A 110,317-nucleotide genomic window follows, 5' to 3' on the forward strand; every position below is an offset into this window, starting at 1 on the left:
CGGCCTTCGGCATGAAGCTGGTCGCCTACTCCGGACCGGAGAACGGCAGCCGGGAGACCGCGAGTTACGTGCTGACCAACGGCTCCGCCCGCTTCGTGTTCACCTCCGTCATCAAGGCGTCCACCGACCGCGGTCGCTTCCTCGCCGACCATGTGATGGAGCACGGCGACGGCGTCGTCGACCTGGCCATCGAGGTCCCGGACGCCCGCGCGGCCTACGCGTACGCCGTCGAGCACGGCGCCCGCGGCATCGACGAGCCCTACGAGATCAAGGACGAGCACGGCACGGTCGTGCTCGCCGCGATCGCCACGTACGGCAAGACCCGTCACACCCTCGTCGAGCGGTCCGGCTACGACGGTCCGTACCTGCCCGGCTACGTCGCCGCCTCCCCGATCGTCGAGCCGCCCGCCAAGCGCACCTTCCAGGCCATCGACCACTGCGTCGGCAACGTGGAACTCGGCCGGATGAACGAGTGGGTCGGCTTCTACAACAAGGTCATGGGCTTCACCAACATGAAGGAGTTCGTGGGCGACGACATCGCCACCGAGTACTCCGCGCTCATGTCCAAGGTCGTCGCCGACGGCACGCTCAAGGTCAAGTTCCCGATCAACGAGCCGGCCATCGCCAAGAAGAAGTCCCAGATCGACGAGTACCTGGAGTTCTACGGCGGCGCGGGCGTCCAGCACATCGCGCTGGCCACCAACGACATCGTCGCCTCGGTGCGCGCGATGCGGGCCGCGGGAGTCGAGTTCCTGGACTCCCCCGACACCTACTACGACACCCTCGGCGAGTGGGCGGGCGAGACCCGGGTGCCGGTCGAGATCCTGCGCGAGCTGAAGATCCTCGTGGACCGCGACGAGGACGGCTACCTGCTCCAGATCTTCACCAAGCCGGTCCAGGACCGGCCGACCGTCTTCTTCGAGATGATCGAGCGCCACGGCTCGATGGGCTTCGGCAAGGGCAACTTCAAGGCCCTGTTCGAGGCGATCGAGCGCGAGCAGGAGAGGCGCGGCAACCTCTGACCCGGAGGGCATGACCGCTGCCCCGGAAGCCGTACGGGCCGCGGTCGCGAAGCCGACGGTACGGACGAGGGGCGGGGCCACCGGGCGATCCGGGCCCCGCCCCTCGCGTACGGCGACCGCCCCCTCGGGCCGGCCGTCGGCGCCGGGCGTCAGCCGCCGTTCCCGACGCGCGGTACCGGGGGCCCGGCGGGGGCCTGCCGCCGCGGCCCGGGGGCCGTGGGCGCGGGGGCGGGCGTGGGTGGGACCGACTCGTCCGCCGGTGCCGGGGCGGGGAGCACACCGCGCGGCAGGACCGTCGGCAGGCCGTCCAGGGCGTCCAGCGCCCTGCGGGCGGCCGGGGCCTCCAGCGGCGAGAAGTGCGGATTGGTGCGCAGGGCCTCCGTCAGATGGCGCCGCGCCGGTCCGTAGTCCTTCAATGCCCACTGGATCGCCCCGAGACGGGACACGTACGAGGCCTTCCGCGCACCGGCGGCGACCGCCCGTTCCGCGTACGGCAGCGCCGCCGCCGAGTCGCCCGACAGATGCAGCGCCCAGCCCAGCGCGTCCGCCACCGCGGCACTGCGGTGCGACCGCGCCCACTCGGCGGTCAGCAGCGCCACCGCCGCCGTCGGCTCCCCGTGCGCCGCCTCGAAACGGCCGCGCAGCAGCGCGTTGTCCACGCCCTGCTCCTGGTCCCGAGAGAGGGACGAGCGCAGCCGTTCGTACTGCTCCCGCGCCTGCGCGTTCCGGCCCAGCGACTCGTACAACTCGCCCAGCTCCAGCAGGAACGCGGGATTCGGCTGATCGGCCAGCGCGGCCTCGTAGTCGCGCCGCGCCTCGTCCGCCCGGCCGAGCGCCACCAGCGCCCCGGCCCGGCCCGCGAGCGACGGACGGTGATCGCGCTCGACCGCCAGCGCCGCGCCGTACTGCGCCACCGCCTCCTGCGGCTCGCCCCGCTCCCACGCCAGTTCGCCCAGCAGATACAGGCACTCCACCTTCCGCGCGGGCGTGTCCGCCCGGTCCGCCGCCTCCCGTGCGCTCGCCACCGCGTCCTCGTCCCGGCCCATGCCCTGCAGCGTCCGCGCCGTCAGCAGCAGCGCCTCGACCCCGGGCCGCAGCTCCGCGAACCGCCGTACCGCCGCGCGCGAGGAGGCGAGGTCCCCGAGACCTTCGTACGCCTCGACCAGCGCCGGGTACACCGCCCACTCCTCCGGATGCCGCGCCCGCACCTCCTCGCCCCACTTCTTCGCCGCGGCGAAGTCGTGCCGGGCGTCGGCGAGCCGAGCCATCCCCACCCGGGCGGCGGCGTTCCCCTTCTCGTCCGGCTCGGCGCGCAGCGAGCGCTTCAGCGCCTGCTCGGCCCGGACGTAGTACGACGCGTCGGCGGAGCGCCTGGCCCGTTCCACGTACGCGGTGCCGAGGACGGCCCACGACCGCGCGTCGGAGGGATGCCGTTCCACCCGCTGCCGGTGGTTCTCGATCAGCGCCTCCAGATCCGGAAGCGAGACCGGATACCCCAGGTCCGCGGCGCTCAGAGCGCGCGCGACCGGCCCGGGGGCGGGCGGCGCGGACTCCTCCCCGTCGTCCGGCGCGACCACCGTCACACCCGCCATCAGCGCCGCACCCACCACCAGGCCCGTGGCGGCCCACCGCAGCGGCGCGGCCGGATCACGAGGCTTTCGAGTCTTCTGCGACTTCGACTTCTCGGGTCGCCGGCGCGGCTGGAGTTTCAGCGGCCACCGGGGTTTCAGGAGCCATTGGAGTTTCGGGGGCGGCTGAGGTTTCGGGGGAGGCTGCGGCTTCGGAGGCCGCTGTGGCGTGGCGTCCATGCCGATCACTCTGCGTCGGTAAGATGATCACGCTGCGCTGTCCGGAGGTCGCCGCCGACGGGTTCACACCAATGGGGCCGGGTGCCAGTCTTGGATCATGACTGGACTTCTCGAACAACTGCGTACGGGACTTCCCGCCGAGGCCCTGATCACCGATCCGGACGTCACCGCCTCGTACGCCCGGGACATGGCGAGCTTCTGCGACGCGGGCACACCCGCCGTCGTCGTGCTTCCGCGTACGGTCGAACAGGTCCAGCACGTGATGCGCACCGCGACGGCGCTGCGCGTCCCGGTCGTCCCGCAGGGAGCCCGCACCGGCCTGTCGGGCGCGGCCAACGCCTCCGACGGCTGCATCGTGCTGTCCCTGGTGAAGATGGACCGGATTCTGGAGATCGATCCGGTCGACCGGATCGCCGTCGTCGAACCGGGCGTCGTCAACGCGGTACTGTCCCGGGCGGTCGACAAAGTCGGCCTCTTCTACCCGCCGGATCCCTCCAGTTGGGAGATGTGCACCATCGGCGGCAATATCGGCACCGCGTCGGGCGGCCTGTGCTGCGTGAAGTACGGGGTCACGGCGGAGTACGTACTCGGTCTGGACGTCGTTCTCGCCGACGGGCGCCTGCTCACCACCGGTCGCCGCACCGCGAAGGGCGTCGCCGGCTACGACCTCACCCGCCTGTTCGTCGGCTCGGAGGGCAGCCTCGGCATCGTCGTCAGGGCCGTGCTGGCGCTCAAGCCGCGACCGCCGCGGCAGCTGGTGCTGGCCGCCGAGTTCCCGAGCGCGGCGACCGCCTGCGATGCGATCTGCCGGATCATGGAGCGTGGTCACACCCCATCACTCCTCGAACTGATGGACCGTACGACGATCCGGGCCGTCAACCGGATGGCCGCCATGGGCCTGCCCGACAGCACGGAGGCGCTCCTGCTCGCCGCCTTCGACACCCCGGACCCGTCGGCCGACCTGGCCGCCGTCGGCGAGCTGTGCACCGCCGCGGGTGCCACGGAGGTGGTCCCCGCCGAGGACGCCGCCGAGTCCGAACTGCTGCTGCGGGCACGGAGGATGTCGCTCACGGCGCTGGAGACCGTCGCGTCGGCCACGATGATCGACGACGTGTGCGTACCCCGTTCGAAGCTCGGCGCGATGCTCGAAGGAACGGCCGCCATCGCCGAGAAGTACGCCCTCACCATCGGTGTCTGCGCGCACGCGGGGGACGGCAACACCCATCCCGTCGTGTGCTTCGACCACACCGACGCCGACGAGAGCCGACGGGCACGCGAGTCCTTCGACGAGATCATGGCGCTCGGCCTGGAGCTCGGCGGCACGATCACCGGTGAACACGGCGTCGGCGTCCTGAAGAAGGAGTGGCTGGCGCGGGAAATCGGTGAGGTGGGTGTCGAGCTGCAACGGGGGATCAAGCAGACGTTCGACCCGCTGGGGCTGCTCAACCCGGGCAAGGTGTTCTGACATCGGCCACCCGCTCCGGGCGCGTTCAGGCGCGGCTCAGGCCGCGCGGGCTCGGGCGCCGCGGGCTCGGACCCGTCGTGCTCCGGGTTCCGCGTGCCCCGGTTCCGCGCGCTCATGCGTCGCCGTCCTGCGACTCGTCCGAGAGCCAGGGGTCGCTCATCCACAGGTCGTCGGCGGGCAGCGGGGCGAGCAGCTCGGCGAGCGCCTCGTCGATGCCCAGCCGCTCGGTCTCCGTGCCCGGCGGAACCATGCGCAGGGTCCGCTCCATCCAGGCGGCCACGGCGGCCGACGGCATCTCCAGAAGAGCGTTGCCGTCGGGGGAGGACAGCGCCACGAAGACGACGTTGCGCCGTTCGACCTTGGTCGGCCAGATCCGCACGTCCCCGTGCCCGCACGGCCGGAAGACGCCCTCGACCAACAGGTCGCGGGCGAAGGTCCAGTGGACGGGGAACTCGGAGCCGATGTGGAAGTCGATGTGCACGGCGTACGGGTCCTTCGCGCGGTACGTCAACCGGGCGGGGACGGGGATGCTGCGCTCGGGCGACAGAACCAGCTTGAGCTCCAGATCGCGTTCCACGACGGTGTTCATGAGGGCGTCCTCTCGGTGTCCGTGAACCGGTCCCATGACCGGCCCGCACTGGAGAGAGCGCACTCCACGCCAACTATGACGCGACTTCGGGAAAAAATTTCGGGAAGGCCGGAAAGTGGCCCAAACCCCTGGACCGGCCCGGGGGCGGGCGGGTGTCTGATAGATGTGGACCCGTTGATTTGAGGCCTCGAAGAGATACGGGACCACGGTGATGAGCGCCCCAACCCCGGCACCCGGTGACGAAAGCCCCCGTGAGGGCTACTACCCCGATCCCTCCATCCCTGGATACGTCCGGTACTGGAACGGCGCTTCGTGGGTGCCCGGTACGAGCCGCCCGGCCCCGCAGCAGGGCGAGCCGATGCCCGCGTCGCCCGCCGGCCGGCAGCACCGGCCGCAGCAGCCGGACTCACCGGTCCCGTCCGCCTCGTCCGTCCCGTCCGTTCCGGCCGCCGCTGCGGCGGAGACGCCGATGGAGGAGACCGGTCCGGTCTTCCTCGACGAGGAGCCGCAGGCGGGCAACCGACCAGAACCGGCCACCGCCTGGCAGGCCGACGCCTCCCGCCAGGCGGGCTTCGGCGGCGAACCCGACCGACGGGTCTCCTGGGGCGCCCAGTCGCAGCCCGGCGCCGCTCCGCTGCCGACCGGTCAGGGCGAGCCGGATGGCCGGGCGGATTCGGGGCCGCCGTCGGGGCCCATGTCCCTGCCCGGTTCCGGGACTTCCGCTTCCGCGGCTTCCGGGGCTTCCGGAGCGGGTCCGGGGCCGGTGGCCGGCCAGGAGCCGCGTATGCCCACGGCTCCGGTGCCGGTCGGCCGCACGCCCGCTGACGACCCGTCGGCCGAGCGGCTGCCGGACGACCGGGTGCCCGCCTCGCGCGCGCCCGTCGATCCCGTTGCCGTCGATCCCGTTCCCGCCGACCCGCGGCAGCCCGCCTCGCGGGCCCCGGCCGACGGCGCGCTGCCCGGCATGCGCGGCGGGGACGATCAGACGCCTGAGAACACCGTCACCCTTCGCGCGGTGGACCGGGGCAACCGGCCGTCCGCCTCCCGGACTCCCGGGCAGCCGGCCGAGAACGGAACGATGGCGATCCGCCCGCCCTCTCCCGGTCCCGGCGCGCCGGGACCGGCGCACCGGCCCCCGAGCACGGGCCCCGGACCCGTCCCGGCGCAGGGCCCGGTGTCCGTCCCCGCCGCGCCCGCGAACCCGAATCCGAACCCAATCCGGAGCCCGGCGGTTCCGGGCCCGGCGTCCGCCACTGCCCCGGCCGCGGACCCTGCCGTGCCCGCGAACCCGGGGCCCGGCGGGGCGGGTACCCCCTGGGCCCAGGCCCATGGAAGCGCCCAGTCGGCCCCGGCGGCACCCCAGCAGCCCCAAGCGCAGCAGCCTCAGCCTCAGCAACTCCAGGCGCAGCAGCCCCAGCATCCTCAACAGCCCCAGTCGCCGCTCCAGCCTCCGTCGCACCTCCAGCAGCCCCGCCTCCCGCACCAGGCCCAGCAGTCCCATCCCCATCCGCAACTCGGCGCGGCGGGCGGGCAGCAGCCGGACCAGCCCGTCACGCCCTGGAAGCCGCCGGTCGACGACCCCTTCCAGCAACTGGCGCGGGCCCAGGCGTCGGCCCGGCCCGCCGGACTCGGGAAGCGGTTCGTCGCCCGGCTCGTCGACACGGTGGTGCTGGGCGCTCTCGTCGGCGCGATCGGGTTCCCGCTCGTCTCACGGGCGCTGGACCACATCGACGCGAAGATCGACGCGGCGAGGACGTCCGGCCGGACGGTCACCGTCTGGCTGGTGGACCCCACCACGGCTGGTCTGTTCGGCGCGGTGCTCGGAGCGTTCCTCGTCCTCGGTGTCCTGCTGGAGGCGCTGCCGACCGCGAAGTGGGGCCGTACGCTCGGCAAGAAGCTCTGCGGACTCGAAGTACGGGACATCGAGTCGCACGGGTCCCCGTCCTTCGGCGCCGCGTTGCGCCGCTGGCTGGTGTACGGGGTACTGGGACTCCTGGTGATCGGCGTGGCCAACGTGCTGTGGTGCCTGTTCGACCGTCCGTGGCGCCAGTGCTGGCACGACAAGGCGGCACACACCTTCGTCGCGGGCTGAGACGGCCCCCGCGGGGCGGCGGAGGGCGGGGTCCCGCGCGCCGTCGCCCTGCGGAGGCCACTCCTCCGGGTGGCGGCCCATCGGGTGAGCCGCCGGGGGCCCAGGCGTTCCCCCGAACGCACCTGAGCCGTTGCGGGTGGTCCCGGGCCGGGATGCACTGCCCCCATGAGCAACGATCAGCCGACGTCCGGAGAGCCGCCCGAGGACGACCCGTTCCGCAAGAAGCCGCAGGAGCCGCGGCCGTCGGAGTCCTGGCCGTCCGAACCGTGGCAGTCCCAGGGCCCGCAGGAGCCCCCCGGGCCGCAGGAGCCCCAGGGGCCGCCGCCCGGTCCGCCCCCCGGCCCCGGTCCGTCGTCGGGTTCGCCCTACGGGAGCATGCCGCCTCCCCCTCCGCCGCCGTACGGCCCCGGCCCCTACGGCGGCGGAGGGCCGTACGGGGGCGTGGACCCGCTGGCGGGCATGCCGCCGCTCGCCGAACCGGGCAAACGGATCCTGGCCCGACTGGTCGACTTCCTCCTCATCTCGATTCCGCTCTATCTGATCTCTCTGCCGTGGGGCGGAGCCGTCGAGGTGAGGAACAACGGCAACACCACCAACGGCAATGCCGACGTCGGCGACCTCTTCAGCCAGACGTACAGCAGTCACCAGATGATCTGGTCGCTGATCGGACTGGTGGCCTACGTCGCCTACGACACGTACTTCACGCACAAGGACGGCCGCACCATCGGCAAGCGGCTGATGAAGCTGCGCGTGGCGATGCTCAACGACGGCCGGGTGCCGGACACCGGGACGTCGTTCCTGCGCGCGGTGGTGCTGTGGTTGCCGGCCCTGCTGTGCTGCCCGTGCCTGTGGTGGCTGATTCTCATCGTGTTCATGTTCACGGACAAGCCGTACCGGCAGAGCCTCCACGACAAGGCGGCGAAGACGGTGGTCGTCCAGACGACCTGAGGACCTCAGAACGGGAGCGAGACCCGGGCCGTGCGCGAAGACAGTCCCTGACGCCCCGCCCGGCCGGCTCCTTCCCGCCCCGCCAGTCACCCAGGGCCGCGGGCGGTCGCGGCGGGCGGTCGCTGCCGCGCCAGGCTGTGTCGCTGCCGCGCCAGGCTGTGGAGACGTCGATGTGATCGCGACCGGTCGGCAGGTGGACGAGGAGTAGACCGAATCGCGGCGGACCGGCCGGCCCGCTCGCGCTCCGGAGCCGGGAGAAGGACCGCGGTCATGTCCTCCCGACTCCCGCCCTGTTCCGTCCTGTTGGCTCTCGACCCCGTCGACTTGACCGGGTCGAGCGGGACCTACCGGGATTGGTGCGCCACGAGGTGAGTCAGCGCCGCAGGGAGCGCTCGTCCCGGTGGTCGTCCGCGGGCTCCGTGCCCGAGGTGACGGGCCGTCCGTTCCCGCGGGGCGACGGGGCCGGGGTCCGGAGCTCGTCGAGGGCGAGTCCCTCGGTCTCGACGGCGGTGGAGACCGCGTCCCGGTGCGTGCCGGCCGCGGCCCCGGCCCGCGCGGACCTCCCTGCCGTCGCCGGGGTGGGACGGGATACCGTCACGGCCACCAGCAGACCGAGCGCGAGCGCCGCAGTGCCGATGACGGCGACGCCGATCCCCGATTCCGTACGGGAGAGCAGCAGCATGGCGAGGGTCGAGAAGACGACGGTGACCGAACCGTAGGAGAACTGTGCGGCAGTGATACGCGGCATGGCGGTATCCGTCCTCGGGGCATCGGATGGGCCGTCCTCGACACGGTCGGACAACCCCTGGCGACTCTACGACGACGGATGCCCGAGAGGGGCCGGTACTAAGCACGGCCCGAAGCGCGACGCCGGTGCACAGGGGGCGCACGGAGTCATTCCGTGCCCTGGCGGGCAAATCTGACGGTTCGTTTCCGGACAGGGCGAACGTCCGGATACCGGAAAGCGGCTCCCGCATAGTGCACTTGGCCTGTCCAAGTCAAGATCTGTCTTTTTCTTTACAGCTCCGGTCGAATGTCGTCACTTGTGACGCGTATCCGCGCGCGGCCCTCATCCAACTTCCAGGCCGCAGCCGCGGACGCCGGGGAGGACTGCATCACGTGAGTACGAAGAGACGGGCGCTGCGCGGCGCGGCGGTTGTCGTGGCCATGGCTGCCACGGCCGCCACCGCGTCGACCTTCGCCACCGCCCAGGCCGACGACCAGACGTCAGGGGCCCGGAACACCGTGGTCGACCGCCGTGACCCGGGAACGGGGAAGGGCAACGCGCACGACCTCCAGGGGCCGTTCAGCGAGCAGCAGGACGCTCAGCGTCAGGCCGCCCTGGAGCAGGTCCTGTCGGGCGAGAAGAAGATATCGAAGCGGGACGGCTCCAAGGTCGTCAAGCTCGACAAGAAGAAGTACGTCGAGCTCGGCCGCGAGAAGACCGACAAGATCTTCACCGTCCTCGTCGAGTTCGGCGACCAGGTCGACGACACGACCATGTACGACCCGGACGGCGAGGGCCCCAAGCCCCCCGTCAAGAAGTACGGCGGCGACCCCGGCCCGCTCCACAACTCCATCGCGCAGCCGGACCGCAAGAAGGACAACAGCACGGCCTGGCAGGCCGATTTCAACCGGCAGCACTTCCAGGACCTGTACTTCGGCACCGGCACCGGCAAGGACTCGCTGAAGACGTACTACGAGAAGACCTCCTCCGGGCGCTACTCCGTCGACGGCGAGGTCAGCGACTGGGTCAAGGTCCCGTACAACGAGGCCCGTTACGGATCCAACTACTGCGGCTCGTCCAACTGCGCCAACGTCTGGGACATGGTCCGCGACGGCGTGAACGCCTGGGTCGCCGACCAGAAGGCCAAGGGCCGTACCACGGACCAGATCAAGGCCGACCTGGCGCAGTACGACCAGTGGGACCGGTACGACTACGACAACGACGGCGACTTCAACGAGCCGGACGGCTACATCGACCACTTCCAGATCGTCCACGCCGGCGAGGACGAGTCCGCGGGCGGCGGCGCGCAGGGCAAGGACGCCGTATGGGCGCACCGCTGGTACGCCTACGGCACCAACGCCGGTGCGACCGGCCCGTCCTTCAACAAGGCGGGCGGAGCCGAGATCGGCGACACCGGCTTCTGGGTCGGTGACTACACCGCGCAGCCCGAGAACGGCGGCCTGGGCGTCTTCGCCCACGAGTACGCCCACGACCTGGGCCTGCCCGACCTGTACGACACCACCAACACCGCCGAGAACTCGGTCGGTTTCTGGTCCCTGATGTCGGCGGGCTCCTGGCTCGGCACGGGCAAGAACGAGATCGGCGACCTGCCCGGCGACATGACCGCCTGGGACAAGCTGCAGCTCGGCTGGCTCAACTACGCCGAGGCCAAGGCCGCGACGGACTCCGTCCACAAGCTGGGCGTGTCCGAGTACAACACCAAGGACAAGCAGGCCCTCCTGGTCAAGCTGCCGGACAAGGCCGTCAGCACCGCTGTCACGAAGCCCGCCGAGGGCTCCAAGCAGTGGTGGAGCGACATGGGTGACAACCTGAACAACACCCTGTCCCGCTCCGTCGACCTCACCGGCAGGTCCACGGCCTCCCTGGACCTCGCGGGCTGGTGGGACATCGAGCAGGACTACGACTTCCTCTACGCCGAGGTGTCCGAGAACGGCGGTGCCAACTGGACCGCGCTCGACGGCACGGCCGACGGCAAGGCCCTCCCGCGCGACGCCAGCGACAAGCCGGCCCTGACCGGCGTCTCCGGCGCGTACAAGCAGCTCTCCTACCCGCTGGACGCCTACGCGGGCAAGAAGATCGACATCCGCTTCCGCTACACCACCGACGGCGGCGCGGGCGGCATCGGCTTCGCGGCCGACACCATCTCCGTCAACGCCGACGGCACCGCGCTGTTCACGGACAACGCCGAGGGCGACGACAACGGCTGGACCGCCAAGGGCTTCTCCCGCGTCGGCGAGTCCTTCACCAAGGACTACGCGCAGTTCTACATCGCGGAGAACCGTCAGTACGTCAGCTACGACCGGACCCTCAAGGTCGGCCCGTACAACTTCGGCTTCTCCCAGACCCGTCCGGACTGGGTCGAGCACTACCCGTACCAGACCGGTCTGCTCGTCTGGCAGTGGGACACCTCCCAGAAGGACAACAACGTCTCCACCCACCCGGGCAAGGGCCTGATCCTTCCGGTCGACGCGCACGCCAAGCCGCTGAAGTGGGCGGACGGTACGGTCATCCGCAACAAGATCCAGCCCTTCGACGCGCCCTTCAGCCGCTACCGGACGGACGCCTTCACGCTGCACAACGCCGACGTGCCGGTGCGGATCCCGTCGCGGCCCGGCATCCCGGCCTTCGACGACCACAAGGGAACCTACTGGTACGCCGAGAACAAGACCGGAAGCGTCCAGGTCACTGACACCAACACCCGGATCTCGATCGTGAGCCAGCCGCGCGACGGCGCGACGATCACCCTCAAGGTTGGGCCTTCGGGGAAGTAGTTTTACAACGCCGCAGGTCAGAGCTTGATCGACCGTCGCCCTCTAGCGGGCGGCGGTCGATCGTGTTTAGGTGCGTCTTGACCACATCCTTATTGACACGACGTCTCACGGGGGAGCGCGGAACATGGCATGCGGAGGGTTCAGCAAGTTGCCGAACGGCAGCGTGGTGGTGGCCATCACCCTGCCCCGGCCCGCGGACGGAGCGGGGCCGGGCAGCCTGGTCCGGGTCCTGGTGCACGCGGGCAACCGGGCCCGCGCGCTGACCCGGCTGCGCAATCTGGGGCTCCGGGCCGTCTATCTGCGGGGCAACGCCGAGCCGCCCACTCCGGACGAGATCACGGCCGTGCTGCACCACCCGGACGGGATGCTCTGGAGAGCGAGACCGGAGCGCGCCCAGGAGCTCTGGCACCCCATCCGGGCCCTGCTCCGGCCCGCGACGTCCCCCGCGTCCACCTCGTCGGGCGCACCGGCCCACCGCGCGGCCACGACGGCCCCGGCGTCCGCGACGGGGCGCCGCCCGTGCCTGCCCGCCGCGCCGGTCCGCCGCCCGGCCTGAACGCGGGCGGGGGAGCCCGCGGCTCGTGACGCGCGGGCGAGGCCCGCGACGTGGGGCCGACGGTCCGCGCGACGCGAGGACGGCGCGAGAGGGGCGTGAGGGGCGGGGTCGTGCGGGTCGGCCGACGACCGCACACGCCGCCCCGCCCCGCTACACCGCCGGCTTGCGCACGACCGGCTCGCCGGTCAGCTGCACGCCCGCCCTGCGGAGCTCCTCCAACGCCCGGCCCGTGGTCTCCTCGGCCACTCCGGCGGTGAGGTCGAGCAGCACATGGGTCGTGAAGCCCTCCCGGACCGCGTCCAGCGCCGTCGCCCGTACGCAGTGGTCGGTCGCGATGCCGACCACGTCCACATCGGTGACGTGGTGGGCGCGCAGCCAGTCGGCCAGCCCGGTGCCGTTCTCGTCGACGCCCTCGAAACCGCTGTACGCCGCCGAGTGGGCGCCCTTGTCGAAGACCGCCTCGATCGCTCCGGAGGCGACCACGGGCGCGAAGTTCGGGTGGAAACCCACCCCCTCCGTACCGGCGACACAGTGCGCGGGCCAGGAGTGCTCGAAGTCCGGCCGCTCGGCGAAGTGGTCGCCCGGGTCGATGTGGTTGTCGCGGGTGGCCACCACATGGCGGTAGCACGGCTGGGCGTCGCCTATGAGGTCGGTGATGGCGGCGGCCACGTCGGCGCCTCCCGTCACGGCGAGGCTGCCGCCCTCGCAGAAGTCGTTCTGGACGTCCACGACGATCAAGGCGCGGTGCATGGCGGGTGTCCTTCGGTGGGGGTGGGGTGGGAGTGCGGTCGGGGGTGCGCATTCGAGCCTAAGGGCTGTCCCGTAATCCCTGACGGGCGCCCGACGACAGCCGCGGCACCTCGCCGCGTTGTCGGAACGCCCACATACGTCCCGTATGCGGGCGCCCCTCCGCCTTGCGATGCACCACATCTGACGCCGCGCGCCGATCCGCCACGGATTACGGGACAGCCCTTAGTGCCGCTCCCGGCAACGTTTGCCGGGAAGCTCGCGGCGTCCGGTTGCGGTGCAGCGCAAGGCGGAGGGACGTTCGCATACTGGATGTATTCGGGTGTTCCGACAACGCGGCGAGGGGCCGTAGCTGTCGTCGCGCGCCCTCCGGGGATTACCGGACAGCCGTGAGGGACTCGGGAGCGGCCGGGGGAGGGGCGCGGGGCAACCCGTGCGGCGCCCGTGGCCGACGCGGTGCCCGTGCCGGGGCGGCGCCGCCCTCCGCCACGGGCACCGCCCCGCTCCGTCACACGAATTCGGTCGGGATCACCGGCTCGCCCCGGGAGAGCTGCGTCGCCGACATCGGCAGCCCCGCCCGTGCCGTGATGTGCCGCTCACGGGCCGCGTCCAGCGGTTCGCGGGCGACCACCTCGCCGCCCCTGACCAGCTCGACCAGCAGCTGCCGGTCGGCGAGGTCCGCCGGTACGGGACCGGTGCCGACCACCTCCGCCTCGGCCACCCCGTTCTCGTCCAGCCGACGCGCGGCCCACTTGCGACCGCCCGTCGACGACTTCGAACCGAGCGACTTCTTGGCGACCGGGCGCAGTGGCTCCGCGGGGTCGGCCGAGTCGGCCCGGGCGACCAGCTTGTACACCATCGAGCACGTGGGGTGCCCGCTGCCCGTCACCAGCTGCGTGCCCACGCCGTACGCGTCGACCGGCGCCGCGGCCAGCGAGGCGATCGCGTACTCGTCGAGGTCCGACGTCACCACGATCTTCGTCCTTGTGGCGCCCAGCTCGTCCAGCTGCTGCCGCACCCGGTGCGCGACCAGCAGCAGGTCCCCGGAGTCGATCCGTACCGCGCCCAGTCCCGTCCCCGCGACCTCCACCGCCGCGCGGACCGCCTCGGCCACGTCGTAGGTGTCGACCAGCAGGGTCGTGTCGCGGCCCAGCGAGTCCACCTGGGCCTGGAAGGCGTCGCGCTCGGTGTCGTGCAGCAGTGTGAAGGCGTGGGCGCTCGTCCCGACGGTCGGGATGTTGTAGCGGAAGCCCGCCGCCAGGTCGGAGGTGGTGTCGAAGCCGCCGACGTAGGCGGCGCGCGCGGAGGCCACCGCGGACAGTTCATGGGTGCGCCGTGCACCCATCTCGATCAGCGCGCGCCCGCTCGCCGCCACGGACATACGGGACGCCGCCGCGGCGATCGCCGAGTCGTGGTTGAGGATCGACAGGATCACCGTCTCCAGCAGCACGCACTCGGCGAACGACCCCTCGACCCGCAGGACCGGCGAGCCGGGGAAGTACACCTCGCCCTCCGGGTAGCCCCAGATGTCACCGCTGAAGCGGTAGTCGGCGAGCCAGGCGAGCGTGGGTCCGTCCACCACGTTCCGCTCGCGCAGGAAGGTGAGTATCTCGTCGTCGAAGTGGAAGTTCTCCACCGCGTCCAGCACCCGGCCGACGCCCGCGACGACGCCGTAGCGCCGCCCCTCGGGCAACCGGCGGGTGAACGCCTCGAAGACCGAGTGCCGGTCCGCCGTGCCGGCCTTCAGCGCGGCCTGCACCATGGTGAGCTCGTACTGGTCGGTGAAGAGCGCGGTCGACGGCACACCGACCCGTCGGCCAAGGTCCGCAGAGTTCATGCTCCGGATGCTACCCCTATTTCGTCAGAGTGACGAGATGTCGGGGTCGTTTGTGCGATGCCCCCTCCCGGGTGGCAGCATGGGAGAGGTGAGCGTCGCCCCCACAGAGATCGAGCGTCCCGAATCGGCCGAGGAGAGCGTTGTCGTCCCCGAGCCCGATGTCCCCTGGGTGACGCTGGTCCACAACGACCCGGTCAATCTCATGAGCTACGTGACCTATGTCTTCCAGGCGTACTTCGGTTACCCCAAGGACAAGGCCCACAAGCTGATGCTGGACGTCCACCACAAGGGCCGTGCCGTCGTCTCCAGCGGCAGCCGCGAGGAGATGGAACGCGATGTCCAGGCCATGCACGGCTACGGGCTGTGGGCCACCCTCACCCAGGACCGCGGATAGTGCCCTCCCCGCGGAGGGCACCTTCCCCGCGAGAACCGTCTCCCGCGCGGACGGCGCATCGCGTGCGGGCGGTGCCTTGCGCGGGGGCGGTACCTTCCGTGCGGGCAGTGCCCCTCCTGCGGCCGGTGCCGCCCGCGCGGGCCGTGCCCTTCCGTAGCGCCCGTCCGGCAAGCCCGAGCCCCGCCCCGCCCGAACCACCATCGGAGTAAACACATGGCCGGCCACTTCGAGGCCACCCCCGACGGCGGCGCGGCCGTCGCACTCGACGAGGTGGAGATCGCGATCCTGCGCTCCCTCGCCGTCCAGCTGCTGGAACTCGTCGGTCCCGGCGACGAACCGGCCGAGGACGCCGACCCGCTCGCCGCCCTCTTCGCCGAGGGCCCCAGCGAACGGCCCGCCGACCCCGCCCTGGCCCGCCTCTTCCCCGACGCGTACGGCGACGACGACAGCGAACTGCGCGCCGCCTCCGCCGAGTTCCGCCGCTTCACCGAGAACGACCTGCGCGCCCGCAAGCGGGACGACGCGCTCGCCGTCGTACGCACCCTCGACGCCCTGACCGTCGGCGGCGACGGCGGCGCCGTGCTCACGCTCTCCGGCGACGAGTGCCGCCACTGGCTCGGCGCCCTCAACGACCTCCGGCTCACCATCGGCACCCGGCTGGACGTCTCCGACGAGGACGACGGCGGCGCCGATTCGCTCTACCGGCTCCCCGACAGCGATCCGCGCAAGCCGATGGTCATGGCCTACCTCTGGCTCGGCGCCCTCCAGGAGACCCTCGTGGAGACGATGACGCCGTAGCGGGCATGCCCTCCCTTTCGCGCCCGTCGGCCGTTCGCCGGGAGCACACGGCGACCGGCCCCGCGCGTCCCCGTCAACCCCTCGCCGCGCCCTTCGTCACCTGAGCGGCCGTCTCCGCGACACCGGGCGTGACCGCCCGTTTCTCCCCGTGGCACAAGCCGGACAGCCGTCCGGACCACCGCCCGCCCGCCCGGGACGGGCGTTCACGACCGTCCGTACGGCGCCACGCTGTTCGTCGCCGCCTTCGAGCGGATGGGCCTCGGCCTCGGCGCGGGCATCGTCAACTTCGTCGTACTGACCGCGGCCCTCTCCTCCTGCAACTCCGGCATGTACTCCACCGGCCGCATGCTCCGCGACCTCGCGCTCAACGGACAGGGCCCCGCACGCCTCACCCGGCTCACCCGTAACGGCACCCCGCTCGTCGGCACCACGTTCTCCGCCGCCCTCATGCTCGTCGGCGTCTGGATCAACTACCGGTGGCCCGGCGACGCCTTCAGCTACGTCGTCTCCTTCGCCACCATCTCCGGGATGTGGGCCTGGATCATGATCCTCGTCAGCCAGCTCCGCTACCGGCGCCTCGCCGGCCGCGGCGCCCTCCCCGCATCCTCCTTCCGGACCCCCGGCGCCCCGTACACCAGCGCCTTCGCGCCGGCCTTCATCGGCGTCGTGGTCGTGATGATGGGTATCGACGAGGACACCAGGATCTCGCTGTACTGCGCCCCGCTCTGGGCGGTCGTCCTAGGCCTCTCGTACCGGACGCTCAGGGGCCGCGCCCCCGTCGGTGCGGCCCCTGAGCGTCCGTGATGTCCACGATGCGGGCTCCATCGTCCCGTCCCTCGATACGGCATGGACCGCATGCCTATCCTGGCGCCATGCTGACCATCACCCAGGCGCTCTACGACCAGATCGTCGCGCACGCCCGCGCCGACCATCCCGACGAGGCGTGCGGCGTGGTCGCGGGACCCGTCGGAACCGGCCGTGCCGAGCGGTTCATCCCCATGCTCAACGCCGCCCGCTCGCCCACCTTCTACGAGTTCGACTCGGGCGACCTCCTCAAGCTCTACCGCGAGATGGACGACCGGGACGAGGAGCCGGTGATCATCTACCACTCCCACACCGCGACCGAGGCGTACCCCTCGCGCACCGACGTCACGTACGCCAACGAGCCCGGCGCCCACTACGTCCTCGTCTCCACCGCCGACACCGACGACGCGGGCCCCTTCCAGTTCCGCTCCTACCGCATCGTGGACGGCGAGATCACGGAGGAGGACGTCCAGGTCGTCGAGGCGCACGAACCCGCCTGACCCGGCACTCCGCAGGCTGGACGGGGCCGGTCCCGCCACGGCCCTGTCCACCTGTCGGGCGTCATCCATCCACCAGGCGAGATCACACTCTTATTCGCCGACCGGGAATCGATACGATGACCGCATGGTTCCCCATGACGTGAGCGACAAGACGCCGGGCATGCTGCTCGTCGCGCGGCTGCACGTCGACCTGTGCAGGCTCTCCAGCGCGATCTGTACGAACCGTCGGTCCGACGGCCGCAGGGCCTGAACCGGGGGCTTGCAGCCCGAAGACCCGGTCACGACGCGACGCCCCGCGCGGGGCCGGAGCTGCGCGCCCCGTGTCACCGCCACACCCCCCGCTCTTCCCCGTTCACCCTTCACCGTTCTTTGTTCTCCGCTTCCGAGCTTCCGACAGGAGCCCACGCCATGGCCATCGAGGTCCGCATCCCGACCATCCTCCGCACCTACACCGACGGCGCGAAGGCCGTCGAAGGCAACGGAGCGACCCTCGCCGACCTCCTCACGGACCTCGACAGCCGCCACAACGGCATCCGTGAGCGCATCGTCGACGGCGACGAGCTCCGCCGCTTCGTGAACGTGTACCTCAACGACGAGGACGTCCGCTTCCTCGACGGCATCTCGACCAAGCTCAGCGACGGCGACAGCATCACCATCCTCCCGGCCGTCGCCGGCGGGGCCGCCGGGGCGAAGGCCCGTCCGGCCGGGGCGGTGGCCGGGCGGCGGGCGGGAATGCGCTGATGCGGTACGACAGCCCGCTCGCCGCGGTGGGCAACACCCCGCTCGTCCGCCTGCCGCGGCTGTCGCCGTCCGAGGACGTCCGGATCTGGGCCAAGCTGGAGGACCGCAACCCCACCGGCTCGATCAAGGACCGCCCGGCGCTCCACATGGTCGAACAGGCCGAGAAGGACGGCAGGTTGACTCCGGGCTGCACCATCCTGGAGCCCACCAGCGGCAACACCGGCATATCGCTCGCCATGGCGGCCAAGCTCAAGGGCTACCGCATCGTGTGCGTCATGCCGGAGAACACCTCCCAGGAACGGCGCGACCTGCTCGCCATGTGGGGCGCCGAGATCATCTCCTCTCCGGCGGCGGGCGGCTCCAACACCGCCGTGCGCGTCGCCAAGGAACTGGCCGCCGAGCACCCCGACTGGGTCATGCTCTACCAGTACGGCAACCCCGACAACGCGGGCGCCCACTACGCCACCACCGGCCCGGAGATCCTCGCCGACCTCCCGTCCGTCACCCATTTCGTCGCGGGTCTCGGCACCACCGGCACCCTCATGGGCGTCGGCCGCTACCTGCGCGAGCACAAGCCCGACGTCAGCATCGTCGCCGCCGAGCCGCGCTACGACGACCTGGTCTACGGGCTCCGCAACCTCGACGAGGGCTTCGTCCCCGAGCTCTACGACGCCTCGGTCCTCACCACCCGCTTCTCCGTCGGCTCGGCGGACGCGGTCACCCGCACCCGCGAACTCCTCCAGCAGGAGGGCATCTTCGCGGGCGTCTCCACCGGCGCCGCGCTCCACGCGGCCATCGGAGTCGGAAAGAAGGCGGTCAAGGCGGGGGAGAGCGCCGACATCGTCTTCGTCGTCGCCGACGGCGGCTGGAAGTATCTGTCGACCGGTGTCTACACGGCCCCGACGACCGAGGCCGCCATCGAAACACTGCACGGCCAGCTCTGGGCATAGGGACCGGACCCGTCCGGGACCGGGTACGGCTCCCCGGGATCCGTGCGGGACCGGGCACGGCTCCCCGGGATCCGTTCGGGACCGGGCACGTCCGGGATCCGCACGTCCCGGACCCGTCCCGGTCTCGGACGAGCCGGTCGCCCGTCCACGGGAAGCTCGCCCGTCCCGATACGAGCCGGTCGTCGGCCCGGTCCCCGCACAGCCGCGACCGGTCCGGGCCCGCACGGGCCGGTCGTCGGTCCGCGGCCGTCGTCGGTCCAGGCCGCCATCGGCGCCGTCCCGTACGAGCACCAACGCGTCGCCCCGTCACACGTGCGGCGGGGCGAAGGCTCACCCCAGCTTCCGCACCCGCTGCCACACCTCCGGGTCCACGACCCCCACCCGGCGTCGGAACACCCGGACGGCGACCTCCCGCAACTCGTCCGTCTCCAGGAAACTCGCCCGCCCCCGCGCGTCCCCCACCGCCCCGGCGGGCAGCGCGATCACGCCCGACCGGTCCTCGTGCTTCTTGCTGGTGATCTTCGCGACGAGCGCCGAGCCACCCCGGACCCGCAGCACCAGACAGGGCCGGTCCTTCGCCCCCGGCCCGTCCTCGTACGGCACCTCGGCCCACCAGATCTCACCCGGCCGCGGCCCACGCCCCGGCTCAGGCCCACGCCCCGGTCCCGCCGGAGGACGCGTGCGCCCACCCGGACGACCGCCGCCGCGCGCCCCCGCCGTACCACCGGAACGACCGGGCCGCCGCCCGCCGCGCCCCCGCCCGTCGGCCACGGCCACCACGAGTGCGAGCAGCACGACGACGCCGAACGCGACCCACCACCAGGACATGCTCATGCCCCGACGGTACCGGCGTCCCCGGCCCTTCCGTCGAACCGGTGACAGCACAGGTGAGTTCCCCCACAACGGACGGCCACGGAGGAGCGACCGGTGGTTTCGCCCCTTACGCTCGTCGGACCGCTCAACAGACCGTACGAACCCTCCCCGTTCCCACGTCCCGGAGGTTCACGCTCCATGAAGCTCACCGTCGTCGGCTGCTCCGGCTCGTTCCCGTCCACGGTCTCACCGTGTTCGAGCTACCTCGTCGAGGCCGACGGCTTCAGGCTGCTCCTCGACATGGGCAACGGCGCCCTCGGAGAGCTGCAGCGCCACATCGGTCTCTACGACCTCGACGCCATCTTCCTGAGCCATCTCCATGCCGATCACTGCATCGACATGTGCGCGTACTTCGTCGTCCGCTACTACCGGTTCGGCGGCCGCCCCGCACCCCTCCCGGTCTTCGGTCCCGACGGCACCGAACAACGGCTGACCACGGCCCACGGCGACACCCCGTCCGAGCGGGCGATGAGCGAGGTCTTCGACTTCCACACACTGAAGCCGGGCTCGTTCGTGATCGGCCCCTTCTCCGTACGCGTCGAGAAGGTCTGCCACCCGGTCGACTCCTACGCCATCCGGATCGAGCACGGCGGCCGTTCGCTCACCTACTCCGGCGACACCGGGACCTGCGAGGCGCTGAACGAGCTCGCCGAAGGAGCCGACCTCTTCCTCTGCGAAGCATCGTTCATCCATGGCAAGGAGAACATTCCGGACCTCCACCTCAACGGCCGCGAGGCGGGCGAGATCGCCGCCCGCGCCGGAGTCGGACGGCTCGTCCTCACCCACATCCCGCCGTGGACCGACGCCGGCCGCAACCTGGCCGACGCCCGCGCGGTCTTCGACGGCCCGGCGTCGGTGGCGGCGGCGGGCGCGGTCTACGACGTCTGACCGCGCCCCGAGGACCGCACCCCGAAGAGCTGCCGCGCCCAGACGGCCACCGTGCCGCGCCCGCTGCCCGTCTCCGCCACCTCGCCTCCGCATTTTCCGCTTCGGCGGCTTCGGCAACTTCGCCGCGCCCGCTTCGCTCGGCTACTCCGCCTCGGCTACTTGGCCTCGGCCTTGAGGATCTCGGCGAGTTCCTCGTCGGACTCGCGGCCCGGCGTCGGCAGGTCGAACCTGGTGATCGCGAAGCGGAAGACCGCGTAGTAGACCACCGCGAAACAGAGCCCGACCAGCACCAGCAGCCACGGCTTGGTCGCGATTCCCAGGTTCAGCAGGAAGTCGACCGCACCCGCCGAGAAGCCGAAACCGTCCTTCATCCCGAGGCCCCAGGTGAGGGCCATCGAGACACCGGTCAGCACCGCGTGCACCGCGTACAGCACCGGGGCGATGAACATGAACGTGAACTCGATCGGCTCGGTCACACCGGTCACGAACGCGGTGAGCGCGAGGGACAACATCATGCCGCCGACGACCTTGCGACGCTCCGGACGGGCGCAGTGGACGATCGCGAGGCAGGCCGCCGGAAGGGCGAACATCATGATCGGGAAGAACCCGGTCATGAACTGCCCGGCCGTCGGGTCACCGGCCAGGAAGCGGTTGATGTCGCCGCTCTTGCCGTTGAACTCACCGGCCTGGAACCACGGGAACGAGTTCAGCAGGTGGTGCATGCCGACCGGGATCAGCGCACGGTTGGCGACGCCGAAGATGCCCGCGCCGACCGCGCCGGAACCGACCAGCCACTCACCGAGGTTGTGCAGTCCGGTGCCGAGTACCGGCCAGATGTAGCCGAAGGCGATGCCGATGACCAGGCCCGCGAACGCGGAGAGGATCGGGACCAGGCGGCGACCGCCGAAGAAGCCCGCCCAGGCCGGCAGCTTCGTCCGGTAGAAGCGCTGGTAGAGCAGCGCGACCACGATGCCCATCACCACACCGCCGAGGACCTTCGCGTCCACGGGGGCGTCCGTCATCACGATCTTGCCGTCGACCACCTTCGCGACCTGCGGAAGATTGCTGTCGGTGAAGGTGGCGAGCACCTTCTGGAAGACCAGGTAACCGGTGACGGCCGCGAGCGCGGTCGAGCCGTCCGACTTCTTGGCGAAGCCGATCGCGATGCCGACGGCGAACAGCAGCGCCATGTTGTCGAGGATGGCGTTGCCACCCGCGGCCATGAAGCTCGCGATCTTGGTGATGAAGCCGGGGAACGACTCCCTGCCGAGCATGTCGTCATTGCCGAGGCGGACCAGCAGCGCGGCCGCGGGCAGCACCGCGACCGGCAGCATGAGGCTGCGGCCGATGCGCTGCATGACAGCCATGGCACCGGCGCCCTTCTTCTTGCCGGCCGAGGGCTTCCCGGTGGCCGCGGGGGCGGCGGTGTCTGCCGTGGACATCAACTTCCTCCATGGGGGCGAGGCGCGGCCCGCGGCGTCGATGAGGGAGCCATCGACGAGGGGGGAAGGGCGGCGACTCGGAGAACGCGGCAGAGCGCCACGTGGTCTGCACCATTCAGTGGTTTAGACCAGTTGTAACACGGTGTGGGCCAGATAAGGAACCTATGATTCCGGATTTCTTCGCAATCGTGATTCCGCGCATGGGGCGACAGTGTGGAGAGCCCCGGACAGCAGCGTTCGAGGGCCTCCTCCGGACGGGCCGAAAGGCCCGTTCGACGTGCTACTTCGTGAGGTTCCCCTCGATCTCCTCCGCCACCTCCTCGGGCTCCCGTCCCGGCGTCTGGAGGTTGAACCTGGTGATCGCGAACCGGAAGATCACGTAGTAGACGGCGGCGAACACCAGGCCGATCGGAATGATCAGCCACGGTTTGGTCGCCAGGCTCCAGTTGATGACGTAGTCGATCAGGCCCGCCGAGAAGCTGAAGCCGTCCTTGACCCCGAGCGCCCAGGTCACCGCCATCGAGACGCCGGTGAGCACGGCGTGGATCCCGTACAGCAGGGGCGCGACGAAGAGGAACGAGTACTCGATCGGCTCGGTGATACCCGTCACGAACGACGTCAGCCCGACCGAGAGCATCATGCCGCCGACCGCCTTGCGGCGATGCGGCTTGGCGCAGTGATGGATCGCCAGCGCCGCCGCCGGAAGGGCGAACATCATGATCGGGAAGAAGCCCGAGGTGAACTGCCCGGCCGTCGGGTCGCCCGCCAGGAACCGGTTGATGTCACCGTGCACCACCGTCCCGTCCGGCTTGGTGAAGTCGCCGAACTGGAACCAGGTGAAGGTGTTCAGGAACTGGTGCAGACCGATGACCAGCAGCGCGCGGTTGGCGATGCCGAAGACGCCGGAACCCGCCCAGTCCAGGTCCACCAGCCACTTGGAGAAGCTGGTCAGACCGTCCCCGATCGGCTGCCACAGCCAGGCGCACAGTGCCGCGAAGAGCAGGCCGACGAAGGCCATGATGATCGGAACGAGCCTGCGGCCGTTGAAGAAGCCCAGCCAGTCCACCAGCTTGACCCGGTGGTAGCGCTGCCAGAACCAGGCGGACAGCAGCCCCATCACGATGCCGCCGAACACCCCGGGGTTCTGGTACTCGGCCGCCGTGACCTTGGCGTCCTTCGTGACACAGGTCCCCGACCAGGTGCCGCCCGAGGTGAACGTCGAACCCGGTGCGCAGTCCACCGGGAAGGCGTGCAGCACCGCGTAGTAGACGAGGAAGCCCGCCACCGCGGCGAGTGCCGTCGACCCGTCCGCCTTCTTCGCCATGCCGATCGCCACACCGATGCAGAACAACAACGGCAGACCGAGCCCCGAATCGAGCAGCGCACCGCCCGCCGCCGCGAACACCTTGGCCACGCTGTCCCAGCCCAGGCCCTCGTCACCGAACACGTCCGGCTGGCCCAGCCGGTTGAGGATGCCCGCCGCGGGCAGGACGGCGATCGGGAGCTGGAGGCTGCGCCCCATCTTCTGAAGGCTCTGGAAGAAGCTGTTCCACCATGTCTTCCGCGGTACTGCGGTACTGCTGGAGCTCATCGGTGTCCTCCCCGGAACCGGCGCGTCCACCGGTCGGTGCAAACTGGTGTAGACCACTTGAGGTACGGTGCGTAACCCGTCCGGCGGACAAGGCGCCGGTGATCGTCATCATTGAGGATGGACCGGTCACTCGCCCGCGAAGCTGGGCCAAACGTGCGTTACGGTGACGAAACGGACCCAGGGTGGGCCGTCGCACGCATGTGAACAAGCAGGGAGAACGCCATGGCCAGCAAGGCCGAGAAGATCGTCGCCGGGCTCGGCGGCATCGACAACATCGACGAGATCGAAGGCTGCATCACGCGCCTCCGCACCGAGGTCCACGACCCCAGCAAGGTCGACGAGGCCGCGCTCAAGGCCGCGGGGGCCCACGGCGTCGTCAAGATGGGCACCGCGATCCAGGTCGTCATCGGCACCGACGCCGACCCCATCGCCGCCGACATCGAAGACATGATGTGACCGGCCGGACCCTACGCAGGACCTCCCGCGCGACCGCTCGCCCGACCGTACGCGGCACTTCCCGTACGACCGCGACCGCACACGGGACCACCCGCCGAGCCCGCCGCCCTCGGCCCCTCGGCTGAGCCGGACCGCCAGGCGTCACCACAGGCCCCGCCCCGCCGGACGGGGCCTGTGCCGCACCCGGTCGACCGCCTCCCCGGACCACGGCTTCGGACCTCCGTGCGGACCGCGCGCGAGGACGGGACCGGGCCGCTCCGCCCCCGGAGGCCGTACCACACCCGACCGGACCCGCACCGCACCCGAACGGGCGCCATCCCCGCACCCGATAGGGTCGACACCATGTCTCGTATCGACGGCCGCACCCCCGAACAGCTCCGCCCCGTCACCATTGAACGCGGATGGAGCAAGCACGCCGAAGGCTCCGTCCTCATCTCCTTCGGCGACACCAAGGTCTTCTGCACCGCCTCCGTCACCGAGGGCGTCCCCCGCTGGCGCAAGGGCAGCGGCGAAGGCTGGGTCACCGCCGAGTACTCGATGCTGCCCCGCTCCACCAACACCCGCGGCGACCGCGAGTCCGTACGCGGCAAGATCGGCGGCCGCACCCACGAGATCAGCCGGCTCATCGGCCGCTCCCTGCGCGCCGTCGTCGACTTCAAGGCCCTCGGCGAGAACACCATCGTCCTCGACTGCGACGTCCTCCAGGCCGACGGCGGCACCCGCACCGCCGCCATCACCGGCGCCTACGTCGCCCTCGCCGACGCCGTCACCTGGGCCCAGGGCAAGAAGCTCGTCAAGCACGGCCGCAAGCCCCTGACCGGCACCGTCTCCGGCGTCAGCGTCGGCATCGTCGACGGCACCCCCCTCCTCGACCTCTGTTACGAGGAGGACGTCCGCGCCGAGACCGACATGAACGTCGTCTGCACCGGCGACGGCCGCTTCGTCGAGGTCCAGGGCACCGCCGAGACCACCCCCTTCGACCGCAAGGAACTGGGCACCCTCCTCGACCTCGCCACCGCGGGCTGCACCGAGCTCACCGCCCTCCAGACCGAGGCCCTCGCCCGCACGACCGGCGAGTGAGGAAGCAACCACATACGCACCGCGAGGCGTCGTTACGAGCACGGGCGCACGGATCGAACCGTGCGCCCGTCCGCGTATCCGCACCCGGGGAGGAACCGCACCATGGCCGAGGCAACCCGTCACCGCCGCACCACCGCCGCGCTGACCCTGACCGCAGTCGCCCTCACCCTCACCGCGGCGGCCGGCTGCGGCGCCGTCGACAAGGCACTCGACTGCGTACGCACCGCCGATGCGATCGCCACCAGTGTCGACAACCTCCAGCAGGCCGCCTCCAACGCCTCGAACGACCCCACCCAGGCGTCCGAAGCTCTCGACGAGATCGAGAAGGAACTGGGCGAACTCGGCGACACCGCCGGTGACGCCGACCTCGGCAAGGCCGTCGACCACCTCGAAACCGCCGTCGGCAACATCCGCGACGCCATCGAGAAGGGCGAAACGGCCCCCGACATCACCCCGGTCGTCGATGCCGCCTCGGAGATCGGCAAGATCTGCACGCCCTGACCGGACCCGACGCGCCGAACGGGCTCCACGCGCCACCCCCGATACTGGGGGGCATGACCCGCCTCATCCTCGCCACCCGCAACACCGGGAAGATCACCGAACTCCACGCGATCCTCGCCGACGCCGGCCTCGACCACGAACTCGTCGGCGCGGACGCGTACCCCCATGTCCCGGACGTCAAGGAGACCGGCGTCACGTTCGCGGAGAACGCCCTCCTGAAGGCCCACGCCCTCGCGAAGGCCACCGGCCACCCGGCCATCGCCGACGACTCCGGCCTCTGCGTCGACGTCCTGGGCGGCGCCCCCGGCATCTTCTCCGCCCGCTGGGCAGGCACCCACGGAGACGACCGGGCCAACCTGGACCTGCTCCTGGCCCAGCTCTCCGACATCGACACCCCCCACCGCGGCGCCCACTTCGCCTGCGCGGCGGCCCTGGCCCTCCCCGACGGCACGGAACGCGTGGTCGAGGGCCGCCTCACCGGCACCCTGCGCCACACCCCGTCCGGCACCAACGGCTTCGGCTACGACCCGATCCTCCAGCCGGACGGCGAGACCCGCACCTGCGCGGAACTGACCCCGGCCGAGAAGAACGCGATCAGCCACCGCGGCAAGGCGTTCCGGGCCCTGGTGCCGGTGGTGCGGGAGTTGGTGAGGTGATTGACAGAAGATGCCTGGCCCCCTTCGAGGGAGGTCAGGCACCTTCTGTGCTCGGTGCGCCCGGTCGGATTCGAACCGACACAACACGGCTACCTAAAAGCCGTCGCTCCCCAGTTGGCGTACGGGCGCAGGCCAAGGCCATGTTACTGCGTTGTGAGGGGTGGGCGGGGGCGATTGGCGAAAGTACCTGTTTGGCTGTGGCAGGACGGGCACAGGTACCGCAAGTTCTCACGACGGTTGTCCAGTCTGTCTCCATTGATGTGGTCGATCTCCAGAACCAGCCGTTTGCCCTGCCAGACATCCCCGAGACCACATGCGGCGCACTGGTGCGGTAGGCCCAGGTCGTCAAGGGCGCGTCGCAGTTGTACGGTTCTCGTTCTGGGCGAGGACGGGGCGAGCCGTGTCAGGATCTCCGCCGCAGGTTTGCGGCGGGGAGACGCCGTTCCCAGGAAGTGGCCCTGTCCGGTGAAGTGCTCGACCGAGATGCCGTGCGCTTCAATGCTCCGTTTCACGAGAGCGCGGGATGCGCCGTTGTCGGCACGGCCGAGAAGCTTGAGCGTGGCGGAGACACTGAACGGTGCCCCGACCGCCGCCACCAACTCGTTTCGATCCAGGATGCCTGCTTCGTAGCGACGGCCACGCGTGAAGTGCGAGGTGTCGATGCCGTATTGATCGAGCTTCTTGCGGATGTGGCCGTATGGGCTGTCATGTGGCGGAAGATCCATGTACTCCAGCACTTCCCGGATGCTGTGGGAATGCGCCGCCGCTTCGGCAAGCAACTCTCTTGGGTAGGAACGGCGTTTCCGTTCCGGCAGGGATTCTTCGTGAAAGTGTGAAGTGTCGATGCCGTAGTGCCGTAGGCGCCTCTTCAGATAGGCGTGCGGACCACTGCCGAGTGCGATGCCGAGTCTGCGCATCAGGTCCACCATGCTGACCGATTCGGCCACGGTCCGCACCAGCAAGTCGCGTGTGTACTTCGGGGCGCTCATCCGGTTGTCCGTTTCCGCCCGCGGTAGGTGTCGGTCACGGAGTGACAGTTGGGGCAGAGGAACCGTAAGTTTTCCGGCCGGTTGTCCCACCAGTCGGCGTTCTTGTGATCCACCTCAAGCCTCAGTGGCCTGCCGTTCCACATCGTGCCTGTTCCGCATCTTGCGCAGCGCTCCGGCACACCCAGCCGGAGAAGTTCTCGCCGGAGCCGAGCGTGGTGGATTCGCCCGTCCTGCGGAGAGCCGAGCACGAGCAGCCCGCCATGTGGGACCTCGATGCGACCTCGGCGCTTCGCGAAATGGGTTGTGTCGATGCCCAGCGCGGCGATCCGTCGACTGAAGTGGGTGTGGCTGCCGCCCACGGGGCTGACTCCCAGTCGTTGCAAAACTTCTTTGACCGAGGTGGACGCCGCTACGGATTCCCGAAGAGCCTCGTCCGAGTGGCGAACCCACTTCTTCGTGAAATGTGAGGTGTCCACCCCCGCCGCTGCCATCTTCTGCCGCAGATAACGCCTGCTGCCCGCTGTGGGCGTGCCCCCGCACCAGCGGACCGCGTCGTCGTAGGTGTTCGTCTCGCGCGCTGCCTCTTCGAGCAGGTCTCGCGTGTATCGACGGGTCATCGATCCCCTCCGTATCCGACCGCGCGTTCGTGGTCTCGTACGGAGTAACGGTCCGTTTGTCGGAGAGTCACGTCCTATATCCGACAAGATATGGAATGGTTCGTGCCGCTTCAGGTGAAGCTGAAGTGGCACGAACCGTTCCGTTCGGGCCTGCCATACGGCCCTTCCGGGTCAGAACTTCGGGTCGGGGGTCTGGGACGCGGCCAGTTCCGCCGCCTCCTCGGGGGTCTCCACCGACGGCGGGGAGCCGGCCAGGGGCTTGCAGGCGGTCTCCTTCATGCACGCCACGGAGATCGCGCCGACCAGGGCGGCGGCCATCGCGTAGTAGGCGGGCATCAGCTCGCTGCCGCTCCAGCTGATCAGGGCCGTGATCACCAGTGGGGTCGTACCGCCGAACAGGGACGCCGAGAGGTTGTAGCCCACCGAGAGGGAGCCGTAGCGGACATGGGTGGGGAAGAGGGCCGGGAGGGCGGCGGACATGGTGCCGAGCATGCAGACCAGGGAGAGGCCCAGCATCAGCATGCCGGCCGTGATGGCGAACATGCCGCCCTGGCGGATGAGGAGGAACGCGGGGAGGGAGAGGAGGAAGAAGCCGAGCATGCCGGTCATCAGGAGCGGCTTGCGCCCGAAGCGGTCCGACAGCCGGCCGACCCGGCTGATGACCAGCATCAGGAGGACCATGACCGCGAGCAGCACGAGCAGGCCGTGGGTCTCGCTGTAGCCGAGTTCGTCGGAGAGATAGGTCGGCATGTACGACAGCACCATGTAGTCGGTGATGTTGTACGCGCCGACGAGGCAGACGCAGAGGATCAGCGTCGGCCAGTACTGCCGGAAGATGATGGCGAGGTCGCCCTTGGTCGTGGTCTCGATCCCGTCGGCGGCGTCCGTCGCGTGGACGGTGCCGCCCTCCAGTTTCTGGAAGGCGGGCGTTTCGTCCAGGCGCAGCCGCAGATAGAGGCCGACCAGGCCGAGGGGGCCCGCGACGAGGAACGGGATGCGCCAGCCCCAGCTCTCCATCTGGGCGGGGTCGAGCAGCGCGGTGAGGGCGGTGACGAGTCCGGCGGCGCCGACGTAGCCGCCCAGGGTGCCGAATTCGAGGAAGCTGCCGAAGTAGCCGCGGCGTTTGTCGGGGGCGTACTCGGCGATGAAGGTGGAGGCGCCGCCGTACTCGCCGCCGGTGGAGAACCCCTGGACGAGGCGGAAGAGGATCAGTAGGGCGGGGGCCCAGAGGCCGATCGAGGCGTGGGAGGGGATGACTCCGATCGCGAAGGTGCCGAGCGCCATCATGATCATGGTGAGGGCGAGGACCTTCTTGCGGCCGATCCTGTCGCCCATGGGGCCGAAGAAGATGCCGCCGAGGGGCCGTACGAGGAAGGCGACGGCGAAGGTGGCGAAGGAGGAGAGGAGTTGGGTGGTGTCGTTCCCGGACGGGAAGAAGACATGGCCCAGCGTGACGGCCAGGTAGGAGTAGATCCCGAAGTCGAACCACTCCATGGCGTTGCCGAGCGACGCGGCCTTCACGGCGCGGCGGACGGCCCGTTCGTCGGTGACGGTGATGTCCGTCCGGCGCAGTTTGGGGTTCTTCCGCTGCCGGATCGCGCGGAAGAGGGTGGGGTGGCGTTTCACCGCTTCCGGATCGGCCGCCTGATGGGGGTCGGGGGCCGCCATGACCGGGTCCTTTCCTCGGATGGGTGTTCCAGGAAGGGCTTCTGCGCGGTCATGGCGGCCTCAAACCGGTGCGGCGGCGGAATGCGACGTCCCTCACATGCGGATGGTTACCGTGGCATGCGGGTGTTCCTCAGCCGCGTTGGGCCGTTCGGGGTGGTCCTGGGCGGGAGCCGGGGCGCCGGGTCCGATGCCGGGGCCGGGGCCGGGGCCGGGGCCGGGCCGCCGGGGATCGGGTGGCGGGGTCAGATGCCGAGGTCCTTGATGATCTTGGCTACGTGGCCGGTGGCCTTGACGTTGTAGAGGGCCCGTTCGACCTTGCCGTCCTCGTCCACGACGATCGTGGAACGGATGACTCCCGTCACTGTTTTGCCGTAGAGCTTCTTCTCCCCGAAGGCGCCGTACGCCGTGAGGACCTCCTTGGAGGGGTCGCCGACCAGGGTGACCTGGAGGTTCTCCTTCTCGCGGAACTTGGCGAGCTTCTCGGGCTTGTCGGGGGAGACGCCGATGACGTCGTATCCGGCTTCGGCGAGCAGCGCCAGGTTGTCGGTGAAGTCGCAGGCCTGCTTGGTGCAGCCGGGGGTCAGGGCGGCCGGGTAGAAGTAGACGATGACCTTGCGGCCCTTGTGGTCGGCGAGCGAGATCTCGTTGCCGTCGGCGTCGGGGAGGGTGAAGGCGGGGGCGGTGTCGCCGGGCTGGAGTCGCTCGCTCATGGTTCTCCTCAAGTGGCGCGTGCGGTGTACGGGACCGAGCGTAATAGGGGTGCCGTCGGGTGCGTGGGCGGTCGAGCTGACAGACTGTCGATGAAGATTGACGGACGAGTACCACGGAGGCGGCGCGGTGTCGGATGCCAGGACCCCTGCGCAGATCGAGGCGGACATCATCAGCAGGCGTGAACAGCTCGCGGTGGTGCTCGATGAGATCGGGGTGCGGGTGCACCCGAAGACGATCATGGATGATGCGAAGGCCAAGGCCGCCGAGGCGGTGGACCGGACGGCCGGTCGGGCCTTCGTCGCGGTGAACCGGGCGGTGTCGGACGTGAAGGCGCAGTTCGTGGCCGAGGACGGGGCGCCGCGTCTGGAGCGTGTCGTGCCGGTGGCGCTGCTCGCGGTCGGTGTCGTGGGGCTGATCGTGACGTCGAGGAAGCGCGGGAAGAGCTGATGCGGCGATCTGTGCACCCCGGAGGCGTGCGGAGCGGTGTCGGGCAGGTAGGTTGCGGGTCGTGAGTGAGAACAACACCGACGACAAGCTGCCCATCCGCATGTTGCACGACCGTGTGCTGGTCCGGTCCGATGCGCCGGAGGGCGAGCGGCGTTCGGGCGGCGGGATCCTGATTCCGGCGACGGCCGCGGTCGGCCGTCGGCTGGCCTGGGCCGTGGTGGTCGCCGTGGGCCAGAACGTGCGGACGGTGGAGCCGGGGGACCGGGTGCTGTTCGACCCCGAGGACCGTGCGGAGGTCGAGGTGCGTGGTGTGGCGTATGTGCTGATGCGTGAGCGGGATCTGCACGCGGTGGCGGCGGACCGGTTCGAGGGGTCGGAGGATTCGACCGGGCTGTATCTGTAGCCCGATCCGGCGGCCCGCGTCGTTCACTCCGCGCTGTCCTGGCGCGCGGGGTGCGAGTGCCGTGTGCGGTGCAGGGGCCCAGTGACCGAGGTCACCGGGCCTTTTGCGTGTGCTTTGCTACGGTGGACCCACCCGACGAGACGCGCCGTACCGGGATTCGCAAAGACGACGCACCTGGTAGTTCGCCTGTTCTGTCTCGTCGGAGGTGTCGTCATGGCGTGGGTTCTGCTGGTGCTCGCCGGTCTCCTGGAAGTGGCCTGGTCGATCGGTATGAAGTACACGGACGGGTTCACGCGGCTGTGGCCGAGTGTGTTCACCGGGTTCGGGATCGTGGCGAGCATGGTGCTGCTGTCCCATGCGGCGCGGACGCTGCCGATCGGTACGGCGTACGGGGTGTGGGTCGGCATCGGTGCGGCCGGTGCGGCGGTGCTCGGCATGGTGGTCCTGGGTGAGCCGGCGACCGCCGCCCGGATATTTTTCGTCTGTCTGCTGCTGGTGGCCGTCGTGGGGCTGAAGGCGACGTCCGGTCACTGACGCGGTGCCGTGCTGGTGTGCGGCGGGGGTGTGGCCCGGGGGGTATGCGTGTCCGGGGGCGCGGGAGTGACCCCGGTGCCCGGGCGGGGTGCGTGTTCTGTGGCGCCTCCGGTTCCGGCGCCGGGTCCGCCCGCGTTGCCGTTCCCGGCCGCGTGCCCGACCCCGGGGACCTGCGTCCCGCCGCCGGTGGGTGCGCCGCTTCCGGGCTTGGGCGGTTTGGCGGGCGGGGCGGATCCGCGGTGGGCCGGTGGGCCGTAGAGGTTCTCGTACGGTCTTCTGGTGCCGTACCTCCCGTCGCCGTACCTCCCGTCGCCGTACCTTCCGTTGTCGTGCCTTCCGTCGCCGTAGGGGTCCTCGATCTCCCACTCGGCGTAGTCGAGGTCTTCTTCGTCGAAGCCGTTTTCGAGGTGGAGGTCGAAGCTCTTGGCCGCGCTGTCGAGCAGTGCCGCACCGGTGTACTGGCCCCAGATCCGGGCGGGTGGTCCGCCGCCGCTCATGCGGGAGAGCCCGAGTGCTCCGTAGAGCGATTTCTGTGCGCCGGTCTTGGGGTCCTGGCCCATGACGGCGATGACGGTGGCGAGGTCGGGGGTGTAGCCGGCGAACCAGGCGGCCCGGTCCTCCTCGGCGGTGCCGGTCTTGCCCGCGGCGGGGCGACCGGCGGACTGGGCGGCGGTTCCGGTGCCGTCCTCGACGACGCTCCGGAGCATCCAGGTGGTGGTGTCGGCGGCTTCGCGGGGCACGGCCTGTCCGGTGTTCCGGCCGGGCAGTGCCAGGTCTTCGCCGTCCTTGCTGACCTTGTCGACGAGGATGTGCGCGTGGTGCACGCCGTGGTTGGCGAGGGTGGCGTACGCCTCGGTCATGTCGAGGACGCTGGCGGTGGCGACACCGAGGGCGATGGACGGTGAAGCGGTGAGGTCGGGGGTGTTCTTGGGGATGCCGAGGGCGACTGCGGTCCGGCCGACCTCGGCGGGGCCGACGTCCTGGGCCATCTGGGCGTAGACGGCGTTGACGGACCGGTCGGTGGCGCTGCTCACGGTGATGCGGCCGTAGCTCCGGTCGTCCTCGTTGGCGGGGGCGTAGCCGGTGGGGCCGTTGCGTCCCTGGACCATGCGTTTGGTGGTGCCGTCGTAGATGGTGGCGGGGGTGATGCGGCGGCCGCCCTGGGTGGTGGAGTCGTTGGCGACGGCGGAGGCGAAGACGAACGGCTTGAAGGTGGAGCCGACCTGGTAGTCGCGGCGGGTCGCGTTGTTCACGTACTGCTTGGTGTAGTCGAAGCCGCCGTACATGGCGACGACCCGGCCGGTGGCGGGGTCGATGGAGGCGCCGCCGACGCGGACGTGGCGGTCGATGTCGCGTTGGGTGCTGGTCTGGGAGGTGACGTTGTCATCGACGGCCTTGACGAGGGCGTTCTGCTTCTTCTTCTCCAGGGTGGTGGTGATCCGGTAGCCGCCGGTGGCCAGGGTGTTCTCGTCGATGACGCCGTGGGCGGCGAGGTAGTCGTCGATGGCCTGGACGATGTAGCCGCGCTGTCCGGAGAGCCCGGTGGGCGGCCTGACCTTGCCGGGTACGGGGAATTTCATGGCGGCCCGTTCGGCGGGGCTGATCCACTTCTCCTTGACCATGCCGTCGAGGACGTAGCGCCAGCGGGCGAGGACCGCGGTCCTGTTCTCGGGGTGGACGACGACGTCGTACGCGCTGGGGGCGTTGAGGAGGGAGGCGAGGTAGGCGCCCTCGGCGGTGGTGATCCGGTCGATGTCCTTGCCGTAGTAGGCCAGGGCTGCGGCCTGGATGCCGTAGGCGTTGCGGCCGAAGTAGCTGGTGTTGAGGTAGCCCTCGAGGATCTGGCTCTTGGACTGTTCGCGGTTGAGCTTGACCGCGATGAAGAGTTCCTTGACCTTGCGCGGGACGGTCCGTTCCTGGCCCAGGTAGTAGTTCTTGACGTACTGCTGGGTGATGGTCGATCCGCCCTGGGTGCCCTTGCCGGTGAGGGTGTTCCAGGCAGCGCGGGTCATGGCCTTGAGGTCGATGGCCCGTTCGGAGTAGAAGTCGCGGTCCTCCGCGGCGAGGACGGCGCGCTGGACGGTGAGCGGGACCTGGGAGAGTCTGACGTTCTCCCGGTTGACCTTGCCGGAGCGGGCGATGACGCTGCCGTCCCGGTAGAGGTAGACGTTGGACTGCGCGGTGGCGTTGGCGTTGGCGGCCGGGATGTCGACGAGTTGGTATCCGGCGATGAGTCCGCCGAGCAGGAGCAGGGCCACCAGGAGCAGGGCGCCGACGGCGGTGCGCAGGGCGCCGGCGAACCGGCGTCGGCCGGTCCGCTCGGGGCGTTCGTCCTCCTGCGGCTCGTCGGTGCCACTGCCGTCGTCGTGCCGTGCGGGGTTGGCGTTGCCGGTGGTGTCGGTGTTGTTGTTCCTGCCGACAGTGCCTGGGCCATCAGCGGCACCTTTGGTGCCTGCGGTGCCGACGGCATCGGTGATGCGAGCGGTGTCAGTGGCGTCAGTGGTGTCGGTGATTCCGGCGGTGCCGGTGCTGCTGTCGGCGCGGGCGGACGGGGCCCCGGAGGGCTGGTTGCCGGGTTCGTGTCTCCCGCTCGGCTGCTGTGGCTCGTCGCTCATGTCGGTGCAGACTCCTCGGCCGCGGTCACTTCCCCCATAGTGCACTTTTCTGGCTCATACGCACCGGATCGACCACCGAAAAGCGCTCGCGGTGACCGCCCACTCGGGGCTAATGTCATGCGCTTTGGTGCCTGACGGCGGCTCGGCACCCGGGTGACGGGAGCGATGAGGTGCGGTTGTACGCGGTGGTGGCGGCGGGCGGCTTCCGGCGCTACGCCACATATCGGACCGCCACGGCGGCGGGAGTGTTCACCAACACCGTCTTCGGTTTCATCATGACGTACACCTACGTGGCCCTGTGGGACGAGCGTCCGCGGCTCGGCGGTTACGACATGCCCCAGGCGCTCACCTACGTATGGCTGGGGCAGGCACTGCTGATGACCTGCGCCATGATGGGCGGCGGCTTCGAGGACGAACTGATCGAGCGCATCCGGACGGGTGATGTGGCGGTCGATCTCTACCGTCCTGCGGACCTCCAACTGTGGTGGCTGGCGGGCGACTTGGGGCGCGCGGCCTTCCATCTGCTGGGCCGTGGGGTGGCGCCGATGCTGTTGGGTTCGCTCGCCTTCGAACTCGCTCTGCCGACCTCGCCGGCGGTCTGGTCGGCCTTTCTGGTCTCGGTGGCGCTCGGTGTCGTCGTCAGTTTCGCGATCCGCTATCTGGTGGCGCTCTCCGCGTTCTGGCTGCTGGACGGGGCGGGGGTGTCGCAGATGACGTCCCTGGCCGGGCTGTTCTTCTCCGGGATGCTGCTGCCGCTGACGCTGTTTCCCGGGGTGCTGGGCGAGGTGGCTCGGGTGTTGCCGTGGTCGTCACTGCTCCAGGTGCCGGCCGATGTGCTCCTCGGTAAACACACGGGGTGGGGGCTGGTGGAGGCGTACGCGTTCCAGGGCGGCTGGGCGCTGGCGCTGCTGCTGGCGGGACGGCTGCTGCAGTCGGTGGCGACGCGGAGGGTGGTGGTCCAGGGTGGCTGAGACGACAGGGAGGGCCGGGGCGGACCGGCCCCCGGTGGTGTTCGTCGAGCGGTCGCGGTTCGTCGAGGGGGTCCGGGCGTACGGGCTGATCGCGACGATGTGGCTGCGCTCGACCATGGCGTACCGGGCCTCGTTCGCGATGACGGCGTTCGGGAACTTCGCCGTGACGGCCTTCGACTTCGTCGCGATCATGCTGATGTTCTCGCACGTCGACGCGCTGGGCGGATACTCGCTGCCGGAGATCGCCCTGCTGTACGGGGCCTCGGGCACCGCGTTCGGTCTCGCCGACCTGGTCATGGGCTCGATGGACCGGCTGGGGCGGCGGGTGCGCGACGGCACGCTGGACACGCTGCTGGTGCGGCCGGTGCCGGTGCTGGCCCAGGTCGCGGCGGACCGGTTCGCGCTGCGCAGGCTGGGGCGCATCACGCAGGGCGTGCTGGTCCTCGGGTACGCGCTGGTGGTGCTGGACATCGAGTGGACACCGCTGAAGGTGGCGGTGGTCCCGCTGATGCTGCTGAGCGGTGCGGCGATCTTCGCGGCGGTGTTCGTGGCCGGGGCGGCGTTCCAGTTCGTCGCGCAGGACGCCTCCGAGGTGCAGAACTCCTTCACGTACGGCGGGAACACACTGCTTCAGTACCCGCCGTCGATCTTCGCGAAGGATCTGGTGCGCGGGGTGACGTTCGTGGTGCCGCTGGCGTTCGTGAACTGGCTGCCCGCGTTGTACGTACTGGGCCGGGAGTATCCGCTGGGGCTGCCGGAGTGGGTGGCGTTCCTGCCTCCGGCGGTGGCCGCCCTGTGCTGGGCGGGCGCGGGCCTGGCCTGGCGCAAGGGCCTGCGCGCGTACCGCAGCACGGGCAGCTGACCGGGCTGCGTGGCGGGGACGGCACGAGGTGCGAGGGGACGAGGGACGAAGGGAGCGGGAGGACGTAGGCCGAGAGGTGTGAGACAGGAGCGGTACGGGGCGGACGCGGGCGCAGCCGCAAGGGCCGGGACCGGGACACGGACAGGAACAGGGGCATCGGAGATGGACGCAGAGGCGGAGGCGGAGGCCCGAGTGGGGATGGCTGCGGGGGAGGGCACCCGTGCGAGGGAAAGGGGCCGTTCCGGTGGCACTGTCGGCGCCGGGGCCGGTGGAGGAGCCGGTGCGAAGGCCGGTGAAGGAGCTGGCGGGCAGGTCGGTGGAGGCGTCGGCGGGCAGGCCGGTGAAGGAGCTGGCGGGCAGGCCGGTGGAGGCGTCGGCGGGCAGGCCGGTGGAGGAGTGGGTGTGAAGGCCGCTGTGAAGGCCCCCGGAAATGCCACCGCCGAGGTCGCTGGAAAGTCCGGCGCCGAGAGCGGTGGAGAGGCCGACTTCATCGTGCTCGACAACGTCGAGAAGGTCTTCGACGTGCGCCGCAGGACCGGTTTCCTGCGGCGTGAGCGTCGACAGGTGCGGGCGGTCGATTCGATCAGCTTCCGTGTCCCGCGCGGCGAGATGGTCGGGTACATCGGCCCGAACGGCGCCGGCAAGTCGACCACGATCAAGATGCTGACCGGCATCCTCACCCCGAGCGGCGGCCGGCTGCGGGTGGCGGGCATCGACCCGTCCAGGGAGCGCACGAGGCTGGCGCACCGGATCGGTGTGGTGTTCGGCCAGCGCACCACGCTGTGGTGGGACCTGCCGCTGCGCGACTCGTACCGGCTGATGCACCGGATGTACCGGATCTCGGACGCCCGCTACCGCGAGAACCTGGACCGGTGCGTCGAACTCCTCGATCTGGGCGAGCTGTTGGACGTTCCTGTACGGCAGCTGTCATTGGGGCAGCGGATGCGTGGCGACATCGCGGCGGCCCTGCTGCACGATCCCGAGGTGCTGTACCTGGACGAACCGACGATCGGTCTCGACGTCGTCTCCAAGTCCAAGGTGCGTGGCTTTCTGCGGGACCTGAACGCGGAACGCGGTACGACGGTGCTGCTGACCACGCACGATCTGACCGACATCGAGCAGCTCTGCAAGCGCGTGATGGTGATCGACCATGGTCGGCTGATGTATGACGGCGCGCTGGCCGGGCTGCACGAGGTGGGGCGGAGCGAGCGGATGCTGGTGGTCGATCTGGAGCGTGAACTCCCGCCCATCCGGCTGGAGTCGGCGCCCTTCGTGCGTACGGTGAAGGTGGAGGGGCCGCGTCAGTGGCTGTCCTTCCCGGCCTCGGAGTCGGCCGCGCCACTGGTCGCCCGCATCGCCGCGGACCATCCGCTGGTCGATCTCTCGGTGCGGGAGCCCGACATCGAGGCGGTGATCGCGAAGATGTACGCGTCGGCCGACGGCGTCCGGGCGCATGTGGATCGGTGACGGAACCACGCGGGGTTCAATAGGCTGCGCGGTATGACGAGTGAGCTTCCTGAAATGCGTGCCTCCGACGCCGAGCGTGAGCGCATCGCCGAGACCCTGCGCGAGGCGGTGGCCGAGGGGCGGCTGGAGATGGAGGAGTTCGAGCAGCGGCTCGACGCGACCTACAAGGCGCGTACGCATGGGGAGTTGGCACCGCTCGTCCGGGATCTCCCGGCACCCGGCACCCATGTGCGCCCAGTGGGTCAGGCCCCTGCGGCGACCGGTTCGGAGCTGCGCTGGGCGGACCGGATCGGCAAGTCGGCCACGTCGAGCGGCGGGTTCGCCTTCTGGGGCGGGTTCGGCCGCCGGGGCAACTGGACGGTGGGCCGGAAATTCACCGGCTTCGCGATGTGGGGCGGCGGTGACATCGATCTGCGTGAGGCGAACTTCGAGGACCGCGAGGTGGTCATCCGCTGTTTCACGATCATGGGCGGCATCCATGTGACGGTTCCGCCGGAGCTGAACGTCGAGGTCAGAGGCATCGGCATCATGGGTGGCTTCGGGGAGAGCTCGAAGGACGAGGGCGTCCCGTCGCCGGACGCGCCTCGCGTGCGGATCACCGGGTTCGCGCTGATGGGCGGTGTCGGCGTGGAACGCAAGAGAAGCAAGGCGGAGAGACAGCGGCTCAAGGAGGCGGAGCGGGAGCGGGAGCTGGGGCGCGGGCGCGGACGGCTGGAGAAGGGCGAGGGGCGGGACGGCCTTTAGACCTTCCCGGGTTCCTTCGGGCTCCTTCAAGTCCCTTCGATCCTGTTCGATCCTGTCAGGCCCTCCTCGGGTCGCGTCGAGCGCGTTGTGGCCGAGTCATAGCCGCAGAGGCGGGACGGACCGCCCCGGCGTCAGAACCGGCCGCCGACGGGCTGCTGCCGGTGCGGGCGCCCCGCCGGGCCGGTCGAGCCCGCCGAGCCCGCCGGGTCCGTCGGGCCCATGAGGCTCACTGGATCCACCGACGAGCCCAGGCGCCGGTAGCCCGCGTCGTTCAGGTGGAGGTGGTCGCCGGAGTCGTAGGCGGGCAGCAGCCGGGTCGGACGGTGCGGGTCGCGGGCCATCGCGTCGAAGTCGAGGACCGCGTCGAAGACCCCGCCCGCCCGGATCAGCTCGTTGACCCGTTCCCGTACGGCGTTCCGCGCGGGCGTCCACGTGCGGTACCCCTCGTACGGCATCAGCGTGGCTCCGACGACCCGTAGTCCGCGTGCGTGGGCGCGCAGGGTCAGGGAACGCAGGGCGTCCGCGATCCGTCGCGGGTCGGTCTCCTGCGGGTGCTTCTGCACGTCGTTGATGCCGAGGGCGATGACCACCGCCCGTATCCCGGCGATGTCCAGTGCGTCGCGGTCGAAGCGGGCGCTCGCCCGTATGCCGGTGCCGTCGCGCAGCACGCGGTTGCCCGCGATGCCCGCGTTGACCACCCCGTACCGGCCGCGCAGCCGGTCGGCGAGCACGTCGGGCCAGCGGCTGTTCGTATCGAGTGCGGAGCCGGTGCCGGCGGTGAGGGAGTCGCCGATGACCGCGATGGTTCCGGTGGCGGTCGTGGCGCGTACGTCGACGGTGGTGAGGTAGCGCCAGTCGGTCGTGGGCCGGACACCCGTGGCGTCCTCCACGTACGACGTCTGGTGACTGCGGGGGTGCGCGGTCACCGGGCCCTCGGCGGCGGGGGTGCGCAGGGTGACGACGAGGTCGGAGTCGGCGGCGACCGGGACGACGACCGGATCGCTGACGACCTGTCCGCCCGCGGCGACCGTCACGGCGGTGGCGCCGCGGAACGTCACGGGGCGGGTGTCGACCGCGGCGTGGTCCACGACCAGCGGACGCGTACCGAAGAGGTTGGACACGGTGATGCGCGCCGCGTCTCCGCCGATGCTGGTGTGCACGATGTTGTGGATGGTGCGCCGGGCCGGGGCGCCGCCGGGGTACGTGTCGTCCACCCCGGCCGTGGGGGCCGCCGACCAGGTGGCGAGCCAGCGGCCGGTGGAACGGGCGGGCGCGGCCGGTACGGCCGAGGAGACGGGCGCGGAGGGTGCGGCCGGCAAAACCGGTGCGGCCGGGGGAACGGATGCGGCGGGGGCGGGGACCACGGGCCCGGCGATCGGCCGCGGGTACGGATGCGTACCACCGGTGGCCGGGCCGGAGCGCGGAACGGAGCCGACGGACGACGGGGATCCGGAGGACGACAGGCGACCCGCGAGCGACGGGGAACCGGGGAACAGCAGGGGGCCGGCCAACGCCGCCCCGGCGGCGAGTGCGGCGGTGGCGGCGACGAGGGCGATGAGCGGGGCACATCCCCGGAGCCTGGGCATGGACGGTGTTTCTCCTCGTACGTGTCGGGCTGGTCCCATGATGAAGCAGGCGCCGGGAACTCCACGTGCGGCGCGGGAGTAGGACAGACAGGCACAATGCGTACGGACACCGGGGGGTGATGCGTATGCGGACGGGTGGAGCGATGGAACGGACCGACGACGGAACCGGCGGGGCGGACGGGACGGGAGGGACCGGCGGCCCCGGGGATCGGGGCGCGGGGCGTCCGGGGCGTGCCCCGGAGCGGGTGATGGGTGCGGCCCGTCGCGGACCGGGCGGCCGTCCGGCCCCGCTCGCCTCGTTCGCGTACACCGCGGCCGACGAGGAGAAGCGGCGCGGTGTGCGCCGGATGAAGGCCACGGCCACAGGCCTCCTGCTGCTGGTCGCGCTGGTGTACGTGCTCGCCACCTGGGCGGGGCACGTGGGGGTGAGCGGCTGGCCGGGCTATGTCGCCGCGGCGGCCGAGGCGGGGATGGTGGGCGCCCTGGCCGACTGGTTCGCCGTGACGGCGTTGTTCAAGCGTCCGATGGGCCTGCCGATCCCGCACACCGCGATCATTCCCACCAAGAAGGACCAGCTCGGGCAGTCGCTGGGGTCCTTCGTCGGCGAGAACTTCCTCTCCGGCGACGTGGTGCGCAGCCGTATACACGCCCTCGGTATCGGCAGCCGGCTCGGCTTCTGGCTGGCCGAGCCCGCCCACGCCGACCGGGTCACCGCCGAGCTGGCGACCGCGCTGCGCGGTGCGCTGACGGTGCTGCGCGACTCCGATGTGCAGGCCGTGGTGGGCGAGGCGATCACCCGGCGGGCGAACGCGGCGGAGATCGCCCCCGGGCTCGGCAAGATGCTGGAGAAGGTCGTCGCCGACGGCGGTCATCGCCGAGTGGTGGACCTGATCTGCGTACGGGCCCACGACTGGCTGGTGCTGCACGGCGACTCGGTGATGGAGGCGGTGCAGGGAGGGGCGCCGGGCTGGACCCCGCGCTTCGTCGACAAGCGGGTGGGGGAGCGCGTCTACAAGGAGCTGCTGCGTTTCGTCACGGAGATGCGGGACATGCCGGGGCATCCGGCGCGCGCCTCGATCGACACCTTCCTCACCGACTTCGCGGCCGACCTCCGGACGGACTCGGAAACCCGGGCGCGGGTGGAGCGGCTGAAGTCGGAGATCCTGGGGCGCGGCGAGGTGCAGGAGGTCATCGCGTCGGCCTGGGCGTCGGTCCGCGCGATGATCATCACTGCGGCGGACGACGAGCAGAGCGAACTGCGGCTGCGGGCGCGGGCCTCGCTGCTGACGTTCGGCGCGCGGCTGGCGACGGACGAGCGGATGCAGGCCAAGCTGGAGGGCTGGCTGGAGGACGCGGCGGTCTACGTGGTGACGACGTACCGCGCGGAGATCACCTCGCTGATCAGTGACACGGTCGCGAGCTGGGACGCGGAGCAGACGTCGAAGAAGATCGAGGCGCACATCGGCCGTGACCTGCAGTTCATCCGCATCAACGGCACGGTGGTGGGTGCGCTGGCGGGGCTGCTGATCCATACGGTGACGCGGGTGCTGGGGGCATAGCCCGGCGGCGTCCTGGGCGGCGGTCGGTTGGTCGGCGGCGGACCACGGCGGGGCGCGGAACGCGATCCCGGGGGTGCACGACGGGCGGGCCGGGTGCGCCGGTCGGCCCAGGCGGGCCGGGGCGGGGCGGCTGAAGGGGCCCGGCGATGCCCGGCCCCCGGGGTGTATACCGCTTCGGCGTACCGGTTGGGCGGCCGGGCCGTACCGTTTGATTCCGGCCGACCCGTGCCGCCCGCGGACCGACCGGGGCGCGTCGCTTCCGGACGGCTTCAGCCGGAGCAGCGGCAGCGAGTGACCGCCCACGACGCCGCGGCCATGCCGCCCGCCACCGCGAAGACGGACGGCCAGGCGCCGATCTTCTTGGCCAGCGGGTGCGAACCGGCGAACGCGGCGACATAGGCGGCGGTCAGTCCGGTGGCCGCGCGCGACCCGGCCTGCCGGTTCCACTCGTACGCGGCGACGCTGCCCGCGGCGGCGAGCGCGACCCCGCCCAGCGGACGCTTCCCGGTCCACCGTGCGACCGCATACCCGCCGATCAGCCCGCTCGCCGCCACCGCCGCTGCCGGAACCTTCGCCATCGCAGCCACCTTCGCCTTCTCATCCGTGTCGTCCGGGCCGTCGGCCCGGGACTTCGAGGCTAACGCGGTCCGAGGAGATCCGGTCGCCGAGGGGGTGCACAGGCGTTTACCCTGGGGGTGAACAGATCTCTTGCATCGGAGCCGGTCGTGGGCGCGGCCGATCCGGGCACGACGCCCGCCGATCCGGGTGCGGCTCCCACGGGCCGTGGTACGTCCTTCGCCGATCCGGGCACGGCTCTCAAGACCTCCCGTACATCCTCCGCCGACCCGGGCACCGGACGGGACGCGATCCTGCGCGCCGCCCGCCGGGCGTTCACCCAGCGCCCGTACGCCGATGTCACCATCAGGGGCATCGCCGCCGACGCCAGGGTGAGCCCGTCCCTGGTCGTGAAGCACTTCGGCCGCAAGGAAGAACTCTTCAACACCGTCGCCGACTTCGGCCCCGCGGCGGCGGAACTCCTCGCCGCGCCGCTCGGCACGCTGGGCCACCACATGGTGCTGACGCTGGTGAGCTGTCGCCGGGAGAAGCAGTCCGACCCCCTGCTGCGCGTCGTCTTCTCGCTCGGCAATCGCGACGAACGCTCCTTGCTCCGCGACCGTTTCCACGAACAGGTCACCGACGCACTCACCGCCCGTCTCCACGGCCCCGAGGCCGCGCTGCGCGCCGAACTGATCGCCGGCCACCTCCTCGGCCTCGGCGCCACCCTCAGCCTCCACCGCGAGGGAGCGGGCGCCCGTGCCACGCCCGAGCACATCGCGGACCTGTACGCGCCCGCGCTCCAGGCGCTCATCACGGGACGAGCGGCCGACGGCACGGGCCCGGGAAGGTAGGGTCCGGGGACAACCGGATGAGGGGCCTCGTGTTCATCCGTACGCGTGCCCGTGCCCGAGCCGCCACGGTGGCCGTGGCCGTCACCGCCGTGCTGCTCGGGGCATTCCTGACCGGCTGCGCCGGGACGCGGACTTCGCAGGAGCCGAGGGACGGCATCGCCGCCGAGTCGCCGTCCGCGAGCGCCGCGGTGGCGGGAGGTACGGCCGACGACGCCGAACCGTCGAACGACGCCGTGGGCGGCACGGGGTCCGCCGACGCGGCCGGGGCCGCAGGGAACAGGCCGGAGGCGGTACGCGACGCCTTCGCGGGCCTCCAGGCCACGCTGAACGACACCTGCGTGCCCGGATCGTCGGGCTGTGCCTACTTCCTGGGCCGCGTCAACGACGAACTCGCGCGCTTGGACAAGGCGATGAAGGCGGACTCGAAGGGCCCCGGCCACTTCAAGGAACCACTGGCGTGGATCGACGCCCTGCGCGGCACACTGAAGGGCGACGCCTCCACGGAGAACCTGGAGAAGCGCCGCTCCGAACTGCTCGGCACCCGCGACCGCATCAACACCTGGATGCAGGGCCACCCGGAGGACTACCGCTGAGACCCCCGGCATCCGTCGGCGGCACCCGGCCCGGACCTGGCCCGGACTCGGCCCTTGCCCGGCCCGAACCTCGAACCGGAACCCGAAACCCGGAAGCGGCCCCGACGCCCCTCGGGCGCTTCACCAGCCGTCGACTTCGGGCGGCCGGAAAGCGAGCACGACGGAGATGGTCGAGAAGAACATGACGAAGACCGCGCAGACGATCTGCCAGACGAGGTGGAAGACGTCCGGGCCGGGCCTGGGGCCGAGGGCGGGACGAACCTTGTGCTGCGGGTCGATGGTGATCAGATACCGCTGACCGACTTCCAACTCCTGTCCCACGGTGGACAGTTTGCGTTGACGCGGATTCCCCGGATAGGAAACGTCGTACGTGTGCGTGGTCACGCCGTCCCCGTCGGTCAGGGAGGACACGTCCCGTATGACGCCGTAGACCTCCTGACCCCGGTCGTGCAGGGCGTTGGATGAGAGGTACTGCATGTGCTGGGCGCAGAAGAACATGCTCGCTATCGCGGCCAGCAGTCCCCACGAGGCGCCGACTCCGGTACCCGCGCGTGCGAGGCCCACGGCGCAGCCCACGGCGATGCCGCACACCGGCAGCAGCAGCATCTTGACCAGGCTGTCCGTGGTGTGGAGGAAGCGGCCGAGCAGCGTGAACAACCACAGGGTGACCAGTCCGGCGGCGATCCCGAGCGTGATTCCCGCGCACATCCGACCGCTGGGAACCCTCACCCGGAGCTGTCGCATCGATACCCTCCCCGCATTCGCCGATCCGACCCGACCCGACCCGACCCGACCCGGTCGGGTCCGGTCGGGCCCTGTCCTGTCCGGTCCGGGTACGTGGTCCGGACCCGGACCGATCCGTACGGCCTTCCGTGACCCACGGCCACGATGACCACGGACCATGGACTCACGACTTCTGCGGGGAGTCCAGGGCTTTCCACCGTGCCACGTGCTGCCCACACGTCACACACCGCGCTCGCCCTCGTCACGGACCCGGAGAACGGGCGTGACGAGGGCGAGCGCGGTGCAGGGTTCTCCCGGGACTTGCGGGCTTCCGGCTTTTGAGGTTCCCGGATTTCCGAAGGCGCGCGGGAGAAGGACCGGTTGGTGAACCAGCCGACTGCTCAGTTGGCGGGAGCCTGGTAGAGACCCCGGCCGGCGCGGCGGGCGCGGGAGGTGGCGACGAGCCGGTCGAGGGTGCTGCGCACGGTGTTGATGCTGCCGGGGGTGAGTTCACGCCCCAGGGCCTTCGTGACCTCGCGAGCGCGGACGGGGGTGTCGCCGAACGTGGCCAGCACCTTGATGGCCATCTCGGTGAGGCCGCCGTTGTCGTCGGCGGCCGGCGCGGGAGCCGCGGTCTTCTTCGACGCCTTGGCCCTGGTCGGCTTGGCGTCCTTGATTTCCTTGGTGTCCTTTGCCGCCTTGGCGGCAACGGAGCCCTTGGCGGAAGCAGAACCCTTGGCAGGGGCGGAAACCTTGGCGGAAGCCGTCGTCTTGCTCGCTCCGACCGTCTTGGCCGCGGAAGCCGACTTGGCGGTCTTGGAACCCGCGGCCCTGGAACCGGTGGCCTTCTTGGCCGTCTGCGCGCGCTCGTTCTTCGGCTTGGCCGCCGCCTGCTTGCGCCCCTTGGTCGCGGCCGCCTTACGGGCGGTGCGTCGTGCGGGTGCGGCGGCCGGAGCCGCCTCCTGCTCCGGCGCGGTTTCCGTGGGCTCCTCCTCCGGAACCTCCGCCTGCGCCTGCGACTCCTGCGACTCCTGCGAGTCCTGGGGATCCTGCGGGGCCTGTGCGGGGGCGACGGCGTCGATGGACTCCTGCGCCTGCTGCGGAATCAGAGGAGCGGCAGCACTCGCCGGTGCCTCGTCCGCCCCGTCGGTCGCACCGACCTCGGCGACGTCCGCGGCTTCGGCGTTCTCCTGCTCCGAGGCGGCCGTGGATTCGATCGCCCGCGGCGCCGCGCCCGAAGACGGGAGGGCGGTGGAGGACAGCGCGCGCAGCGCCGTCAGTGCGGTGCGCACCGACTCCAGCCGCCCGGTGACGGCGGCGAGTTCGTTCTGCAGGTTCTGCTGGTGCTGCTCCAGACGGGGAAGTTCCGCCTGCAACAGGGAAGTTGTGGCATCGATGGTGTCATGTGTACTGGTCTCGGGGGTCATATTGTCGCCCTTCTTCTCCCGGCCGACTGTTGGTGACTGATGTGGTGCAGCGTAAGGGGCGTTGTGTTGTGGCCGGAAATCGACGTTCGGTACAAACTGTCGGGCGCCCACCTCCGCGTTGACGGCCAGTCTCCTGAATTCCACCGCCGTGCGCCCAGGAGCCGGCCACGAGCCACTCGTTCGGCCGCATGGCGACCCCCGAGGCGGCGCCATACGGGGACCCTTGCGCACATGTCGTTACGCGAAGAGATACGGGCCCGGAGCGAGGCTTCGTGCCTCGCTCCGGGCCCGTACCGGGCGGGCGCTCCCCGCCCCGGCGTCTGCTGCCGACCCGTACCGCGTGCGTGTACCGCTCGCGCGTACCGCTGTCAGGTACGCCCGCGGTCAGTCGCCTCCCGTTCCGCCGTCGTTGGCACCGCCGTCGTCCGTACCCCTGCCGTCGACACCGTCTCCGTCTCCATCCGCACGGTTGCCGCGCGCGGCGGCCTCGACCATGTGCGTCGTGGTGCTGGCACCGTCCAACGCCTCGCGGATGATGTCGGCGTGCCCGCAGTGGTGCGCGATCTCCCGGAAGACGTGCAGCAGCACATGCCGAACGGTCCAGGTGATCGGCTCCGGCGCCCACGGATATGACGGGAGCGTCAGGACCCGGTCGAGATCGGGCTCCTGCCGCACGGTGCGATCGAACTCCGCTGCCGTCGCGTGGAAGGCGTCGAGCAGCCCGGCCAGGGTCTCGTTCCCGGTCATGCGGTTGCGGTCGGGGTCCAGCTCGTCCTGGCCGACCTCCGCGGGCGCCGTGCCGTCGATCACCGCGAGCCAGGTGCGCTGCATCTCGACGAGGTGCTTGACCAGACCGCCGAGCGTCAACTCGCTGACCGTGGTGGCGAGAGCGGCCTGTGGCTCCGTGATGCCCGTGAGCGTGTAGAGGAAGTTGCCGCGTTGATCCGCCACGATGGCCAGCAGGTCCTCCCGCTCCCCGTCGCGTACGTCCGCGCCACCCGTTGCCGTTCCCATGAGACATCGCCTTTCGGTCGGCTCCTGGCCGCCCACCCTAACGACCTCGTCCACGATGGGCAGTGGAGGAAGGAGCGGCGTCTGAGGCCTTCGAATCCAAGGCGGAGGAGGGAGTCGGATGGGGTCTCCCCTGCTCGAACGCAGCTGAGAGCTTGGGGAAGGAGCGTCGGGGACTGACGACAACGCCGGAGGCGGAGGTCCCAGACACCGCGACGCCGCTGACAATCGTGGACGAGGCCGTAAGGGCTGTCCCGTAATCCGTGGCGGGCGCACGACGACGGCTACGGCACCTCGCCGCGTTGTCGGAACGTCCACATACATCGAGTATGCGGACGTCCCTCCGCCTTACGATGCACCGCATCCGACGCCGCGCGCTGATCCACCAGGGATTACGGGACAGCCCTTAGGAGCTCTCGCGGGAGGCCGCGCGGACCTCTCCGAGCACCGGCCCGGCAGGGTCGGGCGGCGCGGGGACACGCCGCGCACCGATCCGGTCCATGCCCAGCCGCAGCCCCATCACCAGCACGGCGGCGACCGCGAACACGGCCCCGGCCCAGGTGAGCCGGCGGGTTCCGTAGTCGCTCATGACCCATCCGCCGACGGCGGTTCCGACGGTGATGCCCAGGTTCGAGAACGAGATGAAGAGGCTGTTGCCGAACTCCGGGGCGTCGGTGGCGTCGCGCCCCAGCCAGCTCTGACTCACCACGAGCCCGCCCGAATGCACCGCGCCCCAGACGAGCACGGCCACCACCATCGGCGCGAACGACGGACCGACCACGTACAGCAGCACGTACACGGCCAGACACAACACCGGATAGGCGACCGCGGTGCCTATGAGGCTGCGCCGCAGCAAGGCGCCGAAGGCGAAGTTCCCGGCGATCATCACGATGCCGAACGCCATCAGCATGGCACTGACCCACGTGCCGTCCATGTGCGTGACCTGTCCCAGGTACTCGGCGAAGTAGCCGTAGACCGAGAACATCGCCGCGAAGACGAGTACGACGGACACGATCGTCAGCCACGTACGTGATCGCCCGAGGATGCCCAACTGGGCCCCGTACGACATCCGTCGGCCGACGGGCATGGCCGGGACGAACCGCAGGATGCCGAGGAAGGCGGCCAGATTGACGAGCGCAGCGAACCAGAACGCCGAGGCCAGGGACACATGCTCGGCGAGATACGAACTGAGCGGCACACCGAAGGCGAATCCGACGGTCACCCCGCCGAACACGGTCGTCGTGGCCCGGGTCGCGTCCTCGGCGGGCACCATCCGCGCGGCGGTGGCCAGCGCGACGGCGAAGAACACCGGGTGGAAGAGGGCGGGGACGATACGGAAGGCCAGCATCACCTCGTACTGCGAGGTGATCGCGTAGACAGCGTTCGACACGGCGAACACCGCGATCGCCGCGGCCAGCACCTTCTTGCGGTCGACACCGGAGGCCAGCAGCGTCGTGAACGGCCCGGACACCGCGATGACCAGGGCGAACACCCCCACCAGCCATCCCGCCGCGGACGGCGCGACGCCGAGCTCGGCCGAGACCTGGGGGAGCACGCCGACCATGCCCATCTCGGTGGTGATGATCCCGAACACGCCCAGGGCGAGCACCAGGACGGTGAGGGAGGTCCTCTTCATCGCGACCCTTCATCAAATCTAGAAAAGTGGATATGTCCGACCGTGCGGCAGTCGGCGGTGCGCACCGCCCCCGGTCAGGCCGGGAGCGAGGGGGTGCAGGGTCCTACAGGGCGTCCCGGACGTGTGCGGCGAACTCCGTGATCACGGCCTCGTTGCGCCGGTAGTACGTCCACTTGCCGATGCGCTCCGAGGCGAGCAGCCCCGCGTCCTTGAGCGTCTGCAGGTAGCCGGACACGACGGACTGTGCCAGCCCGGAGCGCTTCTGGATGTCGCCCACGCACACCCCGATGTGGAAGCCGAGCCCCTGCTGCCGGTAGGAGCCCTCGTCGAAGTACTTCTCCGGCTCCTTCAGCCACTGCATGAACTGCAGTCGCGCGGGGTTGGCGAGCGCCTTGTGCACGGCCAGGGGGTCCATCGCGTTCGCCTCTCCATCCGCCAGACGGTACGCATCTAACTTTCCCGATATGTGGGGGGTGAGTCAAACCGTCGGAATCGGCCAGGGGTTGGCCTGAATCGTTATGGGGAACTTATGGGGTGAGTTTCACTCTGTGTGACAGATGTGGTCAGAAGGTCTTTGACGGGTGTGTGTTGCCGAAGGAAGGTGACGCAGTCCCCCCACGGTAGCCATCCCTTTCAACCGTTGGATTTCTCATGCGCACAGTTGCTTCCGCATGCACGCTTACGGCTGCCACCACGGCAGCCCTGCTGCTTGCCCCTACGGCATACGCCACCGCCCCCGGCGACAACGGCACCGTGAAGATCCACGATGCCGCGACCGGTGAGGAGCTCCGCAAGAACGAGCCTCACGTGTGCACCTTCTACCTCGACGCCTTCGGCTTCGACGCCGACCAGGACGTCGACTGGCGCATCGAAGCCTGGCCGCCCACCGCCAAGGTCAAGGGCGAGATCGTGAAGACCGGGTCTCTGGCGCTCGACGCCAAGGGCCACGGCCGTTCGCCGGACCAGTCCCTGCCCGACGGCCACTACAAGCTGTTCTGGAACTTCGACGGCGAGCACGGCAAGGCCAAGCACAAGGTCTTCTGGGTCGACTGCGAGGACAAGGGGAACCCCGGGGACGGCGGGTCCGTCACCCCGCCCTCCCCGTCGGCGACCCCCGGCGAGCCGAGCCCCGAGGGCCCGTCGGCGTCCCCGTCCACCGGTGAGCCCGGCTCCGTCGCCCCGTCCACCCCGCCCGCCCCGTCCGGCTCGACGCAGCCGACCGCGTCGCCCGCCACGTCCGCCCCTGAGGGGTCGGCCGAGAAGCCCTCGTCCTCCCCGTCCGCCGGGGCCGAAGGCGACCTCGCCGAGACCGGCACCGGCGCGCCGGTCGGCCTGCTCTCCGCAGCGGCTGCCGCGCTCGTCGCAGCCGGCGGTTTCCTGGTGATCCGCCGCCGCAAGGCCCAGCAGCACTGACGCACCCGCGTGGCCCCGCGCCACGTGGTCGCTGAGCCTGTCTCACACCCTCTGCCCGTGGTCAGCTCCATGTCTGACCACGGGCTTTGGGTTTTCCGGGTGCGCGGCGCCTCGTGCTTGTGCCGGGGGCGGTGAGCATCTTCAACCGCCCGGGCGGGTTCCTTCACTCAGGTTGTTGCAGGACCCGGAGAAACTCGGCCCAGGTGCTTCTCCGGACGGTGACTCGTGGTTCTTCTGGGCGCTTCGAATCGCGTACACCAATGACGCCTGCGAGGTCGGCCACCTCGACGCACTCGGTTCCGCTTCCGCCGCTGTACGACGACTTGAACCAGTGTGCCCGTTCGTGATCCATCACAGCTCCCCGCAGGCTTGACTCAGGAGCGCGGCAGGCAAGTTGATGCCCCACGGCTGCGTGTGCAGGTACTCGAATGCCGGCCTATTGGGCGCGCAGAGAGGTGATGAACCGTGCCCACGAGCCGTGACGTACCGCAATATGAGACCCGCTGGGCCACTTGGAGTCCCGTATGCCGACCATCGAGTGCAAGTCCGCGACCTCGACACATTCGCCGCCGGCGCCGTTGCTGTAACTGCTCCTCCGCCACTGGACCGCTATGGGAGGCTGGTTCATTGTGCGTGCTCCTTCATGACGGAACGGATCAGCGCCACTGATCTCTGCGGGCTCAAGGAAAGTGCCCTGAGGTGGTCGAACGCCCGCGTGTAGACGCTGACGTCTGCCGGGAGCTCCAAGTAGATCGAGTCCGTGAGGCCCTCTCGGTACACCAGGTCGGGGTCTTCCTGCTCGGGGAATCCGAGCACGGTGAAGGGCCCGGTGGTGGGGTATGCGCCAGCATCGTACGGCAGTACCTGAACCGTCACATTCCTCAACTTCGCCATTTCCAGCATACGTTCGAGCTGAGTGACCATGACCTTCCGATTGCCCATCACATGCATGAGCGCGCTCTGGTGGATCACGGCCCAGAAGTCGGGTCCCTTCGGTTCCAGTAGGAGCTGTTGACGGCGCATGCGTACGTCGACGAGCCGTTGGATCTCGTCGTGGGGGAGACCTGGCGTGACACGGCTCATCTCGGTGGCGTACTCGGCGGTCTGAAGTAGACCGGGCACGAACTCGCCCTGGTAGGTACGCATGCTGCACGCCGCTTGTTCCAGGCCTACGTAGACCGAGAACCAGGCAGGAATCGCGTTGCCGTGAGCGTGCCACCAGCCCTTGGTCTTGGAATCCTTCGCAAGAGAGCGCAGTAGGTCGCGCATGTCGTCAGGGGTGCCGTAGAAGCGGCAGAGCGCGTCCACGTCCGAAGGCTGCACACGCCCCTGGCCGGTCTCCAGGCGATTGACCTTGGAGCCGCTCCAATCGAGCTCCTTGCCGACCTGGTTGCAGGTCAGACCGCTTTCTTCGCGAAGCTTCTTCAGCTCGATCGCGAGACGTCGGCGGCGGGCTGTGGGTGAACCGGCCACGTCAATACCTCTTCCAATAGCGGGGGTTACATCCCATCGGAAGCGTCCGTGATCGCCAATCACCCTATGGAGGGAATCTCTCCGTGCACATTGCATATCGGGATATGAGGTTGGCATTCTCTCAGTCGTGACAACTGTGAGTCATGACATCTCGCGCACGGTGAGGTGTGGCAATCCGGTCGTGTGAAAGGCGTGTGCTCGTGGTGGACGGAAGCGGCGGTTGCATGACACGGAAGCCTTGGGAACTGCCGTTCCTGGCAGAGCCTGAAGAGGTTGCCGGACTGAGGCGCCTCCTGCGACTGCACCTGCGGTTGTGGGGTCTGTCCGACGTGGCAGACGCCGCCGAGGTCTGCGTGAGCGAGCTCGTGACGAATGTGATCAGGCATGTCGGTGCGGGTACGCCGAGCACGCTCGTGGTCGAGATGAACGGCACATGCCTCCGGGTCGCGCTTCGCGACCCGGACACGCAGGCCCTGCCCTCATTGCTGTCCGCTGGCCCGAACGACGAGTCGGGGCGTGGACTGGCGATGCTGGAAGCCGTGTCGGAACGGTGGGGCGTGATTCTAGGAGCGGAGTCCAAGCTGGTCTGGTGCGACCTGGCCACGCCCCTGGTGTCGCCTGGCGGTCACATCGATGATCCGAGGGTCGTCAAGAGCGAAGCATGCCTGACGCTCTATGCGGGCGGCGCGGCGGCGGGGAACATCGGGATGGGGCGAGTAGGTGTCGTGTTCCGGAAGGAGGTGGCGATCGACCTCATCGGCGACCTTCTTCACTGGCTTCGCGCGCATGGATACGACCCGGACGACGCTTTGGATCGTGCTCAGGCGCATTTCGAGGCGAGTTGACGATGGAACTGGCGTTGCGTTCTGGCTCGGCGACTGCTGGGCCGGAACGCGCGTCATCCCTCGCCTTGGGTCGAGGTAGCGGCACTTTGCTGGAAACTGGGGAGCGCTTCACGGGAAATGGTGAGCGTGCTGCCCGGCTGAGAGGCAGCTCCTGAACGTCGAAGCGCCCGAGGTGGCCCCGCTCCTGGTCGCGCGCAGGCCCGCTGGTTCATCCGGTAGCCGGTGGTCGATTTTAGGCCAAGAATGGGATGGATCAGGTCACTTGGTACTGTGTGCTGGCGTGATTGGGTACACGTGATCGAATTTTCGCAAGCATGCTCACATGGTTGCGTACAGAGCTTTCTTCGGGCATGTGGATGGGTGTCTTCCGGGCGCCCATTTTGAATCCAGGCAAGCTGTTAAGGAGGCCAAGCTCCACAAGGAACGTGAGGCGGGAATCTCCTGGGGGCTTGACGCGGAGGGGGAACGAGCTGCTGATGCAATCGTGCTTAATCAGGGCTATGACGATGATGTCGACAAATGGGATGAAGTTATCTATACGGGTGCTGGGGGTCGGGATCGTAACACTGGTCGCCAGGTAGAGGACCAGACATGGGGGAACCGGGGGAACGCCGCCCTTCGGAGGAGTCGAATATCGGGTAACCCCATACGGGTTATCCGTGGTAGTGAAGGCGAACGGGACTACTCGCCTGTCAGCGGGTACCGGTACGACGGCCTTTATCAGGTCGTTGGTGACTGGACGGAAGCCGGTAGGGCAGGTTTTCGGATCTGTCGATTTAGGTTGTGTCGCCTCCCTGTTGGGAGGCAGGAAATCACGTCTCTAGAGCAGCAGGTTCGAGACCTTATCGCTGGGCAAGGGCATAGTGACGTTGTCGAGAATGATGCTGATGAGCCCGAGCGGGCTACGCGCCGCAAAGCGATCACGGTCGAGCGTATTGTCCGGGACACGGCTGTTGTGCGTCGGGTCAAGGAGTGGCACAGGTATGCGTGTCAGGTCTGCGGTCTGGCGCTCACGGTCGGGGCAGATGGTAAAAGCTACGCCGAGGGGGCGCACATACAAGCACTTGGGGGTTCAGACGGGGGCCCCGACATCGAAGCGAATGTTCTGTGTCTATGCCCTAATTGTCATGTGAGGCTCGACCGTGGCGCCCTTTACCTGACCGATAATCTCCATGTGGTAGATCGCTATGCCAGTGGTCCGGCCTCGCGGCCAGTTCCGCTGAGGACCGTAGAGCAGCATCGCATTGGAGAACGTTTCCTCCGGGCCCATCGTCGGTTCTGGCGTATAAGTGATTGAGGATGCTAACCCGCAGCGATCGCTGAGTACGTCCAGACGTCAGCTGGCATCTCGTGGAGCAGATTCCAGAGGATCCCCATGGGCTTGCTTCCCTTGTGTTCAACGTATTCGGCGGGCCCCAGGAACATCCAAGGCTGGGGTCCGCCGATGTCCGTCTTCTTGTAGCGGCGGACGAAGAGGAGGATGTGGCTTCCTTTCTCCTTGTGAGTCCGGTAGCGGATGCCAGTGGGGGATGTTTCTGACGTCTGGTTCTGAGATTCCCAGTGGAACAAGGACTCGTTCCGCGCGTAGTCCTTGTAGCGAGTCTCTGGAGAAAAGTCCTTCTCATCCTTTTCGAGGGTGATGAGTAGTGCGTCGGTCTGTATGTTCTCGCACCACTTCACACCTTCGCGGAAGTGCCCTGGCATGAAGCCGCCGATGGAGGACTGTCCCAGGGCCGGAAGGATCTCTTCCCGGCTGTACGAGGCGTGAATTGTCAGAGGGAGGTCTGCCTGCTTGCCCAGCAGCGGCACGGGCACATGGTCGGCCTGCTTCAAGACGTGGGCGAGGACCTGGCACAGCTCATCGCGGAAGGCGTGCTGAGAGCGAAGGGTGTCGAAGCCCTCCTGGTAGCTACTGAAGCCGCCGCCCAACGGCCACAGTGAGAAGAAGAACATGCGGGCATAGGCCTGCTCTTGCTCGCTGAGCTCTTCATATGTGGGGGCATCGTCGGAAAGGATCCTGCTGTACGCCGTGACTCGGGTTGGGTCATCGACGTGGAGAAACGCCGATACGCGCTTCAGTAGCGGTGCTTCCCCTTCGGGGCCTGACTGAGAAAGAAGCTTGGCTCGGCGAAGTAGGCCTGTCCAGGAGTTTCCGTTGCCCCGATAGAGCTCCTTGAGTTCTCGACCGCTCTCCTTCAGGTAGTCAGCAAGGCGAGGTTCGGCGTACGCGGCGACCTCGCGAGCGAGCTGGGTGACATTGACACTGATCTGGCTCCGAATATTGTCAATGATCAGTTCCTTTGCCTTCGACTCAAGGATGATCTGGCAGCCTGACGGCAGCTGGGGGAAATCCTGCTCGATGTTGGCTAGCAGGCGATTACGCGTGAGGTTGGTCAGTGCGCGGAACTGCTCCTCGAAGCGGAACTCCTTGCGGTGCTGGCCGATGAAGTCCAGGACAGTGAGAACGGCCTTGCCCTCGGTTCGGCGCAGGCCTCGTCCCAGCTGCTGGAGGAACACGGTGGCGCTGGACGTGGGGCGCAGGAGGAGCAAGGTGTCGACGTCCGGGATGTCGAGCCCCTCATTGAACTGGTCCACAGAGAAGACGATCTGGAGCGTGCCTGCCTTGAGCTGATCCAGGGCTTCCTTGCGCTCATGGCGTGAGGTTTCGCCGGACAGAGCAACGGCATTGAGGCCCGCTCGCCGGAAGAATTCGGCCATGAAGGCTGCATGTGCAACTGACACGCAGAAGCCCAATGCGCGCATTGAGGCAGGGTCAGCAACCTTATCCCTTACAGCCTGCACGACGAGCCTGGCTCGTGCATCATTGCCGGTGAAGAGGTTACTCAAGGCTGCGGTGTCGTACGCCCCTCGTTTCCAAGTGATGGCACTCATGTCGGTGTTGTCGGTGACACCGAAGTAATGGAAGGGAGTGAGTAGATCGTTTTCTAGAGCCTCCCAGAGACGCATCTCTGCTGCGATCCGGCCGTCAAAGAACTCATCCTGGATGTTGAGTCCATCCATGCGTTCCGGGGTAGCGGTGAGTCCTAGCAATTCCTTGGGCTCGAAGTGATCAAGAATCCTGCGGTACGTGGGGGATGTACCGTGATGAAATTCGTCGATCACAATGACGTCGAAATGGTTCGGGGTAAAGCGATCCAGTGCATGTGAGTTGAGCGACTGGACACTGGCGAACACATGCGCCCAATTGTCGGGAATCTCGCCGTCAACGAAGAGCTCGCCGAAGTTCGCGTCAATCAGTACGTTCTGGTAGACGCGCCGAGACTGCTCAAGGATCTCTTTGCGATGGGCGACGAAGAGCAGTCGGGGGTCGCGGTCAAACGTCGGGCGCAGGCGCTTGAAGTCCAGCGCTGCCATCACCGTCTTGCCAGTGCCAGTCGCCGCAACGAGGAGGTTATGGTTCCGGCCGTGGACGGTGCGCTCGACTTCGAGGCGTTCCAACATGTCGCGTTGATGCGGATAGGGGCGAACTTCGAGACCAGAGAGTGTGATGGTGGTGCGATCGTTCCGGCTGGATCCGCCTGCCTGAGACAGTGCATCGTCGAGTCTCTGCGCGTCGTTGTCGGGGTCGTACGGCTCGAAGGAGCGCTCACTCCAGTACGCGTCGAATGTCGCCTCGAACTTGCGTAGAACGGATGGTGTGGCAACCGACGACAGCCGAACGTTCCATTCGAGCCCGTCGAGAAGCGCCGCCTTGGACAGGTTGGAGCTACCTACATACGCCGTGTCGAATCCGCTGTCGCGACGGAAGAGCCAGGCTTTGGCATGCAGTCGTGTCGAGCGAAGCTCGTAGTTGACCTTCACCTTGGCTCCGAACTCGCGAATCAGACGATCCAGCGCCCGACGCTCCGTGGCTCCTATGTAGGTCGTTGTCAGCACACGGATGGGTACGCCCCGGTCGCGTGCAGAGGAGAGCGATTTTTCTAGGACTCGTAGTCCGTGCCACTTCACAAAGGCGCAGAGGAGGTCAACGCTGTCTGCCGTGGCCAACTCGGCACGCAATTCAAATCCCAGGCTTGGGTCGTCGGGCGAGTTGGTGATCAGTGCCGTCTCGGAGAGAGGTGTTGCTGGCCGGATCGCGTAGACGCCAGGAGCCTCTTGTTCTGCCACGGCAAGCAGTTGTCGGGGGCCCTCTGTGACGAGGTCAGCCCACTCGGTCGCGCCGTCGATAGTGTTGAGCGAATCCAGGATGTGGTTGGCGGCGGCCACTTGCTCCGCAGGTGAGAGCCCCTGGAGGGCCTGTCGCACGACGTTTCCGATGTGCCGTGACAACACATAGGGCACAGATTCAGCGCCGACCACCCCATCGATGGACTGCCAGACGGTTGAGTCGAGCTGCTTCATGCGTTCTTCGAGGCGATGGGTGATCAGTGTCTCGTAGAGCCCAGCAACCGGGGCCGTGTTGCGTGCAAAGTCGTTGGGCATGACCGAGTCCCCTCATCTCGCCGCTTACGCCTGCAGTTGTATCAAGTGGGACTGACAGGCTGTGGATGTTCACGTGCCTGTGCTGAGGCCTTCACTACTGAGTCCTGACTTCCGAACCCCGATTCAAGTCCCGCACGTACCCCAGCCCCGCCCGACCGCCCAGCGTGAGTTCCTCGCCGGTCGGGGTGAAGCCGGTGCGGGTGAGGACGGCTCGGGAGGCCAGGTTGTCGAGGGTGGTGGCGGCGCGGAGGGTGGTGAGGCCGTACTCCTCGGCGGCCAGGGTGCACAGGTGGCGGAGGGTGGTCGTGGCGAGGCCGCGGCCGGTGGCCTTCTCGGCTACGCGGTAGCCGAGTTCGGCGGAGCCGTCGGCCACGTCGACCAGGTTGAAGCGGCCCAGGATCTCCCCGCGGGTGAGGGGGTCGGTGGACACCAGGACGTGGAAGTGGCAGGTTCCCGCGGCCTGTTCGGCGAGCAGGGCGGCGTGGCGGGTGTCGAAGTGGGTGAAGTAGTCGTCGCCGCGATCCGGCACCGAGGCGGCGAAGTAGGCGCGGTTCTCCCGCTCGAAGGCGAGGAGGGCCGGGGCGTGGTCGGGGCGGAGGCGTCGGAGTTCGGGCATGGGGGGAGGGTACGTGGCCCCGCGTCCGGGAAGCCCGCGGTTTGCGGGCCCCGTCGCGGGGGCGACGGGGCCCGGACCTTCCGGTCATTCGGCCCCGTGGCACTCGCGGTAGGGGCGGTCCGAGCCGCACCAGCAGGGGGCGGTGCGGGCCGGGGGCCAGGGGACGGCGCGGCCGCGGGCGGCGAGGGTGGTGGCGTACTGGGGGAGGAGGTCCGGGTCGGCCGGGGAAGCGGCCTCCGACGCGGCGAACGCCTCGTACGAGGGGACCGTGCCGGTCACGATGCCCAGGTTCGGCGTGCCGGCCTGGTGGAGGTCGCGGAGGGCGGCCTCCAGGCGGGCGAGGTGGTCGGCGTGGGAGGGGTACTCGGAGCGCAGGTTCGGATACGCGGCGAGGAGTTCGTCGAGTTCGTGGGCCGGCCAGTGCAGCATCGCCACCGGGAACGGGCGGGACAGCGCGGTGCGGTAGGTGCCCAGTTCGGCGCGGAGGCGGGTGATCTCGGCGCGGAGCTCGCCGGGGTCGGAGGAGCCCAGCGCCCACAGCCGCTTCGGGTCGTGGAGCTCGTCCAGCGGTACGGAGGCCGTGTGGACGGCGTCCGCCAGGTCGTCCCAGACGTCGTGGCCGGCACCCATCAGCCGGCGGACGCGGTGGCGGCCGATCAGCAGCGACTGTGTGGCGTACGGCACCTCCTCGCCCGGTGTCAGCAGGAGGGTCAGCGCGGTCGTGAAGCAGTCGTGGGCCGCGTCCAGTTCGTCATGGGATTCGAAGGTCTCCGCCGCGATCTCCCACGGTGCCGGGTCGAGCGGTCTCGCGGTACGGACACCCTCCAGGATCGCGCGGGCCTCCGCCTCGTGGCCGTACTCCCACAGGTTGGCTGCGTTCAGCGCCTTGACCAGGTGCGGATGGTCGAGGCCGGGGGAGCCGAGCAGGTCCTCGTAGAGGGTGGTGGCACGGGTGCGGTCGCCGGCGAGTTCCAGATGGGCAGCGGCCTGGAGGAGAAGCGGCTCACGGTCCCCGGGATAGCGCTCCGCGGTGCGCAGCAGGCGTTCGGCTTCGGTGGTGTGGTCGGCAGGCGTGTCGGGACGCATGAACCACACGGTACTGCGGCGCGCCGCATGGACGGAGAGTTGTTCCGGCTCTGGAGAGTTACGGGGCCGGGCCCTATCGTGCGGGCCGTGCGGGAGCGGATACCGGTGGTGGTGCAGCACGGCGCACGGGGACGCAGGGCCGTGGCGCGCGTTCTCTGGACGGCGGCCGAGGCGGTGGTGACGCTCGGCGTCGTCCTGTTGTTGCTCGTTGTTCATCAGCTGTGGTGGACCAACCGGCAGGCCCTCGCCGACGCCGAGCACGAGGTGCGGGCCCTGCGGAAGACATGGCAGGAACCAAAGAAGGGAGCGGGAGACCGGGACAGGGGGAGCCGTGACGGGCCGGACGGTGGCGCGGGCTCCGGAGGCCGTACGTCCCAGGGGCGCACCGCGCCCGCCGAGCCCCGGTGGGACCAGGCGTACGCCGTCATCCGCATTCCCAGGATCGGGCTCGTGGCCCCCGTCGCCCAGGGCATCGGCAAACGCGGCGTCCTCGACAAGGGATACGTCGGGCACTACCCGCGGACCGCGCAGCCCGGTGAGGCGGGCAACTTCGCACTCGCCGGACACCGCAACACCCACGGCGAGCCCTTCCGGCACATCGACCGCCTGCGCCGCGGCGACGTGATCGGCATCGAGACCCGGGACGCCGTGTACACGTACACCGTCGACCGGACGCTCGCGCGGACCAGTCCTCGCGACAGCGGTGTCATCGCGCCCGTTCCGCGCAGCGGGGTGAAGCCGGGCGCCGGATACACCGCGGCCGGCTCCTATGTGACGCTCACCACCTGCACGCCCGAATTCACCTCCCGGTATCGGCTCGTGGTGTGGGGGAGGCTCGCCGACGTCCGGGTCCGGTAGCAGGCGCCCGGTTCGGTGCACGGAGCGGAGGGGAGCCGGGGGCGGGAACGGGGGCCGTGGACCTGTGGGCCTGTGGGGGCGGTGCAACTAGTGCCGCATCAGGCAACGTTCGCCCCGTCGCGACGCCCGGCACGCCCTCTCGCCGCACCGGCCGAAATCCCAAGTACATCCAGTACGAGGGCTTCCGGCCGGCACACCGAGAGCACGTACCGGACGCGCTCCTTGACGGGCAAACGTTGCCTGCCGCGGCACTAGGGTTGCCCGACGTGCTGAGACGACGTCCGCAGTTGTTGTGGTTGCTGGTGCCCTACGTGCTGTACCTCGGGGTGCTGCCGCTCGTGAACCGGGTGACGCCGGTGGTTCTCGGGCTGCCGTTCCTCTTCGTCTGGCTGCTCGGGGCGACCCTGCTGACACCCGTCGCCGTATGGCTGACCAGGCGGGGGGACCGCCGGTGAACGCCGCGGTCGCGACCTCCGTCCTCGGGGTCTTCATGGTGCTCACCGTCGCCCTGGGGCTGCTCGCGGCGCGCGGGCCGCGGAAGGGACGCGGAACGGACGGCGGCGGGCTCGCGGAGTGGTCCGTGGGCGGGCGCAGCCTGGGGACCGTGTTCATCTGGGTGCTGATGGCCGGCGAGGGCTACACCAGCTTCAGCTACCTGGGCGCCGCGGGATGGGGGTACAACTACGGCGCACCCGTGCTCTACGTGGTGGCGTACATGTCGTGCGGTTACGCCCTCGGCTACGTCGTCGGGCCGATGCTCTGGGCGTACGCGCGCAGGCACGGACTCGTCGGGATCACCGACATGGTGGCCCACCGCTTCGGGCGGCCCTGGCTCGGCGCGCTGGTCGCCGTTCTCGCGACCGTGTTCCTGCTCCCGTACATCCAGCTCCAGATCACCGGCATGGGGGTGGTCGTCTCGACCATCTCCTACGGCGCCATCAGCCTGGACTGGGCCTATTTCATCGCCTTCGCCGTCACCACCGGCTTCGTCGTGGTGAGCGGACTGCGCGGCAGCGCGTGGGTGTCCGTGCTCAAGGACGTCCTCGTGATCGCCACACTCGGCTTCCTCGTCGTCTACGTGCCGCTGCACTACTTCGACGGGTACGGGGCCTTCCTCGACCGGCTCGTCACCGAGAAGAGCGAGTGGCTGACCTTCCCCGGGCACGGGGACAGCGGACTCGGACAGGCGTGGTTCATCACCACCTCGTTCCTCAACTCCCTCACCGTGGTGATCTTCCCGACCACCGTCGCGGGGTACCTGGGCGCGAAGAACGCCGACGTGCTGCGCCGCAACGCGATGTTGCTGCCCGCGTACAACGTGCTGCTCTTCGTGCCGATGCTGCTCGGGATGGCGGCCCTCTTCGTCGTGCCGGGACTCGTCGGTGCCGAGTCCAACCTGGCGCTCTTCAAGCTCGTCGTGGACTCGCTGCCCGCGTGGGTGGTCGGGGTCGTCGGTGTGGCGGCGGCGCTGTCGTCGATCGTGCCGATGGCCGTGTTCATGCTGGTCATCGGCACGATGTGGGGGCGCAGTGTGCTGTCCCTGGTGCCGCGGTGGGAGCGGCGGCAGAAGGGGGCCGCGCAGAGCGTCGTGGTGGCCGCGGGCGTGATAGCGCTCGTGCTCACGTACACCGCGCCCAACACACTGGTGCGGCTCTCCCTCATCTCGTACGAGGGAATGGCGCAACTGCTTCCGATGGTGCTTCTGGGACTGGTGTGGCGGCGGCTGACGTTGGCGGGGGCGTTGAGCGGGCTGGTCGTCGGGGTGGGGGCGGTATGCGGTTTCGTGTTCACGGGGAACGATCCGGTGTGGGGGGTGAACGCGGGGGTCGTGGCGCTCGGTGCCAACCTGCTGGTCGCCCTCGCCGTGACCTGTGCGGGACCGCGTGAGCGCGACGACCGGCCGGACGACGAGGTGCTCGCACGGGACGAGATCGGCGTTCCGGAAGGGGCCGACGGTCCGGAAGGGGCCGACGGTCCGGGGAAGACCGGAGGTCCGGGGGAGACCGGTGCGTCGGGCGAGATTCCCGCTCCCGGGGCTCCCGCCTCCGGAGCCCCTGCCTCCGGGGAGATCCCCGCCTCGGGGTGAGGGAGGCGGGGCCCGGGGAACGGCCGCTCTGTCCGAGCCGTCGTGTATAACGGCTGGAGAGCATGGCGTACGCACATGTGCGCGAAAGCCGTGCCGTGACAGTCCGCGCACGACAGCGACGAGGGGAGGGGCCGATGTGTGGTGACACGCGCAGTCCGCGTGACGGCGTCACCGGCCTGCCCCGCCCCGTGGCGCTGCTGCTCCTCCTCGTCACCGAGCTGTTCGCGGCGATCCTGCTCGCCGAGGGCGGCAGCCTTTCCGCCGCCGTAGCCCTCGCCGCCACCGCGGCCGCCGGCTCCGCACTCGTCGCCGCCGCGGTCATCAGCTCCCGCTGTGCCGCGCCCGTGCCCCGGACCCGTGTCCGTACGGCGATACGCGACCGGGAGCAGCGCACCGCGTTCCTGCCGCAGCGGGACCCGGACGCCAGGGGCCGCAGACGCCCCCGGGCCCCCGGGCACGCCCTCCCGACGACCGCGTAGGGGCCCGTCCGGTCCGTCCTCCGCCCTGTTCCGTGCGTGGGCCGGTCCGACGCGTGGGCGGTGCGTGTGTGCGTGCGCACTCGTGTGTGCATGCCTCTGCCGACACAGCACGTGTACACACGGCTCGTGTGCGCACAGTGCGTGTACGCGCAGTGCGCTCGTGGCAGGTGCGCCTGGGCGCCCGGCCACGGGTCCCTCCTCGCGGTTCGTCATGCCGAGTCCGTAACTCACCCCCGGTACTCCGGTACTCCGGTACGTCCAGTACTTCCAGGACTCCGGTACTTCCAGGACTCCGGTACTTCCGGCACTTCCGGTACTCCCGGCACGACGAGATCCCTCGGAGGGCTCACCGATGTCCGTCCTCATGTCCGCGTTCGCCGCCCTGGTCGGCGCGCTGGCCGACGTACTGCACCCGCTCTTCCAGAGCGCTTCCACCGCCGCCGCCATCGTGCTGTTCACGGCACTCGTGCGGCTCGCCGTACATCCCCTTTCGCGGGCCGCGGCACGCGGGCAGAAGGCCCGCACCCGGCTCCAGCCGCAGATCGCCGAACTGCGGAAGAAGCACGGCAAGGACCCCGAGCGCATGCAGCGGGCGCTCATGGATCTGCACCGGGAGGAGAAGGTCTCGCCGCTGTCCGGCTGTCTGCCGAGCCTGCTCCAGATGCCCGCGTTCTTCCTCCTCTACCACCTGTTCTCCAGCCCGAGCATCGGCGACGGGCCCAACGAACTGCTCGGCCACCAGCTGTTCGACGCCCCGCTCGGCGGGCGCTGGCACGATGCGCTGGCGCACGGCGGGCCGTTCGGGGCGCAGGGGCTCGTCTACCTCGGACTGTTCGCGATCGTCGCGGCCGTGGCCACGTTCAACTTCCGGCGTACGAAGCGGCAGATGGCCGCCAACCCGGTCGTCCCCGCGACCGGGCCCGACGGCGAGCCCGTTCCGGGCATGGGCGCGATGACGAAGCTGATGCCGCTGTTGTCGTTCGCCACCCTCTTCACCGTCGCCGTCGTGCCGCTGGCCGCCGCCCTGTACGTCGTCACCAGCACCACCTGGACCGCGGTCGAACGGGCCGTCCTCTACCGCGACATGCCCGTCGCCGGCACGGCAGCCGCCACCACGGCCTGACCGCGGCCGTGTCCAGGGCCTGGCACGCGTGGTTCAGGGCCTGACGGACGCGACGGACGTGACGGACGTGACGGGGGGCCTGACGGGCCTGACGGATGTGTGGGAGAGGGGAGCCGTAGGACGCGGGGCTCAGGGGCTGGAGGACGTGGGGCCCGGGCGGGAGCGTGTCCCGCCCGGGCCGGGCCCGTCAGGCGTCGGTCGTCGTGGCCGTGGCGGGCGGCAGGGACACGGTGACGCCCTCGCGGGCCGAGCGACGGGCGGCCTCCAGCACATCCAGGGTGGCGGCGGCCTGGAGAGCGGTCACGGGGTTGTCGCCCCTGCCACGCAGCGCGTCGGTGACCGCCGCGTAGTAGGCGCGGTAGTCGCCCGGCACGGTGGGGACCGGGGCGCCGCCGCCCGTCAGCGGGGACTCGCCCGAACCGATCCGCCCCCAGAGGCTCTCCGGTTCCTCGCCCCACGGCTGGTCGTCCGTCGGGCGGGCGCCCGTGCGCAGGGCGGCCTCCTGTGGGTCGAGGCCGTACTTCACATAGCCGGCGGCCGTACCAAGCACCCGGAAGCGGGGGCCGAGCTGGGCAGCGGTGGCGCTGACATACAGATGCGAGCGGACCCCGTTCGCATGGGTGAGGGCGAGGAACGTGTCGTCGTCGGCGGCTGCGCCCGGACGGCGTACGTCGGACTCCGCGTACACCCGCGCCACCGGCCCGAACAGTACGAGCGCCTGGTCGACGACGTGGCTGCCCAGGTCGTACAGCAGCCCGCCGATCTCCTGTGGATCACCCGACTCGCGCCAGCCGCCCTTGAGCTGTGGACGCCAGCGCTCGAAACGGGACTCGAAGCGTTGTACGGTGCCCAGCTCGCCGTCCGCGAGCAGCCGGGCAAGGGTGCGGAAGTCGTTGTCCCAGCGGCGGTTCTGGAAGACCGACAGCAACAGCCCGCGCTCCCGCGCGAGTGCCGCGAGCCGCCGAGCCTCGGCGGCCGTACCGGCGATCGGCTTGTCCACGACGACCGGCAGACCGGCCTCGATCGCCGTGGTGGCGAGCGGGACATGGGTCCGGTTCGGCGACGCGATCACGACCAGATCGAGTTCGTCCGCCCTCTGCCACAGCTCCTCGGGCGACGCGGCGAGCCGCGCGGCGGGGAACTCGGTTCGTGCCCGCGCCCGCCGCTCCTCGTCCGAGGTGACGACCGTGTCGAGGACGAGTCCCTCGGCCGCGGCGATCAGCGGGGCGTGGAACACGGAACCCGCCAGTCCGTAGCCGATCAGTCCGACACGCAGGGCGGGCGGGAAGGTTTCGGACACCACAGGCGTCCCGGGAGTCGCGTTGCCAGTCATGCACGTCACTTAAGCAACGTCGTCGCCGAAGTGCGAGAGCCGGCCGGGTTCGGCGCTGGGGGGCGCGGTACGAGTGCGGGGGCGGGTGTCCGGGGCTGGGCCGAACGAGCGGTCCCGGCGGCCGGCGGGAGGCATTCCGGCACGTCGGTGCCGGTCGCCTCGCGCGTGCGTGGCAGTGTCGCGTGTCCAGAACCGTGAACTCCGGCGCACAGGCCGGGCGGGTGCTGAAGATCTTGGCCGGGTCCCGCAGCGGCCGACGCGTACATCTCCCGCGCCTTGTAGCTGTACGTGCCGGCCGCCGCTCCGGGCCCGGCCAAGATCTTCAATGCTCGCCCGGCCCGTGCCCCGCCCTTGCCCCGGGCCCGTGCCCCGCCCTGGACCCGGGCCCGGTTCACATTCCGGCCCCGAGCCCGGCCCCCGTCCTCGTTCCGGCTCCTGACCGGCCCGTCCCGCAGGTCCGTCCACAAGTGTTCATGTCCGTCTGCCACCATCCCGGCGTGGACTACCCGCACGACCAGACACCTGGCGCACCCATCCGTTCCGGTATCCCGGAGCACGGCCGTATCCCCAAGTACTACGCGGTCAAGGCACGCGTATCCGTCCTCATAGAGGAGTTGGGCGAGGGCGGCATGTTGCCCACCGAACGCGATCTCGCCGAGCGCTACGAGGTCTCGCGCGAGACCGTGCGGCAGGCGCTGCGCGAGCTCCTGCTGGAGGGGCGGCTCGCCCGCCAGGGACGCGGCACCGTCGTCGCGGGCCCCAAGCTGGAGCAGCCGCTCTCGCTGGCCAGCTACACGGAGGGGGTCCGGCGCCAGGGCCGTACACCCGGCCGCCATCTCATCGGGCTGGAACGGTTCCCCTGCCCCGAGCGGCTGGCCGCCGACATCGGGGTGGGGCGCGGCGACCCGGTCTGGCACCTGGAGCGCGTGCTGCTCGCCGACGACGACCGGGTCGGCCTGGAGAGCACGTACGTGTCCGTCGCCCGGGTGCCGGACCTGGACACGGAGTTCGACCCCGACTCGTCCTTCTACGCGTACCTGCGCGACCGGCTCGGGATCGTCTTCGGTGCCGCGGACGAGCGGATCGAGACCGTGCTGGCGACACCGCGCGAGGCGTTGCTCATCGGTACGCCGCCCGCGCTGCCCATGCTGCTCATGCACCGGGTCTCGCGCGATGCGGCCGGGGCGCCGCTGGAGCGCGTACGGACCCTCTTCCGCGGGGACCGGTTCTCGTTCACGGCGCACCTCGGTCCGCAGCACGGGTACTGAGCCCCCTGCGAGGACAGGTCCCGGGGCCTGTCCTCGCACTGTCGCCCGCGGTGCGACGCCTGGCAGGCCCAGGGGCGCACCCGCCCCTAAAGGTCACGGAAGCATAACGGGTCTAGGCCAACTTTGGGGTCCAGTTCACTGTCCCGTTGCCGAGCCGATCCTTCCGGGACACCGGCCCCCAGGAGCGTTGCCGTCGTGAGAGTCATCGTCGTAGGAGCCGGCGTGGTGGGAACCATGCACGCCTGGCACGCAGTGAACCGCGGCCACGAGGTCGTACAGATCGAGCGCGAGAGCGAGGCGCGCGGGGCATCGCTCCGCAATTTCGGACAGATATGGGTCAGCGGCCGTGCCGGCGGCGAGGAGTTGGAGACCGCGCTGCGCGCCCGGGAGCTGTGGGAGGAGGTCGGGGCCCGGGTTCCCGGGCTCGGGTTCCGGCCCTGCGGCTCGCTCACCCCGCTTCGCACCGAGCTGGAGGTCGCCGTCGCCGAGGCGGCCGTCGCCCGCCCCGACGCGGCGGCGCGCGGCTACAAGCTGCTCACCGCCGACGAGGCCCGCGCGATCAACCCGGCGTTGCGCGGCGATTTCGCAGCCGCCCTGTGGTGCGAGCGGGACGCCGCGGTCGAGCCGCGCACCGCCCAGGTCGCGCTGAAGAACGAACTGCTGAAGTCCGGCCGGTACACCTTCCTCGGCGGGCGCGAGGTCCGCGAGGTCGTGGGCTCCGCCTCCGTCCGCGACGACCACGGCGACGTCCACACCGGTGACGCCGTGATCCTGGCCACCGGCGCCTGGCTCGGCGGCCTCGTCCGCGAGCTCGCCGGTCCCGACCTGCCGGTCCGCCGCGTACGCCTCCAGATGATGCAGACCGACCCGCTCGGCGAACCGCTCACCACGTCCGTCGCCGACGCCGACAGCTTCCGCTACTACCCCGCGTACCGGAGCGAGGCGCTGGACGCGCTCAACGCCGGACAGGCGCAGGCGCCCATCGCCGCGGCGCACAAGATGCAGCTGCTGATGGTGCAGCGCCGCGACGGCGGGCTGACCATCGGGGACACCCACGAGTACGAGTACCCCTTCGCCTTCGACACCGTCGAGGAGCCGTACGAGCACCTCGCCGGCGTCGTCGAGGCCCTGCTCGGCCGGCCGCTGCCGAGGATCCGCCACCGCTGGGCCGGCGTGTATGCGCAGTGCACCGACACCAGCCGGGTCGTCCACCGCCAGCAGGTGAGCGACGGCGTATGGCTGGTCACCGGGCCGGGCGGCCGGGGCATGACGTGCTCGCCCGCCATCGCCGAAACGACCGCCGACGAACTGGGCTGGTGAAGAAGTTGACCGCGCACAACTCCTCGAACCCGACCGCACGGAACTCCTCGAACCCGACCGTGCAGAACTTCTTGAGCCCGACCGTGCAGAACCCCCTGGACCCGACCGTGCAGAACCCTGCGGACCGGACCGTGCGGAACTCTTCGAGCACGACCCCGCGGAGTCCCCACAACCTGATCGTCCTCGACATGGCCGGCACCACCGTCGCCGACGGCGGGCTCGTCGAGCAGGCGTTCTCCGTCGCCGCCGAACGCCTCGGGGGGGAGCCCGGCTCGGCCGACCACGCCGAGAAGCTCGACTACGTACGCGCCACGATGGGCGAGTCCAAGATCTCGGTCTTCCGTCATCTCTTCGGCGACGAGGACCTTGCCCAGCAGGGCAACGCCGCCTTCGAGCAGGCGTACGGCGAACTCGTCGACGGCGGTCGCATCGCGCCGGTCCCCGGTGCCCGTGACGCCATCGAACGACTCCGGGCCCAGGGCCGCACCGTGGTCCTGACCACCGGTTTCGCCCGTGTAACCCAGGACGCCATCCTGGACGTGCTCGGCTGGCGGGACCTGGCCGACCTGACCCTGTGCCCCGCCGACGCGGGCGGCCGCGGGCGGCCCTACCCCGACATGGTGCTCGCCGCGTTCCTGCGCACCGGTGCCGTCGACGGCGTGCGGCAGATCGTCGTCGCGGGCGACACCTCGTACGACATGCTCAGCGGCGTCCGCTCCGGCGCCGGGATCGTCGCGGGCGTGCTCACCGGCGCCCACGACCGGGACCAGCTGACCCGGAACGGGGCCGACCGTGTGCTCGGCTCGGTCGCCGAACTCCCCGATCTGATCGCGCGGGCCGAGGCATGACCAGCGCGGGCATGACGGGCCGGAGCGCGGTGGCCGGGGGCGACGGGGCAAAGGAGAGCGGTGACCGTGCACCCGTCCGCAGCGGCATCAGGTTCGACCAGGTCAGCGTCGCGTACGGCGGGAACACCGTCCTCGACCGGCTCGACCTGACCGTCGAACCCGGCGAGGTCATGGCCCTGCTCGGACCGTCCGGTTCCGGCAAGACCACCGCCCTGCGCGCCGTCGCCGGATTCGTCCGGCCCGCCTCGGGCCGGGTGTACATCGGCGACCGCGACGTCACCGCCCTGCCGCCGCACAAGCGCGGCATCGGCATGGTCGTGCAGCAGTACGCCCTCTTTCCGCACATGCGGGTCCGCGACAACGTCGCCTTCGGCCTCAAGGCCCGCAAGGCGGCGAAGGGCGAGATCCCCGAGCGGGTCGCCGAGGCGCTCGCCCTCGTCGGCATGTCCGCGTACGCCGAGCGCTACCCGCGCGAACTCTCCGGCGGTCAGCAGCAGCGCGTCGCCATCGCCCGCGCGCTCGCGATCCGCCCCGACGTCCTGCTGCTCGACGAACCGCTCTCCGCGCTCGACGCCCAGCTGCGCTCCGGAATGCTCGCCGAACTGGCGCGGCTGCACCGGGAGTTGCCCGACGTTTCCATCCTGTACGTGACCCACGACCAAGTCGAGGCACTCACCCTGGCCGACCGGATCGCCGTCATGGACAAGGCACGGCTCCAGGACTGCGGCACCCCGCAGGACCTGTACCGGCGCCCGCGCACGGAGTTCACCGCCTCGTTCGTCGGCAATGCCAACCTGCTGCCGGTCACCGTGGCCGACTCCACCGACACCGTCGACTTCGCGGGCCGGGCCCTGGGGGTGCCGACCGGCGACACCTTGCGCGGCGCCACCGCCACCCTCTGCGTCCGTCCCCACCTGGTCGGGCTCGGCGACGGCCCCAACGCACTGCGCGGCACCATCGCCGAGGTGCAGTGGCGCGGTTCCACCCACCGGCTGTACGTCGACATCGACGGTCACCGGGTCAAGGCGGACCTGCGCGAACTGCGCGAGACGCCCGCGCTCGGCGACGAGGTCACCCTGCACTTCGCCACCGAGGACGCGGTGCTGCTGCCCGCGGGCACGGCACCCGGAACCGCGGGAGGAGCCCATGTCTAGCGTGGCCACCGCGGACCTCCGTACCAGCCTGGCCGACGACGATCACACCGGACCGGCCGACGACCGCACGGCTTCCGCCACCGGACGGGGTACGCCGACGGACGGCCGCCCGGCCCGCAGCGGGCGCGGGGCGCGGGGCGTCCCGCGCTTCGTCTGGGCACTGCCGCCCGTCGCCGTGCTCGCGCTCGTCTTCCTCTACCCGCTGGCCCTCGTCGTCCAGCAGTCCGTCAGCCCGGACGAGGGCGGCACCTCGCTCGCCCCGTACGCCGACGTGTTCGCCTCCGAGGCGTTCCGTTCCGCGCTGACGACCACCGTGTGGCTGGCGGTCGCCTCGACCGTCGGCTGCCTGGTACTGGGCTTCGTCCTGGCCATGGTCATCGCGTTCGTGCCGTTCCCCGGCGGGCGGGCCGTCTCCCGGTTCATCGACGTCTTCCTCTCCTTCCCGTCGTTCCTGATCACGCTCGCCCTGCTGTTCATCTACGGCAGCGTCGGCATGGCCAACGGCGTCTGGACGGACGTCACCGGTGCGTCGAGCGGCCCCTTCGACTTCCTCACCACCCCGTGGGGCGTGCTCCTCGCCGAGATCACGTACTTCACCCCGTTCGTCATGCGTCCGCTGCTCGCCGCGTTCTCGCAACTGGACGGCGCGCCACTGGAGGTGGCGTCCTCGCTGGGCGCGAAGCCGGCCCGGATCGTGCGGCAGGTGATCCTCCCCGAGGCGCTGCCGGCGCTCGCGGCGGGCGGCAGCCTCGTCCTCGTGATGTGCCTCAACGAGTTCGGCATCGTGCTGTTCACCGGCGCGAAGGGGGTCACGACCCTGCCGATGCTCGTCTACGGCAAGGCGATCCTGGAGTCCGACTACCCGGCCGCCTGTGTCGTCGCCGTCGTCAACATCGCGATCTCCGTGGGTCTCTACAGTCTGTATCGGATGGTGAGCCGCCGTGTTGGTGCATAGCCGTACGGGGAAGTGGGCCGCCTGGGCCGTGTTCTTCGTGCTTTTCGTCCCGCTGTTCGCGCTGCCGCTGCTGGTCATCGTCGCCGCGTCGTTCTCCACCAACTGGTCCGGCGCCTTCCCCTCGGGCCCGACCACCGAGCACTACGCGGCCGCGACCAGCGGCGACTCCCTCCAGGCCCTGACCACCAGCCTGGTCACCGCCGTCGCCGCCAGCCTGCTCGCCCTCACCATCGGGTCCTGGGCCGCGCTGGCCGCCGCCTCGCTGCGACGGCGCGGGAAGAGGTTCCTGGACGCGCTGTTCATGCTGCCGGTCGCGGTGCCGTCCGTCGTCGTGGGCCTCGCCGTGCTGGTGGCGTTCAGCAAGCCGCCGGTGCTGCTGAACGGGACGCGCTGGATCGTGATCCTGGCGCACACCATTCTTGTCACGGCGTTCGCCTATTCGTCGGTTTCGGCGGCGATAGTACGTCTCGACCCGATGTACGAACAGGCGGCGGCCAGTCTCGGCGCCCGACCGTCGTACGTCCTGTGGCGCGTCAGGCTGCCGCTCCTGCTGCCGTCCCTCACGGCGGCGGCGGGTCTCTGCTTCGCCCTGTCCATGGGCGAGTTGAGCGCCACGATGATGCTCTACCCGCCGGACTGGACGCCGCTCCCGGTGCAGATCTTCGCGGCCACCGACCGCGGTTCGCTCTTCACCGGCGCCGCCGTCGCCGTGGTCCTGATGGGTACGACGCTGCTGGTGCTGCTCGGGGTCTCCCGCATCCGCACCAGGGCCTCGTACCGCTGACCCGCCCGCGGCCGCCGTGGCGCCACCGGCACCCCCGAACCACACCGACACACCCCCGTATCGACTCCGGCCTGCTCCCCGGCCGACTCCCAGGAGATCCGACAGCCATGCGCAAGACCCACCTCAAGCCGATAGCCGCCGTCACCGGCGCCCTGGCCCTCGCCGCCACCCTCTCCGCCTGCGGCGGCTCCTCCGCCGCCTCCGACGAGAAGGTCGTCACCGTCTACAGCGCGGACGGCCTCAAGGGCGAGAACGGCGACGGCTGGTACAACAAGGTCTTCAAGGACTTCGAGAAGAAGACCGGCATCAAGGTCAAGTACGTGGAGGGCGGCTCCGGGGAGATGGTGCAGCGCGCCGTCCGCGAGAAGTCCAACACCCAGGCCGATGTGCTGGTCACGCTGCCGCCGTTCATCCAGCAGGCCGACGGCAAGGGCCTGCTGGCGGCGTACGCGCCGGCCGGCGCCGACAAGGTAGACGCCGCCGACAAGGCGTCCGACTCCAAGTGGACCTCGGTCGTCAACAACTACTTCGGCTTCATCTACAACAAGAAGGAACTGAAGTCGGCGCCCACCACCTGGGAGGAGCTGCTCGACGGAAAGTTCAAGAACAAGATCCAGTACTCCACTCCCGGAGTCGCCGGCGACGGCACGGCCGTGCTCATCAAGGCCATGCACGACTTCGGTGGCAAGGACCAGGCCATGGAGTACCTGAAGAAGCTCCAGGCCAACAACGTCGGCCCCTCCGCCTCCACCGGCAAGCTCGCGCCCAAGGTCGACAAGGGCGAACTTCTCGCCGCCAACGGCGACGTGCAGATGAACTTCGCCCAGTCCAAGGACATGCCCAACCTCGGGATCTGGTTCCCCGCGAAGGAGGGCGGCAAGGCCACCACCTTCGCCCTGCCGTACGCGGCAGGCCTGGTCGACAAGGCCCCGCACACCGAGAACGGCAAGAAGCTGCTCGACTTCATGCTCTCCGAGCAGGCCCAGAAGGACGTCAGCGCGGTCGGCGGCGGCTTCGCGGCCCGCAAGGACGTCGGGGCCACCGACGCCAACGCCGTCGAGCTCGCCGAGCTGATGAAGGGCGTGGAGGTCTTCCAGCCCGACTGGTCGGACATCGGCGGCAACCTGGAGGCGTACGTCGGAGCCTGGAAGTCGGCCACCGGCAGCTGACGCGGTCGGCCGTCCGGCCGACCGGGCGAACGCACGCTCTAAACTCGGGGGCGTCGGCGCTGCACAAGGCGGTGCCGCCGGCGTCCCCGCACACGCGTACGGCAGGAGTCCCACGCATGGCAGAGCGCAAGCCGATCTCGTCCTGGCTCACCGACATGGACGGAGTCCTGATCCACGAGGGGACGCCGATCCCCGGGGCGGATGCCTTCATCAAGCGGCTGCGGGACTCGGGACTGCCCTTCCTGGTCCTCACCAACAACTCGATCTACACCGCCCGCGACCTGCACGCCCGCCTGCTGCGCATGGGCCTCGACGTGCCCGTGGCGAACATCTGGACCTCCGCCCTGGCCACCGCCAAGTTCCTGGACGACCAGCGGCCCGGCGGCACGGCGTACGTCATCGGCGAGGCCGGGCTCACCACGGCCCTGCACGACATCGGCTACGTCCTCACCGACCACGATCCCGACTACGTGGTCCTCGGCGAGACCCGTACCTACAGCTTCGAGGCGCTCACCAAGGCGATTCGGCTGATCAACGGCGGCGCCCGCTTCATCTGCACCAACCCGGACGAGACCGGTCCGTCCGCCGAGGGGCCGCTGCCCGCCACCGGGTCCGTCGCCGCCCTGATCACCAAGGCGACCGGCAAGGAACCGTACTTCGCGGGCAAGCCCAATCCACTGATGATGCGCACCGGGCTGAACGCGATCGGCGCCCACTCCGAGTCCAGCGCCATGATCGGCGACCGGATGGACACCGATGTGCTGGCCGGCCTGGAGGCGGGCATGCAGACGTTCCTGGTCCTCACGGGTCTCACCGCGGTCGCGGACATCGACAAGTACCCCTTCCGGCCGTCCAAGGTCGTCGACTCCATCGCCGACCTGGTCGACCTGGTCGACGTCGTCCCCGAGGGCTGAGCCCGGCGGCGGCCGGGGCAGGAGCGGGGCGGGGGAGCCCGATGGGCGGCGCGGGATCCGGTGAGAACCCGACAGGATCCGGTGAGAACCCCGAGGGGAGTCGATGGGATCCGACGGGATCCGCGCGGAGACCGGCCCGGCGCCCGGCGCCCGCTCGGGCCTCCTGCGGATGCGGAAAGACGGATCAGGCGTGAACCTTCACAGAGGAGGTTCCCGATGCGTTCCATACCCCTCACGCTCTGTGCTGTGGCGGTCGTGGCGGTCACCCTGGTGCCGGCCCCTGCCGCACTGGCCGAACCGGACCCCGTCACCGCTCCCCGCGTCGGCTCCGGTCCGGGCACCGCTTCCCGCGCCGGCCCGGACGGTGGCTCGGGTGCCTCCCTCTCCGTGACCCCGCGCTCCGCCGCCCCGGGTAGCGAGGTGGCCCTTCGGCTGGACGGCTGCGCGGGCGGGAGCGCCGAAGGCAGCTCCGACGTCTTCGTCTCCAAGGCGCGTTTCGCCCCCGCCGCCGACGGGGGCCTGTTCGCACGGGCCCGGATCGGCGCCGAAGCCTCACCGGGCGACCACGGCGTCCAGGCAGTCTGCGCCGACGGTGGCGAAAGGGCCACCGGAACGGTCACGGTCACCGTCGCCGGACGGGACGCGGCGGCCACCCCTCTGGCCCCGGTCCGCGCGGGCGGCGGCGGCACCGCCACCCTCTCCGACGAGGAGGCCCGGCCGAGCGGCCCCGGCATCGCACACGCCGTGATCGGCCTGGCGCTGGCCGCCGGCGCGGTCGTCGCCGTCGTGTTCCGCGGCGCGGCGCGGCGCCGCCGCCCGGCGGCGGACTGACATGACCGCCGCGGACGACCCCGCCGGTCACGGCCGACTGCTCGCAGGGACGGCCTGGGCCGTCCTGCTCCTGGGCCTGTGGGTCTGGGGCCGCGACCTCACCGACGGCTCCGGAGCCGGTTCCGCCCCGATCGCGGGCGACATCGCCGCGGTCGGCCGCCCGCTCGGCGTCCCGCTGCCCTCGCCCCACGACCCGATCGAGGGCGTCGCACCACGACGGATCGAGGTCCCGTCGATCGGCGTCGACGCGCCCGTGGTCGCCCGTGGCCTGGACGAGGACGGCGCGATCGAGCCACCGGCGTTCGACGCGCCCCGGACCGTCGGCTGGTACGGGAACGGGACCGAGCCCGGCGCGAAGGGCCCCGCGCTCTTCGTCGGTCATGTCGACACCGAGACCAGGCCGGCCGTCTTCTACGGACTGAGCGCGGCCCGCCCCGGAGCCAAGGTCGAGGTGACCCGCACGGACGGCACCGTCGCCGAGTTCACCGTGGACGACGTCCAGGTCCTCACTCGTGAACGCTTCAACGCCGACAAGGCGTACGGTCCCCGCAGGAAGGGCCGCGCCGAACTCCGCCTGATCACCTGCGGCGGCACCTACGACCGGGCGTCCCACTCCTACGACGCCAACGTGGTCGTGTCGGCCTACCTGACCGGCGAGAGGCCGAAGGGGAACGGCGGGAGCTGACCCGGCCCGCACCGTCCCCGCAGAGGCCCGTCGGTCGGCCCGATCGGCTCGGATCGCCGGTCCTGTCGCGAACCACCGTTGTCCCACGCCCTTCTGACGGCAAATCAACTCATGTGTCACCATCGGCCGTCGGCGATCCGCGACCGGCGGCGGGTGTGACTCTCTTCACGGCGCTCGAAGTTCTTCCCGCCCCTCTCGGCCCGGGTGGCGTGAGCCGTTCGGGTCCGCGTGTGATCAATCTCGCGCGGCAGCCCTTCCGTCGTGTCCGCCAACTGCGAGCCGCGTCGGCCCGATCGGCGCCGGGCCCTCGTGCGAGGGCGCGCATGCCACTCTTCGAACACGTAGCGTGCTTGCGTCGTCACTATGTGAAGCGGCTGTGCGAGGTGTCGATTGCCGCGCCGCCGTCCGGTGTTGCCTGTGCGTCGCCTGTGGGTCCGGAGGGCAGCGGCGTGATCGTTCCGTCCGGTCGACGTGCACGAACAAGGCCCCCTCACGTTCGGTGAGGGGGCCTTGACTCTGCGTGCGCCGCCAGGGACTCGAACCCCGGACCCGCTGATTAAGAGTCAGCTGCTCTAACCAACTGAGCTAGCGGCGCCTGCTGACCTGGAGAACTCTACCCGAAGGAGAAGGGTGCTCCTGACCATTTCCTGTCCGGCACGGCCTGTCGGATGGTCGTTTTTTCTCTCCTATCCGTCAAAATGCAATATGTCATGAGGGTTGAGACACTGACGCCCGTGCAGATGCGCCCAAAGATCTTGAGAACGCGGAGGGGAATCGCATGACTGTGCCGGCCTTCGAGGAGTACATGCCCGCCGTCGACTGCGCCTGTGAGGGGTGTGCCGCGCAGCGGCGGGCCGCCGGGGCCCTGGCCGTACGGGACGGGGGCCATCCAGGTGCCCACGGCGCGCGCCGCGTGCTGGTGCTGGCCACCGCGGCCGGCGTGGTGCTGAGCACCGGGGCGGCCGAGGCGCTGAAGGCGCCGGGCGACCGGGTGGCCGACGCGACCGGTTCGGCGGGAACGGCCGGTGCCCCCCGTTCGGACGAGACGACGGTACCGGCGGACGAGCTGGACGCACTGGACGTGTCGGACGCGTCCGATCCGTCGGCTCCGGACGGGGAGGGCGACCTGCTCGCCGGGACCGGAGTGGACCCGGATACCCCGCAGGGCAGGCCGGGTCCCGTGCAGGGCACCGGTGCGGCCGGCCCGTCGTACACGAACGCCTCGCTCACACTGCGCAAGACCAGCCGGGCCGCGATCATCAACCGGGCGAAGAAGTGGGTCTCCGCGCAGGTGCCGTACAGCATGTCGAGGTACTGGTCCGACGGCTACCGGCAGGACTGTTCCGGCTTCGTCTCGATGGCCTGGAACCTGCCCGGCAACGAGTGGACCGGCAGCCTCGCCCGGTACGGCACCAGGATCGCGCGGAAGGACCTGCAGCCGGGCGACATCCTGCTCTTCCACAACCCCTCGGACCCCAACAAGGGTTCGCACGTCACGATCTTCGGCGGCTGGACCGACTACACGCACACCCACTACACGGCGTACGAGCAGACGAGGCCGCACACCCGCAAGCAGACGACGCCCATGGCGTACTGGAGCTACTCCGGCTCGTACGTCGCGTACCGCTACAAGGGGCTGAGCGGGGGGAGCGACGACGGCGGCGGTTCGTCGGTCTCGTTCCCGGGCATCGGGAAGTTCGGCCCCGGAGCCAACAACAAGTACGTCACCCAGCTCGGGAAGATGCTGGTGGAGCGGGGCGGAAGGCGCTTCTACTCGTCCGGCCCCGGCCCGGTCTGGGGTGACGCGGACCGGCGCGCCACGCAGGCGTTCCAGAAGGCCCAGGGCTGGAAGGGCGGCGAGGCGGACGGCTTCCCGGGCCCCCACACGTGGCGCCTCCTGGACAACGGGACCGGCAGCGACATACCCGGTTCGGGATCCGGTGGCAGCGGATCCGGCAGCGGCGGCGGCGCGAGCGGGCCGAACGCGGATTCGGCGTTCCCCGGACGCGGCCACTTCCGGCCCGGCCAGTCCAACGCCCATGTCGAGAAGCTCGGCAGGCAGTTGGTGAAGAAGGGCTACGGCAAGCACTACCAGTCGGGCCCCGGCCCCCGGTGGAGCGAGGCGGACCGGCGCAATGTCGAAGCCTTCCAGCGCGCCCAGGGCTGGCGGGGCGCGGAGGCGGACGGCTACCCGGGACCGGAGACCTGGCGGCGGCTCTTCTCGTGAGGAAACGGACATGACGGAGGCGGGAATGGGATCCACGGCGTCGGACAGTGCCGGAGCGCCGGAGGCCCGGGCAGATCGGGGAGAGGCGCGGATGCGGGAGCGTGTCCCGTTGAGTACGGGCGGTCCCGGCGGGGACGTGCGGCCCGAGGGCGCGGTGGACCCGGGCGGTGCCACCACCCCGGCTGCGGGCGTCGGCACGCCCGTCGAGGCGACGGGTCCGGATGCGGGCACGCGCATCGGCCGGGTGACCGGGGCCGATGTGCGCCCGGGGCCCGGTCACGGCCCGGACGCACCGGCGAACGGTCCGGCGACCGGAGCCGACGCCGTGGTCGACCTGGTGCTGGACCTGGTCCCGGGGGAGGACGCGGGCACGGCGCCGGACGGTTCCTCCTCGCTGGGCGTGACCTCGGCCTCGGTGTCGGTGCCGTCCGTGGGCGTCGCATCCGGCCCGGTCGTGGCGTCGGACGTCGTTCCCGCCGAAGGACCGGGACTCCTGCTCGGTGCCGCGCCCGCCATGAAGCCCGGGTTCCTGCCGGACGGCGTGGCCGCCGCGGAGCCGGAGCTGGTGGCGGACGGTGGGAGCGCGGGGAAGCGGGGAGTCCTGCCGGGGGGTGCGCCTCTTGCGGAGGGCGTCGTACCCGCCGCGAAGCCGGAGCCCCGGCCGAGTGGCGACTCCGCCGCGGGCCCGGCGGCCGACGAGGAAGCCGTACCGGTCGCGGCCGGCACCCGTCCCGCACCCGTGCGCGGCACCCCGCGCCCGGCCCGGACCTCGTCCCCGTCCACGTCCGCGCTCGCGTCACCGCTGCCGTCCCCCTCCCGGCACCGGGATCTCGTCGACCGCGCCCGCGGCGGGGTCGAACGGCCCGTCGCCGCGCCGTCGGGCACCGGGCGGCGCCACGCGGTCATCGGCAGCGAGTCGACCGCGACCATCCCCGTCCACCTGCTCTTCCGCGACGACCCCGGGAACACCGGCACCACCGGGCTCCCCACCGGCGCGTTGCGGCGGGGGACCGGTGGCGGGGGCGCCGCGCCCGGGGGCCGGCGCCCGCCCGCGCCGCGCGGACCGCAGGTGCGACCCTCGACCCGGCCCGCGCCGGCCGGTGACCCGGAACTCGCCGAACGTTCGGGGCCCGCGCTGCCCGGCTGGGTGGCCCTGTTCGCCGCGCTGTGCGGGATCGCCGGAGCCGGGGCGGTCCTCTGGTGGATCGGCGCGCTTCCGGTGGCCGCGCTCGCCCGGTTCGGGATCGAGCCGCGGCCGTACGAAGGGATCGGCATCGGCGCCTGGGCGGCCCTCGCCGCGCTGGCGACACTGGTGCTCTTCGCGCTCGGCGGACTGAGCCGGGGGCGGGTCGGATACGCGTGGGTGCTCACGCTGTTCGGCAAGTACCGGGGGAGCGTGCGGCGGACCGGGCTGATGTGGATCAGTCCGCTGCTGCTGCGCCGCCGGGTCGACGTACGCCTGCGGCACTGGCGCAGCGAACCGCTGCCGGCCGTGGACGCCAACGGCACCGCCCTGCGCGTCGTCGTCCTGGTGGTGTGGCGGGTCCGCGACACCGCGCGGGCGCTGCTCGGGGTCGAGGACCACGAAACGTATCTGCGCGAGCAGGTCGAGGCGGCGATGGCCCGGGTCCTCTCCCAGCTCCCCGCCGACGCCTTCCACGAGGACGCGCCCACCCTGCGTGACGCGGAGGCCGTCGGCGACGCGCTGACCCGGATGCTGAAGGCGGACTGCGTGCCCGTCGGCATCGAGGTGTACTCGGCGCAGCCGACCGGGATCGAGTACGCGCCGGAGATCGCCGCGGCCATGCAGCGCCGCCGGATCGCCGCCATCGACGCCAAGCACCGCGACAGTGTCCTGACTTCGGTGGTCGACGCGGTCGACGACACCGTCAACCGGCTGACCCAGCGAGGCATCGTGGAGCTGGACGACTACGAACGGAAGGTGCTGGTCAAGGACTTGACGGTGGCGTTCTACACGGGACGCAGTGGGGGCGAAGGGGCCTGAGGGGGCCGGGAGACCGCTCGGGCGGCGAAGCGGAATCCCGCTCCCATTGGTCTGGACATGTTCATTTCCCGTCAATAATCTAAGGCTTGGTCTAGACCGCAGTACGCGCGCAGCAGGGCTCATGGAACCTCCCCCACGTTCTCGAGGAGCGACAGCAATGCGTAAAAGGGCAAGTGCGGCCGTAGTCGGCCTGGCGATCGCGGGCGCCTCGTTGTTCGCGACGAGCAGCGCCAGCAGCCACGGCTACACCGACAACCCCATCAGCCGCCAGAAGCTCTGTGCCAACGGCACCGTGACGGGGTGCGGCAACATCCAGTGGGAGCCGCAGAGTGTCGAGGGGCCGAAGGGCTTCCCGGCGGCCGGCCCGGCCGACGGGAAGATCTGCTCCGGCGGCAACTCCGTCTTCGCCCAGCTCGACGACCCGCGTGGCGGCAACTGGCCCGCCACCAAGGTGACGGCCGGTCAGGGCTTCAGCTTCCGCTGGCAGTTCACCGCCCGCCACGCAACCTCGGACTTCCGTTACTACATCACCAAGGACGGCTGGGACCCCACCAAGCCGCTCACCCGGGCCGACCTGGAGCCCCAGCCGTTCATGACGGTGCCCTACGGCGGCAAGCAGCCCCCGGCGACCCTGACCCAGCAGGGCACCATCCCCACCCAGAAGACCGGGAAGCACATCATCCTGAGCGTCTGGAACGTCGCCGACACGACGAACGCGTTCTACGCCTGCTCCGACGTGCAGTTCTGACGCGAGGCACTGGATGCACTGAGGCACCGACGATCCCCATCGGGTCCGCCCGGGGCGCAGCCGAACCGGCCGCACCCCGGGCGGACCCGATGGGGGGCACTTCGGCGGGGCCCACGGGACGGCCCTCGGCCATGTCCATCGACACGAGGAGAAGGGGCGGCAGGAGAGCCACGGAGGCGGTCCATTCCCGGCGGCCGGCGAGGTGGCCGCGCTCGGCGGTGGTGCGCGTGGCGTTCGTCATGCCAGGAAATGCACGAGCGTCTTAAACGAATGTTTAGTAAGTATGTGTAAAACGTTCGTACAACCTGATGGGCGTCCGATGGGCAGCAAAAAACGCATTGGGCGGTTCACGCGTGTACATGAACCGCCCAATGCATTGTCTGTGCGCCGCCAGGGACTCGAACCCCGGACCCGCTGATTAAGAGTCAGCTGCTCTAACCAACTGAGCTAGCGGCGCCTGCTGACAGGAAAATCATACCCGCTCCCGAAGGGTGTCGATGCCACCGGGAACAAATCGCAGGAAAACGGAACGAAGAGGAGCGACTTCCGGGGAGTAGCGGCTCGGGGGCGGCCCTCAGAGCGCCAGCGACAGCAGCACGCGTGCCGCCCGCCGGTTCAGGGTGTCCGCCGCCGAGCGCAGGCGGTGCGCGTCCTCGACCGGGAGGGAGAGAGCCAGGCAGCCCGCCGACGAGCCGGCCGTCAGCGGCACCGCCGCGCAGACCGTGCCGACGGCGTACTCCTGGAGGTCGAGTACCGGGACGGTGGCCGGCTGGCTGTCGAGCTTCGAGAAGAGCACCTTCTCGTTGGTGATCGTCCGCGAGGTGAGCCGGGGCGTCCTGTGGCGCGAGAGGTGGTCGCGGCGGCCGTTCAGGTCGAGCTGGGCCAGCAGGCACTTGCCCGCCGCCGAGGCGTGCGCGGACGACCGGAAGTCGACCCACTCGTTGACCGCGGGGGTGCGCGGGCCGTCGGCGTACTGCGTGATCCGGACCTCGCCGTCGACGTACCGGCTGATGTAGACCGCCGCGCCGACCGAATCGCGCAGCTGTGCCAGCGACCGCTGGAGCTTCGCCTCCAGGGCCTCCCTGCGGGCCGTGCCGGAACCGAGGAGCAGCAGCGAGGAGCCGATGACGTACGCACCGTCGGTGATCTGCTCGACGTACCCCTCGCGGCGCAGCGTCAGCAGCAAGGAGGTGAGGTGCTCGGCGGGCAGTCCCGTCTCCCGGGAGATCTGGGCGTCCGCCACGCCGTCGCCGTGCTTCGAGACCGTTTCGAGAACGCGAAGGGCGTGCTGCACCGAGTGGAACGGCGCCGTCGGTTCGGGCTTCAATGCCACGGTTTCCCCTACCAGGTTGTGACCGCAAGCTTTGGCCTCACGATAGCCGCCGACGGGCCGTTACGGGGCGGTCGTTGACGAAGCGACGAGGGGCCCCGGCTCCCGGAGCTGGGGCCCATTCGAACGGCATATGCCCGAGTCATTGGCGTGCGGCGAGTGGCGAGGTCACAGCACCGCGGCGAGGAATTCGCGCGTACGTTCGTGCTCCGGATCCGAGAAGATCTTCTCCGGTGATCCGGATTCGATCACGCGTCCGGAATCAAACATGAGTACCGTCTCCGAGACGTCGCGGGCGAAGTTCATCTCATGGGTCACGCAGAGCATGGTGATGTCGGTGTTCCGGGCGATGTCGCTCAGCAACTCCAGTACGCCCGCGACCAGTTCCGGGTCGAGCGCGGAGGTCACCTCGTCCAGGAGCAGGATCTCGGGCCGCATCGCCAGCGCGCGGGCGATCGCCACCCGCTGCTGCTGCCCGCCCGACAGCTGGGAGGGATGCGCGTCGGCCCTGCCCGCGAGTCCGACCATGTCGAGCAGCTCGCGGGCGCGGGACTCGGCCTCGTCGCGGTCCATGCCCAGGACGTTGACCGGGGCCTCGGTGATGTTCCGCAGCACGCTCATGTTGGGGAAGAGGTTGAACTGCTGGAACACCATGCCGATCTTCTTCCGCGCCTCGCGCAGATGCCGTTCGGTCGCGGGCTTCAGTGATCCGTCGGACGCCCGGACGTGGGACAGCGGATCGCCGTCCACCCAGATGACGCCGTCGCTGACCTTCTCCAGCGTCATCAGCAGCCGCAGGATGGTGGTCTTTCCCGACCCGCTGGGCCCGATCAGGGTGACGTGCTCCCCGCGGCGCACCGAGAAGTTCAGCCGGTCCAGGACGACGCGGTCGCCGTACCGCTTCACGACGTCGTCGAAGCGGACCAGGGGCTGACCGGTCCCGGCGAGCGCGGAGGCCGACACGGCGCCGCCGGGCGCCGGTACGGCGTCCTCGGAGGTCGGGGCCGCGTCCTTCTGCAGGGGGAGGGGTTCAGTGGCCAAGGCGCTTCTCCAGCTTTCTCATCAGCAGCGAGGTGGGACAGCTCGCGATCAGGAAGATCAGTCCGGCGAGGGTGAACGCCTCGGTGTAGGCGAAGTGGTCGGCGCCGTACTTTCGGGCCTCGAAGACCATTTCCTGCACCGTGATCACGGCGAGGAAGGGCGTCTCCTTGAACATCGAGATCGCGTAGTTGCCGAGGGCGGGCAGGACGTTGCGCACCGCTTGCGGCAGGATCACGGCCTGCCAGGTCCGGCGCGGGGTGAGCGAGAGCGCCCGGCAGGCCTCCCACTGCCCCTTCGGCACGCTGTCGATCCCGGCCCGGTACACCTCGGAGGTGTACGCGGCGTAGTGGATCCCGAGCACCACGATGCCGGTCGTGAGCGGCTCCACCGAGGGGAACAGTGCTGCGGCGCCCACGAGTTGGACGAGCAGTGGGGTGGACCGGACGAACTCCGTCAGAACCCGCACCGGCACCGTCACGAACCTGCTCGGTGCCCGCCCGGCGATCGCGACGGCGAGTCCGAGCACCGCCGCGACCAGCGTGCCGAGCACCGTCGCGAGCAGGGTGACCCGGAAGCCTTCGAGCAGCAGGGGCAGGGCTTTCCCGACGGCGTCCCAGTCGACACCGCTTGCCGTGGAGCCGTTCACCGGGCACCTCCGGAGGTCGACGCGACGGCCGGGACGGGTCCACCGCCGCGCGGTGCCGAATCCGCGCCGGCCGACAGCCCGAGACGCCGCTTGGCGCCGCGCTCCAGCAGGTTCATCAGCAGGGTGAGCGCGTAGGCGAGGACGAAGTAGGCGATCAGCAGGGTCAGATACGCGGTGAGCGTCTCACCGGTGCGGTCGCGCAGTTGCTGGATCACGGTCATCAGATCGGCGGCGGAGATCAGCCACAGCAGCGGGGTGCACTTGAGCAGCTGGATCAGCAGATTCGTGAACGACGGGATCATCTGCACCCACGCCTGCGGGAGGATCACCCGCCACATCCGCTGCGTGGGCGTCATGTTCAGCGCGATGGCCGCCTCGTACTGGGCACGCGGAACGGAGTTGATCGCACCGCGCACCACCTCGGCGCCGTACGCACCGTAGTTGAGGCCGAAGGCGACGACCCCGCAGAGCAGCGGCGTCAGTTCGTACCCCGTCAGCGGTGGCATCGCGTAGTAGAGCCAGAACAGCTGGATGTAGAGCGAGGTGCCGCGGAAGAACTCCACGACCACGCGCGACACACCACGCGCCACCAGCAGCCGGCTGACCGACATCAGACCGAGGACGAACGACAGGGCCAGGGCGAGCGACGCGCCCAGGACGGTGGCCTGGACGGTCACCCACAGCCCCGAGCGCAGGTGCGGCAGGTCGTCGAGGAGGGCGGAGAAGAAATCACTCATGCGGTGCGTTCCGTCCCGTCCCCGTCAGCCGGCGCACAGATCGGCCGTCTTCAGCGTGGCCGGCGGGAGTTCGCTGGCCCCGAAGCCGTACTCCTGGAGCAGGCCCACATACCGCGAACGGTCCGAGACGATCTTCTTCAGCTCGCGGTTGAAGGCGTCCCGCAGGTCCTCGTTGCCCTTGCGGAACACGGCACCGCCGGGGCTGTACTGCTTCTTCCCGTCGAGCTCCGGTACGAACGGCTCGGTGACCTCGGTCTCCGGGTTGGTCTTCGCCAGCCAGCGCAGCGAGATGCCGGTGAGCAGGAACGCGTCGATCCGGCCGCCCTTCACCGCGTCGGCGCCGTCCTGCGGCTTCTGCAGCGTCTTGATCCTGTCCTTCGCGATGCCCGCGCCCTCGGCGTACGTGCCCTCGACGGCACCCGACATCACGCCGACGGTGATCCCGGCGGCCTTCGCCGATGCCAGGTCGGTGACCTTCCGCGGATTGCCCTTCTTCACCATCAGCGCGGTCGGGGAGATGAACTCGGGTTCCGAGAAAAGGGCGTTGGCGCATCGCTCGGGCGTGATCGCCATGCCGGCGCTCACCACGTCGTACTTGCCCGCCTGGAGGCCGGGGATCAGACCGTCCCACTCGGAGAGGGTGGGCTTCAGCTCGTCGACCCCGAGCGCCTTGAAGATCTCGCGGTGCAGGGTGGGCGCCTCGCCCTTGAGCTGCTTGCCCTCCAGATAGCCGTACGGGGCCTCGTTCGCGTACGCGACCCGTACGAAGCCCTGCTCGCGCAGCTTGTCCAGGGCTCCGGCGCCGTCCGCCGCACCGGCGTCGGTCTTGCTGCACGCGGAGAGCAGACCGGGAACGACGAGCAGGCCGCCCACGGCCGCCGATCGGTTGAGAAAGCCCCTGCGGGACAGGTGGGGAATGTCGGCCATGGTTCCTGAACTCCTGGAGGGATCTGGCGGTTCGGACAGGTGGAGCGCCTGCCCGATCCCGTACGTCTATGCAGGAAGCGCCCGCCTGTGGCCGAACCGTGGCCGGAGGGTGACCTTTCCGTGTCCCGTCGGAGAGGGGGAGTTGGCGACGTGTCCACGTGTATTCCGTTGCGCGCCAGGCGTGGTGAGCCTCCGTCAGGCATGGTGGTGAGTGTGAAGCCTGCCGGGCGCGACGGGTTTGGACCGAGGTCAGCCGTGGTCGTGGTCGTGGGCGGGATCGGGGACGTATCCGCGTCGCTTGTCCACCACGTTCGGCAACGGCTGCCCGGCCGCCCAGAGTTCGTACATCCTCACGAACTGCTCGGCGAGCCGGTCCCGCCAGCCGGCCGTGTCGCCGCCCATGTGCGGTGACACGATCAGATCCGGTACGTCCCACAACGGGCTCCGGGGATCAAGCGGTTCCTGGCTGAACACGTCGAGCGCCGCGCCCGCGATCCAGCGATTGCGCAGCGCCTGCGCCAGGTCGTCCTCGACGACCAAGGGGCCGCGCCCCACGTTGATGAACCGGGCCGACGGCTGCATCAGCCCGAAGAACCGCGCGTCGAACATGGCACGGGTCGTCTCCGTCAGCGGCGCCGCGCAGATCACCCAGTCGGCCTGGGCGGCCAGCCGGTCCAGGTCCGCCACGCCGTGGACGGTGCGCCGGGCCGTGCGGCCCACGAGCGCCACCTGGACGCCGAGGGCGATCAGCAGCCGGGCGATCTCCCGGCCGATCGGGCCCGCGCCGACGACGACCGCTCGGCTGCCCGCCACCGGCGCGCTCTCCCGGTGCCGCCACACCCGTCGGTGCTGGAGGTCCAGGGTGCGCGGAAGATCCTTGGCGAACGCCAGCACCAGCCCGGTCACGTACTCGGCGACAGGCCGCTCGAAGACGCCGCGCGCGTTGGTCACCACCGTGTCGGAAGCCAACAGCTCGGGGCAGAGCAGCCGGTCCACACCCGCGCTCGCGGTGTGCACCCACGCGGGACGCGGCCCGTCGCCGGGCCACGCGGTGCGTACCGCGTCGGAGGCGGCGTCCCACACCAGCAGCACATCGGCCTCCGGGAGCCGTGCGGCGAGCCCAGCCCCGTCCGTGTACCGGACGGCGGCGCGTCCGATCAGCCGGCCGAGACGCGGCGACGGGTCGGTGTCCAGGACGAGCAGGGTGGGCTCGGGCATGAGAGGCGGTCGCTCCGCTGCGTCTGATGCGTCTGGGGTGTGCGGATTGACCACGCTCGCACCCGCGTCCGTCTTCGTCAACAGCACACGACGGGCGCGGAGGCCGGCCGGGACCCTCCGGGACCGGCCGGACCCGGCCGGTCCTCGATGAATGGGGGAAACTGGGAGGAAGCGGATGAAATCGAATGTCGTGCCGCGGAGAAGACGGGGCGGGCGGGGGACGGGCGGCGCCGTGCGGGGGACAGCCGGGAACGGGCACGAGAAGAAACGGACGGGAAAGGGAAGGGCGGCCATGACGACCCTCGGCATCCTCTACCCGGGACACTCCGCGGAGGACGACTTCCCCCGGATGGAGATCCTGCTCGACGCGGTCCGCCTCGTCGTGAACCACACCGCCGTCGACGAGGACGCCTACCGGACCGACGCGCTGATGAGGGCCGGTGCGCCCGAACGGCTGGCCGCCGGGGTGGCGGAGCTCCAGCGGGCCGGTGTCGAGTGCGTCGTGTGGGCGAGCGGCGCGGGCAGCTTCCTGTACGGCTGGGAGGGCGGCCACGAGCAGATCGCCGCCCTGGCCCGGGCCGCCGGGGTGCCCGCGTCCAGCACGTCCTTCGGCTTCGTCCACGCGGTACGGGAACTGGGCGCCGCCCGTGTCGCCGTCGCCACGACCTACCCCGAGCACATCGCCGCACTGTTCACCTCCTTCCTGCACGCCGCGGGCATCGAGGTGACAGCAACCCGCACCGCCGCTCTCGCCTCGGCCGCCGAGGCCGCCCGCTGGGGTCCGGACCAGGTGAAGGAACTCGCCGAAGCGGCGGACCGGCCGGACGCGGAGGCGGTGCTGCTGCCCGACACGGCCCTGCACACCGTCTCTTACGTGCCGGAACTGGAGGCACTCCTCGGCAAACCGGTCCTCACCGGGAACCAGGTCACGGCCAGGGAGGGGCTGCGGCTGGCGGACCGCCGCGCCTGGTCCCCGAGGCTGGGCCGGATCTTCGCGGCCCGCGAGGCGCCCCCGGCCCCGGTCGCCAGATGGGGCGAGGGCCGCGCCTGGGCGCACAGCGGCAGGAAGGGGCATTCCGGAAGGCGCTCCGAGCCCGGCCGGCGGGGGGAATGAAACCGGTCGCGCACCATCGGCCACAGGCCTGTGGAGGGGTTCGGCCGGAATAACCGGAGGTCTCCTCCTGTTACGTTGGCGCGGACGTGTGAGACGCAGTCGTGCCGCAGCCGCGGCCGTACACACAGCCGGGCACATCACCAGGAGAGGCGGGGACGTGAACGAGAACCGGGGCGACGAGAGCCGGGGCGACGGAGGCCGTGGGAACGAGGCCCACGGGAACGAGGCCCACGGGAACGAGGTACGGGACGACGGACACCGGGACGACGGGATCCGTGGCAGGGCGGAGGGCACGGCCCCCGTCCCCCTCTCCGTGCTGGACCTGGTGACCGTGGGCCAGGGCCGCACCGCCACCCAGGCGCTGCGCACCGCCGTGGACATCGTGCGGCTCGCCGAACGCCGCGGCTTCCACCGCTACTGGGTCGCCGAGCACCACTCCATGCCTGGCGTCGCCTCCTCCTCGCCGGCCGTGATCCTCGCCCACCTCACCGCCCTTACCGAACGCATCAGGCTGGGGTCCGGCGGGGTGATGCTGCCCAACCACGCCCCGCTGGTCATCGCCGAGCAGTTCGGCACCCTCCAGGCCATGGCCCCGGGCCGCATCGATCTCGGCCTCGGCCGGGCTCCCGGCACCGACGGCGCCACGGCCGCCGCCCTGCGGCGCACGGACCGGCCGGACGAGGGCGCCGACCACTTCCCGCAGCAGCTCGCCGAGCTGACCCGGTTCCTGGACGACGACTTCCCGGACGGCCACCCCTACTCCCGTATCCATGCCGTGCCCGGGCCGGTCCAGGCCACCGCCGAGGGCGGCGTGCAGTCCCCGGCCCGGCCGCCGATCTGGCTGCTCGGTTCCTCCGGGTTCAGCGCCCGGCTGGCCGGTGCGCTCGGTCTGCCGTTCGCCTTCGCCCACCACTTCTCGGCGCGGAACACGATCCCGGCCCTCGACCTGTACCGGGATTCGTTCCGGCCGTCCGGGGTGCTCGACGCCCCGTACGCGCTGATCGGTGTCTCGGCCCTGGCCGCCGACGACGACCGCGAGGCCCGCCGTCAGGTGCTCACCGGCGCGCTGTCCATGGTCCGCCTGCGCACCGGCCGCCCGGGCCTGGTCCCGACGCCGGAGGAGGCGGAGGCCTACGCCTTCACGCCCATGGAGCGCGAGTTCGTCGACAACTGGCTGTCCGACGTCATCCACGGCACGCCGGACGAGGTCCGTACCGGCCTCGACGCCCTGGCCGAGCGCACCGGCGCCGACGAGCTGATGATCACCGCCAACGCCCATGGCGGGGAGGCCCGTCTGCGCAGCTACGAACTGATCGCGGACGCGTACCACCTGCCGGGCTCGTCGAGCCTGCCGGGTCTGCCGACGGCCTGACCCCGGCCGCTCCGGACGGCCCGGCTCTCACACGGTCAGTCTCCGGCGGCCGATCAGTTCGGCGATCCGCTCCGGGGCCACCGCGCGCGAGTACAGCCAGCCCTGTCCGGTGTCGCAGCCGATCCTGCGCAGCCGCTCCGCCTGTCCCGCCGTCTCCACGCACTCCGCGGTGACGGTCAGGCCCAGGCGGTGCGCCAGGTGCACCATCGCCTCGACGATCGTCTCGTCGGCCGGGCTCGCGTGGGCGCCGTCGTCATGGCGGAAGCCGCGTACGAACGAGCCGTCCAGCTTCAGTACGGAGACCGGCAGCCGGCTCAGATAGGCGAGGTTGGAGTAGCCCGTCCCGAAGTCGTCGATGGCGATCCGCACGCCCATGTCGCTGAGCTGCTGGAGGGCCTGGAGCGGGCGGCCCGCCGAGCCCATCACCGCGGACTCGGTCAGCTCCAGCTGCAACAGGCCCGGTTCGAGACCGGTCTCGGCGAGGATCTCCGCGACATCGGTGACCAGGTCGGAGTCCCAGACCTGCCGCACGGCGACGTTGACGCTGATGAACAGCGGTGGCTCGGACGGGTGGTCGAGCTGCCAGCGTCGTGCCTGGCGGCAGGCGGACCGCAGTACCCACCGGCCCAGCTGGACGATCGAACCGTCCTCCTCGGCGATCGCGACGAACCGATTCGGCGAGAGCATGCCGAACTGGGGGTGGTTCCAGCGGACCAGGGCCTCCACCCCGCGCACCACCCCGTCCGCCATGCCGACCAATGGCTGGTACTCGATGGTGAACTCGCCGCGCTCGACGGCGGGCCGCAGGTTGGAGGAGAGCGTCTGCCGGGTCATCCGGTGGGCGTTGCGTTCCGGGTCGAAGACCGTCCAACGGGCCTTGCCGTCCGCCTTGGCCCAGTACAGCGTGGTGTCGGCGGCCTGCACCAGGCCGGTCGCCGAGGTACCGGCGACCGGCCGTTCCACCACTCCGATCGAGGCCGAGACGGAGAGCCGCCGCCCGCCCAGGTCGAACGGCTTCTGCAACGCCGTCAGCAAGCGGCGGGCCAGATCGGTGAGCTGCTGCGTGCCCGCCGAGTCCTCGACCAGGACCGCGAACTCGTCACCGCCCAGCCGTGCCACGAGATGGGGCCCGTGGCGGTGCCGTCCGTCCCGTACGTGCGGGTCGTCCTGGGCCGCGCAGTCGGTGAGCCGTGCGGCGACGGCTTCCAGTAACTGATCGCCGATCCGGTGGCCCAGCGTGTCGTTGACGGCCTTGAAGCCGTCGAGATCGAGATAGCAGAGCCCGATCCGGCCGCGCCCGGGGGCCATCCGGTCGTCCTGGTACGGAGGAGTCTCCAGAATGGCCGAGAGCCGTTCGAAGAACAGGGCCCGGTTGGGCAGCCGGGTCACCGGGTCGTGCATCTGGAGGTGGCGCAGCCGTTTCTGGAGCTCGCGCCGGTCGCTGATGTCGGCGACGGAGAGCAGCACCCGGCCGGGCCCGGAACGACCGGCCCCGCCGTGCTCCGGACCGTCCTCCGCGCCGTGTCCCGGACCGCCCTGCGAACCGTCTTCCGGACCACTCTCCGGTTCGGGCATCGGTACGACGGTGACCTCGGCCCACAGCGACCGGCCGTCCGGATGCTTGAGTCTGCGGGTGCAGTGGAACCGCGCGCGCCGTCCGTGCAGCACTTCGCGGTACGCGTGCCAGGTGCGTCCGTCCGCCGCGAGATCGAGGAGGTCGGCCGCCGACTGCGTGGTCAGATCCGAGGGGCGGGAGCCGAGGAGACCGCCGAACGCGTCGTTGGCGGCGACCACCAGGCCCTCGTGATCGACCACCGCCATCGGCAGCGTGGCGGCCCGAAAGGCCGCCCGATAGCCGTGCGGCTCGGATCCATGGCCACCGGCAGGAGGCCGTGGGGTGTCACGCTCCGTGACCGGCGGTCCTGCGGAGTGGGAGTGTGTGCCCGCCGCGGGCCTCGGCCCTTCGGAGGTTCCGCTCACCGTTCGCTCCTGCCGTGCAGTTCTGTCCTGAACAGGTGTGGCCGGGCCGGCCCGCCGCTCGGCGCACCGCCCGTCGGAGGCGGTAACCGTGGGGGGAAAGCCTGGTGAAGCATAGAGGCTGGCGCGTCGGCCGTTCCAGCGTCCGACCCTTCCGCGCCACGCGTTCGCCCCGCATGGGTCAGTCCCGCACGGATCCGATTTGCCCATGACTGATCTTTTGTGAGCGGTTCGAGTCCAGTTCCGTTCCCTGATGGCGTGGCCGTGATTGATTGTGACTGTCCGTGAGGGTGAAGGCCTCGACGGGCTGCTGACTCGACTGGGGCAGCTCAACAGGACGAAAGCCTCGAACCGCCACAGGGTGGTGCGTGATCGGATCTCGCACCCGGAGGTAGTTGTGCCGCGTCAGCGCAGAACCGGGGGACTGGAGAGGCCGAGTCTGCGCGGTGTGACCGCGGCCACGACCTCGCTCCTGGCGCTCGTGGCCACCTCCCTCGTAGCCGGGCCGGCCGTGGCCGCCACGGGAGAGCAGGGGCCGTGCGCGCTGCCCCGGACCGAGGCCCACCACTCGCTAGGCGTGGACGGCTGGAACGAGACGTACCCCCGCCCCGACCACCCTCTCGACGCGGTCATGATCTTCCTGTCCTTCCCCGACCACAGTCCCACCACCACCCCCGCCGAGCTCGCCGCCGACCACTTCCCCGCCACCACCCACTTCTTCCAGCGTTCCTCGTACGGGAAGTTCACCCTGCGACCGCACCCGCTGCGGCAGTGGATCCGGATGCCCAGGCCGTCGGACTGGTACGGCATGCAGCGCGACTGGGACAGCGAACGGCGCGCCGCCTATCTGCGCGACGCCATCGGTGTGATCGACCCGAAGGTGGACTTCTCGCGGTTCGACCTCGTCTACCTGGTCGCCGACCCGGACGCCCCGGGCGTCGACTCCGATGCCACCAAGGTCGTCAACTTCGGCCGTCCGCTGCGCATGGACGGTACGGACATCCGGCGCATCGTCACCGTCTTCGAACAGCACCCCCCGGACCGCAACGTGCTGGCCCACGAGACCGGGCATCTCTTCGACCTGCCCGACCTCTACCACCGGCCGTCCGACAGCAAGGGCGACTGGGACACCTACGTGGGCGACTGGGATGTGATGGGCAGCCAGTTCGGGCTCGCCGCCGATTTCTTCGGCTGGCACAAATGGAAGCTGGGATGGCTGGAACCCGAGCAGGTGATCTGCGTCCAGGGCACCCGGAACATCACCCTGGAACCGGTCGCGGCGGTGCCGGCGGCCGGTGCCCCGCTCGGCACCCGGCTCGCGGTGATTCGAACCGGCGAAGGGGACGCCGTGGCCGTCGAGGCGCGCGGTGCCACCGGAAACGACCGGACGACCTGCACCGAAGGCGTCCTGATCTACCGGGTGCGCAACGCCACCCCGTCCGGCGGCGGCCCGGTCGACGTCGTCGACACCCATCCCCGCTCCGGGGCCTGCTGGGACCGGTCCGTCTACGCGCCGCTCGCGGACGCCCCGCTGCGCGTCGGCGAGAGCTTCAGCCTCCCGGAGGCGCACACCAGGGTCGAGGTCCTCGGCCGAAGACCGTCGGGCTCCTGGAACGTCCGGATCACCACGGGGGCGCGGCTCTGAACGGGAACGTGGCGCGGGCGGCATCGGCCGGATGCACGGCGCGGGCCGGGCGGCCGACCTCGGCCGTGGACATCGCACGGGCCGGACTAGTGCCGTGACCGGCAAGGTTTGCCCGGAAGGAGCGTCGTCCGGGGCTACGTGGGCTCTCGGCCAACGCCGAAGGGGGTCCCCCTTGGCCCTTGAGGCCTTGGGGGAGTGCGTGCCGGACCGTGCGACGGGGCAAACGTTGCCGGGAGCGGCACTAGGAGAGGCGTCGCACGGATCCGTCCCGAGCACGAAGAAGCCCCCCTCGCTCTCGCGAGAGGGGCTTCCTCCGTCTGTGCGCCGCCAGGGACTCGAACCCCGGACCCGCTGATTAAGAGTCAGCTGCTCTAACCAACTGAGCTAGCGGCGCCTGCTGACGTCGTAGACATTAGCACCCTGGTCGGCGGTAGGAAAAATCGGATTCCGGGCCGCTGCCGACGGTGCTGATCTGGTCACTCGCACACAGGCCCACAGCAGGACGTCCGGCCCCGGCAGCCAGGGGTTGCGGGTGTCCGGGGCGACCACCCAGCGGGGGCCGGGCGTGGTGGGGGCGCAGGTCAGCGGCGGGACGGTCACCGCGTCCCCGGTGCCGTGGCAGAGCACGGGCGGGACCCTGGTGCCGTCCTCCGCGCCGCCGCGCGGTTCGAGGCCGCCGCCCCACTCCTCCCAGTCGAGCAGCGACGGCAGTCGCTGCGCGGTGCCGGGGGAGGCGAACAGCAGCATCCGGCCGCGGTGCGTGGCGACCGGTCCCGAACCGGGGCCGTCGGACCACAGCTGCTCCAGCATTCGGCGCCCGAAGAGCGTGGGTACGTTCACGACGTCGAAGGCCGATCCGCACGGCAGCACCGCGGGGGAGTCGGGACGCGCCTCCCACTGCGTGAGCGTGCTGCGCGGATAGGCGGAGGCGCCGGCGAGCCATGCGGCACCGGCCGCCGTGACCTGGGCCGTCTGGCTCGTGCACCGGTCCTGCAGAACGGCGAGGATGCCGGCGTCGCCGTACCGGGGGCCCCGGTGAGGGGTGTCGCCGTGATGCAGGGTCGTTTCATCTGGCAGGCATGCGCTCATGGGCCCATGTCTACCGGGCGTGATCAAGTGGATTCCGAGAGTTGCCGGAAATCGGGACAGGGTGGGGTGGGAAGGAGTATCTTGCGCCCCGGCATATGCCAGTGGCCGTAGCCCGGCTCCTCGGGCGGCTGCTCCCACCCGGTCGGCGGCTGTCTTTGCCCCCTCAGGGGGTCGAACCACCCAGCAGGCTCCGCCCGAACTCCACCATCTTCTTGGCGTAGTCCTCGGTCCACTCGGCACGCTCCGCGATGTCCGCGGTCGTCAGCCGGTCGAACCGACGCGGATCGGCGAGCTGCGCGGCCGCGATCGCCTGGAATTCGACCGCGCGATCGGTCGCGGCGCGGAAGGCCAGCGTCAGCTCGGTGGCCCGGGCCAGCAGCTCCCGCGGATCCTCCATCGACTCCAGGTCGAAGAAGTGCTCGGGGTCGGCGACCGCGGCCGTCGGCTCGAAGAGCAGGGGTGCGGGGCGCAGCCGCTGCTGTTCGTTCCGCTCGGGTTGTGGCATGTGGTGATTCCTCCTTCGGCGGGCCCCGCAGGATCCGGCTCCCTCGGGTCCGGTGGGCCACCCTCCATTGTCCAACGCCGCGCGAGTGGACTCGTCGGAATCGTGAAATCCGGGAGTGGGCTCCGGGACGGGAGGCCAGGAAGACGGCTCCGGGTGGGGCCGGGAGGGCGGTCCGGCGGCGGGCCACCGCCGGCTCACCGCACTCGGCTCACCCCACCGAGCAGGCGGCGTCGAACACGGGCGCCAGAACCTTCGCGAGCCGCGCCTTGAGCGGGTCGGGACGGAGCACCCGCAGGAGCGGACCTCCGTCACGGCGGGCCGGGAAACCGGTGTCGGCGAGTATGTACAGGGCCCGGAGCGTGCGCATCGTGTGGGAGATGTGGGGCGGGGTCGGTCCGCCGCCCAGGGCGGCGAAGGCGGCCTCGACCGGGTCCAGCCAGTCCACGGAAGCTCCGGGGGACAGGCGGGGATCGGTCAGGATCCGCGCCAGGGCGCAGGCGAGGCGGTCGTCCTCCTGATCGCGCAGGACGTGGTCGGTGGGGGCCAGCAACCGCGCCACGGCCAGGTCGAGCATCGCGACCGGGTCGACCTCGGGGTGGGTGCCGAAGGTGCCGAGTAGATCCGCCCCGTGCGCGACCGCGTGGAGCCAGCCCAACTCGTTGTCGTGGCCGCGCAGTTCGGTCTCCGTCGGGTACCAGTCGGCGAACGCGTCCAGCCAGGGCCGGCGGAAGTCGCCCCGGCTGACGATCATGTCCAGGACCAGCGGGGCGAACGCGCGCACGTGCAGGTGCGGGTCGGTGAAGCGGGCGGCCATCTCGTCGCCCAGACGGATCCGTCGCGGGCCGTCGATGACATCGCGGGCGATCCAGGTCCGCAGGACCACATAGGGGTAACCGTCGCGCAGCTGGGGATCGGAATCGCGCAGACAGGCGGCGAGCTCGGACACCGCCTCGTCCAGGGTGGTCGTGGAGGGGAGGGCGAAGTCCGTTGCGTACACATGTTCCCAATTGATCACGGATGGATCCTATGGGCGCGGGGGCCAGGACGCTCCGGATTTATCGCCCGTGGCCCTGCGGGTGAACGCCCTGTACGTGCCCCTTCCGGTGGCTCCGGGCCCTTGCTGAACTGCCGTCTGCCGTGCGGCGCCCGGCACTTCCCCGAGCTCTCGGCTCCGCTCGGCCAGGGGGCCCCATCGCTCGCGGCGTTGTCGGGGGCGTACGTCCGGTACGAGGGCGGCCCTCCGCCTCGCGGGCCTGCGCACCGGGCGCCGCACGGCCCGGCCTCCAGCCGGCCGTGCGGCACTTCGAAGAAACGGCCCGCGGCGCGGAGCACCACCGGCGGTCGGGCGCTCACGGCCGCCAGGACACCCGGTGTTCCGACAGGTGGGACAGGACTGAGTGGTTGGCTTCCCAGCCATCCGGGAACTTCACCGTGACGCCCAGGCGCACCGGCTCCGTCGACGGGTGCTCGTCCAGCAGTTCCGCGACGCCCGCCCGGCACACCACGACGCAGGCGTGCCGGTGGCGCGAGGCCAGGACGCACAGGCGGCCCGTCTCCAGGTGGAACGCCGTGGCGTCCGGGCGGCCGGAGAGCGGGTGCAGTACCACCGTCACGTCGAACTCGCGGCCCTGGAGCCGGTTCGCCGTGTCCACGGCCACGCCCGTCACGCCCAGGTCCGCGAGGGCCGCCCGGACCGCCGCCGCCTGGTCGCGGTGGGCGGTGCCGACAGCGACCCGGTCCGCCGTCACCGGGACCGGGCCCAGGGAGCGCTCACTCGTCGCCGCGGCGCCCCGGTCGAGGAGCCGACGGACCACCACGGCCACCGCCCGTACCGCCTCGGGGTCGGTGCGGGGGGTGTGCCGGGCCGGGAGTTCGAGCAGGCCCCAGCCGGACTCCGCGGCCTCGTCCAGCACCCGGTCCGGCGCCGAACCGTCGGACGCGACCCCGAACGACAACCGGCGGTCCCCGTGGTCCGTACCGCTGCGGAACGGCGTGTACGGGTAGAACGCGTCCGAGACCAGCGGCGCGGCCGAGGCCGGCAGCCGCCACGACACCGGAAGCCGGTGCTGCGGAAGCCCGGGATTGTGCGCCAGGAGCGTGGAGACCGCGCTCGCGGACGGGTCGTAGGACAGCCCGGCCCACTGCTCCGCGCCGACGATCGAGAACGGGTCCAACTGGCCCGGGTCACCGACGAACAGCGCCCGCTCGAACAGCCCCGCCACGGCGAGCAGCGCGTCCGAACGCATCTGGTACGCCTCGTCGACGATCGCGTGACCCCACGGCTCGACGTTCTTCACATGCGCCCACTTCGCGGCCGTCGAGATGACGATGTCGAGCCCCGCGAGGTCGGCCGCCTTGGCCGACTTCCGCACGTTGTCCAGGCCGTCCAGCACCGGGTCGTACGGGTCGGAGTCGTTGCTGTGCAGACGGCCCACCGGCAGGTCCGGGGCCTTCTCGGCCAGCCGGACCACCAGGTCGTCGACCTGGGCGTTGGTCTGTGCCACCACCATCAACGGGCGGCCCGCCGCCGCCAGTTCGAGCGCGGCGCGCACCACGAGCGTCGACTTGCCCGCGCCCGGCGGGGAGTCCACCACGATCCCGCGCGACGCACCGCCCAGGGTGTCGGCGAGGATCGCTTCGGTCGCCCGCGCGGCCTGGACGCCCGGGTCGGATCCGGCCGTCATGGCGACTCCTTCGGGGTCACGCGTCACCACGAGGTCCTCCTGGGTCCTGTCGTCGAAGTGTCGTCGTTCGGCCAGAGGCCGGGCCGTGCGGCGTACCGGGCGTCGCACGGCAGGCGGCACTTCGACGACCGGGCCGAGCGCCCCTGTCACAGCACACCTCTCCACCCTCTCGCGTCACAGCAGATCCTCCGCGGTCACGGGGTCGGGATGCTCGGCGTGCCCCGCCGCGCCCGGCGGCCCGCCGTGCGTCCAGGGAGTCTCCTCCGGGTCCGGCAGCTTCGGGCCGCCGCGCTGGTCGTGCTCGAACAGCGTCCAGACGATCCGGTCACCCGGCTCGGGCACCGAACCGGGGGCCGGCTCCTTGCTCCGCCCCATCCGGTCGGTGATCCGCAGCACCAGCGCGGGCCCGCGCCCGTCCCCGGCCACGCCCCCGTCCGCGTTCCCGTCCTCCGGCTCCGCCACGTACTCCACGAACTCGGCGGTCTGCGGTCTGCCGTCCAGCGAGCGATACACCTTGACGCGCTCACCGAGATGCGGGCGCTCGTCCGTGCGGACCGTGACCAGCGGACGCGGCGACGGGCGCTTCGACTCGCTGTACGCCATCACCACCTCCGTCACCTGGCCCACGAACGCCTCACCGGCGAGCCGCCGCCCGGCCAGCACCAGCGGATCGTCCAGCGCCTCCTGCGCCTCCAGCTGCGCCTGAGCCGTCTCGCGCGAGGCCAGCTTCTGCGCCGCCGTCACCGCGTCGTCCCGGCGCGGCTGCGGCGGCTCACCCGACCGCACCCGGTCCCGGTGACCGGTGAACGACCAGCGGTCCCGCGTCCAGCGCTCCTGCGTCCTGGCCCCCGCGGGCAGCTCCCGCAACAGGTCGAGCCCGCGCCACACCGCGTCCCACGTCGGCCGCATCACCCCGGCCAGCAACGCCCTGATCTCACGCTCGGCGGCGGTCAGTCCGGCCAGCCGGGCATCGGCCGACAGGCCGTCCTCGGCAGCCGCGAGCGCGGTGCGCGCCCGGTCGTACCGCTCGATGGCGGGCGCCAGCAGCCGGTTGTCGAACGCCGGATCCGTGGCCGGACCGGCCGGGGGACACAGCAACTGGCCCTCGCCGTCCCGCGCCGACTCCGCGCGCAGCGCCGCCGACGCCCCGGACTCGCCCGCAGGGGCGTCGATCCAGGCCAGCAGCGCGCCCAGATGCTGGTCCTCCAGGCTGCTCTGCCCTGTCGCCCAGTGCCGGTTCAGCAGATCCGTGACGGCGAGCAGCAGCGAGGAACCCGGCACCCGGGCCCGTTCCCCGTAATGCGTCAGCCAGCGGCCCAGCAGCGGGACGCGGGGCGGGGCGGGGTACGGGGCGTCGGGTTCGTCCTCGGCCGTGCGCCGGAACCGCATGGAGCGGCCGAGCAGCCGCACGAAGTCGATGCCCGCCCGGCTCGGCACGATCAACTGCGGTGCGTCCGCGCACAGTTCGACCTCGACCTTGGTCCGCTTACCGGTCGCCGGGTCGGTCTCGTTGCGTTCCGCGGGCTCGACGACGTCCTCGTACGCCTCGATGTGCGGCAGCACCGCGTCGGCCAGGTCGGCGAGGAAGGAGAACCGCAGGTCCCGGTCGCGCGGCTGCGGGACCGCCAGCAGCCGGGGCGCGTCCCGGTCGGTGCCGACCAGCGCACCCAGCGGCGCGCCCGCCTCACCGGCGGTCGTCAGCGGCACCAGGACCAGCGGCCGGTCGGTGAGATGACGGTGCCGGACCGTCGCCAGCGGTCGCGCCCGGCCGCTCTCCACGGCCTCCAGCCGGGCCAGGGTACTGATCAGCGACATGCCGCAGCGCTCCCCGGGACCGCCCCGCCCGCCGCCGGTACGCCAGTGCCGCTCCCCGGCACGCCCGCGCCGCCGTTCCGTATCGCCGCGCCGTTCCCCGGCGCACCAGCGCCGCCCGTCGGGAACCCGCCGACGCACTCCAGCGCCTCCGCGCGCAACGCCGCCGCGCGCCGCAGGGCCGCGACCGTCGGGTCCGCCGGATCGCCCTCCTTGCCCGCGGCGGCGGCCAGCACCGCGCCGACCGTGGTCAGCCCGCCGAGTTCCCCGCGCACGCTGCGCCCCAGCGCCTCCACCGCACCCGCCGTACGGGCCTTCGCCCGGCAGTGGAAGGCCAGTTCGCACGTGGACAGGCACTCCGGAGCGTATGCCGCGCCGACCGATTCGACCGCCGCGTCCAACTCCCGTGCCGAACACGCCGGATCGAAGGTCGTGCCCTCCGGCAGCGCCGCGGCGATGTCCTCGATCCGGGTCAGCCTGGTCAGCTGGCGCCGCGTGACCGCGCGCTGCTTGCGCACGTCGACGACCGACGCGGTGGGCAGGTTGGAGAAGTCCTTCGGGCAGACCAGCAGCACCCGGTGACCGGCCTCGGCGCCCTCGGTCAGCTCCGCGAGGCGCTCCAGCGCCAGCACGTAGACGGCGGACTGCCGGGCCGCCGCCCCGACCTTCGCCGCGTCGGCGGAGCCGTCGACCATGGGGAAGGACTTGATCTCGATGACCGTCCACGTGCCGTCGGGGTGCACCACCACCGCGTCCGGCTCCAGGTGGACCGGGGAGCCCGCCACGTCCAGGGTCAGCATCGGGTGGTCCAGCAGGGCCCAGCAACCGGCCCCGGTCGCCTCCCGCAGCGCGAGCGCCGTCCGCGCGGAGCGGCCCTGGGGACCGGCGGCGGCCAGATCGGGCACCAGCACCTCGTCGGGTGCCGGACCGCCGCCGCCGAGGTGCTCGTACAGCAGCCGCATCAGCTCCGCACCGCCGTCGGCCTTGACCTTGGCCTCGAAGGAGTTGCCCCGGACGAGAGCGAACTGCGACTGTCCGAAGGGCGCCGGTGAGCCGAGCGCCTCGGCCAGCGCCGCCTTGTCCACCCCGGCGCCGTCCAGCAGGGCGCGGCGCCGGCAGCCGGGGTTGGCGGCGAGGGCGGCCAGCGCGCGGGCGTCCAACGGACGCGGCGCGACGTCCGGCCCGCGCAGCTCAGCGAGCCGCTGTCGAAGCGTCGTCCCCCGTCGCTCCGGCTCCCGCTCGTGCGGCGGCTTCGGCCCGGGGGACGGGGCGGGCCGGGGCGCCCGCGGCGCCCGCCGTTCCGGCATGGGGGGAGTCTGCGGAGGTGGTCCGCTGGCCAGGGATTCGCTCACCCGCCGAAGTCTCGCATCCGGCACTGACAATCGCGGACTCGGCGGACTTCGCGGTCGGCGCGAGCCGCGGGAAGCGGGTGGAGAGCCGGGCCCCGACCCGGTCGGTGACGCGCATCACCGGGGTGGTCAGCAGGGCTCCGACGCCCATCACGGCGGCGCCCGCCACCGCGTCGAGGAAGTAGTGGTTGGCCGTGCCCATCACCACGAGCGTGGTGACCAGGGGGTACGCGACGGCGGCGGCCCGGACGAGCGGGTGCCGGGCGTGACGCCACAGCACGATCCCGCACCAGAGCGACCAGCCGACGTGCAGGCTGGGCATCGCCGCGTACTGGTTCGTCATCCCGCCCAGACCGCGCGGGGCGCTCGCCTCCGCGCCCCACCAGCCGTACGAGCTGTACTGCGCCATCGTGTCGACGAAGCCGTGCGCGGCGTCCAGCAGCCGGGGCGGGCAGGTCGGCATCAGCGTGAAGCCGACGAGACCGAGGACGGTGGACGTCATCAGCCAGGTGCGGGCCCTGCGGTACAGGGTCGCGCGGCGGCGGAAGAGCCAGACCAGGACGGCCGGGGTGACCAGGTAGTGCAGCGAGGCGTACGCGAAGTCGGAGGGTATGCCGAGGGCGGGGTGGGCGGTGAACAGCCGGTTGAGCGGGTGCTCGGCGTTGATGTGGAGCGTCTGCTCCAGGCGCAGGATCGCCAGGCCGTGATCGACGGCCGTGGACACGTCGCCGCGCGCCAGGAGCCGGCCCGCCGAGTAGGCCGCGTACACCAGGGCCAGCAGAGGCAGCTCGGTCCACCAACGGGGCCGCGGGCGAGGCTCGGGCACGGTGCTGGCATGCTGCATCCGGTTGCTCTCCATCATGTGTTCAAGCGGCCGACGGCGGGCGTTCAACCGTAGGGCGCGGGTCGGCCGCGATCACCCCTGGGGTGCCCGTCGGATCCCCCCGTGCGCGGATTCTTCTGCGCAGAGAGGGACGCCTGTTCCGCCCCGTGGGTTGCCTTCCGGAGCGGTGCGCGATGATGGAGAAACGGAAGATCCGCGTCGACTCAATGTCGAGCCGATGCCGGACCCATGTCGAGTGGGTGTCGAGCCGATGTCGACTCCTCTTCGACTCGTTTTCGCCTTGATCTCCGGCCTCGGATCCCTTCTCGGGGAATCGGCCCAGATCTCAGTTCAGTTCAGGGAGAGAGCCGTCATGGCACCGCGTATCCTGCTCGCCCGGCACGGCCAGACGGAATGGTCCGTCAAGGGCAACCACACCGGCAGGACGGACATCCCCCTGCTCGACTCGGGCCGGGCCGGCGCCAAGCTGCTCGGCGAACGGCTGCACGGCGGACCGTGGGCGGAGCTGCCGGGTCTCGAAGTGCGCACCAGCCCGTTGCTGCGGGCCAGGGAGACCTGCGACATCGCGGGCTTCGCGGACCGGGCCGAGCCGTGGGACGCGCTCCTGGAATGGGACTACGGGGCGTACGAGGGGATGACCCCGGCGCAGATCAAGGCGATCCGGCCCGACTGGTTCATCTGGCGCGACGGGGTGCCCGAGGGGGAGTCCCTGGCCGAGCTGTCCGCACGCGCCGACCGGATCGTCGAATGGGCCCGCTCGGCCGACCGCGACGTGCTGGTCTTCGCCCACGGTCACATCCTGCGGGCGCTGGGCGCGCGGTGGCTCGGCGAGGACGTGTCGTTCGCGGCGCGCATCAGGCTCGACCCGACGTCCCTCTCGGTACTGGGCTGGGCGTACGGGGCACCGGCGATGGAACGCTGGAACGACACGGGCCACTTGGAGCGTCCGGGGCGGTAGCCGGACGGGACCGGGTGTGCCCTCCGGCCCCGGCCCTCCGGCCCCGGCCCTCCGGCCCCCGGCCCCGGCCCCCGGGGGCTTCGAGCCCTTCGGGTCGCCTACGTGGAGACCCCCGACACGGCCGCGTACCGCTCCAGATATCCCCGTACCTCGTCCGCCGCGTCCCGGCGCGGGGCGAGCACCTGCGTCGTGCCCGCCAGCATCGTCCGGATGCGCGAGGACCGGACGCCGTCCAGCAGGTCCAGCACCCGGTGGCCCGCCGTTGCCGCCTCCTCGGCCCGGCCGGCCCGGGCGAGGTCCCAGGCCAGCTCGGCCCGGTACAGCGCCAGGTTCCGGGTGAAGTGCGGGTCCTGGAGCCGGATCGCCCGCCGTGCGTGGCGGGCCGCCCGCGACCAGTCGCCCAGCGCCGACCAGCACTGCGCCTCCAGCATCTCCAGTTCCGCCTCCCGGAAGAACGTCATCCACTCCGGATCGGCGTCGCACGGTCCGCGGTCGAACGCGGTGCGGGCCCGGCCGATCGCCCGTTCGCAGCCCGTCCGGTCCCCGAACCCGGCCCGCCCGCCCGCCTCCCGCAGCGCGAGCAGGGCCAGCAGCCGCGGCGAGCCCAGCGGTCGCGCCGCCCGCTGCCCGGCCTCGGCGGCGCGGACGGACTCGCGGGGCCGCCCCGTGTCCCTGGCCAGGAACGACGCGTTGCAGAACGCGTGCGCCTCCAGCGCCGCGTCGCCCGCCACCCGTGCCGTGGCGAGCGCCTCCGCGTAGTGCGAGCGGGCGTCCTCGAACCGGCCGGAGTCATGGGCCAGCCAGCCCACCGAGATGGCCAGTTCGCCCGCCCCGGCGTGGAGCCGGTCGGCGGTGGAGCGCCTGGCGGCGGTACCGGAGTCGAGCAGCGCGTACGCCGTCCGCAACGGCCGCGACGCATCGCGGTACAGCCCGTCGCCGCCGTGCCGGTCGTCGAGCAGCCGGATCCGGCGTACCGCGCTCTCCACGGCACTGACCTCGGCCTCGCCGACCCGGTGCCGGTCGGGTGCGGTGGCCCTGGCGGCGGGACCGGGACCCAGGGGTGCGGCCGCCAGCACGGTGGTGCCGCTCGTCATGAATACGCGACGCAGCACGTCGCTCTCCTCGTCGGTGTCGCTGTGGAGCACAGGGGATTCGCTGTGGAACACAAGGGGTGAGGGGATTTCGGTGGTGGTGGCCCGCGCGGCCCGGCCGCGTACCGTCTCGCGCGGCGAGAAGCCCAGGTCCACCAGGGACATCCCGGGGAACATGTGCAGGAAGACCCGCTCGTACGCGTAGTTGGGACAGCGGATCTCGCCGGACTCCACGCGTCCGATGTACCGGGCGTCGCACGCGACCCGTTCGCCGATCTCGCGGGCGGATCTGCGTACCGCGGCGGCGAACTCCCCGGCGGAGCGCTGGCCGCGCAGCCGTCGGAAGGCGAGGTTGGGAACTGCCCCTGTCGACACCATGGACCAGGACCTCTCTTCTGCAGCCGGGTTTCTGCTTCCGGTGCCCCGGTGTGTCCCGGCGGTGCACGAACGTACCGGCTGTGACCGGCCGCACAGGGAGTGTTTGCTGATAAAAGGCGCATCTCACCCGCGATCTGCCATGAACTGCCACCCATTGCGGCGGCGTGGCGCCGTAGCCCTTGACGCGGTCGGCGCGTTGGACCCTTCGCAAGACGGAATCCGGCTTCGCCCGGTGATGAGATCCGGCGGTGATTCGCCCAGTGATGAGAACCGGCGATGAGAGGAGAGGTCCCTTGTTGCATCTCGGCACGGAGACCGGCTCGCGGACGACTGCGACGACCCCGGCCACGAAGGCGGTGACGGATACGACGGATGCCGCACCACCCGCCGCGTCCACGGGGGGCCATGACGCCGAACCCTGCGATCTGGTGACCGTTCCGGCCCGTCAGGGACTGGAGGCCGTGGACATCCTGCGCCGGGGCGCCGACCAGGAGGCCGTGGGCCCGGTCCTGCACGACGGAGCCTGTGACACCCTCGGCTTCCTGGTGCCGCCGGGCACGGCCGAGGCGTGGGACGTCCCGGGCAGCGCCTGTACGCGCACCGACGGCCGCGGGCTGAGCGTCCCCGCCGAGCCGTCGACCGGCGACAGCGGCTGGCTGCTGCCGCCCGGGGACGACGCCCCCCTCACCGACCCGGCCGTGCTGCGGGCCGCCCTCGACCAGGCGGCCCGGCTGATCGAGGCGGCCGACAACTGCTGCTGACCGCCGCCCGCGCGCCCGTGCCCCATCGTGTCTGCGTCTGTGCCCGTGGCCGCGCCCGTGCGGGTCTCCACGGACCTCCTCCTCGCTACGGGGCCGGCCGCCACGGGCGTTTGGCAAGGGCGCTCATAATGGGCCGGTGGCCGGGGTTCCCCGGCACGGCCGGTCGCGCACCGGTCCGGAGCGATGAGCGGTGAGCAGGCACGAGCGGCAGTGGCACGTCGAGGAGCGTCGAGCGGGGGCGCGACCGCCCGCAAACGATCCGGCCGCAAGGCCGACAGCGGTACCGGGCACGAGGCCGGGCGAGGATCCGGGCGCGGGGGACGCGGCGCGGAGCCCGTCGCCGAGCAGGTGGACGGTGGTCTCGCCGAGCTGGTGCCCGACCGGGAGCGCCCCCACGCCTGGACGCTGACCCTCGACGGTGCCCCTCAGTCCCATGTGGACCTCGACGATCCCACGTACCTGTCCTTCGAATACCAGCGCAGGATCGGCCACATCGCGGACCTCGTCGCACCGCCCGGGCAGCCCCTGCACGTCGTGCACCTGGGCGGCGGCGCCTTCACCCTGGCCCGCTACATCGCCGCGACCCGGCCGCGCTCCACCCAGCAGATCGTCGAGACGGACGAGGCGCTCGTCCGACTGGTGCGCCGCCAGCTGCCGTTGGACCCGCAGGCCAGGATCCGGGTCCGTGCCGCCGATGCCCGCGCCGGGCTCGGGAAGGTCCACGAAGGCTGGGCGGATCTGGTCATCGCGGACGTCTTCAGCGGCGCCCGCACCCCGGCGCACCTCACCAGTACGGAATTCCTCACCGAGGTGCGACGGGTCCTGAAGCCCGGCGGGAGTTACGTGGCCAACCTCGCGGACGGCCCGCCGCTGGCCCATCTGCGCGGCCAGATCGCCACCGCGGCCGCCGTCTTCCCCGAACTGGCGCTCGCCGCCGACCCGGCCGTCTGGCGCGGCCGTCGCTTCGGCAACGCCGTGCTGCTCGCCTCGGACCTGCCGCCGAAACTCGCGGAACTGACCCGCCGGGTCGCGACCGATCCGCACCCCGGACGCGTCGAACACGGGCGGGCGCTCGCCGACTTCACCGGCGGCGCGGCGGCGGTGACCGACGCGGACGCCAGACCCTCCCCGGCGCCACCGCCGTCGGCGTTCGGCTGACACCGGCGGCGGACCGCACCCGTTCACCGGCAGCGCCCGTTCACCGACCGGGCCGGTGGTACCGGATCCGGACGGGCCGCTTTCTCAGGCGATGGTCTCGATGCCCCGGGCCCTGAGGGTCTCGCTCGCGTCCGGGACGGTCAGCGTGAGGGAGCGTGCTCCGAGGAACCGCTTCAGGTTCGGCACGAGCTCCAGATCGTCCAACGAGCGGACGTCGAAGAGATCGTCCTCCCCGTCCCAGACGGGCGCGCACTCCATGAAAACCTTGTTCCCGCCGTCGAACGTCAGCCGCTTCACGCTCGCCAGCAGGTCGTCGCCGATCTCCAGCCGCTCGAAGTACGCGCGTGCCTCGTCGAGCACCTGGTACTCCAGGTCGTTCTCCTCCACGTAGGCGTGGAGATCATCGATCCCTCGGGCACGCATGTGGTCCTCGATGCTGAACCGGGGCGTCAGCGTCTCGTCGATGTACATGAGCTGCTCGACGACCAGCAGTTTGAAGTTGAAATCACGAAAGACCGCCATCAGCCACGTATATCAGCGGCCGCCGACAGCGCCTGCCGACAGCGCCCGTTCACCGAGCGGGCGCGGCGGCGGTACGGGGACGACCGCACCGGGCCCCGCCCGCCCGCCCCCGTACCTCCCGCGTCGACACGCCCCGTACGGACCCGCGTACGGGCGGCCGGTGCGGGCCTGCACGCCGTTCCCGTGTACGGGCGGACGGGCAGCGCCCGGCCGCCGGGGCCGTGCCGCGCTACCCCGCCCGGTTCACCGCCGACAGCACCGCCAGGATCGACGCCGTGAGGACGGACGTGTCCCGGCCCGCGCCCCAGCACCGCTTCCCGTCGGTGCCCACCCGGCACTCCGCGTACGCCACCGCGGGACTGCCCTGTCCCGACGTCGTCGCGTGTTCGGTGAAGTCGAGGACGTCCACCTCGATCCCGGCTGCCGCCAGGGCGTGGGTGAACGCCGAGACCGGGCCGTTGCCCGTACCCTCGTAGTCGCCCTCCCGCTCACCCACTCGCAGGGTGCAGACGAACCGGTGCTCACCGGCCGGGTTCCGGTCCGTGGACCAGGACGTCAGGACCACGTCCCCGTCCCGTCCGGGGACCAGGTACGTCGCCTCGAACAGCTCCCAGAGGTCCTTCGGCGTGGCCTCCAGGCCGCTGTCGTCGGTCGCGGTCTGCACCGTGCGGGAGAAGTCGGCGCGCATCCGGGGCGGCAGGTCCACGCCGTGGTTGCTCCGCAGCAGATGGGCGATGCCGCCCTTCCCCGACTGGCTGTTGACGCGAATGACCGCCTCGTACGTACGCCCCAGGTCCGCCGGGTCGATCGGCAGGTACGGCACTTCCCAGCGCTCCTCGTCGCCGCGTGCGCGACGGGCGAACCCCTTGCTGATGGCGTCCTGGTGGGTGCCGGAGAACGCGGTGTGGACGAGCTCGCCGGCGTAGGGGTGGCGGGGCGGTACCGGCAGCCGGTTGCAGTGCTCGACCGTGCGGCGGATCTCGTCGATGTCGGAGAAGTCGATCATCGGGTCCACACCCTGGGCGTGCAGGTTGAGGGCCAGGTTGACCAGGTCCACGTTGCCGGTGCGTTCGCCGTTGCCGAACAGGCAGCCCTCCACGCGCTGCGCGCCCGCCAGGACGGCGAGTTCGGCGCAGGCGGTGCCGGTGCCGCGGTCGTTGTGCGGGTGGACGGAGAGGATCACCGCGTCCCGCCGGGCCAGGTGGCGGTGCATGTACTCGATCTGGTCGGCGTACACGTTCGGCGTCGCGATCTCCACCGTGGCGGGCAGGTTGTGGATGACCGGCCGGTCCGGGGAGGCGTCCCACAGCTCGGTGAGGCCGTTGCACAGCTCCAGGACGAAGTCCGGCTCGGTGAGGATGAAGACCTCGGGGGAGAACTCGAAGCGGATGTCCGTCCCGGGCAGGGCCCGCGCCAGCCGGTCCATCCGGGCCGCCGCGTCCGTCACCAGGGCGCGCACCTCGGCGCGGCTGCGGCCGAGCACGACATCCCGCCAGACCGGCGCGGTCGGCGTGTACAGGTGGACGACCGCGCGGTCCAGTCCCTCGACGGACTCGAAGGTCCGGTCGATCAGATCAGGCTTGGCCGGGGTGAAGACGACGACGGTGACGTCGTCCGGCACGGCGTCGGTCCCGACCAGGTGCCGTACGAAGTCGAAGTCCGTGCGGCTCGCGGACGGGTAGCCGATCTCGATCTCCTTGTAGCCCATGGCGACGAGCAGGTCGAACATCCGGCGCTTGCGCGGGGTGTCCATCGGTTCGGCCAGCGCCTGGTTGCCGTCCCGCAGATCCACGGGCACCCAGAGCGGGGCCTGTTCGATACGGGCCTGCGGCCAGGTGCGGTCGGTCAGTGGCACCTCGACGCGGTCGAACGCCGAGCGGTAGCGGTGGAAGGGCATGGAGCTGGAACGCTGCCGGTTCCAGTGGGGCGCGTCGGCGGGCACGGGGCCGCGTGGGGTGCGGATCGTCGGGAAGCGGTGCACCGGCGCCGGAACGGGGCGGTCGGCGGTCGGGGAAACAGGGCTCTCGGACATGGAAACGGTCTCTTCTCGCATCGTCGGATGCGACCGGCACAGCACACGGCACCCACGGCGGGGTGCCGGTCGCGTCAGGCCCCGCCGCGGCAGCCGAGAAGAAGGAGACCGCTGTGCGTCATGCCGGTACAGTAGCCAGAAAGCAAGTCCTCAGACAACCTGACAGGTGAATTCGGTGTCCTCGCTCGGTCCGCTCCGCCCCAGCCCCCTGGTCGAACAGGCCACGCACCATCTGCGTGAGCAGATCACCGGGGGGCACTGGCCGGTCGGCACGAAGATCCCCGGCGAGACCAGCCTCGCCAAGACGCTCGGCGTGGGCCGTTCCACCGTCCGCGAGGCGGTCCGCACCCTGGCCACCCTCGGCCTGCTCCAGTCCCGCCAGGGCGCGGGTGTCTTCGTCGTCGCGGACCAGGTGACGGAGGACTGGCCGACCAGGCTGCGCCGCGCCTCGGTCGCCGACGTCTACGAGGTGCGCATGCTGATCGAGGTCCAGGCGGCGCGGCTGGCCGCCCGCCGTCGCACGGACGAGGACCTGGTCGCCCTGGACGCGGCGCTCGCCGCCCGGCGAGCGGCGGGCGTCGGGGCGGACGCGGAGTTCGTGGACGCGGACATCGCGCTGCACGCGGCGGTGGTGGCCGCCGCCCACAACCCCGTACTCACCGATCTGTTCGGCGAGTTCGCCCCCGCGCTGCGGCAGGGGCTCATCGACCTCGTGGACCTGCTGGGGCTGCGTCGCGAGGACCCGGACCATGGCGACGCCACCCACGACGCACTGGTGCGGGCCGTGGTGGCCGGCGACGCGGAGTCCGCGGGACGGGCCGCCCAGGCGGAACTGGAGGCCACACTGGCCCGGTTGAGGACGGCGTAGGCCGCGTCGTCGCAGTGTCGTCGAGGCGTCGTCGTTCGGCCGGGGGCCGGGCCGTCCGGCGTCCGGTGTTTCCCCGAGTTCCCGGCTTCGCTCGAACAGGGGAGACCCCATCGATCGCGAGGGGGAGGACCGTCGTCGTACCGGACGACGAGGACGAGTCCGACAACGCCGCGAGTGTGTGCGCCGGGCGTCGCACGACGGGCGGCGCTTCGACGACACGGCCCGGGCGTCACGAACCGCGGACGCCGCACGGACAGTGGTCCGGCTGACGCGGTTGCCGTGGTCGTCGTCGCGGCCATGGCGGCCGGGAGACACCGGGACGGCTCGCGGCGGGGCCGCCGGGCTATCGCGGTCGCGCGTCGGTGCAGCAGGGCCCGGTCCACACTTCGGTGTCGAGGACGTGGGCGCCGAGCCGGTCGGGGATGACGCCGACGCGGACCGTGCCGGTGGTGAGGGGCGTCCTGCACCAGACACAGGCGCGGCCGGCGGCCTGGTCCCACGTCAGCGTCCTCGGGTCGGGAAGGGGGCGGGCGGAGGCGGTGGTGGTCACTGCGTCTCTTCTCTGTAGATCTCGGCCCAGACGACGTCGCCGTCCCCGGTGCGGTCGTGGCCGTACCGGTCGGCGGTGCCGAGAGCGCGGAGGATGGCGGACCGGGTGACGGGGCTCAGATCGGCGGGCAGGTCGGCCTCGATCCGGATCGCGTCGGCCGTCTCCGTGATGCGCGGCTCACTGCTGGTCGCCGCGGAGAGCAGCGAAGCGAGCGCGACGACCTGTGGAAGCGCGACAGACATAGACATCCCCTGACGGTCGGCCGTCACGGTTCGTGAGGCTGAATATTCAGCTTCGACCTGATGGGTTAGCTTTGTCAATGTCGCCGTACAACGTTCGGAGTTCGCGCACATGCCACGTGAAGCGCCCTATCTGCGAGTGGCCGCCGCTCTGCGCGCTCGTATCGAAGCGGGTGAATGGGTCGTGGGCGACAAGCTCCCGTCCCGGGCCCGGATCGCCGAGGAATACGGCGTGGGCCAGTCCGTCGCCCAGCGCGCCATGGAGCGCCTGATCATCGAGGGCATCCTCGAAGGGCGCGCCGGATCCGGCACCTACGTACGCCGACCGCGCGAGCGGCTGCGCATGGTCCGCTGCCGGAACCGCGAGGGCGGCGGGGCGACGTTCCACGCCGACATGCACAAGCAGGTCCGCACCGGAACGTGGGAGTCCCGCAGCGCCGCCCGCACCCCGGCCCCGGTCCACATCGCCGAACGGCTGGCCATCGAGCCCGGCGATCTCTGTGTCGTCACCCAATACGAGTTCCTCGCCGACGGGCTTCCCGCTCAGCTCTCCGAGTCGTGGGAACCCATGGCCATCACCGACGGCACCCCGATCGTCCTGCCTGAGATGGGCCCGCACGCCGGTGCCGGCGTCATCGCGCGGATGCGGTCGATCGGCGTCGTCATCAGCGGTGCCGTCGAGGTGCCCCGTCCGGCCCGCGCCTCGCAGGAGCAGGCCAACCTGCTGGGCGTAAGCGTGGGCGACCTGATCACGGTGGTGGAGCGGACCTACTACGACACCGACGGGCACCCGGTCGAGACCGCGGACATCATCGTTCCCGATGTGCGCTGGGAGATCGCCTACGAGTTCACCGTCGACCAGCCCGAGACCCCGCCCGCCCCGGGCGCCTGACCGCGGACGCCCCGACCCCGGGCACCGTCCCCGCGGGGGCGCGGCCCCGGGCACGGGCGTGGCCCCGGATTCGTGAACCCCGCGTTTCCGCCTGCCCGTTCCCAAGTGCCGGAACATGAAGAAGGGCTGACCGGTTTCACGGGTCGGCCCTTGATGGTTCAGGGTGAGCGGGACTCGAACCTGTTTCGTTGCCCGCTCTTGACCTGCGAGAACGCCGAGAATCGGGCCGGACTCGGTCAGTTCGACACCAGTGCGGACCACTGAACGCCGCACCGTGCGGCCTCGTGCGGCCGCGGCCGAACGATGGATCGGACCGTTGGCGTTGCAGGCGCGGTGAGTAGCAAAGCCGGTAACCGATATGGCCTGGACCGAAGCTCCGCCCCCGTCGAAGCAGGAGCATCAAGACGGGCGCGCCTCCGGGCCGACCGGGCCGGGCCCCGCTCCCCGAAGGCTTCCTCCGGTGCTGCGCCGGACGTCGGCCGGACAGATCAAAAAAGGGGCGAGGCGGAACCATGCCGAAGCCCTGGGCGCTCCCCCGATACGGCAGCCGGGCCACTCACCGGCCTGCCAATGCCCCGACAAGGTAAAACGGTCCGACGGGAAAACCGCCGGACCGTCGGACCGCTACGAAAGGTCAAGACCCGAAGGTGACGATGTAGACGGGGCTGTTATCGGGGTGCTCCTGGTGCACTACCGGGCATGACGTCTGCTGCGCGCTTTCCTCAGTCTTGACCTGGATTCCGCAGAAGGGCGACTCGTCCCAGTTGAGCTCGTTGATGAAGCTGAGCACGGGGATGTTGTCACCCTCGCCCTCTGCGTTACGGGTGTCAGCGCTGGCCCCGCCGATGCCGGCGAAAAGGATCCCGCAGGTGGCCACGGCCACCGCTGCGATCTTCTGGACGTTCCTCACTATGTTCTCCTTCGCTGCTCTGCCCCAGATCGGGCAGATTCCATAGAGAACGATGCGCGGAAAGGATCAGCGTGTAACGTCATTCTCCCCTTGAGCACTCGCATGGCCGCACAAATCGCAAGATCCTGGAGTATTACCTATGGGTGGGAATTTTCCAACGAGTCTCGTCAGGAATGTGCCGGACGTGTGCGCTCCCGTCTGCCTCCCGGACATAGCCGAACCTGTTGTGTGAGGGGCGGCTCGCATCGTTCCACCAGCGCCGGGCGTCCTTGACCCCGAGGGTCGCCAGCATTGGGCGCCACCTACTGCAGATCGTCGCCGAGAACCTCGCGTCGGGCGGCGAGCACCTTGCGGTCGAGCGCGTTGGTCATGCGGATCGCCACGGAGGTGAGAAGGAAGAAGGAGATCGTGAAGAGGATCTGGGTGACGATGCTGATGTTGCGGGTGGCGCCGGCGATGATCAGCGTGATCACATTGCCGGAGAGCCAGGCGAACCAGATGCGGAACTTCTCGACCCTTACGGCGGACCGGGCTTCGCGACAGCTCGCCATCGGTTGCTCCCCTTGACGTGGTGATGAGGGGAATCGTGCCATGGGTGTGCTGGTGGAGCGAAGGGAATGCGAAGTCCCGCGATGTGGGGCGGGCCCGTGTTTGTCCGGGCATGCCGGACGTGGGGCCACCATGGATAATCTGGTCTCTGATTGCAACCATGGGTGTAGTGCTGATGGTGCGGCTGGGCGATGCATTTCAGAGCCACTCGTCAAACACGTATGTGA

The 110,317-nt window shown here is 70.6% G+C and carries 105 protein-coding genes, 4 tRNA genes, 2 pseudogenes and 1 riboswitch (2 of these 112 only partly in view); of the genes and pseudogenes, 58 read left to right on the forward strand and 53 right to left on the reverse strand.

Annotated features, from left to right (window positions below; genetic code table 11):
- Window positions 1-1,022, forward strand: the 3' portion of a protein-coding gene (gene hppD / locus ACFYY6_RS14075; RefSeq protein WP_351516684.1) for a 4-hydroxyphenylpyruvate dioxygenase. 124 nt of this gene lie to the left of the window's left edge; the window shows 1,022 of its 1,146 coding nt (coding positions 125-1,146); its start codon lies beyond the left edge, outside the window; its stop codon occupies window positions 1,020-1,022.
- A gap of 149 nt (window positions 1,023-1,171) precedes the next feature.
- Here hppD and ACFYY6_RS14080 read toward each other — a convergent pair whose 3' ends face one another.
- On the reverse strand, window positions 1,172-2,614 hold the full coding sequence (locus ACFYY6_RS14080; protein ID WP_388652061.1) for a tetratricopeptide repeat protein: 1,443 nt from the start codon (window positions 2,612-2,614) through the stop codon (window positions 1,172-1,174).
- 313 nt (window positions 2,615-2,927) lie between these two features.
- On the opposite strand from ACFYY6_RS14080, the gene ACFYY6_RS14085 reads away from it, so the two are divergent.
- The gene (locus ACFYY6_RS14085) at window positions 2,928-4,295 is read left to right on the forward strand and encodes an FAD-binding oxidoreductase (protein WP_389193223.1); all 1,368 of its coding nucleotides are present in this window, start codon (window positions 2,928-2,930) and stop codon (window positions 4,293-4,295) included.
- A 112-nt stretch (window positions 4,296-4,407) separates the two neighbouring features.
- Here ACFYY6_RS14085 and ACFYY6_RS14090 read toward each other — a convergent pair whose 3' ends face one another.
- Window positions 4,408-4,884, reverse strand: a complete 477-nt coding sequence (locus tag ACFYY6_RS14090; RefSeq protein ID WP_351516689.1) for an SsgA family sporulation/cell division regulator — start codon at window positions 4,882-4,884, stop codon at window positions 4,408-4,410.
- A 211-nt stretch (window positions 4,885-5,095) separates the two neighbouring features.
- Here ACFYY6_RS14090 and ACFYY6_RS14095 point away from each other — a divergent pair, with 211 nt between their 5' ends.
- Both ACFYY6_RS14095 and ACFYY6_RS14100 read left to right on the forward strand, forming a co-directional pair.
- Window positions 5,096-6,976, forward strand: a complete 1,881-nt coding sequence (locus ACFYY6_RS14095; protein ID WP_389193226.1) for an RDD family protein — start codon at window positions 5,096-5,098, stop codon at window positions 6,974-6,976.
- Window positions 6,977-7,141: 165 nt separating this feature from the next.
- Window positions 7,142-7,924, forward strand: a complete 783-nt coding sequence (locus tag ACFYY6_RS14100; RefSeq protein WP_351516692.1) for an RDD family protein — start codon at window positions 7,142-7,144, stop codon at window positions 7,922-7,924.
- A gap of 373 nt (window positions 7,925-8,297) precedes the next feature.
- Here the strand turns inward: ACFYY6_RS14100 and ACFYY6_RS14105 are convergent, their stop codons facing one another.
- Window positions 8,298-8,672 (reverse strand): hypothetical protein, encoded by a 375-nt coding sequence (locus ACFYY6_RS14105; RefSeq protein WP_351626696.1) that lies wholly within the window; start codon window positions 8,670-8,672, stop codon window positions 8,298-8,300.
- Between the two features lie 371 nt (window positions 8,673-9,043).
- Between ACFYY6_RS14105 and ACFYY6_RS14110 the strand changes: the two genes are divergently transcribed.
- Window positions 9,044-11,443: an immune inhibitor A domain-containing protein gene (locus ACFYY6_RS14110; RefSeq protein WP_389193230.1), complete on the forward strand. Its 2,400-nt coding sequence runs from the start codon at window positions 9,044-9,046 to the stop codon at window positions 11,441-11,443.
- 124 nt (window positions 11,444-11,567) lie between these two features.
- A pseudogene (locus ACFYY6_RS14115) lies at window positions 11,568-11,879 on the forward strand (hypothetical protein); the annotation flags it as partial.
- Between the two features lie 270 nt (window positions 11,880-12,149).
- Here ACFYY6_RS14115 and ACFYY6_RS14120 read toward each other — a convergent pair.
- Together ACFYY6_RS14120 and ACFYY6_RS14125 are read right to left on the reverse strand one after the other, a co-directional pair.
- Window positions 12,150-12,749: an isochorismatase family protein gene (locus ACFYY6_RS14120; protein ID WP_351626690.1), complete on the reverse strand. Its 600-nt coding sequence runs from the start codon at window positions 12,747-12,749 to the stop codon at window positions 12,150-12,152.
- A 505-nt stretch (window positions 12,750-13,254) separates the two neighbouring features.
- Window positions 13,255-14,583 carry a nicotinate phosphoribosyltransferase gene (locus ACFYY6_RS14125; protein WP_351516697.1) on the reverse strand — a complete coding sequence of 443 codons (1,329 nt, stop codon included), beginning with the start codon at window positions 14,581-14,583 and terminating at the stop codon, window positions 13,255-13,257.
- A gap of 79 nt (window positions 14,584-14,662) precedes the next feature.
- On the opposite strand from ACFYY6_RS14125, the gene clpS reads away from it, so the two are divergent.
- The 7 genes and pseudogenes from clpS (at window position 14,663) to ACFYY6_RS14160 (ending at window position 18,770) form a co-directional block, all read left to right on the forward strand.
- Window positions 14,663-14,977, forward strand: a complete 315-nt coding sequence (gene clpS, locus ACFYY6_RS14130; RefSeq protein ID WP_073783381.1) for an ATP-dependent Clp protease adapter ClpS — start codon at window positions 14,663-14,665, stop codon at window positions 14,975-14,977.
- Window positions 14,978-15,190: 213 nt separating this feature from the next.
- Window positions 15,191-15,775, forward strand: a complete 585-nt coding sequence (locus ACFYY6_RS14135) for a DUF2017 domain-containing protein (protein ID WP_351516698.1) — start codon at window positions 15,191-15,193, stop codon at window positions 15,773-15,775.
- Between the two features lie 219 nt (window positions 15,776-15,994).
- Window positions 15,995-16,579, forward strand: a pseudogene (locus ACFYY6_RS14140) (amino acid permease); the annotation flags it as partial.
- A gap of 68 nt (window positions 16,580-16,647) precedes the next feature.
- Entirely contained in the window at window positions 16,648-17,079 is a 432-nt protein-coding gene (locus tag ACFYY6_RS14145; RefSeq protein ID WP_351516699.1) for a M67 family metallopeptidase, read from the forward strand.
- A 124-nt stretch (window positions 17,080-17,203) separates the two neighbouring features.
- Entirely contained in the window at window positions 17,204-17,329 is a 126-nt protein-coding gene (locus tag ACFYY6_RS14150) for a putative leader peptide (RefSeq protein WP_274535416.1), read from the forward strand.
- A gap of 158 nt (window positions 17,330-17,487) precedes the next feature.
- The gene (locus tag ACFYY6_RS14155) at window positions 17,488-17,820 is read left to right on the forward strand and encodes a MoaD/ThiS family protein (RefSeq protein ID WP_073783375.1); all 333 of its coding nucleotides are present in this window, start codon (window positions 17,488-17,490) and stop codon (window positions 17,818-17,820) included.
- On the forward strand, window positions 17,820-18,770 hold the full coding sequence (locus ACFYY6_RS14160; protein ID WP_073783373.1) for a PLP-dependent cysteine synthase family protein: 951 nt from the start codon (window positions 17,820-17,822) through the stop codon (window positions 18,768-18,770). Before ACFYY6_RS14155 ends, ACFYY6_RS14160 begins: the two co-directional genes overlap by 1 nt.
- Window positions 18,771-19,100: 330 nt before the next feature.
- On the opposite strand, the gene ACFYY6_RS14165 is transcribed toward ACFYY6_RS14160, so the two are convergent.
- Window positions 19,101-19,604, reverse strand: coding sequence for a type II toxin-antitoxin system PemK/MazF family toxin (locus tag ACFYY6_RS14165; RefSeq protein ID WP_351516701.1), 504 nt, complete (start codon window positions 19,602-19,604; stop codon window positions 19,101-19,103).
- Between the two features lie 177 nt (window positions 19,605-19,781).
- On the opposite strand from ACFYY6_RS14165, the gene ACFYY6_RS14170 reads away from it, so the two are divergent.
- Window positions 19,782-20,531 carry an MBL fold metallo-hydrolase gene (locus tag ACFYY6_RS14170; protein ID WP_351516702.1) on the forward strand — a complete coding sequence of 250 codons (750 nt, stop codon included), beginning with the start codon at window positions 19,782-19,784 and terminating at the stop codon, window positions 20,529-20,531.
- Between the two features lie 155 nt (window positions 20,532-20,686).
- Here the strand turns inward: ACFYY6_RS14170 and ACFYY6_RS14175 are convergent, their stop codons facing one another.
- Window positions 20,687-21,973 carry a PTS transporter subunit EIIC gene (locus ACFYY6_RS14175; RefSeq protein WP_351626680.1) on the reverse strand — a complete coding sequence of 429 codons (1,287 nt, stop codon included), beginning with the start codon at window positions 21,971-21,973 and terminating at the stop codon, window positions 20,687-20,689.
- Between the two features lie 280 nt (window positions 21,974-22,253).
- The gene (locus ACFYY6_RS14180; protein ID WP_386607636.1) at window positions 22,254-23,564 is read right to left on the reverse strand and encodes a PTS transporter subunit EIIC; all 1,311 of its coding nucleotides are present in this window, start codon (window positions 23,562-23,564) and stop codon (window positions 22,254-22,256) included.
- A 222-nt stretch (window positions 23,565-23,786) separates the two neighbouring features.
- Between ACFYY6_RS14180 and ACFYY6_RS14185 the strand changes: the two genes are divergently transcribed.
- From ACFYY6_RS14185 to rdgB, 4 genes are all read left to right on the forward strand, one after another.
- Window positions 23,787-24,020 (forward strand): glucose PTS transporter subunit EIIB, encoded by a 234-nt coding sequence (locus tag ACFYY6_RS14185; RefSeq protein ID WP_014046255.1) that lies wholly within the window; start codon window positions 23,787-23,789, stop codon window positions 24,018-24,020.
- Between the two features lie 342 nt (window positions 24,021-24,362).
- Entirely contained in the window at window positions 24,363-25,100 is a 738-nt protein-coding gene (rph, locus tag ACFYY6_RS14190) for a ribonuclease PH (protein ID WP_351516707.1), read from the forward strand.
- 102 nt (window positions 25,101-25,202) lie between these two features.
- Entirely contained in the window at window positions 25,203-25,601 is a 399-nt protein-coding gene (locus ACFYY6_RS14195; RefSeq protein ID WP_351626672.1) for a hypothetical protein, read from the forward strand.
- A gap of 53 nt (window positions 25,602-25,654) precedes the next feature.
- The gene (gene rdgB / locus ACFYY6_RS14200; protein ID WP_351626669.1) at window positions 25,655-26,257 is read left to right on the forward strand and encodes an RdgB/HAM1 family non-canonical purine NTP pyrophosphatase; all 603 of its coding nucleotides are present in this window, start codon (window positions 25,655-25,657) and stop codon (window positions 26,255-26,257) included.
- 55 nt (window positions 26,258-26,312) lie between these two features.
- On the opposite strand, the gene ACFYY6_RS14205 is transcribed toward rdgB, so the two are convergent.
- The 5 genes from ACFYY6_RS14205 to bcp form a co-directional block, all read right to left on the reverse strand.
- Window positions 26,313-26,386 (reverse strand) — tRNA-Leu (locus tag ACFYY6_RS14205).
- A 14-nt stretch (window positions 26,387-26,400) separates the two neighbouring features.
- Window positions 26,401-27,246 (reverse strand): HNH endonuclease, encoded by an 846-nt coding sequence (locus ACFYY6_RS14210; RefSeq protein WP_389193236.1) that lies wholly within the window; start codon window positions 27,244-27,246, stop codon window positions 26,401-26,403.
- Entirely contained in the window at window positions 27,243-27,863 is a 621-nt protein-coding gene (locus ACFYY6_RS14215; protein ID WP_351516713.1) for an HNH endonuclease, read from the reverse strand. Before ACFYY6_RS14215 ends, ACFYY6_RS14210 begins: the two co-directional genes overlap by 4 nt.
- A 171-nt stretch (window positions 27,864-28,034) precedes the next feature.
- On the reverse strand, window positions 28,035-29,531 hold the full coding sequence (gene proP / locus ACFYY6_RS14220; RefSeq protein WP_389193239.1) for a glycine betaine/L-proline transporter ProP: 1,497 nt from the start codon (window positions 29,529-29,531) through the stop codon (window positions 28,035-28,037).
- A 242-nt stretch (window positions 29,532-29,773) separates the two neighbouring features.
- On the reverse strand, window positions 29,774-30,241 hold the full coding sequence (gene bcp, locus ACFYY6_RS14225) for a thioredoxin-dependent thiol peroxidase (protein ID WP_351516716.1): 468 nt from the start codon (window positions 30,239-30,241) through the stop codon (window positions 29,774-29,776).
- Window positions 30,242-30,368: 127 nt separating this feature from the next.
- Between bcp and ACFYY6_RS14230 the strand changes: the two genes are divergently transcribed.
- From ACFYY6_RS14230 to ACFYY6_RS14240, 3 genes are all read left to right on the forward strand, one after another.
- Window positions 30,369-30,689, forward strand: coding sequence for a DUF3618 domain-containing protein (locus ACFYY6_RS14230; protein WP_351516717.1), 321 nt, complete (start codon window positions 30,369-30,371; stop codon window positions 30,687-30,689).
- 100 nt (window positions 30,690-30,789) lie between these two features.
- Window positions 30,790-31,092, forward strand: a complete 303-nt coding sequence (locus tag ACFYY6_RS14235; protein ID WP_107430514.1) for a co-chaperone GroES — start codon at window positions 30,790-30,792, stop codon at window positions 31,090-31,092.
- Between the two features lie 116 nt (window positions 31,093-31,208).
- Window positions 31,209-31,267, forward strand: a riboswitch (guanidine-III (ykkC-III) riboswitch).
- Window positions 31,268-31,305: 38 nt separating this feature from the next.
- Window positions 31,306-31,626 carry a multidrug efflux SMR transporter gene (locus tag ACFYY6_RS14240; protein WP_351516718.1) on the forward strand — a complete coding sequence of 107 codons (321 nt, stop codon included), beginning with the start codon at window positions 31,306-31,308 and terminating at the stop codon, window positions 31,624-31,626.
- Here ACFYY6_RS14240 and ACFYY6_RS14245 read toward each other — a convergent pair.
- Window positions 31,620-34,241 (reverse strand): transglycosylase domain-containing protein, encoded by a 2,622-nt coding sequence (locus ACFYY6_RS14245; RefSeq protein WP_389193242.1) that lies wholly within the window; start codon window positions 34,239-34,241, stop codon window positions 31,620-31,622. The genes ACFYY6_RS14240 and ACFYY6_RS14245 overlap by 7 nt on opposite strands.
- 170 nt (window positions 34,242-34,411) lie before the next feature.
- Between ACFYY6_RS14245 and ACFYY6_RS14250 the strand changes: the two genes are divergently transcribed.
- The 5 genes from ACFYY6_RS14250 (at window position 34,412) to ACFYY6_RS14270 (ending at window position 38,285) form a co-directional block, all read left to right on the forward strand.
- Entirely contained in the window at window positions 34,412-35,212 is an 801-nt protein-coding gene (locus ACFYY6_RS14250; RefSeq protein WP_389193245.1) for an ABC transporter permease, read from the forward strand.
- Window positions 35,205-36,074 (forward strand): ABC transporter permease, encoded by an 870-nt coding sequence (locus tag ACFYY6_RS14255; protein ID WP_351626652.1) that lies wholly within the window; start codon window positions 35,205-35,207, stop codon window positions 36,072-36,074. The genes ACFYY6_RS14250 and ACFYY6_RS14255 overlap by 8 nt, the downstream gene beginning before the upstream one ends.
- Before the next feature lie 244 nt (window positions 36,075-36,318).
- Window positions 36,319-36,480 (forward strand): hypothetical protein, encoded by a 162-nt coding sequence (locus tag ACFYY6_RS14260; RefSeq protein ID WP_351626650.1) that lies wholly within the window; start codon window positions 36,319-36,321, stop codon window positions 36,478-36,480.
- An 83-nt stretch (window positions 36,481-36,563) separates the two neighbouring features.
- Window positions 36,564-37,541: an ATP-binding cassette domain-containing protein gene (locus tag ACFYY6_RS14265; protein WP_389193385.1), complete on the forward strand. Its 978-nt coding sequence runs from the start codon at window positions 36,564-36,566 to the stop codon at window positions 37,539-37,541.
- 54 nt (window positions 37,542-37,595) lie between these two features.
- Window positions 37,596-38,285, forward strand: coding sequence for a DUF1707 domain-containing protein (locus ACFYY6_RS14270; RefSeq protein ID WP_351516742.1), 690 nt, complete (start codon window positions 37,596-37,598; stop codon window positions 38,283-38,285).
- 131 nt (window positions 38,286-38,416) lie between these two features.
- Here the strand turns inward: ACFYY6_RS14270 and ACFYY6_RS14275 are convergent, their stop codons facing one another.
- On the reverse strand, window positions 38,417-39,871 hold the full coding sequence (locus tag ACFYY6_RS14275; protein ID WP_389193248.1) for an SGNH/GDSL hydrolase family protein: 1,455 nt from the start codon (window positions 39,869-39,871) through the stop codon (window positions 38,417-38,419).
- 143 nt (window positions 39,872-40,014) lie between these two features.
- Here ACFYY6_RS14275 and ACFYY6_RS14280 point away from each other — a divergent pair, with 143 nt between their 5' ends.
- On the forward strand, window positions 40,015-41,430 hold the full coding sequence (locus ACFYY6_RS14280) for a DUF445 domain-containing protein (RefSeq protein ID WP_386607646.1): 1,416 nt from the start codon (window positions 40,015-40,017) through the stop codon (window positions 41,428-41,430).
- A 269-nt stretch (window positions 41,431-41,699) separates the two neighbouring features.
- Here ACFYY6_RS14280 and ACFYY6_RS14285 read toward each other — a convergent pair whose 3' ends face one another.
- Window positions 41,700-42,008, reverse strand: coding sequence for a hypothetical protein (locus tag ACFYY6_RS14285; protein WP_351516727.1), 309 nt, complete (start codon window positions 42,006-42,008; stop codon window positions 41,700-41,702).
- A gap of 117 nt (window positions 42,009-42,125) precedes the next feature.
- Between ACFYY6_RS14285 and ACFYY6_RS14290 the strand changes: the two genes are divergently transcribed.
- Complete coding sequence (locus ACFYY6_RS14290; RefSeq protein ID WP_389193251.1) at window positions 42,126-42,839, forward strand: TetR family transcriptional regulator; 714 nt, start codon at window positions 42,126-42,128, stop codon at window positions 42,837-42,839.
- Between the two features lie 29 nt (window positions 42,840-42,868).
- Window positions 42,869-43,432, forward strand: coding sequence for a hypothetical protein (locus ACFYY6_RS14295; protein ID WP_389193254.1), 564 nt, complete (start codon window positions 42,869-42,871; stop codon window positions 43,430-43,432).
- A gap of 120 nt (window positions 43,433-43,552) precedes the next feature.
- Here the strand turns inward: ACFYY6_RS14295 and ACFYY6_RS14300 are convergent, their stop codons facing one another.
- From ACFYY6_RS14300 to ACFYY6_RS14320, 5 genes are all read right to left on the reverse strand, one after another.
- Window positions 43,553-44,176, reverse strand: coding sequence for a hypothetical protein (locus ACFYY6_RS14300; protein WP_351516730.1), 624 nt, complete (start codon window positions 44,174-44,176; stop codon window positions 43,553-43,555).
- 380 nt (window positions 44,177-44,556) lie between these two features.
- On the reverse strand, window positions 44,557-45,582 hold the full coding sequence (locus ACFYY6_RS14305) for a hypothetical protein (protein ID WP_389193257.1): 1,026 nt from the start codon (window positions 45,580-45,582) through the stop codon (window positions 44,557-44,559).
- Between the two features lie 384 nt (window positions 45,583-45,966).
- Window positions 45,967-46,596: a DinB family protein gene (locus ACFYY6_RS14310; RefSeq protein ID WP_351626636.1), complete on the reverse strand. Its 630-nt coding sequence runs from the start codon at window positions 46,594-46,596 to the stop codon at window positions 45,967-45,969.
- Window positions 46,597-46,999: 403 nt separating this feature from the next.
- Window positions 47,000-48,229, reverse strand: a complete 1,230-nt coding sequence (locus ACFYY6_RS14315) for an MFS transporter (protein WP_389193260.1) — start codon at window positions 48,227-48,229, stop codon at window positions 47,000-47,002.
- Between the two features lie 103 nt (window positions 48,230-48,332).
- A complete protein-coding gene (locus tag ACFYY6_RS14320) occupies window positions 48,333-48,644 on the reverse strand; it encodes a helix-turn-helix transcriptional regulator (RefSeq protein WP_351525186.1) in 312 nt (103 codons plus the stop codon).
- Window positions 48,645-48,880: 236 nt separating this feature from the next.
- Between ACFYY6_RS14320 and ACFYY6_RS14325 the strand changes: the two genes are divergently transcribed.
- Entirely contained in the window at window positions 48,881-49,642 is a 762-nt protein-coding gene (locus tag ACFYY6_RS14325) for an LPXTG cell wall anchor domain-containing protein (protein ID WP_386607653.1), read from the forward strand.
- A 163-nt stretch (window positions 49,643-49,805) separates the two neighbouring features.
- Here the strand turns inward: ACFYY6_RS14325 and ACFYY6_RS14330 are convergent, their stop codons facing one another.
- From ACFYY6_RS14330 to ACFYY6_RS14340, 3 genes are all read right to left on the reverse strand, one after another.
- Window positions 49,806-49,994, reverse strand: coding sequence for a DUF397 domain-containing protein (locus ACFYY6_RS14330; protein ID WP_351525184.1), 189 nt, complete (start codon window positions 49,992-49,994; stop codon window positions 49,806-49,808).
- Between the two features lie 84 nt (window positions 49,995-50,078).
- Window positions 50,079-50,270 carry a DUF397 domain-containing protein gene (locus ACFYY6_RS14335; RefSeq protein ID WP_351525183.1) on the reverse strand — a complete coding sequence of 64 codons (192 nt, stop codon included), beginning with the start codon at window positions 50,268-50,270 and terminating at the stop codon, window positions 50,079-50,081.
- Entirely contained in the window at window positions 50,267-51,115 is an 849-nt protein-coding gene (locus ACFYY6_RS14340; protein ID WP_351525182.1) for a helix-turn-helix transcriptional regulator, read from the reverse strand. Before ACFYY6_RS14340 ends, ACFYY6_RS14335 begins: the two co-directional genes overlap by 4 nt.
- Window positions 51,116-51,339: 224 nt before the next feature.
- Here ACFYY6_RS14340 and ACFYY6_RS14345 point away from each other — a divergent pair, with 224 nt between their 5' ends.
- Both ACFYY6_RS14345 and ACFYY6_RS14350 read left to right on the forward strand, forming a co-directional pair.
- Complete coding sequence (locus ACFYY6_RS14345; protein ID WP_351525181.1) at window positions 51,340-51,960, forward strand: ATP-binding protein; 621 nt, start codon at window positions 51,340-51,342, stop codon at window positions 51,958-51,960.
- Window positions 51,961-52,282: 322 nt separating this feature from the next.
- Window positions 52,283-53,257, forward strand: a complete 975-nt coding sequence (locus tag ACFYY6_RS14350) for a YDG/SRA domain-containing protein (protein ID WP_351626620.1) — start codon at window positions 52,283-52,285, stop codon at window positions 53,255-53,257.
- Between the two features lie 5 nt (window positions 53,258-53,262).
- Here the strand turns inward: ACFYY6_RS14350 and ACFYY6_RS14355 are convergent, their stop codons facing one another.
- The 3 genes from ACFYY6_RS14355 to ACFYY6_RS14365 form a co-directional block, all read right to left on the reverse strand.
- The gene (locus ACFYY6_RS14355) at window positions 53,263-56,403 is read right to left on the reverse strand and encodes a DUF3427 domain-containing protein (protein ID WP_389193267.1); all 3,141 of its coding nucleotides are present in this window, start codon (window positions 56,401-56,403) and stop codon (window positions 53,263-53,265) included.
- Between the two features lie 94 nt (window positions 56,404-56,497).
- Complete coding sequence (locus ACFYY6_RS14360) at window positions 56,498-57,019, reverse strand: GNAT family N-acetyltransferase (RefSeq protein WP_389193270.1); 522 nt, start codon at window positions 57,017-57,019, stop codon at window positions 56,498-56,500.
- Between the two features lie 84 nt (window positions 57,020-57,103).
- On the reverse strand, window positions 57,104-58,105 hold the full coding sequence (locus ACFYY6_RS14365) for an SEC-C domain-containing protein (protein ID WP_351525177.1): 1,002 nt from the start codon (window positions 58,103-58,105) through the stop codon (window positions 57,104-57,106).
- A gap of 78 nt (window positions 58,106-58,183) precedes the next feature.
- On the opposite strand from ACFYY6_RS14365, the gene ACFYY6_RS14370 reads away from it, so the two are divergent.
- The 5 genes from ACFYY6_RS14370 to ACFYY6_RS14390 all read left to right on the forward strand — a co-directional run bounded on the left by ACFYY6_RS14370 (window position 58,184) and on the right by ACFYY6_RS14390 (window position 62,651).
- On the forward strand, window positions 58,184-58,963 hold the full coding sequence (locus ACFYY6_RS14370; RefSeq protein ID WP_386607664.1) for a class E sortase: 780 nt from the start codon (window positions 58,184-58,186) through the stop codon (window positions 58,961-58,963).
- A gap of 296 nt (window positions 58,964-59,259) precedes the next feature.
- Window positions 59,260-59,418: a DUF3311 domain-containing protein gene (locus ACFYY6_RS14375; protein WP_351524498.1), complete on the forward strand. Its 159-nt coding sequence runs from the start codon at window positions 59,260-59,262 to the stop codon at window positions 59,416-59,418.
- Entirely contained in the window at window positions 59,415-61,049 is a 1,635-nt protein-coding gene (locus tag ACFYY6_RS14380; protein ID WP_389193273.1) for a sodium:solute symporter family protein, read from the forward strand. The genes ACFYY6_RS14375 and ACFYY6_RS14380 overlap by 4 nt, the downstream gene beginning before the upstream one ends.
- Before the next feature lie 134 nt (window positions 61,050-61,183).
- Window positions 61,184-61,528: a DUF6412 domain-containing protein gene (locus tag ACFYY6_RS14385; protein WP_351524485.1), complete on the forward strand. Its 345-nt coding sequence runs from the start codon at window positions 61,184-61,186 to the stop codon at window positions 61,526-61,528.
- Window positions 61,529-61,880: 352 nt separating this feature from the next.
- On the forward strand, window positions 61,881-62,651 hold the full coding sequence (locus tag ACFYY6_RS14390) for a YidC/Oxa1 family membrane protein insertase (RefSeq protein ID WP_351524486.1): 771 nt from the start codon (window positions 61,881-61,883) through the stop codon (window positions 62,649-62,651).
- 187 nt (window positions 62,652-62,838) lie between these two features.
- Here the strand turns inward: ACFYY6_RS14390 and ACFYY6_RS14395 are convergent, their stop codons facing one another.
- Window positions 62,839-63,984 (reverse strand): Gfo/Idh/MocA family oxidoreductase, encoded by a 1,146-nt coding sequence (locus ACFYY6_RS14395; protein WP_351524487.1) that lies wholly within the window; start codon window positions 63,982-63,984, stop codon window positions 62,839-62,841.
- A 497-nt stretch (window positions 63,985-64,481) separates the two neighbouring features.
- On the opposite strand from ACFYY6_RS14395, the gene ACFYY6_RS14400 reads away from it, so the two are divergent.
- The 10 genes from ACFYY6_RS14400 (at window position 64,482) to ACFYY6_RS14445 (ending at window position 73,912) form a co-directional block, all read left to right on the forward strand.
- Window positions 64,482-65,252 carry a GntR family transcriptional regulator gene (locus ACFYY6_RS14400; protein WP_073783599.1) on the forward strand — a complete coding sequence of 257 codons (771 nt, stop codon included), beginning with the start codon at window positions 64,482-64,484 and terminating at the stop codon, window positions 65,250-65,252.
- A 195-nt stretch (window positions 65,253-65,447) separates the two neighbouring features.
- Window positions 65,448-66,572 carry a TIGR03364 family FAD-dependent oxidoreductase gene (locus ACFYY6_RS14405; RefSeq protein ID WP_389193276.1) on the forward strand — a complete coding sequence of 375 codons (1,125 nt, stop codon included), beginning with the start codon at window positions 65,448-65,450 and terminating at the stop codon, window positions 66,570-66,572.
- A 131-nt stretch (window positions 66,573-66,703) separates the two neighbouring features.
- Entirely contained in the window at window positions 66,704-67,420 is a 717-nt protein-coding gene (locus tag ACFYY6_RS14410; RefSeq protein ID WP_389193388.1) for a phosphonatase-like hydrolase, read from the forward strand.
- An 11-nt stretch (window positions 67,421-67,431) separates the two neighbouring features.
- Entirely contained in the window at window positions 67,432-68,574 is a 1,143-nt protein-coding gene (locus ACFYY6_RS14415; protein WP_389193391.1) for an ABC transporter ATP-binding protein, read from the forward strand.
- Window positions 68,567-69,529, forward strand: a complete 963-nt coding sequence (locus ACFYY6_RS14420; RefSeq protein ID WP_389193279.1) for a 2-aminoethylphosphonate ABC transporter permease subunit — start codon at window positions 68,567-68,569, stop codon at window positions 69,527-69,529. Before ACFYY6_RS14415 ends, ACFYY6_RS14420 begins: the two co-directional genes overlap by 8 nt.
- A complete protein-coding gene (locus tag ACFYY6_RS14425; protein WP_351524490.1) occupies window positions 69,516-70,313 on the forward strand; it encodes an ABC transporter permease subunit in 798 nt (265 codons plus the stop codon). Before ACFYY6_RS14420 ends, ACFYY6_RS14425 begins: the two co-directional genes overlap by 14 nt.
- 107 nt (window positions 70,314-70,420) lie before the next feature.
- The gene (locus tag ACFYY6_RS14430) at window positions 70,421-71,482 is read left to right on the forward strand and encodes a 2-aminoethylphosphonate ABC transporter substrate-binding protein (RefSeq protein WP_389193282.1); all 1,062 of its coding nucleotides are present in this window, start codon (window positions 70,421-70,423) and stop codon (window positions 71,480-71,482) included.
- A gap of 116 nt (window positions 71,483-71,598) precedes the next feature.
- Window positions 71,599-72,396, forward strand: a complete 798-nt coding sequence (locus ACFYY6_RS14435; RefSeq protein ID WP_351524492.1) for an HAD-IIA family hydrolase — start codon at window positions 71,599-71,601, stop codon at window positions 72,394-72,396.
- A gap of 216 nt (window positions 72,397-72,612) precedes the next feature.
- Entirely contained in the window at window positions 72,613-73,227 is a 615-nt protein-coding gene (locus ACFYY6_RS14440; protein ID WP_351626592.1) for a hypothetical protein, read from the forward strand.
- Between the two features lies 1 nt (window position 73,228).
- Complete coding sequence (locus tag ACFYY6_RS14445; RefSeq protein WP_351626589.1) at window positions 73,229-73,912, forward strand: class F sortase; 684 nt, start codon at window positions 73,229-73,231, stop codon at window positions 73,910-73,912.
- Window positions 73,913-74,433: 521 nt separating this feature from the next.
- Here ACFYY6_RS14445 and ACFYY6_RS14450 read toward each other — a convergent pair.
- Window positions 74,434-74,507: transfer RNA gene (locus tag ACFYY6_RS14450), tRNA-Lys, on the reverse strand.
- A gap of 183 nt (window positions 74,508-74,690) precedes the next feature.
- Here ACFYY6_RS14450 and ACFYY6_RS14455 point away from each other — a divergent pair.
- From ACFYY6_RS14455 to ACFYY6_RS14465, 3 genes are all read left to right on the forward strand, one after another.
- Window positions 74,691-76,139 carry a peptidoglycan-binding protein gene (locus ACFYY6_RS14455; RefSeq protein ID WP_351524495.1) on the forward strand — a complete coding sequence of 483 codons (1,449 nt, stop codon included), beginning with the start codon at window positions 74,691-74,693 and terminating at the stop codon, window positions 76,137-76,139.
- 91 nt (window positions 76,140-76,230) lie between these two features.
- Complete coding sequence (locus ACFYY6_RS14460; protein WP_386607673.1) at window positions 76,231-78,144, forward strand: SPFH domain-containing protein; 1,914 nt, start codon at window positions 76,231-76,233, stop codon at window positions 78,142-78,144.
- Window positions 78,145-78,301: 157 nt separating this feature from the next.
- On the forward strand, window positions 78,302-78,892 hold the full coding sequence (locus ACFYY6_RS14465; protein ID WP_351524497.1) for a lytic polysaccharide monooxygenase auxiliary activity family 9 protein: 591 nt from the start codon (window positions 78,302-78,304) through the stop codon (window positions 78,890-78,892).
- 383 nt (window positions 78,893-79,275) lie between these two features.
- Here ACFYY6_RS14465 and ACFYY6_RS14470 read toward each other — a convergent pair.
- The 7 genes from ACFYY6_RS14470 to ACFYY6_RS14500 form a co-directional block, all read right to left on the reverse strand.
- Window positions 79,276-79,349, reverse strand: a tRNA-Lys gene (locus ACFYY6_RS14470).
- 117 nt (window positions 79,350-79,466) lie between these two features.
- On the reverse strand, window positions 79,467-80,225 hold the full coding sequence (locus ACFYY6_RS14475; RefSeq protein WP_351518972.1) for an IclR family transcriptional regulator C-terminal domain-containing protein: 759 nt from the start codon (window positions 80,223-80,225) through the stop codon (window positions 79,467-79,469).
- 165 nt (window positions 80,226-80,390) lie between these two features.
- Window positions 80,391-81,263, reverse strand: a complete 873-nt coding sequence (gene ehuA / locus ACFYY6_RS14480) for an ectoine/hydroxyectoine ABC transporter ATP-binding protein EhuA (RefSeq protein ID WP_389193286.1) — start codon at window positions 81,261-81,263, stop codon at window positions 80,391-80,393.
- A complete protein-coding gene (ehuD, locus tag ACFYY6_RS14485; RefSeq protein ID WP_389193289.1) occupies window positions 81,253-81,909 on the reverse strand; it encodes an ectoine/hydroxyectoine ABC transporter permease subunit EhuD in 657 nt (218 codons plus the stop codon). Before ehuD ends, ehuA begins: the two co-directional genes overlap by 11 nt.
- Complete coding sequence (ehuC, locus tag ACFYY6_RS14490) at window positions 81,906-82,646, reverse strand: ectoine/hydroxyectoine ABC transporter permease subunit EhuC (protein WP_389193292.1); 741 nt, start codon at window positions 82,644-82,646, stop codon at window positions 81,906-81,908. The genes ehuD and ehuC overlap by 4 nt, the downstream gene beginning before the upstream one ends.
- Window positions 82,647-82,670: 24 nt before the next feature.
- Window positions 82,671-83,573, reverse strand: a complete 903-nt coding sequence (gene ehuB / locus ACFYY6_RS14495) for an ectoine/hydroxyectoine ABC transporter substrate-binding protein EhuB (protein WP_388649758.1) — start codon at window positions 83,571-83,573, stop codon at window positions 82,671-82,673.
- A 249-nt stretch (window positions 83,574-83,822) separates the two neighbouring features.
- Window positions 83,823-84,791, reverse strand: coding sequence for a D-2-hydroxyacid dehydrogenase (locus ACFYY6_RS14500; protein ID WP_386607679.1), 969 nt, complete (start codon window positions 84,789-84,791; stop codon window positions 83,823-83,825).
- 292 nt (window positions 84,792-85,083) lie between these two features.
- Here ACFYY6_RS14500 and ACFYY6_RS14505 point away from each other — a divergent pair, with 292 nt between their 5' ends.
- Together ACFYY6_RS14505 and ACFYY6_RS14510 are read left to right on the forward strand one after the other, a co-directional pair.
- Window positions 85,084-85,905, forward strand: a complete 822-nt coding sequence (locus ACFYY6_RS14505; RefSeq protein WP_351518982.1) for a decarboxylase — start codon at window positions 85,084-85,086, stop codon at window positions 85,903-85,905.
- Window positions 85,906-86,176: 271 nt separating this feature from the next.
- Window positions 86,177-87,277 (forward strand): LLM class flavin-dependent oxidoreductase, encoded by a 1,101-nt coding sequence (locus tag ACFYY6_RS14510; protein WP_351519038.1) that lies wholly within the window; start codon window positions 86,177-86,179, stop codon window positions 87,275-87,277.
- 27 nt (window positions 87,278-87,304) lie between these two features.
- Here the strand turns inward: ACFYY6_RS14510 and ACFYY6_RS14515 are convergent, their stop codons facing one another.
- Window positions 87,305-89,257, reverse strand: a complete 1,953-nt coding sequence (locus ACFYY6_RS14515; RefSeq protein ID WP_351626574.1) for an EAL domain-containing protein — start codon at window positions 89,255-89,257, stop codon at window positions 87,305-87,307.
- 421 nt (window positions 89,258-89,678) lie between these two features.
- On the opposite strand from ACFYY6_RS14515, the gene ACFYY6_RS14520 reads away from it, so the two are divergent.
- On the forward strand, window positions 89,679-90,899 hold the full coding sequence (locus ACFYY6_RS14520; RefSeq protein ID WP_386607692.1) for a M6 family metalloprotease domain-containing protein: 1,221 nt from the start codon (window positions 89,679-89,681) through the stop codon (window positions 90,897-90,899).
- 320 nt (window positions 90,900-91,219) lie between these two features.
- Here ACFYY6_RS14520 and ACFYY6_RS14525 read toward each other — a convergent pair.
- The 8 genes from ACFYY6_RS14525 to ACFYY6_RS14560 all read right to left on the reverse strand — a co-directional run bounded on the left by ACFYY6_RS14525 (window position 91,220) and on the right by ACFYY6_RS14560 (window position 99,182).
- Window positions 91,220-91,293, reverse strand: a tRNA-Lys gene (locus tag ACFYY6_RS14525).
- Window positions 91,284-91,988 carry a hypothetical protein gene (locus ACFYY6_RS14530; protein WP_386607681.1) on the reverse strand — a complete coding sequence of 235 codons (705 nt, stop codon included), beginning with the start codon at window positions 91,986-91,988 and terminating at the stop codon, window positions 91,284-91,286. The genes ACFYY6_RS14525 and ACFYY6_RS14530 overlap by 10 nt, the downstream gene beginning before the upstream one ends.
- 163 nt (window positions 91,989-92,151) lie before the next feature.
- Window positions 92,152-92,493 carry a hypothetical protein gene (locus ACFYY6_RS14535; RefSeq protein ID WP_073783260.1) on the reverse strand — a complete coding sequence of 114 codons (342 nt, stop codon included), beginning with the start codon at window positions 92,491-92,493 and terminating at the stop codon, window positions 92,152-92,154.
- A 208-nt stretch (window positions 92,494-92,701) separates the two neighbouring features.
- Window positions 92,702-93,508, reverse strand: a complete 807-nt coding sequence (locus ACFYY6_RS14540) for a DUF2785 domain-containing protein (RefSeq protein ID WP_389193298.1) — start codon at window positions 93,506-93,508, stop codon at window positions 92,702-92,704.
- Between the two features lie 334 nt (window positions 93,509-93,842).
- The gene (locus tag ACFYY6_RS14545; protein WP_351518988.1) at window positions 93,843-95,177 is read right to left on the reverse strand and encodes an AAA domain-containing protein; all 1,335 of its coding nucleotides are present in this window, start codon (window positions 95,175-95,177) and stop codon (window positions 93,843-93,845) included.
- Between the two features lie 174 nt (window positions 95,178-95,351).
- Window positions 95,352-96,992: a hypothetical protein gene (locus ACFYY6_RS14550; protein ID WP_351633693.1), complete on the reverse strand. Its 1,641-nt coding sequence runs from the start codon at window positions 96,990-96,992 to the stop codon at window positions 95,352-95,354.
- A complete protein-coding gene (locus tag ACFYY6_RS14555) occupies window positions 96,983-98,296 on the reverse strand; it encodes a hypothetical protein (RefSeq protein ID WP_351633690.1) in 1,314 nt (437 codons plus the stop codon). Before ACFYY6_RS14555 ends, ACFYY6_RS14550 begins: the two co-directional genes overlap by 10 nt.
- Window positions 98,181-99,182, reverse strand: a complete 1,002-nt coding sequence (locus ACFYY6_RS14560) for a phosphatase PAP2 family protein (RefSeq protein ID WP_351518993.1) — start codon at window positions 99,180-99,182, stop codon at window positions 98,181-98,183. The genes ACFYY6_RS14555 and ACFYY6_RS14560 overlap by 116 nt, the downstream gene beginning before the upstream one ends.
- 352 nt (window positions 99,183-99,534) lie before the next feature.
- Here ACFYY6_RS14560 and ACFYY6_RS14565 point away from each other — a divergent pair, with 352 nt between their 5' ends.
- Window positions 99,535-100,140 (forward strand): histidine phosphatase family protein, encoded by a 606-nt coding sequence (locus tag ACFYY6_RS14565; protein ID WP_351518994.1) that lies wholly within the window; start codon window positions 99,535-99,537, stop codon window positions 100,138-100,140.
- Window positions 100,141-100,238: 98 nt separating this feature from the next.
- On the opposite strand, the gene ACFYY6_RS14570 is transcribed toward ACFYY6_RS14565, so the two are convergent.
- Window positions 100,239-101,609 carry a tetratricopeptide repeat protein gene (locus tag ACFYY6_RS14570; protein ID WP_351633686.1) on the reverse strand — a complete coding sequence of 457 codons (1,371 nt, stop codon included), beginning with the start codon at window positions 101,607-101,609 and terminating at the stop codon, window positions 100,239-100,241.
- Window positions 101,610-101,902: 293 nt separating this feature from the next.
- On the opposite strand from ACFYY6_RS14570, the gene ACFYY6_RS14575 reads away from it, so the two are divergent.
- Together ACFYY6_RS14575 and ACFYY6_RS14580 are read left to right on the forward strand one after the other, a co-directional pair.
- Window positions 101,903-102,370 carry a hypothetical protein gene (locus ACFYY6_RS14575; RefSeq protein WP_351633683.1) on the forward strand — a complete coding sequence of 156 codons (468 nt, stop codon included), beginning with the start codon at window positions 101,903-101,905 and terminating at the stop codon, window positions 102,368-102,370.
- Between the two features lie 210 nt (window positions 102,371-102,580).
- Window positions 102,581-103,528 (forward strand): fused MFS/spermidine synthase, encoded by a 948-nt coding sequence (locus tag ACFYY6_RS14580; RefSeq protein ID WP_351518999.1) that lies wholly within the window; start codon window positions 102,581-102,583, stop codon window positions 103,526-103,528.
- An 84-nt stretch (window positions 103,529-103,612) separates the two neighbouring features.
- On the opposite strand, the gene ACFYY6_RS14585 is transcribed toward ACFYY6_RS14580, so the two are convergent.
- Together ACFYY6_RS14585 and leuA are read right to left on the reverse strand one after the other, a co-directional pair.
- Window positions 103,613-104,050, reverse strand: coding sequence for a DUF6892 domain-containing protein (locus tag ACFYY6_RS14585; RefSeq protein WP_389193305.1), 438 nt, complete (start codon window positions 104,048-104,050; stop codon window positions 103,613-103,615).
- A gap of 229 nt (window positions 104,051-104,279) precedes the next feature.
- Entirely contained in the window at window positions 104,280-106,082 is a 1,803-nt protein-coding gene (leuA, locus tag ACFYY6_RS14590) for a 2-isopropylmalate synthase (RefSeq protein WP_351519002.1), read from the reverse strand.
- A gap of 166 nt (window positions 106,083-106,248) precedes the next feature.
- Between leuA and ACFYY6_RS14595 the strand changes: the two genes are divergently transcribed.
- The gene (locus tag ACFYY6_RS14595) at window positions 106,249-106,950 is read left to right on the forward strand and encodes a FadR/GntR family transcriptional regulator (protein ID WP_386607688.1); all 702 of its coding nucleotides are present in this window, start codon (window positions 106,249-106,251) and stop codon (window positions 106,948-106,950) included.
- 343 nt (window positions 106,951-107,293) lie between these two features.
- Here ACFYY6_RS14595 and ACFYY6_RS14600 read toward each other — a convergent pair whose 3' ends face one another.
- Together ACFYY6_RS14600 and ACFYY6_RS14605 are read right to left on the reverse strand one after the other, a co-directional pair.
- Window positions 107,294-107,500: a hypothetical protein gene (locus ACFYY6_RS14600; protein ID WP_351633674.1), complete on the reverse strand. Its 207-nt coding sequence runs from the start codon at window positions 107,498-107,500 to the stop codon at window positions 107,294-107,296.
- Window positions 107,497-107,748 (reverse strand): hypothetical protein, encoded by a 252-nt coding sequence (locus ACFYY6_RS14605; protein ID WP_351519006.1) that lies wholly within the window; start codon window positions 107,746-107,748, stop codon window positions 107,497-107,499. The genes ACFYY6_RS14600 and ACFYY6_RS14605 overlap by 4 nt, the downstream gene beginning before the upstream one ends.
- 103 nt (window positions 107,749-107,851) lie before the next feature.
- Between ACFYY6_RS14605 and ACFYY6_RS14610 the strand changes: the two genes are divergently transcribed.
- On the forward strand, window positions 107,852-108,631 hold the full coding sequence (locus tag ACFYY6_RS14610) for a GntR family transcriptional regulator (RefSeq protein ID WP_351519007.1): 780 nt from the start codon (window positions 107,852-107,854) through the stop codon (window positions 108,629-108,631).
- A gap of 634 nt (window positions 108,632-109,265) precedes the next feature.
- Here the strand turns inward: ACFYY6_RS14610 and ACFYY6_RS14615 are convergent.
- From ACFYY6_RS14615 to ACFYY6_RS14625, 3 genes are all read right to left on the reverse strand, one after another.
- A complete protein-coding gene (locus ACFYY6_RS14615; RefSeq protein ID WP_351519009.1) occupies window positions 109,266-109,541 on the reverse strand; it encodes a hypothetical protein in 276 nt (91 codons plus the stop codon).
- A gap of 302 nt (window positions 109,542-109,843) precedes the next feature.
- Entirely contained in the window at window positions 109,844-110,092 is a 249-nt protein-coding gene (locus tag ACFYY6_RS14620; protein WP_389193309.1) for a hypothetical protein, read from the reverse strand.
- Between the two features lie 196 nt (window positions 110,093-110,288).
- Window positions 110,289-110,317, reverse strand: the 3' portion of a protein-coding gene (locus ACFYY6_RS14625; RefSeq protein ID WP_389193312.1) for a hypothetical protein. The gene runs 628 nt beyond the window's last position; 29 of the gene's 657 nt are visible here — the last part of the coding sequence; its start codon lies off the right edge, out of view; the stop codon is at window positions 110,289-110,291.

Source organism: Streptomyces sp. NPDC001750 (genome assembly GCF_042892615.1).
GTDB lineage: Bacteria > Actinomycetota > Actinomycetes > Streptomycetales > Streptomycetaceae > Streptomyces.

What these genes read in the sequence shown, in the direction of transcription:
- ACFYY6_RS14440 (WP_351626592.1), top strand. Translation starts at nt 72,613, where the DNA reads ATGCGTTCCATACCCCTCACGCTCTGTGCTGTGGCGGTCGTGGCGGTC.
- ACFYY6_RS14095 (WP_389193226.1), top strand. Translation starts at nt 5,096, where the DNA reads ATGAGCGCCCCAACCCCGGCACCCGGTGACGAAAGCCCCCGTGAGGGC.
- ACFYY6_RS14620 (WP_389193309.1), bottom strand. Translation starts at nt 110,092, where the DNA reads ATGGCGAGCTGTCGCGAAGCCCGGTCCGCCGTAAGGGTCGAGAAGTTC.
- ACFYY6_RS14555 (WP_351633690.1), bottom strand. Translation starts at nt 98,296, where the DNA reads ATGCCGGAACGGCGGGCGCCGCGGGCGCCCCGGCCCGCCCCGTCCCCC.
- ACFYY6_RS14245 (WP_389193242.1), bottom strand. Translation starts at nt 34,241, where the DNA reads ATGAGCGACGAGCCACAGCAGCCGAGCGGGAGACACGAACCCGGCAAC.
- ACFYY6_RS14160 (WP_073783373.1), top strand. Translation starts at nt 17,820, where the DNA reads ATGCGGTACGACAGCCCGCTCGCCGCGGTGGGCAACACCCCGCTCGTC.
- ACFYY6_RS14155 (WP_073783375.1), top strand. Translation starts at nt 17,488, where the DNA reads ATGGCCATCGAGGTCCGCATCCCGACCATCCTCCGCACCTACACCGAC.
- ACFYY6_RS14535 (WP_073783260.1), bottom strand. Translation starts at nt 92,493, where the DNA reads ATGCCACAACCCGAGCGGAACGAACAGCAGCGGCTGCGCCCCGCACCC.
- proP (WP_389193239.1), bottom strand. Translation starts at nt 29,531, where the DNA reads ATGGCGGCCCCCGACCCCCATCAGGCGGCCGATCCGGAAGCGGTGAAA.
- ACFYY6_RS14360 (WP_389193270.1), bottom strand. Translation starts at nt 57,019, where the DNA reads ATGCCCGAACTCCGACGCCTCCGCCCCGACCACGCCCCGGCCCTCCTC.
- ACFYY6_RS14325 (WP_386607653.1), top strand. Translation starts at nt 48,881, where the DNA reads ATGCGCACAGTTGCTTCCGCATGCACGCTTACGGCTGCCACCACGGCA.
- ACFYY6_RS14275 (WP_389193248.1), bottom strand. Translation starts at nt 39,871, where the DNA reads ATGCCCAGGCTCCGGGGATGTGCCCCGCTCATCGCCCTCGTCGCCGCC.
- ACFYY6_RS14085 (WP_389193223.1), top strand. Translation starts at nt 2,928, where the DNA reads ATGACTGGACTTCTCGAACAACTGCGTACGGGACTTCCCGCCGAGGCC.
- ACFYY6_RS14300 (WP_351516730.1), bottom strand. Translation starts at nt 44,176, where the DNA reads ATGCGACAGCTCCGGGTGAGGGTTCCCAGCGGTCGGATGTGCGCGGGA.
- bcp (WP_351516716.1), bottom strand. Translation starts at nt 30,241, where the DNA reads ATGAGCGAGCGACTCCAGCCCGGCGACACCGCCCCCGCCTTCACCCTC.
- ehuC (WP_389193292.1), bottom strand. Translation starts at nt 82,646, where the DNA reads ATGAGTGATTTCTTCTCCGCCCTCCTCGACGACCTGCCGCACCTGCGC.
- ACFYY6_RS14210 (WP_389193236.1), bottom strand. Translation starts at nt 27,246, where the DNA reads ATGAGCGCCCCGAAGTACACACGCGACTTGCTGGTGCGGACCGTGGCC.
- ACFYY6_RS14105 (WP_351626696.1), bottom strand. Translation starts at nt 8,672, where the DNA reads ATGCCGCGTATCACTGCCGCACAGTTCTCCTACGGTTCGGTCACCGTC.
- ACFYY6_RS14215 (WP_351516713.1), bottom strand. Translation starts at nt 27,863, where the DNA reads ATGACCCGTCGATACACGCGAGACCTGCTCGAAGAGGCAGCGCGCGAG.
- clpS (WP_073783381.1), top strand. Translation starts at nt 14,663, where the DNA reads ATGGGAGAGGTGAGCGTCGCCCCCACAGAGATCGAGCGTCCCGAATCG.
- ACFYY6_RS14280 (WP_386607646.1), top strand. Translation starts at nt 40,015, where the DNA reads ATGGAACGGACCGACGACGGAACCGGCGGGGCGGACGGGACGGGAGGG.
- ACFYY6_RS14100 (WP_351516692.1), top strand. Translation starts at nt 7,142, where the DNA reads ATGAGCAACGATCAGCCGACGTCCGGAGAGCCGCCCGAGGACGACCCG.
- ACFYY6_RS14345 (WP_351525181.1), top strand. Translation starts at nt 51,340, where the DNA reads ATGACACGGAAGCCTTGGGAACTGCCGTTCCTGGCAGAGCCTGAAGAG.
- ACFYY6_RS14550 (WP_351633693.1), bottom strand. Translation starts at nt 96,992, where the DNA reads ATGTCGCTGATCAGTACCCTGGCCCGGCTGGAGGCCGTGGAGAGCGGC.
- ACFYY6_RS14415 (WP_389193391.1), top strand. Translation starts at nt 67,432, where the DNA reads ATGACGGGCCGGAGCGCGGTGGCCGGGGGCGACGGGGCAAAGGAGAGC.
- ACFYY6_RS14570 (WP_351633686.1), bottom strand. Translation starts at nt 101,609, where the DNA reads ATGGTGTCGACAGGGGCAGTTCCCAACCTCGCCTTCCGACGGCTGCGC.
- ACFYY6_RS14390 (WP_351524486.1), top strand. Translation starts at nt 61,881, where the DNA reads ATGTCCGTCCTCATGTCCGCGTTCGCCGCCCTGGTCGGCGCGCTGGCC.
- ACFYY6_RS14395 (WP_351524487.1), bottom strand. Translation starts at nt 63,984, where the DNA reads ATGACTGGCAACGCGACTCCCGGGACGCCTGTGGTGTCCGAAACCTTC.
- ACFYY6_RS14330 (WP_351525184.1), bottom strand. Translation starts at nt 49,994, where the DNA reads ATGGATCACGAACGGGCACACTGGTTCAAGTCGTCGTACAGCGGCGGA.
- ACFYY6_RS14500 (WP_386607679.1), bottom strand. Translation starts at nt 84,791, where the DNA reads ATGCCCGAGCCCACCCTGCTCGTCCTGGACACCGACCCGTCGCCGCGT.
- ACFYY6_RS14560 (WP_351518993.1), bottom strand. Translation starts at nt 99,182, where the DNA reads ATGCAGCATGCCAGCACCGTGCCCGAGCCTCGCCCGCGGCCCCGTTGG.
- ACFYY6_RS14080 (WP_388652061.1), bottom strand. Translation starts at nt 2,614, where the DNA reads ATGGCGGGTGTGACGGTGGTCGCGCCGGACGACGGGGAGGAGTCCGCG.
- ACFYY6_RS14285 (WP_351516727.1), bottom strand. Translation starts at nt 42,008, where the DNA reads ATGGCGAAGGTTCCGGCAGCGGCGGTGGCGGCGAGCGGGCTGATCGGC.
- ACFYY6_RS14195 (WP_351626672.1), top strand. Translation starts at nt 25,203, where the DNA reads ATGGCCGAGGCAACCCGTCACCGCCGCACCACCGCCGCGCTGACCCTG.
- ACFYY6_RS14430 (WP_389193282.1), top strand. Translation starts at nt 70,421, where the DNA reads ATGCGCAAGACCCACCTCAAGCCGATAGCCGCCGTCACCGGCGCCCTG.
- ACFYY6_RS14435 (WP_351524492.1), top strand. Translation starts at nt 71,599, where the DNA reads ATGGCAGAGCGCAAGCCGATCTCGTCCTGGCTCACCGACATGGACGGA.
- ACFYY6_RS14180 (WP_386607636.1), bottom strand. Translation starts at nt 23,564, where the DNA reads ATGAGCTCCAGCAGTACCGCAGTACCGCGGAAGACATGGTGGAACAGC.
- ACFYY6_RS14320 (WP_351525186.1), bottom strand. Translation starts at nt 48,644, where the DNA reads ATGGACCCCCTGGCCGTGCACAAGGCGCTCGCCAACCCCGCGCGACTG.
- ACFYY6_RS14120 (WP_351626690.1), bottom strand. Translation starts at nt 12,749, where the DNA reads ATGCACCGCGCCTTGATCGTCGTGGACGTCCAGAACGACTTCTGCGAG.
- ACFYY6_RS14365 (WP_351525177.1), bottom strand. Translation starts at nt 58,105, where the DNA reads ATGCGTCCCGACACGCCTGCCGACCACACCACCGAAGCCGAACGCCTG.
- ACFYY6_RS14305 (WP_389193257.1), bottom strand. Translation starts at nt 45,582, where the DNA reads ATGACCCCCGAGACCAGTACACATGACACCATCGATGCCACAACTTCC.
- ACFYY6_RS14135 (WP_351516698.1), top strand. Translation starts at nt 15,191, where the DNA reads ATGGCCGGCCACTTCGAGGCCACCCCCGACGGCGGCGCGGCCGTCGCA.
- ACFYY6_RS14545 (WP_351518988.1), bottom strand. Translation starts at nt 95,177, where the DNA reads ATGACGGCCGGATCCGACCCGGGCGTCCAGGCCGCGCGGGCGACCGAA.
- ACFYY6_RS14240 (WP_351516718.1), top strand. Translation starts at nt 31,306, where the DNA reads ATGGCGTGGGTTCTGCTGGTGCTCGCCGGTCTCCTGGAAGTGGCCTGG.
- ACFYY6_RS14125 (WP_351516697.1), bottom strand. Translation starts at nt 14,583, where the DNA reads ATGAACTCTGCGGACCTTGGCCGACGGGTCGGTGTGCCGTCGACCGCG.
- leuA (WP_351519002.1), bottom strand. Translation starts at nt 106,082, where the DNA reads ATGTCCGAGAGCCCTGTTTCCCCGACCGCCGACCGCCCCGTTCCGGCG.
- rdgB (WP_351626669.1), top strand. Translation starts at nt 25,655, where the DNA reads ATGACCCGCCTCATCCTCGCCACCCGCAACACCGGGAAGATCACCGAA.
- ACFYY6_RS14145 (WP_351516699.1), top strand. Translation starts at nt 16,648, where the DNA reads ATGCTGACCATCACCCAGGCGCTCTACGACCAGATCGTCGCGCACGCC.
- ACFYY6_RS14170 (WP_351516702.1), top strand. Translation starts at nt 19,782, where the DNA reads ATGAAGCTCACCGTCGTCGGCTGCTCCGGCTCGTTCCCGTCCACGGTC.
- ACFYY6_RS14585 (WP_389193305.1), bottom strand. Translation starts at nt 104,050, where the DNA reads ATGGCGGTCTTTCGTGATTTCAACTTCAAACTGCTGGTCGTCGAGCAG.
- ACFYY6_RS14610 (WP_351519007.1), top strand. Translation starts at nt 107,852, where the DNA reads ATGCCACGTGAAGCGCCCTATCTGCGAGTGGCCGCCGCTCTGCGCGCT.
- ACFYY6_RS14445 (WP_351626589.1), top strand. Translation starts at nt 73,229, where the DNA reads ATGACCGCCGCGGACGACCCCGCCGGTCACGGCCGACTGCTCGCAGGG.
- ACFYY6_RS14235 (WP_107430514.1), top strand. Translation starts at nt 30,790, where the DNA reads ATGTTGCACGACCGTGTGCTGGTCCGGTCCGATGCGCCGGAGGGCGAG.
- ACFYY6_RS14150 (WP_274535416.1), top strand. Translation starts at nt 17,204, where the DNA reads ATGGTTCCCCATGACGTGAGCGACAAGACGCCGGGCATGCTGCTCGTC.
- ACFYY6_RS14455 (WP_351524495.1), top strand. Translation starts at nt 74,691, where the DNA reads ATGACTGTGCCGGCCTTCGAGGAGTACATGCCCGCCGTCGACTGCGCC.
- ACFYY6_RS14465 (WP_351524497.1), top strand. Translation starts at nt 78,302, where the DNA reads ATGCGTAAAAGGGCAAGTGCGGCCGTAGTCGGCCTGGCGATCGCGGGC.
- ACFYY6_RS14165 (WP_351516701.1), bottom strand. Translation starts at nt 19,604, where the DNA reads ATGAGCATGTCCTGGTGGTGGGTCGCGTTCGGCGTCGTCGTGCTGCTC.
- ACFYY6_RS14175 (WP_351626680.1), bottom strand. Translation starts at nt 21,973, where the DNA reads ATGTCCACGGCAGACACCGCCGCCCCCGCGGCCACCGGGAAGCCCTCG.
- ACFYY6_RS14605 (WP_351519006.1), bottom strand. Translation starts at nt 107,748, where the DNA reads ATGTCTATGTCTGTCGCGCTTCCACAGGTCGTCGCGCTCGCTTCGCTG.
- ehuB (WP_388649758.1), bottom strand. Translation starts at nt 83,573, where the DNA reads ATGGCCGACATTCCCCACCTGTCCCGCAGGGGCTTTCTCAACCGATCG.
- ACFYY6_RS14355 (WP_389193267.1), bottom strand. Translation starts at nt 56,403, where the DNA reads ATGCCCAACGACTTTGCACGCAACACGGCCCCGGTTGCTGGGCTCTAC.
- ACFYY6_RS14310 (WP_351626636.1), bottom strand. Translation starts at nt 46,596, where the DNA reads ATGGGAACGGCAACGGGTGGCGCGGACGTACGCGACGGGGAGCGGGAG.
- ACFYY6_RS14505 (WP_351518982.1), top strand. Translation starts at nt 85,084, where the DNA reads ATGACGACCCTCGGCATCCTCTACCCGGGACACTCCGCGGAGGACGAC.
- ACFYY6_RS14385 (WP_351524485.1), top strand. Translation starts at nt 61,184, where the DNA reads ATGTGTGGTGACACGCGCAGTCCGCGTGACGGCGTCACCGGCCTGCCC.
- ACFYY6_RS14270 (WP_351516742.1), top strand. Translation starts at nt 37,596, where the DNA reads ATGCGTGCCTCCGACGCCGAGCGTGAGCGCATCGCCGAGACCCTGCGC.
- ACFYY6_RS14565 (WP_351518994.1), top strand. Translation starts at nt 99,535, where the DNA reads ATGGCACCGCGTATCCTGCTCGCCCGGCACGGCCAGACGGAATGGTCC.
- ACFYY6_RS14530 (WP_386607681.1), bottom strand. Translation starts at nt 91,988, where the DNA reads ATGAGCGCATGCCTGCCAGATGAAACGACCCTGCATCACGGCGACACC.
- rph (WP_351516707.1), top strand. Translation starts at nt 24,363, where the DNA reads ATGTCTCGTATCGACGGCCGCACCCCCGAACAGCTCCGCCCCGTCACC.
- ACFYY6_RS14090 (WP_351516689.1), bottom strand. Translation starts at nt 4,884, where the DNA reads ATGAACACCGTCGTGGAACGCGATCTGGAGCTCAAGCTGGTTCTGTCG.
- ACFYY6_RS14460 (WP_386607673.1), top strand. Translation starts at nt 76,231, where the DNA reads ATGCGGGAGCGTGTCCCGTTGAGTACGGGCGGTCCCGGCGGGGACGTG.
- ACFYY6_RS14420 (WP_389193279.1), top strand. Translation starts at nt 68,567, where the DNA reads ATGTCTAGCGTGGCCACCGCGGACCTCCGTACCAGCCTGGCCGACGAC.
- ACFYY6_RS14185 (WP_014046255.1), top strand. Translation starts at nt 23,787, where the DNA reads ATGGCCAGCAAGGCCGAGAAGATCGTCGCCGGGCTCGGCGGCATCGAC.
- ACFYY6_RS14335 (WP_351525183.1), bottom strand. Translation starts at nt 50,270, where the DNA reads ATGAACCAGCCTCCCATAGCGGTCCAGTGGCGGAGGAGCAGTTACAGC.
- ACFYY6_RS14350 (WP_351626620.1), top strand. Translation starts at nt 52,283, where the DNA reads ATGGTTGCGTACAGAGCTTTCTTCGGGCATGTGGATGGGTGTCTTCCG.
- ACFYY6_RS14315 (WP_389193260.1), bottom strand. Translation starts at nt 48,229, where the DNA reads ATGAAGAGGACCTCCCTCACCGTCCTGGTGCTCGCCCTGGGCGTGTTC.